Annotated in this window: 111 protein-coding genes and 5 tRNA genes (2 of these 116 cut by a window edge); 66 read left to right on the top strand and 50 right to left on the bottom strand. The window is 71.9% G+C overall.

The window, feature by feature from the left end:
* The 5 genes from ITJ56_RS10820 to ITJ56_RS10800 all read right to left on the bottom strand — a co-directional run.
* Window positions 1-348: the start of a DUF6188 family protein gene (locus ITJ56_RS10820; RefSeq protein WP_194630603.1), read on the bottom strand. 522 nt of this gene lie to the left of the window's left edge; 348 of the gene's 870 nt are visible here — the first part of the coding sequence; the start codon lies at window positions 346-348; its stop codon lies beyond the left edge, outside the window.
* A 112-nt stretch (window positions 349-460) separates the two neighbouring features.
* Window positions 461-844 (bottom strand): hypothetical protein, encoded by a 384-nt coding sequence (locus ITJ56_RS10815; protein ID WP_194630601.1) that lies wholly within the window; start codon window positions 842-844, stop codon window positions 461-463.
* Window positions 845-900: 56 nt separating this feature from the next.
* Complete coding sequence (locus ITJ56_RS10810) at window positions 901-6,258, bottom strand: DUF6531 domain-containing protein (protein ID WP_194630599.1); 5,358 nt, start codon at window positions 6,256-6,258, stop codon at window positions 901-903.
* A 131-nt stretch (window positions 6,259-6,389) separates the two neighbouring features.
* Window positions 6,390-6,848, bottom strand: coding sequence for a SufE family protein (locus tag ITJ56_RS10805; RefSeq protein ID WP_194630597.1), 459 nt, complete (start codon window positions 6,846-6,848; stop codon window positions 6,390-6,392).
* Window positions 6,845-7,756 (bottom strand): sulfurtransferase, encoded by a 912-nt coding sequence (locus ITJ56_RS10800; RefSeq protein WP_194630595.1) that lies wholly within the window; start codon window positions 7,754-7,756, stop codon window positions 6,845-6,847. Before ITJ56_RS10800 ends, ITJ56_RS10805 begins: the two co-directional genes overlap by 4 nt.
* Before the next feature lie 124 nt (window positions 7,757-7,880).
* Between ITJ56_RS10800 and zapE the strand changes: the two genes are divergently transcribed.
* Both zapE and ITJ56_RS10790 read left to right on the top strand, forming a co-directional pair.
* Window positions 7,881-8,903 (top strand): cell division protein ZapE, encoded by a 1,023-nt coding sequence (gene zapE / locus ITJ56_RS10795; RefSeq protein ID WP_194630593.1) that lies wholly within the window; start codon window positions 7,881-7,883, stop codon window positions 8,901-8,903.
* Between the two features lie 221 nt (window positions 8,904-9,124).
* Window positions 9,125-10,399 carry an ammonium transporter gene (locus tag ITJ56_RS10790; protein ID WP_194630585.1) on the top strand — a complete coding sequence of 425 codons (1,275 nt, stop codon included), beginning with the start codon at window positions 9,125-9,127 and terminating at the stop codon, window positions 10,397-10,399.
* Window positions 10,400-10,639: 240 nt separating this feature from the next.
* Here ITJ56_RS10790 and ITJ56_RS10785 read toward each other — a convergent pair whose 3' ends face one another.
* Window positions 10,640-11,611 carry an aldo/keto reductase gene (locus tag ITJ56_RS10785; RefSeq protein WP_194630583.1) on the bottom strand — a complete coding sequence of 324 codons (972 nt, stop codon included), beginning with the start codon at window positions 11,609-11,611 and terminating at the stop codon, window positions 10,640-10,642.
* Window positions 11,612-11,711: 100 nt separating this feature from the next.
* Between ITJ56_RS10785 and ITJ56_RS10780 the strand changes: the two genes are divergently transcribed.
* Both ITJ56_RS10780 and ITJ56_RS10775 read left to right on the top strand, forming a co-directional pair.
* Complete coding sequence (locus tag ITJ56_RS10780; RefSeq protein WP_194630581.1) at window positions 11,712-12,104, top strand: ChaB family protein; 393 nt, start codon at window positions 11,712-11,714, stop codon at window positions 12,102-12,104.
* Between the two features lie 66 nt (window positions 12,105-12,170).
* A complete protein-coding gene (locus ITJ56_RS10775; RefSeq protein WP_194630579.1) occupies window positions 12,171-13,139 on the top strand; it encodes a beta-ketoacyl-ACP synthase III in 969 nt (322 codons plus the stop codon).
* A gap of 28 nt (window positions 13,140-13,167) precedes the next feature.
* Here ITJ56_RS10775 and ITJ56_RS10770 read toward each other — a convergent pair whose 3' ends face one another.
* Complete coding sequence (locus tag ITJ56_RS10770) at window positions 13,168-14,040, bottom strand: hypothetical protein (protein ID WP_194630577.1); 873 nt, start codon at window positions 14,038-14,040, stop codon at window positions 13,168-13,170.
* A gap of 38 nt (window positions 14,041-14,078) precedes the next feature.
* Between ITJ56_RS10770 and ITJ56_RS10765 the strand changes: the two genes are divergently transcribed.
* Window positions 14,079-14,711: a hypothetical protein gene (locus tag ITJ56_RS10765; RefSeq protein ID WP_194630575.1), complete on the top strand. Its 633-nt coding sequence runs from the start codon at window positions 14,079-14,081 to the stop codon at window positions 14,709-14,711.
* Window positions 14,712-14,718: 7 nt separating this feature from the next.
* Here ITJ56_RS10765 and ITJ56_RS10760 read toward each other — a convergent pair whose 3' ends face one another.
* The 5 genes from ITJ56_RS10760 to ITJ56_RS10740 form a co-directional block, all read right to left on the bottom strand.
* Window positions 14,719-15,642, bottom strand: a complete 924-nt coding sequence (locus tag ITJ56_RS10760; protein ID WP_194630574.1) for a hypothetical protein — start codon at window positions 15,640-15,642, stop codon at window positions 14,719-14,721.
* A 258-nt stretch (window positions 15,643-15,900) separates the two neighbouring features.
* On the bottom strand, window positions 15,901-16,269 hold the full coding sequence (locus tag ITJ56_RS10755) for a flagellar assembly protein FliW (RefSeq protein ID WP_194630572.1): 369 nt from the start codon (window positions 16,267-16,269) through the stop codon (window positions 15,901-15,903).
* Window positions 16,266-17,147, bottom strand: coding sequence for a flagellar hook-associated protein FlgL (gene flgL / locus ITJ56_RS10750; protein WP_194630570.1), 882 nt, complete (start codon window positions 17,145-17,147; stop codon window positions 16,266-16,268). Before flgL ends, ITJ56_RS10755 begins: the two co-directional genes overlap by 4 nt.
* A 2-nt stretch (window positions 17,148-17,149) precedes the next feature.
* Window positions 17,150-18,568: a flagellar hook-associated protein FlgK gene (flgK, locus tag ITJ56_RS10745; protein WP_323749782.1), complete on the bottom strand. Its 1,419-nt coding sequence runs from the start codon at window positions 18,566-18,568 to the stop codon at window positions 17,150-17,152.
* Window positions 18,569-18,575: 7 nt separating this feature from the next.
* Window positions 18,576-19,061, bottom strand: coding sequence for a flagellar protein FlgN (locus ITJ56_RS10740; protein ID WP_194630566.1), 486 nt, complete (start codon window positions 19,059-19,061; stop codon window positions 18,576-18,578).
* Between the two features lie 454 nt (window positions 19,062-19,515).
* On the opposite strand from ITJ56_RS10740, the gene ITJ56_RS10735 reads away from it, so the two are divergent.
* From ITJ56_RS10735 to ITJ56_RS10645, 19 genes are all read left to right on the top strand, one after another.
* Window positions 19,516-20,331, top strand: coding sequence for a sigma-70 family RNA polymerase sigma factor (locus ITJ56_RS10735; RefSeq protein ID WP_194630564.1), 816 nt, complete (start codon window positions 19,516-19,518; stop codon window positions 20,329-20,331).
* 119 nt (window positions 20,332-20,450) lie between these two features.
* A complete protein-coding gene (locus ITJ56_RS10730) occupies window positions 20,451-21,290 on the top strand; it encodes a flagellin (RefSeq protein ID WP_181420034.1) in 840 nt (279 codons plus the stop codon).
* Window positions 21,291-21,379: 89 nt separating this feature from the next.
* Entirely contained in the window at window positions 21,380-22,780 is a 1,401-nt protein-coding gene (gene fliD / locus ITJ56_RS10725) for a flagellar filament capping protein FliD (RefSeq protein ID WP_194630562.1), read from the top strand.
* Window positions 22,781-22,791: 11 nt separating this feature from the next.
* Complete coding sequence (gene fliS / locus ITJ56_RS10720) at window positions 22,792-23,265, top strand: flagellar export chaperone FliS (RefSeq protein ID WP_194630560.1); 474 nt, start codon at window positions 22,792-22,794, stop codon at window positions 23,263-23,265.
* A complete protein-coding gene (locus tag ITJ56_RS10715; protein WP_194630558.1) occupies window positions 23,255-23,569 on the top strand; it encodes a hypothetical protein in 315 nt (104 codons plus the stop codon). Before fliS ends, ITJ56_RS10715 begins: the two co-directional genes overlap by 11 nt.
* A 242-nt stretch (window positions 23,570-23,811) precedes the next feature.
* On the top strand, window positions 23,812-24,156 hold the full coding sequence (locus tag ITJ56_RS10710; protein ID WP_017886135.1) for a flagellar basal body protein: 345 nt from the start codon (window positions 23,812-23,814) through the stop codon (window positions 24,154-24,156).
* Window positions 24,153-24,548, top strand: coding sequence for a flagellar basal body rod protein FlgC (locus ITJ56_RS10705; RefSeq protein ID WP_194630556.1), 396 nt, complete (start codon window positions 24,153-24,155; stop codon window positions 24,546-24,548). The genes ITJ56_RS10710 and ITJ56_RS10705 overlap by 4 nt, the downstream gene beginning before the upstream one ends.
* Window positions 24,548-24,889, top strand: coding sequence for a flagellar hook-basal body complex protein FliE (gene fliE / locus ITJ56_RS10700; RefSeq protein WP_194630554.1), 342 nt, complete (start codon window positions 24,548-24,550; stop codon window positions 24,887-24,889). Before ITJ56_RS10705 ends, fliE begins: the two co-directional genes overlap by 1 nt.
* Window positions 24,889-26,574: a flagellar basal-body MS-ring/collar protein FliF gene (gene fliF / locus ITJ56_RS10695; RefSeq protein ID WP_194630552.1), complete on the top strand. Its 1,686-nt coding sequence runs from the start codon at window positions 24,889-24,891 to the stop codon at window positions 26,572-26,574. Before fliE ends, fliF begins: the two co-directional genes overlap by 1 nt.
* The gene (gene fliG / locus ITJ56_RS10690) at window positions 26,571-27,638 is read left to right on the top strand and encodes a flagellar motor switch protein FliG (protein ID WP_194630550.1); all 1,068 of its coding nucleotides are present in this window, start codon (window positions 26,571-26,573) and stop codon (window positions 27,636-27,638) included. Before fliF ends, fliG begins: the two co-directional genes overlap by 4 nt.
* Window positions 27,631-28,296 carry a hypothetical protein gene (locus ITJ56_RS10685; protein ID WP_194630548.1) on the top strand — a complete coding sequence of 222 codons (666 nt, stop codon included), beginning with the start codon at window positions 27,631-27,633 and terminating at the stop codon, window positions 28,294-28,296. The genes fliG and ITJ56_RS10685 overlap by 8 nt, the downstream gene beginning before the upstream one ends.
* Window positions 28,293-29,636 (top strand): FliI/YscN family ATPase, encoded by a 1,344-nt coding sequence (locus ITJ56_RS10680; RefSeq protein ID WP_194630547.1) that lies wholly within the window; start codon window positions 28,293-28,295, stop codon window positions 29,634-29,636. The genes ITJ56_RS10685 and ITJ56_RS10680 overlap by 4 nt, the downstream gene beginning before the upstream one ends.
* Window positions 29,636-30,067: a flagellar FliJ family protein gene (locus tag ITJ56_RS10675; protein ID WP_194630545.1), complete on the top strand. Its 432-nt coding sequence runs from the start codon at window positions 29,636-29,638 to the stop codon at window positions 30,065-30,067. Before ITJ56_RS10680 ends, ITJ56_RS10675 begins: the two co-directional genes overlap by 1 nt.
* Window positions 30,064-30,804: a C40 family peptidase gene (locus tag ITJ56_RS10670; protein WP_194630543.1), complete on the top strand. Its 741-nt coding sequence runs from the start codon at window positions 30,064-30,066 to the stop codon at window positions 30,802-30,804. Before ITJ56_RS10675 ends, ITJ56_RS10670 begins: the two co-directional genes overlap by 4 nt.
* A complete protein-coding gene (locus ITJ56_RS10665) occupies window positions 30,801-32,189 on the top strand; it encodes a flagellar hook-length control protein FliK (protein WP_194630541.1) in 1,389 nt (462 codons plus the stop codon). Before ITJ56_RS10670 ends, ITJ56_RS10665 begins: the two co-directional genes overlap by 4 nt.
* A gap of 25 nt (window positions 32,190-32,214) precedes the next feature.
* Complete coding sequence (locus tag ITJ56_RS10660; RefSeq protein WP_194630539.1) at window positions 32,215-32,658, top strand: flagellar hook assembly protein FlgD; 444 nt, start codon at window positions 32,215-32,217, stop codon at window positions 32,656-32,658.
* A 79-nt stretch (window positions 32,659-32,737) separates the two neighbouring features.
* On the top strand, window positions 32,738-33,913 hold the full coding sequence (locus ITJ56_RS10655) for a flagellar hook protein FlgE (protein ID WP_194630537.1): 1,176 nt from the start codon (window positions 32,738-32,740) through the stop codon (window positions 33,911-33,913).
* 144 nt (window positions 33,914-34,057) lie between these two features.
* Window positions 34,058-34,594: a phosphoribosyltransferase family protein gene (locus ITJ56_RS10650; RefSeq protein WP_194630535.1), complete on the top strand. Its 537-nt coding sequence runs from the start codon at window positions 34,058-34,060 to the stop codon at window positions 34,592-34,594.
* 221 nt (window positions 34,595-34,815) lie between these two features.
* Complete coding sequence (locus tag ITJ56_RS10645) at window positions 34,816-35,178, top strand: hypothetical protein (protein WP_323749781.1); 363 nt, start codon at window positions 34,816-34,818, stop codon at window positions 35,176-35,178.
* A gap of 56 nt (window positions 35,179-35,234) precedes the next feature.
* Here the strand turns inward: ITJ56_RS10645 and ITJ56_RS10640 are convergent, their stop codons facing one another.
* The 4 genes from ITJ56_RS10640 to ITJ56_RS10625 form a co-directional block, all read right to left on the bottom strand.
* Window positions 35,235-35,525: an ArsR/SmtB family transcription factor gene (locus tag ITJ56_RS10640; RefSeq protein ID WP_194630533.1), complete on the bottom strand. Its 291-nt coding sequence runs from the start codon at window positions 35,523-35,525 to the stop codon at window positions 35,235-35,237.
* A gap of 89 nt (window positions 35,526-35,614) precedes the next feature.
* Window positions 35,615-35,770, bottom strand: a complete 156-nt coding sequence (locus ITJ56_RS10635; protein ID WP_194630531.1) for a zinc transporter permease — start codon at window positions 35,768-35,770, stop codon at window positions 35,615-35,617.
* A 70-nt stretch (window positions 35,771-35,840) separates the two neighbouring features.
* A complete protein-coding gene (locus tag ITJ56_RS10630) occupies window positions 35,841-36,254 on the bottom strand; it encodes a cupin domain-containing protein (RefSeq protein ID WP_194630529.1) in 414 nt (137 codons plus the stop codon).
* A 110-nt stretch (window positions 36,255-36,364) separates the two neighbouring features.
* Complete coding sequence (locus ITJ56_RS10625; RefSeq protein WP_194630528.1) at window positions 36,365-37,003, bottom strand: isochorismatase family protein; 639 nt, start codon at window positions 37,001-37,003, stop codon at window positions 36,365-36,367.
* 115 nt (window positions 37,004-37,118) lie between these two features.
* On the opposite strand from ITJ56_RS10625, the gene ITJ56_RS10620 reads away from it, so the two are divergent.
* On the top strand, window positions 37,119-38,066 hold the full coding sequence (locus ITJ56_RS10620; protein ID WP_194630525.1) for a GlxA family transcriptional regulator: 948 nt from the start codon (window positions 37,119-37,121) through the stop codon (window positions 38,064-38,066).
* On the opposite strand, the gene ITJ56_RS18430 is transcribed toward ITJ56_RS10620, so the two are convergent.
* The 4 genes from ITJ56_RS18430 to ITJ56_RS10600 all read right to left on the bottom strand — a co-directional run bounded on the left by ITJ56_RS18430 (window position 38,036) and on the right by ITJ56_RS10600 (window position 42,416).
* Complete coding sequence (locus tag ITJ56_RS18430) at window positions 38,036-38,314, bottom strand: pentapeptide repeat-containing protein (RefSeq protein WP_323749780.1); 279 nt, start codon at window positions 38,312-38,314, stop codon at window positions 38,036-38,038. The two genes, ITJ56_RS10620 and ITJ56_RS18430, sit on opposite strands and share 31 nt — an antisense overlap.
* Window positions 38,315-38,843: 529 nt before the next feature.
* Window positions 38,844-40,445, bottom strand: coding sequence for a Na+/H+ antiporter (locus ITJ56_RS10610; RefSeq protein ID WP_323749779.1), 1,602 nt, complete (start codon window positions 40,443-40,445; stop codon window positions 38,844-38,846).
* Between the two features lie 116 nt (window positions 40,446-40,561).
* Complete coding sequence (locus ITJ56_RS10605; RefSeq protein WP_194630522.1) at window positions 40,562-40,702, bottom strand: hypothetical protein; 141 nt, start codon at window positions 40,700-40,702, stop codon at window positions 40,562-40,564.
* A 145-nt stretch (window positions 40,703-40,847) separates the two neighbouring features.
* The gene (locus ITJ56_RS10600; RefSeq protein WP_194630520.1) at window positions 40,848-42,416 is read right to left on the bottom strand and encodes a helix-turn-helix domain-containing protein; all 1,569 of its coding nucleotides are present in this window, start codon (window positions 42,414-42,416) and stop codon (window positions 40,848-40,850) included.
* Between the two features lie 270 nt (window positions 42,417-42,686).
* Here ITJ56_RS10600 and ITJ56_RS10595 point away from each other — a divergent pair, with 270 nt between their 5' ends.
* The 13 genes from ITJ56_RS10595 to csrA all read left to right on the top strand — a co-directional run bounded on the left by ITJ56_RS10595 (window position 42,687) and on the right by csrA (window position 53,256).
* Window positions 42,687-42,989: a flagellar FlbD family protein gene (locus tag ITJ56_RS10595; RefSeq protein ID WP_194630518.1), complete on the top strand. Its 303-nt coding sequence runs from the start codon at window positions 42,687-42,689 to the stop codon at window positions 42,987-42,989.
* Window position 42,990: 1 nt separating this feature from the next.
* Window positions 42,991-43,830 carry a motility protein A gene (locus ITJ56_RS10590; RefSeq protein WP_194630516.1) on the top strand — a complete coding sequence of 280 codons (840 nt, stop codon included), beginning with the start codon at window positions 42,991-42,993 and terminating at the stop codon, window positions 43,828-43,830.
* A gap of 1 nt (window position 43,831) precedes the next feature.
* A complete protein-coding gene (locus tag ITJ56_RS10585) occupies window positions 43,832-44,755 on the top strand; it encodes an OmpA/MotB family protein (protein WP_194630514.1) in 924 nt (307 codons plus the stop codon).
* A 104-nt stretch (window positions 44,756-44,859) separates the two neighbouring features.
* Window positions 44,860-45,741 carry a flagellar motor switch protein FliM gene (locus tag ITJ56_RS10580; protein WP_194630512.1) on the top strand — a complete coding sequence of 294 codons (882 nt, stop codon included), beginning with the start codon at window positions 44,860-44,862 and terminating at the stop codon, window positions 45,739-45,741.
* Entirely contained in the window at window positions 45,738-46,442 is a 705-nt protein-coding gene (fliN, locus tag ITJ56_RS10575) for a flagellar motor switch protein FliN (protein ID WP_194630510.1), read from the top strand. The genes ITJ56_RS10580 and fliN overlap by 4 nt, the downstream gene beginning before the upstream one ends.
* A 7-nt stretch (window positions 46,443-46,449) precedes the next feature.
* Entirely contained in the window at window positions 46,450-46,977 is a 528-nt protein-coding gene (locus tag ITJ56_RS10570) for a FliO/MopB family protein (protein WP_194630508.1), read from the top strand.
* Window positions 46,974-47,810 carry a flagellar type III secretion system pore protein FliP gene (gene fliP, locus ITJ56_RS10565; RefSeq protein WP_194630506.1) on the top strand — a complete coding sequence of 279 codons (837 nt, stop codon included), beginning with the start codon at window positions 46,974-46,976 and terminating at the stop codon, window positions 47,808-47,810. The genes ITJ56_RS10570 and fliP overlap by 4 nt, the downstream gene beginning before the upstream one ends.
* 9 nt (window positions 47,811-47,819) lie before the next feature.
* Window positions 47,820-48,095, top strand: coding sequence for a flagellar biosynthesis protein FliQ (gene fliQ, locus ITJ56_RS10560; RefSeq protein WP_194630504.1), 276 nt, complete (start codon window positions 47,820-47,822; stop codon window positions 48,093-48,095).
* Window positions 48,095-48,853, top strand: a complete 759-nt coding sequence (locus ITJ56_RS10555; protein WP_194630502.1) for a flagellar biosynthetic protein FliR — start codon at window positions 48,095-48,097, stop codon at window positions 48,851-48,853. Before fliQ ends, ITJ56_RS10555 begins: the two co-directional genes overlap by 1 nt.
* Before the next feature lie 4 nt (window positions 48,854-48,857).
* Window positions 48,858-50,051, top strand: a complete 1,194-nt coding sequence (locus ITJ56_RS10550) for an EscU/YscU/HrcU family type III secretion system export apparatus switch protein (protein WP_194630501.1) — start codon at window positions 48,858-48,860, stop codon at window positions 50,049-50,051.
* Window positions 50,048-52,102, top strand: a complete 2,055-nt coding sequence (locus ITJ56_RS10545; RefSeq protein WP_194630498.1) for a flagellar biosynthesis protein FlhA — start codon at window positions 50,048-50,050, stop codon at window positions 52,100-52,102. Before ITJ56_RS10550 ends, ITJ56_RS10545 begins: the two co-directional genes overlap by 4 nt.
* Window positions 52,077-52,988: a hypothetical protein gene (locus ITJ56_RS10540; protein ID WP_194630496.1), complete on the top strand. Its 912-nt coding sequence runs from the start codon at window positions 52,077-52,079 to the stop codon at window positions 52,986-52,988. The genes ITJ56_RS10545 and ITJ56_RS10540 overlap by 26 nt, the downstream gene beginning before the upstream one ends.
* Before the next feature lie 4 nt (window positions 52,989-52,992).
* Window positions 52,993-53,256 carry a carbon storage regulator CsrA gene (gene csrA / locus ITJ56_RS10535; RefSeq protein WP_194630494.1) on the top strand — a complete coding sequence of 88 codons (264 nt, stop codon included), beginning with the start codon at window positions 52,993-52,995 and terminating at the stop codon, window positions 53,254-53,256.
* Here csrA and ITJ56_RS10530 read toward each other — a convergent pair.
* The 3 genes from ITJ56_RS10530 to ITJ56_RS10520 all read right to left on the bottom strand — a co-directional run bounded on the left by ITJ56_RS10530 (window position 53,253) and on the right by ITJ56_RS10520 (window position 56,600).
* Window positions 53,253-53,825 (bottom strand): hypothetical protein, encoded by a 573-nt coding sequence (locus tag ITJ56_RS10530; RefSeq protein ID WP_194630492.1) that lies wholly within the window; start codon window positions 53,823-53,825, stop codon window positions 53,253-53,255. The two genes, csrA and ITJ56_RS10530, sit on opposite strands and share 4 nt — an antisense overlap.
* Window positions 53,822-54,424, bottom strand: coding sequence for a DNA-binding protein (locus ITJ56_RS10525; RefSeq protein ID WP_194630490.1), 603 nt, complete (start codon window positions 54,422-54,424; stop codon window positions 53,822-53,824). Before ITJ56_RS10525 ends, ITJ56_RS10530 begins: the two co-directional genes overlap by 4 nt.
* 61 nt (window positions 54,425-54,485) lie before the next feature.
* Window positions 54,486-56,600 (bottom strand): acyl-CoA dehydrogenase, encoded by a 2,115-nt coding sequence (locus ITJ56_RS10520; protein WP_194630488.1) that lies wholly within the window; start codon window positions 56,598-56,600, stop codon window positions 54,486-54,488.
* Window positions 56,601-56,790: 190 nt separating this feature from the next.
* Here ITJ56_RS10520 and ITJ56_RS10515 point away from each other — a divergent pair, with 190 nt between their 5' ends.
* Window positions 56,791-58,266 (top strand): peptide MFS transporter, encoded by a 1,476-nt coding sequence (locus ITJ56_RS10515; protein ID WP_228517493.1) that lies wholly within the window; start codon window positions 56,791-56,793, stop codon window positions 58,264-58,266.
* Window positions 58,267-58,429: 163 nt separating this feature from the next.
* On the opposite strand, the gene ITJ56_RS10510 is transcribed toward ITJ56_RS10515, so the two are convergent.
* The 5 genes from ITJ56_RS10510 to ITJ56_RS10490 form a co-directional block, all read right to left on the bottom strand.
* Window positions 58,430-58,759, bottom strand: coding sequence for a hypothetical protein (locus ITJ56_RS10510; protein WP_194630484.1), 330 nt, complete (start codon window positions 58,757-58,759; stop codon window positions 58,430-58,432).
* A gap of 177 nt (window positions 58,760-58,936) precedes the next feature.
* Window positions 58,937-62,305: an ATP-binding protein gene (locus ITJ56_RS10505; RefSeq protein ID WP_194630482.1), complete on the bottom strand. Its 3,369-nt coding sequence runs from the start codon at window positions 62,303-62,305 to the stop codon at window positions 58,937-58,939.
* Window positions 62,302-63,090 carry a DUF4194 domain-containing protein gene (locus ITJ56_RS10500; protein WP_194630480.1) on the bottom strand — a complete coding sequence of 263 codons (789 nt, stop codon included), beginning with the start codon at window positions 63,088-63,090 and terminating at the stop codon, window positions 62,302-62,304. Before ITJ56_RS10500 ends, ITJ56_RS10505 begins: the two co-directional genes overlap by 4 nt.
* Entirely contained in the window at window positions 63,087-64,637 is a 1,551-nt protein-coding gene (locus ITJ56_RS10495; RefSeq protein ID WP_194630479.1) for a DUF3375 family protein, read from the bottom strand. Before ITJ56_RS10495 ends, ITJ56_RS10500 begins: the two co-directional genes overlap by 4 nt.
* Before the next feature lie 113 nt (window positions 64,638-64,750).
* Window positions 64,751-64,823, bottom strand: a tRNA-Val gene (locus tag ITJ56_RS10490).
* 215 nt (window positions 64,824-65,038) lie between these two features.
* On the opposite strand from ITJ56_RS10490, the gene ITJ56_RS10485 reads away from it, so the two are divergent.
* From ITJ56_RS10485 to ITJ56_RS10475, 3 genes are all read left to right on the top strand, one after another.
* Window positions 65,039-65,110, top strand: a tRNA-Gly gene (locus ITJ56_RS10485).
* Between the two features lie 82 nt (window positions 65,111-65,192).
* Window positions 65,193-65,266: transfer RNA gene (locus tag ITJ56_RS10480), tRNA-Cys, on the top strand.
* A 48-nt stretch (window positions 65,267-65,314) separates the two neighbouring features.
* Window positions 65,315-65,389: transfer RNA gene (locus ITJ56_RS10475), tRNA-Val, on the top strand.
* Window positions 65,390-65,435: 46 nt separating this feature from the next.
* Here the strand turns inward: ITJ56_RS10475 and ITJ56_RS18420 are convergent.
* Complete coding sequence (locus tag ITJ56_RS18420) at window positions 65,436-65,966, bottom strand: DUF6098 family protein (RefSeq protein ID WP_228517491.1); 531 nt, start codon at window positions 65,964-65,966, stop codon at window positions 65,436-65,438.
* 140 nt (window positions 65,967-66,106) lie between these two features.
* Here ITJ56_RS18420 and ITJ56_RS10465 point away from each other — a divergent pair, with 140 nt between their 5' ends.
* Both ITJ56_RS10465 and ITJ56_RS10460 read left to right on the top strand, forming a co-directional pair.
* Entirely contained in the window at window positions 66,107-67,447 is a 1,341-nt protein-coding gene (locus ITJ56_RS10465; RefSeq protein ID WP_194630477.1) for a DUF2254 domain-containing protein, read from the top strand.
* A 304-nt stretch (window positions 67,448-67,751) separates the two neighbouring features.
* Window positions 67,752-68,804: a BLUF domain-containing protein gene (locus ITJ56_RS10460; protein ID WP_194630475.1), complete on the top strand. Its 1,053-nt coding sequence runs from the start codon at window positions 67,752-67,754 to the stop codon at window positions 68,802-68,804.
* Between the two features lie 96 nt (window positions 68,805-68,900).
* On the opposite strand, the gene ITJ56_RS10455 is transcribed toward ITJ56_RS10460, so the two are convergent.
* Together ITJ56_RS10455 and ITJ56_RS10450 are read right to left on the bottom strand one after the other, a co-directional pair.
* Window positions 68,901-70,556, bottom strand: coding sequence for a catalase (locus ITJ56_RS10455; RefSeq protein WP_194630473.1), 1,656 nt, complete (start codon window positions 70,554-70,556; stop codon window positions 68,901-68,903).
* A gap of 128 nt (window positions 70,557-70,684) precedes the next feature.
* Complete coding sequence (locus ITJ56_RS10450; protein ID WP_194630471.1) at window positions 70,685-71,437, bottom strand: HpcH/HpaI aldolase family protein; 753 nt, start codon at window positions 71,435-71,437, stop codon at window positions 70,685-70,687.
* A gap of 130 nt (window positions 71,438-71,567) precedes the next feature.
* Between ITJ56_RS10450 and ITJ56_RS10445 the strand changes: the two genes are divergently transcribed.
* Window positions 71,568-72,947: a hypothetical protein gene (locus tag ITJ56_RS10445; RefSeq protein WP_194630469.1), complete on the top strand. Its 1,380-nt coding sequence runs from the start codon at window positions 71,568-71,570 to the stop codon at window positions 72,945-72,947.
* A gap of 11 nt (window positions 72,948-72,958) precedes the next feature.
* Here the strand turns inward: ITJ56_RS10445 and ITJ56_RS10440 are convergent, their stop codons facing one another.
* Entirely contained in the window at window positions 72,959-73,165 is a 207-nt protein-coding gene (locus ITJ56_RS10440) for a hypothetical protein (RefSeq protein ID WP_194630467.1), read from the bottom strand.
* Window positions 73,166-73,297: 132 nt separating this feature from the next.
* On the opposite strand from ITJ56_RS10440, the gene ITJ56_RS10435 reads away from it, so the two are divergent.
* Window positions 73,298-73,369, top strand: a tRNA-Gly gene (locus ITJ56_RS10435).
* A 295-nt stretch (window positions 73,370-73,664) separates the two neighbouring features.
* Here the strand turns inward: ITJ56_RS10435 and ITJ56_RS10430 are convergent.
* From ITJ56_RS10430 to ITJ56_RS10420, 3 genes are read right to left on the bottom strand one after another with little or no spacing between them, the layout of a single operon-like run.
* Window positions 73,665-73,925: a DUF6510 family protein gene (locus ITJ56_RS10430; RefSeq protein WP_194630465.1), complete on the bottom strand. Its 261-nt coding sequence runs from the start codon at window positions 73,923-73,925 to the stop codon at window positions 73,665-73,667.
* Window positions 73,925-74,716, bottom strand: a complete 792-nt coding sequence (locus tag ITJ56_RS10425) for a ferredoxin reductase (protein ID WP_194630462.1) — start codon at window positions 74,714-74,716, stop codon at window positions 73,925-73,927. Before ITJ56_RS10425 ends, ITJ56_RS10430 begins: the two co-directional genes overlap by 1 nt.
* Complete coding sequence (locus ITJ56_RS10420) at window positions 74,713-75,306, bottom strand: molybdopterin-dependent oxidoreductase (protein ID WP_194630460.1); 594 nt, start codon at window positions 75,304-75,306, stop codon at window positions 74,713-74,715. Before ITJ56_RS10420 ends, ITJ56_RS10425 begins: the two co-directional genes overlap by 4 nt.
* Before the next feature lie 235 nt (window positions 75,307-75,541).
* Here ITJ56_RS10420 and ITJ56_RS10415 point away from each other — a divergent pair, with 235 nt between their 5' ends.
* From ITJ56_RS10415 to ITJ56_RS10380, 8 genes are all read left to right on the top strand, one after another.
* Complete coding sequence (locus ITJ56_RS10415; RefSeq protein ID WP_194630457.1) at window positions 75,542-77,140, top strand: ABC transporter substrate-binding protein; 1,599 nt, start codon at window positions 75,542-75,544, stop codon at window positions 77,138-77,140.
* Window positions 77,137-78,162, top strand: coding sequence for an ABC transporter permease (locus ITJ56_RS10410; protein WP_194630454.1), 1,026 nt, complete (start codon window positions 77,137-77,139; stop codon window positions 78,160-78,162). Before ITJ56_RS10415 ends, ITJ56_RS10410 begins: the two co-directional genes overlap by 4 nt.
* Window positions 78,159-79,043 carry an ABC transporter permease gene (locus ITJ56_RS10405; protein ID WP_194630452.1) on the top strand — a complete coding sequence of 295 codons (885 nt, stop codon included), beginning with the start codon at window positions 78,159-78,161 and terminating at the stop codon, window positions 79,041-79,043. Before ITJ56_RS10410 ends, ITJ56_RS10405 begins: the two co-directional genes overlap by 4 nt.
* The gene (locus ITJ56_RS10400; protein WP_194630450.1) at window positions 79,040-80,827 is read left to right on the top strand and encodes a dipeptide ABC transporter ATP-binding protein; all 1,788 of its coding nucleotides are present in this window, start codon (window positions 79,040-79,042) and stop codon (window positions 80,825-80,827) included. Before ITJ56_RS10405 ends, ITJ56_RS10400 begins: the two co-directional genes overlap by 4 nt.
* A complete protein-coding gene (locus ITJ56_RS10395; protein ID WP_194630447.1) occupies window positions 80,824-82,881 on the top strand; it encodes a CocE/NonD family hydrolase in 2,058 nt (685 codons plus the stop codon). The genes ITJ56_RS10400 and ITJ56_RS10395 overlap by 4 nt, the downstream gene beginning before the upstream one ends.
* Entirely contained in the window at window positions 82,878-83,525 is a 648-nt protein-coding gene (locus tag ITJ56_RS10390; RefSeq protein ID WP_194630444.1) for a TetR/AcrR family transcriptional regulator, read from the top strand. Before ITJ56_RS10395 ends, ITJ56_RS10390 begins: the two co-directional genes overlap by 4 nt.
* Before the next feature lie 30 nt (window positions 83,526-83,555).
* Window positions 83,556-83,978 carry an SIP domain-containing protein gene (locus ITJ56_RS10385; protein ID WP_194630441.1) on the top strand — a complete coding sequence of 141 codons (423 nt, stop codon included), beginning with the start codon at window positions 83,556-83,558 and terminating at the stop codon, window positions 83,976-83,978.
* Between the two features lie 121 nt (window positions 83,979-84,099).
* Window positions 84,100-84,600: a Dps family protein gene (locus ITJ56_RS10380; RefSeq protein ID WP_194630439.1), complete on the top strand. Its 501-nt coding sequence runs from the start codon at window positions 84,100-84,102 to the stop codon at window positions 84,598-84,600.
* A gap of 81 nt (window positions 84,601-84,681) precedes the next feature.
* Here ITJ56_RS10380 and ITJ56_RS10375 read toward each other — a convergent pair whose 3' ends face one another.
* The 3 genes from ITJ56_RS10375 to ITJ56_RS10365 are packed head-to-tail and all read right to left on the bottom strand — an operon-like array spanning window position 84,682 to window position 88,570.
* On the bottom strand, window positions 84,682-85,566 hold the full coding sequence (locus tag ITJ56_RS10375) for a glycosyltransferase family 2 protein (protein ID WP_194630437.1): 885 nt from the start codon (window positions 85,564-85,566) through the stop codon (window positions 84,682-84,684).
* Entirely contained in the window at window positions 85,563-87,056 is a 1,494-nt protein-coding gene (gene rfaE2, locus ITJ56_RS10370) for a D-glycero-beta-D-manno-heptose 1-phosphate adenylyltransferase (RefSeq protein WP_194630435.1), read from the bottom strand. The genes ITJ56_RS10375 and rfaE2 overlap by 4 nt, the downstream gene beginning before the upstream one ends.
* Window positions 87,053-88,570, bottom strand: a complete 1,518-nt coding sequence (locus tag ITJ56_RS10365; RefSeq protein WP_194630433.1) for an aldehyde dehydrogenase family protein — start codon at window positions 88,568-88,570, stop codon at window positions 87,053-87,055. The genes rfaE2 and ITJ56_RS10365 overlap by 4 nt, the downstream gene beginning before the upstream one ends.
* A gap of 134 nt (window positions 88,571-88,704) precedes the next feature.
* On the opposite strand from ITJ56_RS10365, the gene ITJ56_RS10360 reads away from it, so the two are divergent.
* Window positions 88,705-89,793 (top strand): glycosyltransferase family 9 protein, encoded by a 1,089-nt coding sequence (locus ITJ56_RS10360; RefSeq protein ID WP_194630430.1) that lies wholly within the window; start codon window positions 88,705-88,707, stop codon window positions 89,791-89,793.
* Window positions 89,794-90,133: 340 nt separating this feature from the next.
* Here the strand turns inward: ITJ56_RS10360 and ITJ56_RS10355 are convergent, their stop codons facing one another.
* The 7 genes from ITJ56_RS10355 to ITJ56_RS10325 form a co-directional block, all read right to left on the bottom strand.
* On the bottom strand, window positions 90,134-90,838 hold the full coding sequence (locus ITJ56_RS10355) for an SDR family oxidoreductase (protein WP_194630427.1): 705 nt from the start codon (window positions 90,836-90,838) through the stop codon (window positions 90,134-90,136).
* Between the two features lie 62 nt (window positions 90,839-90,900).
* A complete protein-coding gene (locus ITJ56_RS10350) occupies window positions 90,901-92,337 on the bottom strand; it encodes a PfkB family carbohydrate kinase (RefSeq protein WP_228517487.1) in 1,437 nt (478 codons plus the stop codon).
* Window positions 92,334-92,957 (bottom strand): D-sedoheptulose-7-phosphate isomerase, encoded by a 624-nt coding sequence (locus tag ITJ56_RS10345; protein WP_194630423.1) that lies wholly within the window; start codon window positions 92,955-92,957, stop codon window positions 92,334-92,336. Before ITJ56_RS10345 ends, ITJ56_RS10350 begins: the two co-directional genes overlap by 4 nt.
* Window positions 92,954-94,270, bottom strand: a complete 1,317-nt coding sequence (locus tag ITJ56_RS10340; RefSeq protein WP_194630421.1) for a glycosyltransferase — start codon at window positions 94,268-94,270, stop codon at window positions 92,954-92,956. Before ITJ56_RS10340 ends, ITJ56_RS10345 begins: the two co-directional genes overlap by 4 nt.
* Entirely contained in the window at window positions 94,267-95,268 is a 1,002-nt protein-coding gene (locus ITJ56_RS10335; RefSeq protein ID WP_194630418.1) for a glycosyltransferase, read from the bottom strand. The genes ITJ56_RS10340 and ITJ56_RS10335 overlap by 4 nt, the downstream gene beginning before the upstream one ends.
* Window positions 95,269-95,344: 76 nt before the next feature.
* Window positions 95,345-96,421, bottom strand: a complete 1,077-nt coding sequence (locus ITJ56_RS10330) for a glycosyltransferase family 9 protein (RefSeq protein WP_194630415.1) — start codon at window positions 96,419-96,421, stop codon at window positions 95,345-95,347.
* Window positions 96,418-96,975 (bottom strand): D-glycero-alpha-D-manno-heptose-1,7-bisphosphate 7-phosphatase, encoded by a 558-nt coding sequence (locus ITJ56_RS10325; protein WP_194630412.1) that lies wholly within the window; start codon window positions 96,973-96,975, stop codon window positions 96,418-96,420. The genes ITJ56_RS10330 and ITJ56_RS10325 overlap by 4 nt, the downstream gene beginning before the upstream one ends.
* Before the next feature lie 101 nt (window positions 96,976-97,076).
* Between ITJ56_RS10325 and ITJ56_RS10320 the strand changes: the two genes are divergently transcribed.
* The 3 genes from ITJ56_RS10320 (at window position 97,077) to ITJ56_RS10310 (ending at window position 99,618) form a co-directional block, all read left to right on the top strand.
* Window positions 97,077-98,060: a glycosyltransferase family 9 protein gene (locus tag ITJ56_RS10320; RefSeq protein WP_194630409.1), complete on the top strand. Its 984-nt coding sequence runs from the start codon at window positions 97,077-97,079 to the stop codon at window positions 98,058-98,060.
* Window positions 98,061-98,109: 49 nt separating this feature from the next.
* Complete coding sequence (locus tag ITJ56_RS10315) at window positions 98,110-98,466, top strand: PRC-barrel domain-containing protein (protein ID WP_194630406.1); 357 nt, start codon at window positions 98,110-98,112, stop codon at window positions 98,464-98,466.
* Between the two features lie 102 nt (window positions 98,467-98,568).
* Entirely contained in the window at window positions 98,569-99,618 is a 1,050-nt protein-coding gene (locus ITJ56_RS10310) for an SGNH/GDSL hydrolase family protein (protein WP_194630404.1), read from the top strand.
* On the opposite strand, the gene ITJ56_RS10305 is transcribed toward ITJ56_RS10310, so the two are convergent.
* Window positions 99,575-100,108 (bottom strand): universal stress protein, encoded by a 534-nt coding sequence (locus tag ITJ56_RS10305; RefSeq protein WP_323749778.1) that lies wholly within the window; start codon window positions 100,106-100,108, stop codon window positions 99,575-99,577. The genes ITJ56_RS10310 and ITJ56_RS10305 overlap by 44 nt on opposite strands.
* A gap of 95 nt (window positions 100,109-100,203) precedes the next feature.
* On the opposite strand from ITJ56_RS10305, the gene ITJ56_RS10300 reads away from it, so the two are divergent.
* Both ITJ56_RS10300 and ITJ56_RS10295 read left to right on the top strand, forming a co-directional pair.
* Window positions 100,204-100,674 (top strand): NUDIX domain-containing protein, encoded by a 471-nt coding sequence (locus ITJ56_RS10300; RefSeq protein ID WP_323749777.1) that lies wholly within the window; start codon window positions 100,204-100,206, stop codon window positions 100,672-100,674.
* Window positions 100,675-101,041: 367 nt separating this feature from the next.
* Window positions 101,042-103,117, top strand: coding sequence for an MSCRAMM family protein (locus ITJ56_RS10295; RefSeq protein ID WP_194630399.1), 2,076 nt, complete (start codon window positions 101,042-101,044; stop codon window positions 103,115-103,117).
* Window positions 103,118-103,318: 201 nt separating this feature from the next.
* Here ITJ56_RS10295 and ITJ56_RS10290 read toward each other — a convergent pair whose 3' ends face one another.
* Together ITJ56_RS10290 and ITJ56_RS10285 are read right to left on the bottom strand one after the other, a co-directional pair.
* Window positions 103,319-104,686, bottom strand: a complete 1,368-nt coding sequence (locus ITJ56_RS10290; protein WP_194630397.1) for an MFS transporter — start codon at window positions 104,684-104,686, stop codon at window positions 103,319-103,321.
* Window positions 104,687-104,915: 229 nt separating this feature from the next.
* The gene (locus tag ITJ56_RS10285) at window positions 104,916-105,878 is read right to left on the bottom strand and encodes a hypothetical protein (protein ID WP_194630395.1); all 963 of its coding nucleotides are present in this window, start codon (window positions 105,876-105,878) and stop codon (window positions 104,916-104,918) included.
* 93 nt (window positions 105,879-105,971) lie between these two features.
* Here ITJ56_RS10285 and ITJ56_RS10280 point away from each other — a divergent pair, with 93 nt between their 5' ends.
* On the top strand, window positions 105,972-106,187 hold the full coding sequence (locus ITJ56_RS10280; RefSeq protein ID WP_194630393.1) for a hypothetical protein: 216 nt from the start codon (window positions 105,972-105,974) through the stop codon (window positions 106,185-106,187).
* Here the strand turns inward: ITJ56_RS10280 and ITJ56_RS10275 are convergent.
* Window positions 106,184-106,921: a YidC/Oxa1 family membrane protein insertase gene (locus ITJ56_RS10275; protein WP_194630390.1), complete on the bottom strand. Its 738-nt coding sequence runs from the start codon at window positions 106,919-106,921 to the stop codon at window positions 106,184-106,186. The genes ITJ56_RS10280 and ITJ56_RS10275 overlap by 4 nt on opposite strands.
* 60 nt (window positions 106,922-106,981) lie before the next feature.
* A complete protein-coding gene (locus tag ITJ56_RS10270) occupies window positions 106,982-107,275 on the bottom strand; it encodes a DUF6412 domain-containing protein (protein ID WP_194630388.1) in 294 nt (97 codons plus the stop codon).
* 66 nt (window positions 107,276-107,341) lie between these two features.
* On the opposite strand from ITJ56_RS10270, the gene ybaK reads away from it, so the two are divergent.
* From ybaK to thrS, 5 genes are all read left to right on the top strand, one after another.
* Entirely contained in the window at window positions 107,342-107,827 is a 486-nt protein-coding gene (gene ybaK / locus ITJ56_RS10265; RefSeq protein ID WP_194630386.1) for a Cys-tRNA(Pro) deacylase, read from the top strand.
* Window positions 107,828-107,942: 115 nt separating this feature from the next.
* Window positions 107,943-110,564, top strand: a complete 2,622-nt coding sequence (locus ITJ56_RS10260) for an ATP-dependent Clp protease ATP-binding subunit (protein ID WP_194630384.1) — start codon at window positions 107,943-107,945, stop codon at window positions 110,562-110,564.
* Window positions 110,565-111,150: 586 nt separating this feature from the next.
* Window positions 111,151-111,384: a hypothetical protein gene (locus ITJ56_RS10255; RefSeq protein ID WP_194630382.1), complete on the top strand. Its 234-nt coding sequence runs from the start codon at window positions 111,151-111,153 to the stop codon at window positions 111,382-111,384.
* Between the two features lie 173 nt (window positions 111,385-111,557).
* Window positions 111,558-112,100, top strand: a complete 543-nt coding sequence (locus ITJ56_RS10250; RefSeq protein WP_194630381.1) for an adenine phosphoribosyltransferase — start codon at window positions 111,558-111,560, stop codon at window positions 112,098-112,100.
* A 54-nt stretch (window positions 112,101-112,154) separates the two neighbouring features.
* Window positions 112,155-112,547: the beginning of a threonine--tRNA ligase gene (gene thrS, locus ITJ56_RS10245; RefSeq protein ID WP_194630379.1), read on the top strand. The gene runs 1,629 nt beyond the window's last position; the window shows 393 of its 2,022 coding nt (coding positions 1-393); it begins with the start codon at window positions 112,155-112,157; its stop codon lies off the right edge, out of view.

Raw genomic sequence — 112,547 nt, 5'->3', positions numbered from 1 at the left:
ACCGGCGACGAGGGTCTCTCCGTCAGCGAAGACGAGCGTGAGCGTGTCGCCCTCGACGGATCGCCGGACGAGTTCTGTGCCGAACAACCGCAGGATGGGGAGCAGCGAATCCTTGCGCTCCGGATCGACGACCACGCTGCCCCGGGATCCATCCGTGACGGTGAACGCAGATTCGAGCTGCACGCTTGCGCCGTCGGTGAAGCGCAGGTCGAGCCGGAAGTCGACGCCGATGAAGTCGAGCGTGACCGCGCCCTCGACGGTCGCCAGAGCGCCACCGGGCATCGCCGTGACAGCGACCATGATCGTCCCCTCGTACGGATTGCTGTTCAGGAGCTGCTCTCGCTGCATCGCTTACTCGTGCTTCTCACGGCCAGAAGATTGGGTAGCACGGTCCGCAAGACCGACGGACCGAAGGCGGATTCGAGCTGCTGAAACAACTCTCGACCGTCTTCGGCCGCAGTCAGATCAGGGTGTCACGCGTTGTCATGTGCGATTGTGCGACACCGGTTCCCAGAAGACTTGCCAATTCCTTCGACGGGTTGATTATTGTTTCGTCGATAACCACGGTCGCAGTCGTGCTATCGAAGAAATCGATGCGAACGACCGGGGCGAAGGTTTCTGGATTGCCGGTCGTGAGGTGGCCCAGGAACTCACCGTCGATCATCTGGTCACACCACCGAACGATTTCCAGCATCTCGCCATGCGTCACCCACAGCCCCGGTTCGTCGCTTTGGGTGACCTTGCTCTCCAACTCAAGGACATTCAATCTCGACCCGGGTATCACTGTCATCCATAGGTCGGTTAGTAACCAACGCAAAGGTGGCGGATTGATCGCGTTGTACACATTCGGGAACGTTATTGTCCCCACGGGTGCGGAATAAATTGGACGTTGAAATAGAATCATTCGAGCTCCGGTAGGGGCTCAGGATCGCCCCGTTGGGCAGTGCCGCCGGTCGGATTAGGTACTGCCCTGTGTTGGTGTGGATTGGTGTGCAGATCAGGGTTATTATGGTCCGTGAAGTCAATGGTGCGCACAACCTCCCCATTATTGGCGAATTCTCTCGCTTGTGGGTAGGGCTCCTTGCGGCTCTTGCGCCACCCCAGTTGGGTATGGGGAAACTCAGAGTCAGGGAGGTCGTTGCCCACACCATCCCGTGGGAGGGGGCGCCGTGGGAACCACTGGCCGTCGGGAACCACCCTCACCTGAGGCGTTTCGTCGCCGAGCTTCGCTACGGACGTCGGCAGGTGCACCTTCGACATCGTGCCGCCGGTGGCCGCCGACGTCGCCGCACCCTCGGCTGCGTTCCGGAGCAGGCCACCGGGGGTCACCGGCTGGCCGCTCACGGCGTAGTTCGCGACGTTCTCGACCGCGCCCTCGGCGGCGTTGCCGAGCAGGTGCTTCCCGATCAGGGCACCGGCACCACCGCCGACCGCACCGAAGGCCCCGCTGACGGCGACCTGGCCCCAGTTCACCTCGCCGGTGGTGGCCTTCTGGATGATGGTGTCGGCACCGGCGCTGATGAGCATCATGCCGACCGGACCACCCACCCCGGTGGCGACGAGCACCCCTCCCGCGACGACCATGGCTCCACCGGCGACGTACTCCCAGTTGCCCGCGAACCAGTCGCCGGTGGCCGCGGCGGCACGGGCGAGCGGACCCTGTTCGGCCGCCGCGTAGGCCTCCAGCTCGGCGTCGGTGACCGGCGCGAGTCCGAGCGGGTCGATGGCGTGCAGCGGATCGTTGCCGGCGAACGAATACGGGGCGCCCGCCCAGGCTGCTCCCGCGGGCGCGGTGACCGGGTCGACGGACAGGAAGCCGCGCGACGACGAGTCGTAGGCGCGGGCGCCCATCCACTCCAGGCCGGCGACCTGCAGCGAACCGTCGGCGCCGAGTGCGATGCCGCCGGGCAGGCCGGAGCCGCCGAGGTCGACGAGCGTCTGCCACGGGTCGGCGTCGTCGGCTGCTCTCGTGGTGCGCCGACCGCTCGTGGTCCAACCGTCGTCCACCCCGGTCAGGCCGCCGGGAGCGCGGACGACCGGTGTGTCACCGACAGCGAGGAGCGTCGGCGCGAACGCGGCGGTGTCCCAGTCGATCGAGACGCCGTCCACCTCGGCGAGTTCGCCGAGGGCGTCGACGTGCAGGTCCGTCGTGGTGCTGCCTGCCGCGGTGGTCTCCGCCACCCCGATGAGGTGACCCTGCGGGGTCCAGCCGTACGTGGTCGTCATGCCGTCGGCTCGGAGCGCCTGCACCCGACGACCAGCGCCGTCGTAGGCGTACTCCACCTCGGGCAATCCGTCCGGAGCGTCGACCCTGCTCAGCTGTCCGGCGGCGTCGTACGTGAACCGTCGGGCCCCGGAGTCCGTCCGTTCCTCGACCAGGCGACCCGCCGCGTCGTAGACCCAGCCCGTGCGACTGCCGTCCTGGACGGACGCCACCAGCTGCGCGGCATCGTCGTGCTCGTAGGTGGTGCTCCCTCCGGGTCCGTCGACCCGGGTGATGCGCCCGTCGGCGTCGCGTTCGATCGTGCTGGCGTACGTGCCGTCCGCGTCGATGCGCGCGTGGCGGACCACGTGTCCGTTCGCGTACTCCCAGGTCTGCAGCTGATCGCCGGCGCGGGCCTGCAGGAGCCGCCCCGCCGCGTCGTGCTCGTACCGGACCTCGCCGAAGGCCGAGTGGTCGACGCGAACGACCCGCCCGGTGGCGTCGTGCTCGTACCGGGTCGTGGACCCGTCAGGGGACTGCACCGAGGTGCGGAGTCCGTCGGCATCGTCGGTCCACCGGGTCTGGCGCGCGCCGGTGGCACGGCGGACGAGCTGGCCCAGTCGGCTGAACTCGAGGACGTGCGTGGCGGGGGAGTCGGGACGGGTCTCGTCGGTGATCGTCACCGTGCGAGCACGCGCATCGCGGTCGATGCGGCCGATCAGCCGATCGCCGGCGTACTGCGCGGATTCACGACCGGCCGCGTCGTACTCCCACCGCAGGACGCTGCCGTCCGGGTCCGTCTGGGTGAGCTGGCGCCCGGCCGCGTCGTAGGTCGCCGTCGTCGTGCGACCGAGCTGATCGGTGGACGAGGCCACCTTGTCGAGCTGCGTGTACGTGCGGAAGGTCACCCCACCCAGCGGATCGACGGTACGGACGAGGCGCCCACGCTGGTCGTACTCGTACCGGGTGGTGCCGCCAAGCCCGTTCACCGCGGCGACGAGTTGCCCGGCGGCGTCGTAGCGGAAGGTCCGCTGGCCGAAACGGGTGTCGCGCGCCGACACGACCCGACCCACGCGGTCGTACCGGTACCGCACGGTGCCAACTCTGGGGACGTCGGCGTGGACGACCCGACCCTGGCGGTCGTACTCGGTCCGGGCGACCTCGCCGGTCGGCAGGGTGCGCGCGACGACCCGCGAATCCGCGTCGTAGGTCAGCGTGGTGCGTGCGCCGGCCGGGTCGATCGCGCTGACCGGGCGACCGCAGGCGTCGTACTCGTACCGGGTGGTGCGGCCCGCCGGCGTTGTGACGGCGACGACCCGGCCGGCGAGGTCACGATCGATTCGGGTGAGCCCACCGTCCGCGTCGACGAGTTCGACCGGTCGGCCACAGGCGTCGTACGTCGTGAGCTCGGCGGACGCGTCCGCGTGCTCGAGCCGGGTCGGACGACCGAACTCGTCGGTCGTGACGGACACGGCGTCGAAGGCGTCGCGGACCGTGGAGACGCCGTCCGCGCGCGAGCGCCCCACCTCGGTGCGGACACCGGTCGGGTCGACGGTGGCGCCGAGCGCTCCGATCGGGTCGTACTCCCGCGTCCACGTGCCGCCGGCCGGGTCGACCACCGCTTCGAGCCGGGAGAGCGCGTCGTGCACGAACGCCCACTCGGCACCGTCGGGCAGGGTCATCGATGACACGTTGCCGAACGCGTCGAAGTCCTTCGTGACGACGCGACCGAGCGGGTCGGTGGTCGACACGACCTCACCGTGCTGGCCGTACGTGATCTCTGTGCGCGCGCCGGTGGGGTCGATCGTCGCGGTGACCCGCCCGCCGTCGCCGTGCTCGAACCGCCACAGCCCGCCGTCCGGGTCCTCGCGTGCGGTGAGCAGGCCGGCGCCGTCGTACCGGTACCGCGTGCGGTTGCCGAGCGGTGTGACGGCCTCGACGATCCGGCCTCCGGCGTCGCGGACCAACTGCGCGGTGTCGCCGACGGCGTTCTCGACCCCGATGAGCTCACCGGACGCATCGTGGTGGAAGGCGACGACGACGCCCATCGGATCGGTCGTCCCCACGAGCAGGCCGTCCCGCCACTCGAGCAGCGTGCGACCGCCGACAGGGTCGATGACGACGGAGGGGTTCCGGTCGTCGCCCGCGTACTCGTACTCGACGACCCCGCCGTTCGCGGTGACCACCGTGGTCATGCGGTCCTGCTCGTCGTACCCGAAGGTCAGATCGGCGCCCTCCGGCGTCACGGTCCGGACGCGCCGTCCCCGCTCGTCGTACCCGTGGACGGTCACCTGCCCGTCGCGCTCGGTCACCGAGACGAGGTTGCCGTGCGGGTCGTACGACATCGACTGACGCCGCCCGTCGGTGTCGATGATCCCGACGACCCGACCCTTCCGGTCGGCGATCCACGTGTTGGAGTGGTCGCCGTCGACGTCGGAGACCGAGGTGACGCGGCCCGGCAGGTACGCGAACCGCACGCGCCGCCCGAACGGCGTGCGCTGCTCGGTGACGCGCCCCCGGGCGTCGTAGGTGTTCTCGCACTCGACGACCCCCGTCGCAGCGGTCACCCGGTCGATCAGGCCGTCCGCGTTCCAGCGGTACCGGCGACGCCCGACCGCATCGGTCGCCCGGACCAGCTGACGACCGTCGTCGTAGTGGTACTCGACGCGTCGGCCGTCCGACGCCGTCGCCGAGGCGACCCGATCGCCGGTGTACTCGATGTCGATGAAGCGACCGAACACGTGCGCGAGCCGCGTGACCAGGTCCTGCTCGTCGCGGCGCACCGTCACCTCGGTACCCGGTCCGCGACCGCTGCTCAGCCACAGTCCGGACGGCGTGAACGTCCAGCGACCCCCGGCGTTGTCCTGGACGACCAGCGAGTCTCGCTCGGCCCGGAGCCACAGGTCCTCGCCGACGCCGCGGCTCCACCCGTCCCCCTGCCGCGGGAAGTCGACCTGCCGACCGTCGTCCAGCACGACCGAGGCAGCATCGTCGCTGACCTCGAGCCGGATGTCGAGGATCGAGGACCACCCGAGCCCGAACACCCCGACGCGGCCGTCGAGCGAGTTGTACATCCGGGTGAGCCGGAGCGACGCCGCCTGCCCGGCGAACGACAGGTCGGTCTCGGGCTCGAGGAAGTTGCCGGTAGCGGTGTTGACCGGGTCGTCGGCGAACCCGTTCGTCGGGGGCGTCCCCATCGCCGAGAACGGCCCGATGGTGAAGTCGTCACGTCCGGCGTCGATCCCCGCCGAGGACAGGGCCGCCGCGATCGCCGCGTCCGACAGCGTCGCGGGCGCTGCACCAGCACCGGCGGCCTCGAACTGCGCTGCGACGGTGCCCGCCCAGTCGGCGTCCTGCCCGTTCGCCGTGAGCCAGTCGTTGACGGCGGTCAGCAGCGACTGGGCGTTCAAGGTGCCCCAGCACGGGTTGCACTCGGCCTCGTAGTCGCTCAGGGCGTTGCGGAACGTGGAGACGGCACCCGACAGGTCGGAGTCGAGCGTGCGCGTGTTCGCCTCGAAGGAGCGGAGGTCTGCGGGGACGGCCGACGACGTCCCACCGCTCGTCCCACCGCCCGCGGGGATCTCCCGCCCCTTGACGCTGACCTCGTCCGCCTGCAGCCGCGGCTCCGGTTCCGGCTCCGGCGGCTTCGGGTCGTCACCGCCACCGAACCACGTCGAGACCTCGTGCCCGGCGGCGACGAGCAGGTTCTCTTCGCGTTCACGCTTGCGGGCGTCCCACGCCTTCGCCTGCTTCCGCCGGTCGTCCTCGTCCTTCGCGGCGTCGCGGAGTTCCTGCACGAAGCCCGACAGGCTCTGCAACGACTCGACGAGCTTGGTCGCGCTTCGGGCACCGATGTCGGCGTTGTCGGCGAAGACCTCGGAGAAGTACCCCCGGAACTCCGCACTCGCCGTCGTCACCGACGACGACCGCGACCCGGACTGGCCGCCGATCGACGACGCGAGCGCCGTCGAAGCCGATTTGAGCGTGTCCGCCGCGCTGTACGAGTAGCCGGTGGATCGTTCCCGTGGATCTTCGCCATCGTCAATTCCCCCCATGGTGCTGACCGGCCCATCCTGTCACGGCCAGCCACTGAAATGCCAGAGGACCGCATGCATCCGAAAGAAGGAACGGACGGGAGGCGCGGTGCCAGCTGGCACCGCGCCTCCCGTCCGTCACGTGCTCGTGTCTACGCGACCGCCGCCTGCACCTGCCGCTGGACGCGTCCGAGCATGCCCACCATGCCGCGGATTCGCAGCGGGCTGACCGCCTCGGACAGGCCGATGGTCAACGGGTAGTCCGTCGGGACGGCGAGGACCTGCTCGACCGTCAGGCCGGACAGGCCCTGCGCCAGGATCGAGGCGAAGCCGCGCGTGGTCGGTGCCTCCCGCGGGGCGGCGGCGTGCATCCGGACGACGTCCGGGGCGTCGCCGTCCTCGCCCACCGTCACGGTGATGAAGACGGGGGACTGGCACTCCTCGACGCGTTCGAGCTCGTCCTCGTGCCCCTGCAGGCGTTCGGGCAGCGCGGGCAGCTCGTTCGAGAACTCGAGCAGGAGCTGCAGGCGGTCCTTCTGGCCCAGGGCGAGGAAGTCGTCACGGATCTCAGCGAGGGTGGCGGGGATTGGTGCGTCGGTGCTGGCGTTCATCGGTTCGGAACAGTACCCGGCTCGGATCCCTGCACGATGGGGACGCGGACGGCGCTGCCCCACTCGGTCCACGAGCCGTCGTAGTTGCGGACGTTGTCGTAGCCGAGCAGGTGCTGCAGGACGAACCAGGTGTGGCTCGAGCGCTCACCGATGCGGCAGTAGGCGATGACCTCGTCGGCGTCACCGATGCCGGCGCCGTCGCGGTAGACGGCGTCGAGCTCGTCGCGTGACTTGAAGGTGCCGTCGGGAGCTGCGGCCGTCGCCCAGGGGATGTTCACGGCGGTGGGGACGTGGCCGCCGCGCAGCGCGCCCTCTTCCGGGTAGTCGGGCGCCGTCGTGCGCTCCCCGCTGTACTCCGGGGCGCTCCGGACGTCGATGAGGGGCTTGCCGAGATGCGCGAGGACGTCCTCCTTGAAGGCGCGGACGGTCTCGTCGTGGCGCTCGACCACGGGGTAGTCGACGACCGTGACCGGGGTCTCGTCGGTGGTCAGGGCGCGGTCCTCGGCGATCCATTTGGCGCGGCCGCCGTCGAGCAGGCGGACGTCCTCGTGGCCGAACAGGGTGAAGACCCAGAGGGCGTACGCGGCCCACCAGTTGTTCTTGTCGCCGTAGATCACGACGGTGGTGTCGCGGCCGATGCCCTTGCCGCCGAGGAGCTCGGCGAACGCGGCGCCGTCGATGTAGTCCCGCTGGACCGGGTCGTTGAGGTCCGTGTGCCAGTCGATCTTCACGGCGCCGGGGATGTGTCCGGTCTCGTAGAGCAGGACGTCCTCGTCGGCCTCGACGACCACCAGGTCCGGGGCACCCGCGCCCGCGTCCAGTTGCTCCTGCAGCCACTCGGTGGAGACGAGGCGCTCCGGGTGCGCGTAGGCGGCGAACTTCTCGGACGGGTCGACCGGTGCGGTCATCGGGGGTACCTCCAGGGGATGCGGGGGAGCGCGGTGCGGGCGCCGGACTAGGATCGGTCGTCGGTGCCTGTGGCAACGGTACGCGGACGTACCGTGCCCCTGACGCAACGTGACACCGCACGACATGCTTCCCGGAAGGGCGTCCCGATTGTCAGCTCACCTCGTCGACCGTGACCCGCAGGTGACCCCGCAGCAGATGGCTGCGGCGCTCGTGCCTCCGCCCCAGTTCACGGACGCGTCCTTCGACTCGTACCGGCCGGACCCCGACTACGCCTCGCAGGCGTCGGTCCGCGATGCCGTCGCTGCGTTCGTGGCCGCCGGTCCCGTCGACACCCCTCGGCGCGGCCTGTTCGGGCGCCGGAAGCAGGCGGCGGAGCCGACCGCGAAGTCCGGCGTGTACCTGGACGGCGGCTTCGGCGTCGGCAAGACCCACCTGCTCGCCGCGGCGTACCACGCGGCCACCGGGCGGAAGACCTTCGGCACCTTCATCGAGTACACCGCGCTCGTGGGTGCGCTCGGGTTCCAGGGCACGGTCGACCTGCTGCGGGGGACCGCCCTGGTGTGCATCGACGAGTTCGAGCTCGACGACCCGGGCGACACGATGGTCATGACGCGGCTCATCAAGGAGCTGACCGAGACCGGCACCCGGTTCGCCGCGACGTCGAACACGCCCCCGGGCGCGCTCGGCGAGGGGCGCTTCGCCGCGCAGGACTTCCTGCGCGAGATCCAGGCGATGTCGGACCGGTTCGACACCATGCGCATCGACGGGCTCGACTACCGTCGTCGAGCGGTGGACGAGTCAGCGCAGGTCGTCGCCGACGTCGCAGCCGCGCTGCCGTCCGGGACCGTCACGCTCGACGACTTCGGCGCCGTGGTCGCGCACCTCGGCTCGGTGCACCCGTCGAAGTACGTCGCCCTGGTCGAGGACCTCGACGCCGTCGGGCTGACCGACGTCCGCGGGTTCACCGACCAGACCGACGCGCTGCGTTGGGTCGCCCTGGTGGACCGGCTGTACGACGCGCAGGTCCGGATCGTCGCCTCGGGCACGCCGCTCGACCAGGTGTACCCCGACGCGATGCTCGAGGGCGGGTACCGCAAGAAGTACCTGCGGGCGGCGTCCCGCGTGGTGGCGCTCACCCGAGCCTGACCGGCGCCCGATCTGCTCGCTGTCCCGGACTGATCTGTCCACCGCTGTCTCCTGCCCCCTGTGCAGGGGACATCGGGCCGGTCGAAACACGACGTTTACAAAGGGCGCGGTCGCGTTACATCCGCGAAACACTTCGTGCCCCCTCGTGAAACGTCCCGTCGCCAGACTCGGTGGCACCCGAGGCGGTCCAAGAGCCGCTCGTGCAATCGAGAGGTGAACACATGCTTGATCAGGGGAACACGACCTTCGTGTTGGTGATGGCGGCGCTGGTGTTGTTCATGACACCCGGCCTGGCCTTCTTCTACGGCGGCTTGGTGAAGGCCAAGTCCGTCATCTCGATGATGATGATGTCGTTCGGTGCGATCGCGCTCGTGAGCGTCCTGTGGGTGGTCTACGGCTACGCGATCGCCTTCGCCAACCACGGTGACGGCACGGCGGTCTCCGGTGTCGTCGGGTTCTTCAGCATCGACTGGAACCAGATCGGCCTCGGCCAGGCCTTCGAGGAGGCGCAGTCCTCGGACATCCAGGCGGCGTACCCGTCGATGGCCTTCGTCGGCTTCCAGGCGACGTTCGCGATCATCACCGTCGCGCTCATCTCCGGTGCCATCGCCGACCGCGCCAAGTTCGGCGCGTGGATGGTCTTCGCCGGCGTCTGGGTCACGGTCGTCTACTTCCCGGTCGCCTCGTGGGTCTTCAACCTGACCTCCGGCTGGGCCGCGACGTGGGGCGTCATCGACTTCGCCGGTGGCACCGCGGTGCACATCAACGCCGGTGCGGCGGGCCTCGCCCTGGCGATCGTCCTGGGGAAGCGCGTCGGCTTCGCCAAGGGTGCGCACAAGCCGCACAACCCGCCCTTCGTCCTGCTCGGTGCCGCGATCCTGTGGTTCGGCTGGTTCGGCTTCAACGCCGGCTCCGAGGGCGCCGCTGACGGCATCGCCGCGATCGCCTGGGTCAACACCCTGGCCGCCCCGGCCGCCGCGATCCTGGGCTGGCTGCTCATCGAGAAGCTCAAGGACGGCAAGGCCACGTCCGTGGGTGCCGCCTCGGGTGCCGTCACCGGCCTCGTCGCGATCACCCCGGCGTGCGCCAACCTCACCCCGGGCTGGGGCATCCTGCTCGGCTTCGTCGCCGGCATCATCTGCTGCTTCGCGATCGACTGGAAGTACCGCCTGGGCTTCGACGACTCGCTCGACGTCGTCGGTGTCCACCTGGTCGGCGGCATCGTCGGCACGCTGTACCTCGGCTTCTTCGCCAACGAAACCGGCCTGATCTACTCGGGTTCGTTCGAGCAGCTCGGCAAGCAGGCCACCGCGGCCCTCGCCGTCGGCATCTACTCCTTCGTCCTGGCGTTCGTCATCGGCTTCATCATCGAGAAGACGATCGGCTTCCGCGTCAAGACCGAGGACGAGGTCGCCGGCATCGACACCGCCGTCCACGGTGAAGAGGGCTACGTCCTCTACGAGCAGAGCGACGACACCCCGGTCAACGCCCGGTAGTCATCCGCACCACCCGCACGACGACGGGCCCCGCGCACACAGCAGCGCGGGGCCCGTCGTCGTGTCGTCGGTCGCGTTCTCGACGTGACCACGGACTGGAGGCTCCCCACCGGTCACGGCCGGTCCGCCGCTGGCGCGTCGGCCCGGAACCGGCGGGCGGGGGCCCAGGTGCGGGTCCGACCCGCACCGCGCCTCCCGTCAGACGGTCGCGTCAGCGACCCGCTGGTTGCGCCAGGGACGTCACCACGCGTAGTCCTCTGGCGACGTCTCGTGCCCCGGGAAGATCTCGTCGAGCCGGTCGAGCGCACGCTGGTCCAGGCGGATGTCGACGGCGCGGACGGCGGACTCCCACTGCTCCATCGTGCGCGGACCGGTGATCGGGGCCGTCACGCCCGGCTGGTGGAGGAGCCAGGCGAGCGCGAGCTCGCCGGGGGTGTGGCCGAGCTCCTTCGCGAACGACTCGTACGACTGCAGCTGGTCGCGGTGCGCGTCGACGTACTCGGCGCTGCGGCCGGACAGTCGGCGGGAACCGTTCTCCGTCTTCTCGATGACACCGCCGAGCAGGCCGCCCTGCAGCGGCGACCACGGGATGACGCCGAGTCCGTACGCGCGCGCGGCGGGCAGGACCTCGCGCTCGATGTCGCGGACGACGAGGTTGTAGATCGACTGCTCGCTGACCAGGCCGAAGGTGTTCCGGCGCTTCGCGGCCTCCTGCGCCTGAGCGATGTGCCAGCCGGCGAAGTTCGACGAGCCGACGTACAGGACCTTGCCCTGCTGCACGGCGACGTCGACGGCCTGCCAGATCTCGTCCCACGGGGTTGCACGATCGACGTGGTGGAACTGGTAGAGGTCGATGTGGTCGGTCTGCAGTCGCTGCAGGCTGGCGTCGAGGGACTGCCGGATGTTCAGAGCGCTGAGCTTGCCACCGTTCGGCCAGTCGATCATCTCGCCGTAGACCTTGGTGGCCAGGACGGTCTTCTCGCGACGGCCACCACCCTTGGCGAGCCACCGTCCGATGATCTCCTCGGTGGCACCCTTGCCGACCGAGCCGCCATAGCCGTTCGCGGTGTCGAAGAAGTTGACGCCGAGCTCGTGGGCCCGGTCCATGATCGCGTGCGAGTCGTCCTCGCTGGTCTCCGGGCCGAAGTTCATCGTGCCGAGGACGGCGCGGGAGACGGACAGTCCGGTGCGACCGAGGTGTGTGTAGTCCATGGCATCGGTCTACTCGTGACGCGCTGGGGGAACCAGGCCCTGGGAGTACCGGTCGGGGTGGCGGGAGTAGGCAGGGGACGTCGACCGAGAGGAGCCACCGATGCCAGCCGAGAACGAGATCCCGAGCACCCTGCAGCGATCCCCGGAGCACGCGCAGGAGATCTTCACCGCAGCGCTCGATTCGGCCAATGAGTCCTACGGACCAGGAGAGCGGGCACGCCGCACCGCGTTCGCCGCGGTCAAGCACGAGTACGAGAAGATCGGCGACCACTGGGAGGAGAAGGAGTCCTCCGGCCCGTCCGACTCCGGTGCCGCCGGCTCCCGAGGTTCCGGTAACACCGAAGGTGGCGTCGACGCGAAGGCGTCCAAGGCGCACCTGATGGACGTCGCCAAGCGTCTCGACATCAGCGGCCGCTCGAAGATGGACAAGGACGAGCTCGTCGCGGCGATCAGAAGAGCGAACGACCGGGCGACGGCTGCCGCGCGGAAGTGACGGTGCTGATCGCTCGGATGCCCCGATCGGCATGTGGGGCCCGGGTGAGGGGGTAACGTGCCGACGGTGAACATCCCAGCACTCCGCGGCAGCCGGATCCTCGGGTTCGGACACCACCAGCCCGAACGCGTCCTGACCAACGACGAGCTCTCGACGATCGTCGACACGAACGACGAGTGGATCCGCACACGCACCGGAATCCAGACCCGACGGATCGCCGGCCCCGACGACACCGTCACGTCGATGGCGATCGAGGCCGGACGACGCGCCCTCGCCGACGCCGGCGTCTCACCGACGTCGGTCGGCCTGGTCATCGTCGCGTCCACCACCCACCAGGACCGCGCGCCCTACACGGCCGGTCGGGTCGCCGCCGCGCTCGGCATGACGAACGGCCCCGCGCCGATCGACATCAACACCGCCTGCAGCGGCTTCGAGTACGCGCTCGGGCTTGCCGACCAGTCGATCCGTACCGGTTCGGCCGACGTCGCCCTGGTCATCGGGTCCGAGGTCCTCTCCGGCATCGCCGACTGGACCGACCGCTCGACCTGCGTGCTCGTCGGTGACGGAGCCGGTGCCGCGGTGCTCGGCGTCGCAGAGACCCCCGAGATCGGACCCGTGTCGTGGGGGAGCGTGCCGCACCTGCTCGACGCCGTCCGGGTCGAAGGGGCACCCGGTCGCTTCAACCAGGAGGGCCGCTCCATCTACCGCTGGGCGATCACCGAGGCGGAGGGCCACGCCCGGGCCGTCGTCGAAGCCGCTGGGCTCACCATGGACGACATCGAGGTGTTCGCGTTCCACCAGGCGAACCTGCGGATCATCGAGCCGCTCGTCACCGCGCTCGGTGGGGAGTCGAAGTTCGTCATCCGCGACGTCGTCGAGTCCGGCAACACCTCGGCCGCGAGTGTGCCGCTCGGGCTGTCGAAGGCCTGGGAGCGCGGGGACCTGCCCGAGGGGGTGCCGGCGCTGCTGTTCGGGTTCGGCGGTGGCTTCGCGCACGCCGGACAGGTCGTCACGACGCCGGTGCGGTCCTTCTAGCTGCTCGCCACAGCGGCGCCGCGGCCGCTCAGCGTTGCGCCGCGGGGTCCTCGTGGTCGGATTCGGTCCAGAGGTCCTCGTCCTTGCCCGCCCCACGCTTCCAGGGCAGCGCTCGGCGGGTCTTCTCCGCCGCCGGCGTCACGGTGAGCACGATCGGGAACTGCGCCGGCGGCAGGCCGAACCCGGTCCGCGACGCCTGGATGACCTTTCGCCCGAGCGCGTGGTTCCCGAAGCCACCGACCGCCGCACCGATCCCGAAGGGCAGGGCCCGGCCGAGGACCGAACCGCCCTGACGGATCGCGAAGCGCTTGACGAACTGATCGCGGACCTGGCCGCCGATGCCGTTCACGACCTGCTTCGGCAGCGACGATGTCACCATCTCGCCCCAGAACGCCGTCCGGGCCTGACCACCGGCGGCCTGACCGGCGAGCTGCTTGACGAGCTGTGTGCCCGGCGCGCCGAGGATCATCGCCATCACCAGGGTGCGGGCGCGCTCGGGGTCGTCCAGGGCGATGCCGTGCACCTCGGTCACCGACTGGGCGAACAGTGCCGTCGTCTCGAGGAACCCGACGGTCTCGGCACCGCTCAGGCTGAGGGCGGCTGCCATCCCGACGCCGGGGATCACCGCGCTCGCACCCACCGCCGCACCGCCGGTCGTCACGGCTGTCAGGTACTGCCGCTCCAAGATCTGGATGATCTCGGCAGGGGTCGCATCGGGCTTCCGGCGACGGAGCGCGTTGACGTGCGCGACGACGACGGGTCGCTGCACGCTGATGACGCGGTCGAGCCACTTCGCCCATCCGCTGGGCTGCAGTTGCTGCGATCGAGGGGCGGACGTGGTGGGGGAGACAGGTGCGGTCGGCAGGGGCACGATCGGCTGGTCCTTGGGGGTGCGGGCCATGGCTTCACCGTACGCCGGGCATGTGGGAGGCTCGCTGGGTGGACATCGACCAGTCGCAGCGAGCCCTCGACGACGTCCGTGCCGCGGCCGGGTTCCTGCCCGTGCACGAGGTCGCCGCGCTCGCACCGGAGGTCCACGTGCTCGACCCGGGGTCCGTGCTGATCGGACCTGGTGTCTCGCTGCTGCCCGGGGCCGTGCTGTACCCGACGACGACGCTCCAGACCCGAGACGGCGGCTCGATCACGGTCGGTGCCGGTGCGCGCCTCGGTCCGGGACCGGTCACCGTGGTCGCGACCGGCGCTGTGGTCCGCATCGGCGACCAGGCCGAACTCGGTCCGGGCGCGGTGACGGTCGTCGCGAACGGGTTCGACGTCTCCATCGGACGCCGTGCACGGCTCACCGGCGGCTGTCTCGTCGAGGGACCCGCCAGCATCGGCACGGGCGCCCAGGTGCTCGGGGCGGTCTCGGTTCGGAGCGTGGACCTGGCCGACGGTGGCGATCACCATGAGTCCGATCCGGACCACCGCGGCGGCGTGGTCAAGGGCGTCGGACCCGTGCGAGGGGAGCACGTCGGGGTCGGCGAGGTGGTCGTCGGCGGGGCTCGTTCCGGCCCGCTCGTCGTCGAGCGCCAGCGGACGTACCACCCGGAGGCACCGCGACGGCCTCGCTGACCGCCCGTCACCGGCACGGGACACCCGCTCGTCGGAGCGCTGCCCGGACACGATCCGGGTGCATGAGATCCGACCAGGAGAGCCGCACGACGGCACGGACGCCGGGGAACGACCGGATGAAGTCCTCTCGCCGTTTCTCGCGCCAGTGCGCGTCCGCCGTCGACCGGCCGGCGAGCATCCCCGGGTCCTCGTACTTGCCGCGGCCGTCGACCTCGACCACCACACCGTGCTCCGGGAACCAGAAGTCCACGACCGCCGAACCGGACCCGGGCCGCGCGAACACGTGTTGCTGCACGGGATCCGGGACACCGAGTTCGCGGAACCGCACCCGACACACCGACTCCGCCGGCGACCCCGACAGCGCCGACCCCATCCCCACGGCGATCCCGGCCTTGGTGCAGGCGGAGGTAAGGGATGCGTGTTCTGTGTCCAGCGTCTCGCGATCAGTCAGCCGGCGGGAGAGCACGGCGTCGACGACCGGGAGCGCCTCGAGCAAGGAGCGAGTCGCGGCGACGTCGATCGTGGTCCTCGCCGCAGTCGTCGTGGGTATCGCGTCCTCATCGGTCAGGACTGCGGGCGGCCGCCTCTGCGAGCCGTGCCGGACGAACCACGCCGTGACACGGGTGTGCGTCGTGGTCGGATCGGCGAGGTGCACCTTCGGCGGTGCCGCCCCGACCAGCGGGAGACCGAGTACGGCGCACGCGGACTGGTGCGACACGACGTCGGTCTCGCGGATCCGGTGCACCGACGCCCGGACGGCGACGTGGTGCTGTTCGCCGGGGTGCAGTCCCTCGAGCGCACCGAAGCGGACCAGGACACCGGGTCGGAGCCGTTCGTACCGGCCTCGGCGTACGTCACGCTCGAGCGCACGGCGTTCCGCGGCGGTGGCACCCGTCGTCCGGATGAGTTCGACGTCGTTCGCCCTGGTCATGCCACCAGGCTCGCCGAACTCCGTCGTCCGGCACTCGTCGGACGCCGATCTGTGGAGAGTCCGGCGTCACCGATGACCTGTGCAGGACCGACCACTGCCCGTGCGTGTGCATGTTCCGACGATCCACGCGGAGAACGACTCGTGTCGTGTCGGAACATGCACACGCAACTTCTACGTGTGCATCTTCCGACGATCCACGCCGGGAATGACTGGTGGAATGTCGCAGAACGGGTGCCCCCGACCGACCCCCGCCGCCACCTACACCCGCGCGAGCTCCGCCCGCAGCGGCAGGTCCTGCTCCTCGAGGATGACCTGCGCCCCCGCGGCCGTCCGCGCGTTCACGACGATCGGCGCGAGCAGGTTCACCGTCGTGCCGGACGCACCGGGGTTCGCGACCACGAGCAGCATGGCGTCGGCGGGGTCGGTCAGTCCGAGCCCGGCGGCCTGCTCGTCCGTCAGCTCGGGCGCGTACGACGGCAGGTGCACCGCGGCATCGAGCAGGAACAGCCGCGCGTCGTCCCCGACGAGCGTGAAGAGCCCCTCGGCCCCGGACACCGGCGTCAGCGTGAACTCGGGCGCGGCGGACAGCCCGAACGGCGGGACGGCGAAGGTCAGGGAGATGCTCATCGGAGGTAGTCCATCAGGGTCGGCTGCAGGACCTTCGCGGTGACGGCGAGGGCTGCCTGGTAGTTGGTCTGCTGCACCTGCAGGTCGAGGACGGCCTTCGCGAGGTCGATGTCCTCGATCCCGGCGCGTCGGCTCTCGAGCGACACGGTCGCCGACTTCAGCGAGTCCTGGGCGGCGAGCGCGGCCGCGTGCCGCACACCGACGTCGGCCTGGGCGCCGCGGACGGCCCGGAGCGCGCCGTCGACGTCGCCGATGCGTGCGTTCACGTTCACCCCGTTCTGCAGGTCGCTGACGATGGAGTCGATCATGCCGAACACCGAGTCGTCGCCGGAGCCGAAGACCGCCGCGCCGGAGGTGTCGACGCGCACCGTGGTGCCGTCCCCGACCCGTCGCGACACGTCCGTGCCGGACGTGGCCCAGCCCGTGGCCGGATCGTACGCGGCCGCGGCGGTTGACGACCCCGCGAAGACCGAGCGGGTGCCGTAGGTCGTGTTGGCCCGCGCTTCGAGATCGGACTTGAGCGACCGGAACTGCGTGATCAACGCGTCGCGGTCGGTGTCGTTCAGGGTGCCGGTGTTCGCGGCCTGCACAGTGAGGTCGCGGACGTTGTTGAGCACCGAGTACACGCTGGACAGTGCGCCGTCGGTGGTCGCGAGCCAGGCGACGGCGTCGTTCGCGTTGCGGGAGTACTGCGCAGCCGCGGCCTGCTCCCTGCGCACCTGCATCGAGGACACGGTGCCGGCGGGGTCGTCCGACGGCTTCTGGATGGCGCGCAGCGTGGTGGCCTGGTCGGTGAGCTCGGCGACCCTCGCGGCGCCGGCCTGCAGCCGGGCCGTGGCCGCGGCCATCGACATCTGGGTGGTGACACGGGTGATCACGATCAGCTCCTCCCGACGAGTCCGACGTGGTTGATGATGGTGTCGAGCATCTCGTCGACGGCGGTCAGGACGCGTGCCGCGCCCTGGTACGCGTGCTGGTAGCTCAGCAGGTTGACGTTCTCCTCGTCGAGGTCGACGCCGGCGCTCGACTGCTGCTGGTTCTGCGCGTTGGTCAGTGCGAGTCCGGTCAGCGTCGATTCCGACGTGGCCGACCTGGAGGCCGTGCCCACCCCCGCCACGAACGTCGCCCAGGCCTGGTCGGCGCCGTCGGACGACGCCCCGAGTCGCGAGAGCGCGTCCGCGAACGAGTCGTCGAGTTCCCCCGCCGCATTCCGCGTGGCCAGACCGCTGGCGTCCGTGGGGACGACGCTGAGGGCCTGTGCTGCGGGGACACCGGCGGCGAGTGCGAAGAACGGGGAACCGGTCGTGCCGGCCGGGGTGGTCCCGGAGGCGTGCAGGGCGTTCACGGTGGTGGCGAGCCGGGTGGCGACGGCGTCGTAGGACGCCGATGCCTCGGCGAGGGCACCGCCGGTGCCGTTGCCGGAGCTCGGGGCCAGGACGGCGAGCGCGCCGCCGATCGATCCGCCGCTCAGGCCGACCGCGCCCGCGGTGCCCGACGTCCACGTCAGGGTGACCGCTGCGCCGTCGGCGAGTCGCTGCCCGCCGCCGAGCGTGACGGACCGGGCGTCGGTGCCCTGCACGAGCGGGTTCCCGCCGAGCAGGACGTCGACGGTGCCGTCAGCGTTGGTCCGGGTGGTGCCGCCGGCGAGCGAGGCGATCTGCTGGGTCAGCTGGTCGCGCTGGTCGAGGAGCTCGTTCGCGGTGCCCCCCGATGCCAGGGCGGTGCGGATACGGCCGTTCAGGTCGGCGACCTGCTTCGCGGCGTCGTTGAGCTGTGCGACCTGGCCGGTCAGGGTTCCGCGTACCGAGGACCACTGCGCGTCGACGGCCTTCGAGCCGGCGGCCAGGGCTGAGGCGACGGTGCCGGCGGCCCCGAGCACCGCGCCTGCGGCTCCGGGGTCGTCGGGGTGGCTCGCGAGCTCGCCCCAGGACGACCAGAAGGCGTCGAGCTCGGCGCTGAGGCCGTCCTCGCCCGGTTCGTGCAGGCCGGTCTCCAGGGCGGAGAGCGCGGTGGCCCGGGCATCGGCGTAGGCGGACGAACCGGCGGCGACACGGACACCGGCGTCGAGCGTCAGGGAGGCGAGCCGGGCGATCCCGTCGACCGAGACCCCCTGACCGGCGAGGGCCGCGGTACCGCGCACGAAGCCCGTCTGGGTGGCGGGGATCGAGTTCTGCGTGACCCGCTGCCGCGTGTACCCGGCGGTGCCGGCGTTCGCGATGTTCTGGCCGGTGACGTCGATGCCGGCACGGGCAGCGGCGAGCCCCGAGTAGGCGGTCGCGAGGGATCCGAAGGTGCTCACCACGGTGCTACAGGGTCCCCTCGAACAGGCGGGCGCCGTCGGAGCCGGAGCCCGACGTGCCGCTGGCGTCGTAGGTTGCTGCGCCGGTCACGGTCCCCGCGAGGGTCTCCTCGGTGGCCTGCGCTGCAGCCCGGAGGAACCGGTCGTTCTCGTCGCGGAGGGCACCGATCTGGGTGGTCAGTTCGACCATCGCGGTGAGGTGCGCGGTGAGGATCTCACCCCAGGGGCCGTCCGGTGCTGCGGCGACGACCTCGCGCAGGGGAGCGTCGGCGAGGACGCCCCACTCCTCGGCCACCTCGGCACTCTGCGCGGCGCGCTCGAGTCCGGTGCTGCGGAGGCGATCGAGGACCTGCTCGACCTCGCGGCTGGCGTGGGACACCCAGCGGGAGCGGCCCGCGGTGAGCAGGAGCTGCTCCTCCTCGAGCTTGAAGGTGAGCAGTTCGAGCAGCTCGCGTTCACGCCAGAGCACGGCGGACAGGTCGTTCACGCTCATCAGCTCCTCCCAGGGTGCGGGGTGGTCGGTTCCGTGGGTCCACCATCCGGCGGACACCGAGACCTATCGACCCGACGCCCTGCGACGTAAGCACCTGTCGGACGCGATGCCGGGGATGGACGTGAGTCGTGCCTCCAGTCCGATCGGAAACGTCCCCCACCGGGGGACAAGAACGTGCCTTCCCGAGGACGAGTCCCCCCAAATGCCGACCGGGATCGCCCCATGACACCCCCGCATTGGGGACGGATGAGCACCCGTTCAGCGCATTGCCAGCCGATACATTCAGAACGCACCCCGGGGGACACCGGAACCGCGTCGGAACGACGGGGCGTGCACCGCTCGGAGGGAACCGGGCGGTTCTTCGGCGTACGCACCGGCCGTCCGAGGCCGGCGTTCGTCGCGCCCACGGACGGGTGAGCCGACACAGCCGCACCAGGTCGACCAGGGGATCAGCATGGACCGCACCGAACGCAACGCGATGATCGTGGAGCACCTCCCACTCGTGGGCTACATCGTCGCCGACGTCCGCTCCCGAGCCACGCACCTCGACCGCGACGACCTCGCGTCGGTCGGGTCGCTCGCGCTCGTCGCCGCCGCCGACGCCTTCGACCCCACGCTCGGCGTCCCGTTCGGTGCCTACGCCCGGACTCGCATCACCGGTGCCATCGCCGACGACATGCGCTCGGCCGACTGGGCCTCCCGCGGCACCCGGAAGCGCATCCGCGCCGCCCTCGCAACCCAGGAGGCGCTGTCCGCGCGACTGGGGCGGAGCGTCGGCGTGCAGGAGATCGCCGACGCGATGGGCGTCGACCGCCAGACCGCCGCAGACGCGATGAGCGACGCGGCCCGCACCGTGGCCCCGCTCGACGAGACCGTGCACGACCTGGTCGCCGCGGACCTGCCGCTGCCCGGGGACGACCTGCTCGAGACCGAGAAACGCCGGTACCTCCGCGCGGCGGTCGAGGCGCTGCCCGAGCGGATGCGCTTCATCGTCGAGGCCGTGTACTTCGGTGACCGGTCGGTCACCGAAGTCGCCGCAGAACTCGGCATCACGCACTCCGCCGTGTCGCAGCAGCGCTCCGAGGCGATGCGCCTGCTGCACGACGGCCTCGCCGCGCACTACGGCGACGGGGTCGCCACCGAACCCGCGAGTCGCACGACGGCCGCGCGGCGCAGCGCCTACCTCGCGCGGGTCGCCACGAACGCCGCGGCAGGCGTGGCCCGTGCCGTGCACGACGCCGCGTCGGGACAGACGGTGGCGGCGAGCTGAGACCTCGGCGGGAGCATTTTCCGCCGATCCCCTAACGACTCGCGGCACCCGGTCGAGAGTCATCCATGTCAGCCCACGGACGGGCCGACGTACGACCCAGATTCACGGAGGAAACACCCATGGGTATGTCCATCAACACCAACCTCTCGGCACTCAACACGTACCGGAACCTCAACGCGACGCAGAACGACCTGTCGAAGTCCCTCGAGAAGCTCTCGAGCGGCCTCCGCATCAACCGTGCTGCCGACGACGCTGCCGGTCTGTCGATCTCCGAGGGGCTGAAGTCCCAGGTCGGTGGCCTCACGGTCGCCGCCCGCAACGCGCAGGACGGCATCTCCGTCGTGCAGACCGCTGAAGGTGGCCTCACCGAGACCCACTCGATCCTCCAGCGCATGCGCGACCTGGCCGTCCAGGCCGGCAACGACTCGAACAACGAGGACTCGCGCAAGGCGATCACCACCGAGGTCGGCGAGCTCACCAAGGAGCTCACCCGCATCTCGGAGTCGACCAACTTCAACGGCATCAACCTGCTCGACGGCTCTGCCGGCACCGCGGGCGTCCTGAAGTTCCAGGTCGGCGCGAACGGCGACGCGGCGAGCCAGATCGACGTCGACCTGTCGAAGTCCAACGTGGAGTCCGTGTCGACCGCGGTCGGCGCGCTCACCTTCGACTCGGCGACGAACGCTCAGGCCGCCATCACGGCGATCGACGAGCAGATCAAGTACGTGTCCTCGGCTCGTTCGAGCATCGGTGCTGTCCAGAACCGCTTCGACCACGCCATCAACGTGACGAACGTGGCCAAGGAGAACCTCACCGCTGCCTCCTCGCGCATCACCGACGTCGACATGGCGGAGGAGATGGTCAAGTACACGCGCGACAACATCCTCAGCCAGGCCGGCACCTCGATGCTCGCGCAGGCGAACCAGAGCACGCAGGGCGTGCTCTCGCTCCTGCGCTAGCGATCACGACGCCGTCCCCGGGCCCGATCGGGTCCCCGGGGACGGCGTCACCCTCCTGACCACCTCCACGACGCCAGGGAGTGTCGACGATGTCCTCGTCCGTGTCCTCGAGCACCAGCCTCGCGATCGACGGTCTGGTCAGCGGTCTCAAGACGACCGACCTCATCAACTCGCTGATGAGCGTCGAGGGGGTCCCGCAGACCCTGCTCAAGAACAAGCTCACCACCACCAACTCGTTCATCTCGTCACTGCAGACGATCAACGGCTTGGTGCAGGCCCTCGCGACCAAGGCGACGGACGCCGCGAAGGCGACATCGCTCGACCTGTTCACCGCCACGAGCTCGTCCGCCGGGGTCACCGCCGTGAGCGGCACGAACGCGAGCGTCGGCTCGCTCACGTTCACCGTCGGTGCAACCGCTTCGGCACAGGTCGGGGTGACCGCGGCCATGTCGACGTGGTCGGCTGTCGCCGAACCGATCACCCTGGTCGGTGCCGACGGCACGAAGACGACCCTCACCCCGGCGTCCGGGTCGCTCGACGACACCGTGTCAGCGATCAACAAGTCCGGCGCGGGGGTCACGGCGACGAAGGTCGCGGCAGGCACCGACACCGACGGCAACAAGCTCTACCGCCTGCAGCTCACGTCCGCGAAGACCGGGGCCGCCGGCACGTTCCAGGTCTACCGGGGCACCGGCGACCAGGTGACCGCGGGCACCGCCACGAACGTCCTGACCGAGGTCGGCGCGGCAGTCGTGGCGCAGGCGAAGGACGCCAGCGTCACGCTCTGGGCCGGCACCGCCGCCGAGCAGGTCGTCACGAGCGCGACGAACACCTTCACCGACCTCGTCCCCGGGCTCACCGTCACGGTGACGAAGCCGGCGACCGAGGCCGTCACGGTCGGCGTCGCGCAGGACACCGCGAAGGCGCAGGCCGTGGCCTCCGGACTGGTCGACGCGATGAACGCCATCTCGTCGTACTACTCGTCGAACACCGCGGTCACCAGCACGACCAGTCCCACCACGGGAACGACGAGCACCACCGCGGGCGTGCTGTCCGGTGACGGGACGACCCGCGATGCCGTGCAACGCCTGGCGAGCACGATGTCCGCCCCGGTCGACGGGAAGTCGCCGTCGTCGATCGGCATCTCGATCACGAAGGACGGCAGCTTCACCTTCGACGCCGAGGTGTTCCAGAAGGCCCTCGCCACGGACCCGAAGGGCACCCAGGCGATGCTCTCCGGCGTCGCGGCGAACGTCGGCGCCACCGCGACCGCCGCTTCCGACAAGTACGACGGCTCGATCACCACGAGCATCACGGGTCAGCAGGCCGTCGCAAAGGACCTGAACACCCAGATCGACAGCTGGACCGACCGGCTGACGATGCGCCGCGCTTCGCTCCAGACGCTCTACTCATCGCTCGAGACGAGCCTCAGCAAGCTCCAGTCGCAGTCCAGCTGGCTCGCCAGCCAGCTCGCCACGACCTCGAGCTGACGGGATCCCCCATGACCTTCGACTTCCAGGCCGCCGCCTTCCGCCAGGCCGCTCAGCCCCGCACCGTCACCGACCAGCGGCGCGCCCAGTACACGAACGAGGCCGTGCTCTCCGCGACCCCGGCCCAGCTCGTGACGATGCTCTACGACCGGCTGCTGCTCGACCTGCACCGCGCCGAGGCCGCGCAGATCGGCGCCGACTGGGAATCGGCGCGCGAGCAGCTCCTGCACGCCCAGGCGATCGTCGGCGAGCTGTCCAGCACGCTCCGGATCGACGTCTGGGACGGCGGCGAGGGCCTGCTCGCCGTCTACAACTACGCCTCCACCTCGCTCATCACCGCCAACGTCCACCGCGACGTGCAGGCCACGCGCGACTGCATCCGCATCCTCGAGCCGCTGCGCCAGTCGTGGCACGAGGCCGCGGCGTCGCTGCCCGCGGCGCCCACCGTGCAGCAGCCGACCGGGGGAGCCCTCGGTGTCGCCTGAGCAGGCCGACGCACGCGTCGGGGACCACGCCGCCTGGGAGGCCCTGCTCACGTCCCTCGAGCAGGACGCCGCCGGGCAGACGGCCGACCCCACAGCCGTGGCCGGGTGGTCGGAGCCGGTTGGGCTGGGACCGGTGCCGCGCGAGCTGGTGGGGCGGGCCTCCCGGCTGCTCGCCGCGCAGCGGGACCGCATGGCGGTGCTCGAGGCGGACCGCCGCTCGACGCTCGAGCACCTCGGTGCCCTGCGTGCCGTCGACGCCACGCGCGAGCCCCGCGGCTCCGTGTACCTCGACGCTTCCGCCTGACCCGCCCCCTCCGCACCAGTTCTGCGACAGAGCACTCGTCGATCGACGGGTGCTCTGTCGCGTTCCTGGTGTCGGCCCGCAGTCCGCACCGCCCCCCGTTCGGGGCGACGTCTAACGCGGCGGACGCCCGGCTCCGATAGCGCCACACGAGCACGGATCGCTCACCAGTTCGGCCAGGGATCGGCCACCACCGCACGGCGACGTCGTCAGCACGACGATGCGCCATGACGAGGGGGATCCCCGTGTTCGATTCCGTGACGAGCGTCGCGCTGCAGAGCGCACTCGACGGCCTGTCGATGCGCCAGAAGGTGATCGCGAACAACATCGCGAACATCAACACCACGAACTACCACGCCGAGAAGGTCCAGTTCGAGGACGCCCTGGCGAAGTCGATCGTGGACGGCGACGGCGCCACCACGCCGACGATGGCGCGCAGCCTCGAGCCCACGAACACGAACGGCAACAACGTCAACCTCGACGAGGAGACGCTGTCGAACATCGACACCGTGCTGCGGTACCAGTTCGCCACGCAGGCGATGAACTCCGAGCTCACCAGCGTCCGTGCGGCGATGCGGACGAACTCGTGACGACCTTCGACGCGATCGGCATCGCGAGCACCGGCCTGACCGTGCACCGGAAGTGGCTCGACGCGATCTCGGACAACATCGCGAACGCGAACACCGTGACGTCGATGGACGACACCGCGTTCCAGGCGCGCTACGTCGAGGTGCAGGAGGGCAACGGTGTCTCCGGCGCCTACGTCAAGGGCGCCGCGTTCGGCAGCGCCGCGGGCCGCGTGACCTACGACCCGGACAACCCGCTCGCGAACGAGGAGGGCTACGTCCGCATGCCCGACATCGACCTCGGCACGCAGATGGCGGACCTCATCATGGCCCAGCGCGGCTACCAGGCGAACGCCGCAGTGGTGGACCGTGCCAAGACCGCCTACGAGGCGGCACTGCAGATCGGGAAGAACTGATGCCCATCGACGCCGTCAACGGTGTGACCACCAACGCGATGACGAACGCCCTGACGAGTGTGTCCGGCACGTCGAGCGACAGCACGAGCGCGACCGCCGCCACCGGTGCGGCCACCGACGGCAGCGGGTTCGCCGCGAGCCTCGGCAACGCCGTCGACGGGCTGCAGGCGCTGCAGAGCGACTCGAAGACCCTCGCCCTCAAGGCCGTCACCGGCAACCTCGACGACATCCACGACGCCACCATCGCCGCCACCCGCGCGCAGGTGACCCTCGAACTCGTCTCCGCCGTCCGCAACAAGGGCGTCGACGCCTTCAACGAGATCATGAGGATGCAGGCCTGATGCCCGTCGCCGTCAAGAACGTCTTCGCGCGCCTGTCCGCGTACGTGAAGGGCTTCTCCGCCGCCCAGCGGACCATCGCGATCCTGGCGGTCGCGGCCCTGGTGCTCGGCGGGATCGCCCTGGCGTCGTGGCTCGGAAAGGCCTCCTACGCGCCGCTGTTCACCGGGCTGGCCGCGGCCGACGCGAGCTCCATCACGGATCAGCTGCAGACCGACGGGGTGCCGTTCCAGCTCACCGACGGCGGCGCGACGATCCTCGTGCCGCAGTCGCAGGTGTACTCGGAGCGACTCAAGGCGGCGTCGAACGGGCTGCCGTCGTCGAACGAGGGCGGCTACTCACTGCTCGACGACATGGGCGTGACGAGCTCGGAGTTCCAGCAGGACGTCACGTACAAGCGCGCGATGGAGGGCGAGCTCGCCAAGACCATCGGCGCGATGGACGGCGTGCAGACCGCCACCGTGCAGCTCGCGATCCCCGAGAAGTCCGTGTTCGTGTCCGAGGAGAAGGACCCGACCGCGTCGGTGTTCATCGCGACCGACAACGGCACCGAGCTGAGCACGGACCAGGTCCAGGCGATCGTGCACCTGACGAGCGCCGCGGTCGAGGGGATGCAGCCCACCGACGTCTCCGTCGTCGACGCGAAGGGCCAGACGCTCTCCGCCGTCGGCACCGGTGCCACCGGGAGCGGGGCCGACCAGGCCGCCGACTACGACGCGGCGACGAGCAAGAAGATCCAGGACCTGCTCGACACCACGCTCGGGGCCGGCAACGCGAGCGTCGTCGTCTCGGCGACGATGAACCAGGAGTCCGGCACCCGGACCTCCGAGAGCTACACCGCGCCGACCTCGGGTCCGGTCGCGCTGAACGAGTCGAGCACCACCGAGGAGTACGGCTCCGGTGCCGGTGCGTCGAGCGGCGCGACCGGGGTCCTCGGACCGGACAACATCGCCGTGCCGAACGGCACCGCCGCGACCGGCACGGGCGACGACGGCACTGCGCCCAATGACTACAGGAACGAGTCGGCGACGAAGAACAACGCCGTCGACCACACCACCGAGACGACCCAGATCCCCTCGGGCGGGCTCGACCGGCAGACGATCTCGGTCGCGCTGAACGCGAAGGCCGACGCCGTGCAGAACGCGAACCTGCAGAGCATCAACGACCTGGTCGCCGCCGCAGCCGGGATCGACCCGGACCGCGGCGACCAGGTCAAGGTCGCGATGATGGACTTCGACACGAGCGCCTCGGACCAGGCCGCGAAGGCGCTGGAGGCCCAGGAGAAGGCCGATCAGCAGGAGGCACTGTGGTCGTCGATCCGCACCGCGGGCATCGTCGTCGGCATCGTGCTCGCCGTCATCGCGATCATGGTCTTCGTCTCCCGCCGCAACCGGAAGCAGGAGCGTGAGGCGGTCGACCTCGGTGAGCTCGACGCCTTCGCGGGTGAGACGTTCCAGCTGCCCCTCGCGATGGACGGCGCGGCCGACCGTGCCACCCTCGGCGCGGGCGACGCCCCGACCGCCGTGCTGTCGGCGATGCCCGCCGGCGACGCGCCGACCGAGGTGCTGACGACGGAGGAGATCTCGGCCGAACGCCGCCGTCAGGACATCTCCGCCCTCGCCGAGCGTGACCCGAAGCGCACCGCCGAGCTCCTCCGCGGGCTCCTCGACGATCGGGCACCGGTGTGAGCGCCCTCACGCCGAGCGGTGGCGGCACGGGCAACGGCAACGGCAACGGCTCGACCGACCGCGCCCTGACGGGGGCCCAGAAGGTCGCGCTCATCCTCATGCAGATGGAGACCGACCGCGCCGCCGAGGTGATGAAGCAGTTCACCGAGATCGAGGCCGAGGAGATCTCCGCCGAGATCGTCCGGATGCGCCGCGTCGAGGACACCGTCGTCGACCAGACGCTCTCCGAGTTCCACCGCCTGACGATGAGCGGCCGCATGCAGAAGCGCGGCGGCAAGGAGACCGCGCTCGGGCTGCTCGAGGCGTCCTTCGGCGCCGAACGGGCCGCCGGTGTGATGGACCGGCTCGCCTCGAACCTCGCCGGCCAGTCGTTCGACTTCCTCGACGACGCCGAGCCCGGTCAGGTGGTCGCGCTGCTCGAGGGCGAGCTGCCGCAGACGATCGCGCTGGTGCTCGCGCACCTGGGGCCCGGCCAGGCCAGCGCCGTGCTCGCCGGGGTCGACGAGCGCGCCCGCACCGACGTCGCGCAGGCGTTCGCGACCATGGGCAGTGCGACGCCCGAGGCCGTCGGGATCGTCGCCGGGGTGCTCCGCCAACGCGCGGGCGCTGTCGTCTCGCCACGTGAGAGCGTCGAGGTCGTCGGTGGCATCGCGCCCCTGGTCGACATCATCAACCGCTCGGACGTCGCGACCGAGAAGGCCGTGCTCGAGGGCCTGGAGGCCCGTGACCCGGAGCTCGCCGAGGACATCCGCTCCCGCATGCTCACCTTCGAGGACATCGTCAAGCTCGAGGCCCGCGACATCCAGCAGGTGCTGCGCGGCGTCGACTCGAAGCTCCTCGCGACCGCGATGAAGGGCGCCGCCGGTCCGGTCGTCGAGACCATCCGCGCCAACGTGTCCGAGCGCAACCGCGAACTGCTCGACGACGAACTGCAGGCCATGGGCCCGGTGCGCGTCTCGCAGGTCGAGGAGGCCCGCGCCGAGGTCGTCCGCTCCGTGCGCGAACTCGAGGCGCAGGGCGTCATCACCGTGCACCGCGCCGAGGAGGACGAGCTCGTTGACTGACACCGTCGTGCACCGCGTCGCCTTCCCCGTGATCGGCGACCCCGCCGGCCGCGATCGTGCGACGAGCGCGGACGTCCGCGGGCACGCCGCCGGGTACACCGCCGGGCTCCGTGCCGCGCAGGCCGAGACCGACGCCCTGCGCGCCCGGCTCGAGGCCGAGCACGCCGCGCGGATCGCCTCGTTGCAGGCTGGAACCGCCCGCCGCATCGCCGTCCTCGACGCCGCCACGAACGCGATGCTGTCCACGATCGCACCCGTCCTGGCCGACGCCGAGGCGTCCGTCGCCAGCGCGGCCATGGACCTGGCCGAGGCGATCGTCGGGAACGTGATCCGCGCCTCCAGGCCCGCAGACGACACGACGGACGCGCACCCCGCTGACGGACAGGAGGCCCGGATCGCGTCCGGCGCCGAGGCCACCGTCCGGCGTGCGCTCGCGTCCATCGACCGCACGGTCCCGGTGGCCGTCCGGCTGAGCCCGGCGGACGCCGCACGGGTGGCGGACCTCGACCTGCCGGTGCCCGTCGTCGCCGACCCCGCGCTGCGCGACGGCGACGCCGTCGTCGACCTGCCGGACGGCCTGCTGGACGCACGCATCGCCACCGCGCTCGACCGTGCCCGCACCGCGCTCGGCGTCGACGGGACCGAGGCGACGCGGTGACCGCCACCCTGCTCCGGCCCCGCGGGCTCGACGACGCCCTGCGCCAGGCCGCTCCGCAGCGGGTCGGCACCGTCACGAGCGCCGTCGGGCTCGGCCTGACGATCGCCGGACTCGACGCCCGCGTCGGCGAGGTCGTCCTGGTCGGCCAGGACGCTGGCGAGCAGACCGCCGTCGAGGTCGTCGCGACCGACGCCTCGGGCGTGCGCTGCATGCCGCTCGGCCGCCTCATCGGCGTCACCGCCGGGACCCCCGCGCGACCGACCGGCCGGCCGGTGCTCGTGCCGACCGGCTCCGGGCTGTTCGGCCGGGTGCTCGACGGGCTCGGACGGACGATCGACGGCCGCGGCCCGCTCGACGGTCCCCGTGGCGAGCCCGTCACGTGGGTGCCGCTCGACCACGACACCCCGAACGCGATGGCGCGCACCCGCATCGACACACCGATGCAGCTCGGCGTGCGGGTGCTCGACACCCTGACCACGGTCGGCCGCGGGCAGCGCATGGGCCTGTTCGCCGGGTCCGGCGTCGGCAAGTCCTCGCTGCTGTCGATGATCGCCCGGGGCAGCGACGCGGCCATCAACGTGATCGCACTGGTGGGGGAGCGCGGCCGCGAGGTGCGCGAGTTCCTGGAGGACGACCTCGGCCCCGAGGGCCTGGCCCGCTCGATCGTCGTCGTGTCGACCTCGGACGAGCCCGCCCTGATGCGTCTGCGTGCCGCGTTCGTCGCCACCCGCATCGCCGAGTCGTTCCGCGACGCCGGTCAGGACGTCGTGCTGATGATGGACTCGCTCACGCGCGTCGCGATGGCGCAGCGGGAGATCGGGCTGTCCGTGGGGGAGCCGCCGGCCACCCGGGGTTACCCGCCGTCGACGTTCTCGGTGCTCGCCGGGCTGCTCGAGCGCGCCGGCACCGACCGCGTCGGCAGCATCACCGGGATGTACACCGTGCTGGTCGACGGGGACGACCACAACGAACCGATCGCCGACGCCGCCCGCAGCATCCTGGACGGGCACGTCGTGCTCGACCGGAAGCTCGCGATCACCGGGCACTTCCCGTCGGTGGACGCCCTCGGCTCGGTGTCCCGAGTGGCCTCGAAGGTGACGACGCCGTCTCAACGCGGTGCCGCGACGACCCTGCGCAAGGTGATGGCTGCGCGAGCCGCGGCGCAGGACCTGCTCGACGTCGGCGCGTACCACCGCGGCTCGAACCCGCTCGTCGACGCCGCCGTCGACCACCAGGGCGCGATCGACGCGTTCCTCCGCCAGGGCATGGACGAGCGGGCGACCGCCGACGCGTCGTGGCAGCGCCTCGGCGGTCTCGTGCAGCAGCTGGGGGTGTCGTGATGGCCCGCCGCTTCCCGCTCGCCGGACTCCTGCGCCTGCGGCACACCGAACAGGATCGTGCGGCCGCCACGCTCGCGACCGCGAACGAACGCGTCCGTGACGCCGCCGACGCCCGGATCGCCGCGCGCCGCAGTCTCGCCGACAGCGAGGACACGCAGCCGATCCAGGACGCCGCCACCCTCAGCGCCGTCGCCGCCGCCCGTGCCGCGACCCGCGGGATGCTCGAGGAGCTCGACGCCGTCGTGCAGAACCGTCGGGCCGACGCGGACCGGGCGCAGCGGGACTACACCGCCACACGCCGAGCAGCCGTGGGGCTCGAGAAGCTCGAGGGCAAGCACGACGAGCAGCAGGCGGCCGAGGAGCTCCGGACCGAACAGAACGCCCTCGACGAGATCGCGGCACGACGCCGCACGGAAGGTGGTGCCCGATGAGCGTCGAAGCGGTGCTCTCCCGGATCTCGGACATCCGGTCGCAGATCGACACGCTGCGCGGCGGGACGGCCACGGCTGCCCCGAGCGCGTCCGCCACCAGCGGTGCCGCGGGGTCCTCGGCCTTCGCCGATGCCCTCGCCACCGCCGACGGCACCACCGGTGCGACGGCCGCTACCGGTGCGACCGCCGCAGCGACACCGACGGCCACCCGTGCCCCCGCGACCTCGGTCGACGCCGGGGCCGGCACCCTCGCCACCGGCAGCGGTGCCACCGGGGCCGACGTCGTGGCCGACGCGAAGAAGTACCTCGGCGTGCCGTACGTGTTCGGCGGGGAGACGACCGCGGGCATGGACTGCTCGGGCCTGGTGCAGACGGTCTTCAAGGACCTCGGGGTCACGATGCCCCGGGTCGTGCCGGACCAGGCGAGGATGGGCGTCGAGGTGGGCTCCCTGAAGGACGCCCAGCCCGGCGACCTGATCATCCCGAAGGGCGAGGGACACGTCGTCATCTACGTCGGCGACGGCAAGGTGCTGCACGCCCCACGCCCCGGCAAGGACGTCCGGATCGTCGACAACTGGTACTCCGACGCGGACATCGCGACCATCCGCCGCATCGTGCCGACACAGACAGCGGCGCCCGCTGCGGTCGCCGCGTCCACCGCCTCGGCAGCGGGCTCCGCCACCGACCTGCAGACCGCCGCGCTGCTGTCCCTGATGCAGTCCGGGAGCGCCGCATGAGCCTGACGATCACCACCCAGCCCGCTCTCCCCACGGCCACGGGTGCCACGCGGGGGCCCGTCGCAGACGCCGCGACCGCCGGGTCCTTCGGTGCGGCACTGACCGCCGCCGTCGCGACCGACCGGCGCTCCGGCGACGGTGCCGCCGGGCGGGACGACACCGACGGCCACGCGGCAGACGCTTCGACCACCGCGCCGGGCGCGGCCGCCGCGGCCTCCACGTCCACGCCGGACCAGTCGGTGCCCGCGGCCGAGGCAGCATCGGTCGACGCGCAGGCGCTGCTCGCCGCCGGGCTCGTGGCCACCCCGGTCGATCCGGCGGCCCTCGCGGCGAGCGACGCGGGGGACCAGTCGGCCGTCCGCGCTGCCGAGGCGTCCGCCGAGAACCCGCACGCCGTCGTCGTCGCCGCAGCGGTGACGGCCGGCACGACGACCACACCTCCGTCGGTGGACGGAGACACCTCGCCGCAGGTCCCGTCCGCCCCGGCGAAGACCACCGCCCCCATCACCGCCGCCCCGCAGCAGGCAGCAGCGTCGGTCACGGCGCCGGAGACCGCTGCCGCGTCGACGACGACCACCCCGGCGACCAGCGCTCCGGTGCCGACCGCAGCGGCGGCACCGGCACCGGCCGCTGCCGCAGCGGCCCCCGCGGGCACCACCCCCGCAACGACCGCAGCCGCGGCCGCCCCGTCGACCACCCCCCCGACGACCGAGGCCGCGATCGCAGCCCCCGCACCCACCCGCACCGCCGACGGCCACGCTGGGACCCCGGCCCAGGCGCCGGTCATCGCGGCCGCCGCCGCCCCGGCAGCCGACACCGGCTCCCGAGCCGGCCACGGGACGGAGCAGCAGGGATCGACGCCGGGTGATCCGGGCCTCCCGGCCGTCGCGGCCACCCGCGGCGGTGAGACGCCCTTCGTGGTGTCGACGCCGCCGACCACCGCGTCCGCAGTCGCGGCCCCGTCGGAACCCGCACCGCTCGCCCAGCAGTTGGCGCGACCGGTGTTCTCGCTCGCGCATGCCGGCCCCGGTGAGCACGTCGTCACCGTGCAGGTCGTGCCGGACAGCCTCGGTCCGGTCACCGTCCGCGCGCACGTCACGGCGCACGGCATGCACGTCGAGCTGTTCGCCGCATCGGACGCCGGCCGCGAGGCCGTGCGCCAGGTCCTGCCGGACCTGCGGCGCGACGCAGCCGGCACGGGCGTGAGCACCACGCTCGACCTGTCGTCGCAGAACCAGCCGCAGGACGCGCCGGGCCGCGACGAGCGCCCGGCCGCACGTGGCCTGCCTGGCGACCCCGGCCTGGAGGCGCGGGTCGCCCCGCACACGCAGCCCACCACCCACACGCCCTCCATCCGCACCGCGGGACTCGACGTCCTCGCCTGACCCGGCTCACGAACAGGAACTCACCATGCCCATCGACGGCATCACCGGCAGCGTGGACCCGACCGCGCAGGCGGCGGCCCTGGCCGCGAACTCGACGGCCCAGAAGTCCCAGACGATGGACTCCGAGGTCTTCATGAAGCTGCTCGTCACGCAGCTGCGCAACCAGGACCCGTCCTCGCCGATGGACACCAACCAGATGATCAGCCAGCAGACGCAGCTCGCGATGATGGAGCAGATCACCAACCAGACCACGACGGGGAACGAGAACTTCTCGCTGCAGATGCGCATCGCCGCCGCGAACCTCGTCGGCAAGCAGGTCAACTACACCGACGCCGACTCCGGCAAGTCCGTCACCGGGACCGCCTCGGCCGTGTCGTACGCGAACAGCGTGCCCACGGTCACCGTGAACGGGAAGGAGGTCGCTCTCGACGTGATCTCCGGCATCACCACCACCGCTCCGGCTTCCTGACGCCCACTCCTTCTTCCTCGTTCTTCTTCGCTCGTCCTCGTTCTTCCTCGCTCTTCCTGCCTCTCCGAAAGGACGCACCATGCTCCGCTCGCTCTACTCCGGGATCTCCGGCCTCCGCTCCCACCAGCAGATGCTCGACGTCACCGGCAACAACATCGCCAACGTCAACACCGTCGGCTTCAAGTCGTCGACCACCGTCTTCCAGGACACCCTGTCGCAGATGACCCAGGGTGCCGGCGGACCGCAGACCGGCATCGGCGGCACGAACCCCGCCCAGATCGGCCTCGGCGTGCAGGTCGCCGGCGTCTCCACCAACTTCGCCCAGGGGTCCGCGCAGGCCACCGGCAAGGCCACCGACCTGATGATCTCGGGTGACGGCTTCTTCGTCACCCGGCTCGGCAACGACACCGTCTACACCCGCGCCGGCGCCTTCGACTTCGATGCGGACGGCCGCCTGGTCACCGCCGACGGCAAGATCGTGCAGGGATACCCGGCCACCAACGGCGTCGTCAACGAGAACGGGCAGCTGTCCGACATCGTGCTGCCGCTCGAGGCCGCAGCCCCCGCCGTCCGCACCACGGCTGCCACCGTCGCGGGCAACCTGCCGTCCGAGACGGCGGTCGGCGAGACCCTCACGCGTGAGGCGACCGTCTACGACGCGTCGGGCGCCAAGCACACCATGTCGCTCGCCTACACCCGCACCGCGAACGGCTGGGACGTGACCGGTCGCAACGGCCAGGGCACCACCGCGACGACCTCGCTGACCTTCGGCACCGACGGCACGCTGACCGCTGGCGGGACCCTCGACGTCGGCGGCATCCGCGTCGACATGGGTGAGCTCACGGGGTTCGCCTCGCTGGACACCGCGGCGGTCGGCTCGCAGAACGGCCGCGAGGCCGGTGCCCTGCAGAGCTACTCGATCTCGAAGGACGGCACCGTCACCGGCACGTTCTCGAACGGCGCGTCGCTCGCGCTCGGACGCATCGCCCTCGCGACGTTCGCCAACCCTGCCGGGCTCGAGAAGACCGGGGCGTCGGGGTACCGTACCACCGCGAACTCCGGCGGTGCGACCGTCGGCGGCCCCGGTTCGGCGGGCGTCGGCTCGCTCGCCGCCGGGACGCTCGAGATGTCGAACGTCGACCTGTCGCAGGAGTTCACGAACCTGATCGTCGCGCAGCGCGGGTTCCAGGCGAACGCCCGCATCATCACGACCTCGGACGAGGTGCTGCAGGAGCTGACGAACCTGAAGCGCTAGGCGCGGGGGCTGCGTCGCGGTCGCTCGCGTCTCGCGTCGAGGGCGCTTGGTGAGCAGGAACGGTCGGGTACTGAAAGGGGACTCGACCGTTCCTGCTCACCATCCGTCGTCCGCCCGGAGGTGCGGCACGCCTAGGGTGAGTCCGTGAGCGATGCAGCTGCGGTCGAACAGGGGCGCCGGGCCGTCCTGGAGCACTTCCGGTGGATCGACGGCGACGCCGACACGTGGTCGATGCTGCGGGATCCGGCCTCGCTCCGCGCGATCGTCGAGGGCATCGCCGCGACGGCAGCGGACGACCGTCCGGACGTCGTGGTCGGTGTGGAGTCGCGCGGCTTCGTGCTCGGGCCGGCCGTCGCGATGTCGCTCGGCGTCGGGTTCGCCCCGGTACGGAAGGACGGCGCGGTCTTCCCCGGTCCCGTCGTCGAGCAGCAGACGGGGCCGGACTACCGGGGGAACCGCCGCACCCTGTCCCTGCGTGCCGATCTGGTCGGCCCCGGTCAGCGGGTCGTGCTCGTCGACGACTGGGTGGAGACCGGCAGCCAGGCCCTCGCGGCGGCGGCCCTCGTCGAGCGGTGCGGGGCACGGCTCGTGGGCATCGCGGTGATCGTCGACGAGGCGGCGGACCCAGCGCGAGCAGCCCTCCCCGGGATCCGGTCGCTGGTGCGTGGCGACGACCTCTGAGGCTGGTGTCGGTACGAGCTCGCGGATCGCAACCTGACGCGAGCGCTCGAGTCCCTCGTCGACGTGGTGCTGGCGGTCGACGTCGTCGACGGCGGCGGGGTCGCGGACCTCGGCTGCGAGGTCGAGCGGTGACCACGGCTGCGGTGTCGCTCTCACCGGTCCGCGTCGACGTGCTCCGGCGACGGATCCGGTGAATCGTCGCGGGGACGATCGCCTACAACGTGATCGAGGCCGTCGTGGCGATCGCCGCTGGTTCGGTGGCGTCGTCCACCGCGCTGATCGGCTTCGGTCTGGACTCGATCGTCGAGGTGCTGTCGGCCGCTGCCGTCGCGGAGCAGTTCGCCGGTCGCGACCCGGAGGCCCGTGAACGGACGGCGCTCCGGGTGGTCGCGATCTCGTTCTTCGGTCTTGCGCTCGTGGTCAGCGTCGACGCCGTCCTGACCTTCACGGGCGTCCGCTCGCCGGAGCACAGTCCGGTCGGCATCGTCCTCGCCGCGGTGAGCCTGCCGTGGTCGGGTTCGCGGTGCGCGAGGGACTCGAGGCGTGGCGCGCCGACGCCTGCAAGCAGCTGGTGTCGACGCTGACGGGGGAGCGGGAGCGCGACGGCTGCGACTGCTGCTGAGCCGTGGTGCCAGCCCGGTCAGCGCGCTTCGGTCTCGGTGACGTGACTGACCGCGTCGCCGACGATGTGCACGATGTGTTCGTCGTGCAGCGAGTAGACGGCGTTCCGTCCGATGCGCTCGACCTGCACGATGCCGGCGAGTCGCAGGGTCCGCAGGTGCTGGGAAACCAGGGGTTGCGAGAGTTCGGTCGCCTCGGCCAGGGACCCGACATCGGACGACTCGGAGATCAGCACCGAGAGGATGCGCAGTCGCGCGGGCGAGGAGAGCGCCTTGAAGAGCTCCGCGGCCGCTTCGATCCCGTCTGACATGCACTCATGTAAGCGCACGCGCATACGTGCATGCAAGACGACGGCCCCGCCGCGGTGTCGCGTCGGGGCCGTCCGTGCTGATCCGAGGATCAGTGCTCGTCGTAGTGGTCACCGTGCTCGGCGTGCTTGTGACCGTCGTGGACGAAGTCGACGTGGTCGTCGTGCTGCACCGTCTCGTGGCCGCAGCCGTCCTGGTGGGTGTGCTCGGCGATGGTGTGCTCGGCGCTGTGCTCGTGCTCGGCCATGGTGAACTCCTGCTGATCGGCGGTTGGGATGCGCCCACCGTACGTCACGTATGCAGAAGTTGCAATACATTTATAAAGGAGAATCGATGTCACTCGACCCGGGTGAGGACCAGGAGTACTCGACGTCGAGCACCGAGTCCGTCGCGTACACGTAGACGAGCTCCAGCGGGGTGTCGCCGGTGTTCCGGATGCCGTGCTCGCAGTTCGACGGGATGAAGACGGCTGCCCCGCCGCGGACCTCGTGCTCCTCCCCGTCGAGTGTCACGACGGCGAGGCCCGTCAGGACCTGGTAGACCTCCGGTGCCTGGTGACGGTGCGGCGCGAGCCAGCCGCCCGGGTCGATCAGAGCGACACCGGAGCACAGGTCCGCAGTCGGGGTCGTGCCGTCACCGATCGCGGTGCGGAACGAGATGCTTCCGCGGTCGTCGTCCCAGACCTCCTCCGGGGCGTCGTGCAGGTGACGGATGGTCGGTTCGGCGGTCATGGGTGCTCCTCGCGGTCCGCTCCAGCGTGCGCCGGAGGCGGTTGCTGGCTTCGCAAGGTGCGACCGCCGCGGTCCGTGTGACGTGGACGGGGACGATCGACCGGGCGCGCTCAGTTCGTCGGGAACCGCTCGGCACCCGCGACCGCGGACGTCGGCAGCGCATCCTTCGCGACCGTCACGCCGGCGGTGAGTGCCGATGCCCACTCGGCCGTGGGGGTGACCGCGGCGAGGTTCGACTGGAGCACCGCCATCAGGGTGCGGTGCACGGTCTCGGCGTCCACGGCGCCACCGGCGTTGACGATGTTGATCGCTCCGGTGGCGTCGGACAGCACCTCGATCGCGACGCCGAGGGCCTCCGCCTCGGCCGCCGAGACGATGATGCAGTTGTTCGTCATGTAGCCGACCAGGGTCACGGTGTCGACGGACCGCTCGCGCAGCCAGGGGAGCAGGTCGGTGTCGGCGAAGACGGAGCTGTACTGCTTCGTGATGTGCTTCCACGCCGCCGTTCGTCGCCGTTCGATCTCGGGGTGCAGCGCGAAGGCCTCGGTGGTCGGGTTGAAGACCGGCGCTGCGTCGCCGGCGGAGTGCTGGACGACGACGATCGGCGCGCCGGCGGCCGTCGCTGCGTCGATCGCGGTCGTGATCTGCGCGAGCGAGTGGTCGACCGGCGGGAAGCGGACCTCGAGCGGACCGCTGAAGTACTCCAGCTGGATGTCGACGAGGACGAGGGCGCGCTGGGGATCGGACACGGGAGCTCCTTGGGTCGGTGGGCGTACTCGACGATCGTCGTCCGTCGATGCCCCCGATGCGATTGGCACGCGTGCGCCGGTACGATGGATCCAGGCCAAACCGGAGGAGTCCTGCGTGCGGATCGCGATCTACGCCTTCGACGGCATCACGATGTTCCACCTGTCGGTCCCGCAGATGGTGTTCGACGAGGTCACCCGTCTCGGGCTCGCCGAATGGGAGACCGTCGTCTTCTCCGACGAGCCCGGCTCGGTCCGGTCCGCCGAGGGGCTGACACTCGGCCCGGTGCGGGGGCTCGATGCAGCGACCGACGCCGACCTGGTCGTGGTGCCGTCCTGGACCGACGACGGCACCCGACTGCCGACACCGACCGAGCAGGCGGTCGTCGCTGCGCATGCCCGCGGCTCGGTGGTGGTCGGGTTGTGCCTCGGGTCGATCGCGGTGGCCGGTGCCGGGCCCCTCGCGGGACGCAGCGCCGTGACGCACTGGCGCGAGGTCGACCGGCTCGCCGCCGCACACCCCGACGTCAGCGTGGACGCCGACGTGCTCTACGTCGACCACGGCGACGTGCTGACCTCGGCGGGCACGGCGTCCGGACTGGACGCGTGCCTGCACGTCGTGCGGACACGGCTGGGCGCCGAGGCGGCGAACCGGGTCGCGCGGAGCCTGGTCGTCGCGCCGCACCGTGAAGGCGGGCAGGCCCAGTACATCGAGCGGCCGGTCGTGCAGCGTCGGGGCGACGACCCGGTGGCGACGGCATCGGCCTGGGCGGTGGAACACCTGGGCGAGGAGCTCGGCGTCGACCGACTCGCTGCGGCGGCCCACATGAGCCGCCGCAGCTTCGTCCGGGCATTCAAGGTGTCGACCGGCACCACTCCGGCGGCCTGGGTGCGGAGTCGCCGTCTCGACGAGGCCCGTCGGCTGCTCGAGACCACCGACCTGCCCGTCGACCGGATCGCCGCAGCGTGTGGGTTCGGCAACCCGGTCACGCTGCGGCAGAACTTCGCCGTGGCGTTCGGCAGCACACCCTCGAGCTACCGCCGACGGTTCGACGCGCGGTCCTGAGCGATCGACCCGCGGTCCGAGCGCGGTGCCGCTGGCGAGACCGGGGCCACCGTCGACAACCAGTGTGACGGCCGGTCGATCCCGTCGGGCAGCCCAGTGGCGGAGTCCCCGCGTGCCGCGTTCACCTGCGCCTGCGTGAGGAACGCCGCCGTGGAGAGGTCCGCTCCGTCGACCCGTGCATCCCGGAGGTCGGCGCCGAGCAGGTCGACGCCGGACAGGTCGACGCCGCGCAGGTCCGCAGCGACCACCGTGGCTCCCGCAGGTCGGCCCCGCGGAGCGACCGCGCCCGGAGGTCGCGACCGGCGAGGTCCGCCCCCGCTCACAGCAGGCCGTCTGGAGCGTCATCCGCACCGGCACGGTACCGGCCCCGCACCTCGGCGCTCTGACGCCGTCGTAGAGGGTCTGGGACACGAACTGGCCAGCACCGGAGCAGTCGAAGACGGTGCAGCCCCGGAACCCCCGCGGCCGCAGCGCCTGGTGGATGGTGCAGGAGAGGTCGTCAGCCAGGTTGGCGCACGGGGTGCCGGCTGGTTTGTCGATCGGGAAGTCGGCGGAGCGCTGGAACCCGAAGGCGGTGCAGCAGAGCGCGAAGCAGTTGCCGCAGTCCGCGCGCAGGGCGGACCGGTGGTGCTGGGTGACCAGTGCGTCACCGAGAGAGACGGAGGATCACTGCGGCCAGGCTAGCGTTCCCGGTGCGATGGGGACGGGAAACGGGCGTACCTGGTCGGGACTACACACCGGGCACGCCCGCTTCGACCAGGCGTGCCCGGAATCGCCCTACGACGACGTGGGCGGTGACGCCACCGATTCGATGCCGTCCAGCCGCGCCTCTTCCGCGTCGTACCCGGCGCGCACCTGGCGCAGTACCAGGTCGTCGATCTCGTCGGCGTCGCGCAGGCGCAACAGGGTCCTCGCCTTGTGCTGGACGAGTGCGAGCTCGAGGGCGACCGCGTTGTCGTGCCGCTGCAGCGCGGGGTGGTCGTCATCGTCGCCTTCGCGGGCCTCGATCACGTCGAGGTGCGCTTCGTAGTCCTTCCGCAGCCGATCGACGGTGGCGCGATCCGCCCCGGTCGACCGTGCGAGACGGGGCAGCGCATCGAGGGCTTCCTCGATCGCGGTGCGCTCGGCGTAGCGGCGTTCCTCGCTGACGGACTCGTCCTCGGGCAGCGCGGCGCGACGAAGGACCGCCGGCAGCACGAGCGCCTGCCCGACGATCGTGACGATGACCACCCCGGCGGTGACGAAGACGATGAGATCGCGCTCGGGGAAGGCACCGCCGGACTCGAGGGTGCGCGGCACGGCGACGGCCATGGCGAGCGACACCGCGCCCCGGAACCCGGCGAACCCGCTGACGAGCCGGTCGCGGTGCCCCTCGCGCGGTTCTCCACCGGTGCGTCGCGTGACGAGCCAGATGGTCCCGCCTGCGGCGTTCAGGAACGCGAAGCGCACGAGCACGAGCAGCACCGCGACCGCGAAGACGATCCCGGTCCCGCGCAGCAGGTCGGCGGGGTCGAGCGCGCGGGCGGCGACCATCGCCTCGATGCCGACCAGCACGAACAGTGCGCCGTTGAGCAGGAATGTCAGGAACGACCAGAACGCGCGCACCTGCTGCCGGGTCTCGGCGCGGTCGAGCTTCGGACCGACCTGGCTGACGACGATGCCCGCCGCCACGACCGCGAGCACGCCGGAGGCTCCGATCGCCTCGGCGGCGAGGAACCCGGCGAACGGCACGAGCAGGGTGACGAGGTTCTCGAGCACGACGGTGTCGACGCGCCGCAGCACCATCGTGCCGATCCAGGCGGCGGCGAGCCCGGCCGCGATCCCACCGATGTACGAGAGCGCGAGCATCCCCGACACGCCCCAGAACGTCAGCTCCTGCGTGCCGACGGTCACGGCGACGGCGATGCCGTAGACCACCAGGGTCGTGCCGTCGTTCACCAGGCTCTCGGCGCGGAGCACCGTGACGTTCCGTCGGGGCAGCATCTTCGTGAGCACGCCGACCGCGGTCGCGTCGGTCGGGGCCACCGCGGCGCCGAGCACCCACGCCGGCCCCCACGGCATGCCGAGCAGGTGCAGCAGGACGGCGACCGCACCGGCGGTGACCACGACGAGCAGGGTGCCCATCAGGACGATGCCGCGCAGGTTCTTGCGGATCTCACGAAGCGACGTCGTCAGGCTCTCCCAGTACAGCAGCGCCGGCAGGAACAGCAGCAGCACGGCCTCGGCGGGGAGCTCGACGTTCGCGAACTCCGGCACGAGCCCGAGCAGGGCGCCGAACACCAGCAGCAGCACGGGTGGTGCGATCCGGATGCGGTCGGCGACGGCCGCCGTCAGCGCGATGGCGAGGCCGAGCACGACCACCAGTTCCGGTCCCAGCACGTGCACTCCGATCGTCGTCCGACCCGCCAGTCAACGCCGATCCACGATGGATCCTTCCAGAACAGCCGCACGGCACGCCGCACCACAGCGCATGACGCGCCGCACCACCCGCCGGATCACACCGCGCGCGGCCGCCGCACCACCCGCCGCCACCACGCCCGCCACGGCAGGGACGACCCCCCGAGCACGGCCCACGCCACTGCTGCGGCGGCGACCGTGATGAGCAGGGGGACGGTCAGGAGCGATCTCGTGGCCATCCCCCATCGAGCACGGTCGGGCCGGGCGACCCATGGAGCGCTCCTGGGCATCGGCCTGGAGGCCCGTGGGGACTCCGCAGAACGGGTGACGGCCCGTCCCCACTTGCGGGGACGGGCCGTCAGGCCGCGCGGGTGAGTTGTCGCGTCAGTCGTGGAACGTCTCGATGGACGCACCGAGCGAGTTGAGGCGCTCCTGCAGCTGCTCGTAGCCGCGGGCGATGATGCCGACGTTCCGCAGGACGCTCTCGCCCTTCGCCGCGAGCATCGCCAGCAGGATGACCACGGCGGGACGCAGTGCCGGCGGGCAGCTGATCTCCGCGCCGGAGAAGTGCGTCGGGCCGGTGACGTCGAGGCGGTGCGGGTCGCGCAGCGTGACGCTCGCACCGAGTCGGGTGAGGTCGAGCAGGTGGATCGCCCGGCCCTCGTAGACCCAGTCGTGCACGAGCGTGGTGCCCTCGGCCATGGCGGCGATCACGACGAAGAACGGCAGGTTGTCGATGTTCAGACCCGGGAACGGCATCGCGTGGATCTTGTCGATCGGTGCGTGCAGCTCGGACGGGTGCACCGTGATGTCGACGAGCCGGGTGCGGCCGTTGGCGGCGGCGTACTCGTCGCTGACGTCGAACCGCAGGCCCATCTCGGCCAGGGTGGCGAGCTCGATCTCCAGGAACTCGATCGGCGCACGGGTGACGGTGAGCGTGGACGCCGTGACGATGCCAGCGGTCAGCAGGCTCATCGCCTCGACCGGGTCCTCGCTGGGCCAGTAGTCCACGACCTCGTCGATGCGGCTCTTGCCGGTGATGCGGAGCGTGGTGGTGCCGATGCCCTCGATCCGAACGCCGAGCAGCTCGAGGAAGAAGCAGAGGTCCTGCACCATGTAGTTGGGGCTGGCGTTGCGGATGACGGTCTCGCCGTCGCGGGCCGCAGCGGCCAGGATCGCGTTCTCGGTCACGGTGTCACCACGCTCGGTCAGGACGACCGACTTGGTCGGGACGGCCTGGTTCGCGACGTCGACCTCGTACCAGCCGGAGGTCGCCTCGACGTCCACGCCGAACGGGCGCAGCGCGATGAGGTGCGGCTCGACGGTTCGGGTGCCGAGGTCGCAGCCACCGGCGTAGGGCAGGCGGAAGGACTCGTACCGGCCGCTCAGCGGACCGAGGAACATCAGGACGCTGCGGGTTCGGCGGGCGGCGTCGGCGTCAATGGCGTCGAGGCGCAGGTCGTCGGGGGCGACGATCTCGAGGGTCTCGCCGTCCTCGGACCAGGTGACGCTCGCGCCGAGGCTGCGGAGCACGTCGATGATGCGGTCGACCTCGACGATCCGGGCGACCCGGTGCAGGCGGGTGACGCCGCGGTTCAGCAGCGACGCACAGAGCAGCGCCACGGCGGCGTTCTTGCTGGAGTTCACCGCGATGGAACCGCTGAGCTTCCGGCCGCCCTGAACACGGAGGTGGGCACGCTGCGGCGCGCCGCCGATGGAGACGATCTGCTGATCGAGGGCGTCGCTGATGCGGGTGAGCATCTCGAGGGACAGGTTCTGCCCGCCCTGCTCGATGCGGTTGATCGCGCTCTGGCTGGTGCCGACGCGTTCGGCGAGCTGGGCCTGGGTCATGCTGCGGCCCTTGCGGGCGCCCCGGATCAGGGCGCCGACCTCACGGAGGGGTGCTGCGGTCGCCGGAGTGGCCGGCGAGACGACGGTGGTGGTGTCGGACATGGGCGCCACGCTAACACGCTCATGAGATAAAGCAGTGGAGGATCGCCACCGGTTACGTCTTCAGAGGTCTCGAATACGTCACAGTTGAGAATTCGGGGGACGAAGTCGCTCAGGGATCGGTCAGCCTGCGCCGCACGATCGCGTTGCGTCGGGGCCGTTCCCCGCTAACGCCACCACCGCACCCGCCGATAGTCCCCGGTGCAGGCCCACGGACGGGCCCGCATCCTGCCCCACGGACGGCGGCGGGACGATCGACAACCAGGACGGGCCATGATCGTCGTCACACGACTCAACGGCAGCGGATTCGCTGTCAACCCCGATCTCGTGGAGCGGATCCAGGAGACGCCGGACACGACGCTCATCATGGTCGACGGCGCGAAGTACATCGTGCGGGAATCGATGGCCGACGTGATCGACCTCATCGCCGCGTACCGTGCCCGCATCGTCGGCATGGCATACGGCACCGACGCAGCCCCCCGTTCGAGCACGAGCACGGGCCCGCAGCCGACGCTCGCCCCGGTCGCCGCCCTCCGCACCCCGCAGCACGGCCGCGCGCAGGACGGGGGGCGCTGACGTGGACATCGCGACGATCGTCGGCATCCTGCTCGCCTTCGGCGCGCTCTTCGGCATGGTGCAGATGGAGCACGTCGAGCTCGGCGGCCTGTTCCTGCCCGCTCCGATGCTGCTCGTGTTCGGCGCCACCATCGGCTGCGGCATCGCGAGCACGACCCTGAAGGACGCCATCGCGAGCTTCACGGCGGTGTCGAAGGCGTTCACCGGCAAGGTCACGCCGCCGCAGTCGGTCATCGACGACGTCGTGGGGCTCGCTGAGACCGCTCGGGCCAACGGCCTGCTCGCCCTCGAGCAGGAGGCCGACAAGCACGACGACCCGTTCATGAAGAAGGCGCTGCAGAACATCGCGGACGGCACCGACGGCGACGAGTTGCGGATCCTGCTCGAGGACGAGATCGAGTCGAACGCTTCCCCGATGCGGAGCGCGAGCGCCTTCTTCATGGGCCTCGGCGGGTTCGCCCCGACCGTCGGCATCATCGGCACCGTTGTGTCACTCACCCACGTGCTCGCGAACCTCGGCAAGCCGGACGAGCTCGGTCCGCTCATCGCGAGCGCGTTCGTCGCCACCCTGTGGGGCCTGCTGACGGCGAACTTCATGTGGCTGCCGATCGGCGGCAAGCTCCGCAAGCTCGCGCAGCTCGAGTCGGACCGGCAGACACTGCTGATGGAGGGCCTGCTCGCGGTCCAGGCCGGCAGCCAGCCCCGCCTGCTCGGCGAACGGCTCAAGGCGATGGTGCCTCCGGCGGCGCGCGCCGACACGGCCGGCAAGGGCAAGAGCGGCACGGCGAAGAGCGGCAAGGGCAAGGGCGGCGACGCCGACGAGCAGCAGTTGGCGGCCTGACGTGAGCGCCAACCCCCGAGGCCGCGGCCGCGCGAAGAAGTCCCACGACGACGCCGAGCACCCCGACGAGCGCTGGATGGCCTCGTACATGGACATGATCACCGTCCTGATGTGCATGTTCCTGGTGCTGTTCGCGATGTCGACGGTGGACCAGGAGAAGTACATCGCGCTGAAGAACTCCCTGGCGACGGGCTTCGGCGAGGTCGAGTCCCAGAAGGTCGACACCGCCAGCGGCACGGTGGTCACGAAGGACCAGGTCGAGGACGGCTCCGGCTACTCGACGGACGAGTCGCAGGCCGATCACTCCACCGCGTCGTCGGGCGCAGAGGACACGAACGTCGACCCGGCGTCGACCGTGGTGCCGGTGACCGCGACGAAGCAGGACGTCGCCGAAGCGGAGAAGGAGCTGGACGACCTCACCGCGATCGAGAGCGCCATCAAGAAGAACCTGGCGAAGGCGGGCCAGACCGCCAACGTGCAGTTCACGGTCGACGCCCGCGGACTGATCGTCCGGTTGATCGGCAGTGAGACGTACTTCGGCACGAACAGCGCCGACCTGTCCGACCAGGCGCGGTCGATCATGGACGCGATCGCGCCGGTGCTCAAGACCTCCGCTCACGACGTCAGCGTCGAGGGCCACGCGGACCAGCGGAACTCGACGGCGCCGTACGCCACGAACTGGGAACTCAGCGCCGCGCGGGCGACCGGCGTGCTCCGAGACCTGGTCGAGCGGGGTGGGATGCCGAGCGACCACGTGCAGAGCGTCGGGTTCGGCTCGAGCCGCCCACTCGCGAAGGGCGGCACGGACCAGGACCTCGCCCTGAACCGCCGGGTCGACATCGTGGTCCTGTCGAACGCCGACCAGGACGTCAGCGCCCTGATGCCGGCGCTCGCCAAGGCGCAGGACGGAGCCCACCAGGGCTGAACGAACGAACGAGCGGACGGGCGACAGCCCGACCGCCCCCAGAAGGAGGCACAGCCGGGGGACGGCACTGACGGGTGCGGCACGGGCGACCGATAGACGCACCCGTGACCGAGACCCTGCCCGCGCTCGAGGTGTACGACTTCGCACGCCCGTCGACGCTCGCCCGCGAGCACGCCCGGGTCCTCGAGCTCGCCTTCGAGACGTTCGCGCGCCAGTGGGGCACGCAGCTCACTGCGAAGGTCCGCGCGGTCAGCCAGGTCACCTGCGAGCAGGTGCAGATGACGACCTACGACGAGTACGCCGCGTCGCTGCCCGCGCTCACCGGCATGGTGCTGCTCCCGATCGCGGAGGTGATCCCGAAGGGCGTCCTGCAGGTCCCGCTCGATGCCGCACTGACGTGGGTGTCGCACGCGCTCGGCGCCTCGAAGCCGCTCCCGACACCGGACCGCACCTTCACGCCCATCGAGCAGGCCCTGGTCCGGAAGATCGTCGAGGATGCCCTCGACGACCTCCGCTACTCGTTCGGGGGGCTGCTCGTGCAGGACGTCTCGGTCGGCGGGTTCCAGTTCAACAGCCAGTTCGCCCAGGCCGCCCAGAAGGGTGACCTGATGATCGTCGCGTCGTTCTCGATCCGCGTCGGCGACCGCGTCGCCCCCGGAACGCTGGCCCTGCCGGCCGAGGCCGTCCTGCCGCAACTCGGCGAGGCCGCCGCGCACGTGTCGCCGGCCGACGCCCGAGCCTTGCTCGACGCGCAGCTCGAGAGCGTGCCCGTCGGTGTCAGCCTGCGCTTCGCGCCGGCGACCGTGCTGCCGACGCAGGTGCTCCGGCTCGCCGTCGGCGACGTCCTGCCGCTGCCGCACCCGCAGCACCGGCCCCTCACCATCGCGGTCGACGGGGAACCCGTCGGCACCGCCGCGGTCGGCGCGAACGGCTCGCGCCTCGCCGGCATCGTCGTCACCACCCCGAGCACGGAGCAGCACGCATGACCGAAACGACCACTCTCCAGACCACTGCGGCCGAGTCGCTCGCGGCGCAGCTGCCGATGGCCGCTCCACTGCGCGCGGTGCTCCTGCCTGGAGGCGCCACACCGGTCGTGCTCGACGCGGCGGCCGACGCCGTGGTCGCGTCGTTCGTCGGCGGCCTGTCGGCCGACCTCGCGCTCGTGCTCACCGACCTCGAGGCGATCAGGGCCGCCGGCGGCACCGACCACGGCCTCGTCGCGGTGACCGACGTGCTGCGGCCGTCGCTCGAGGCCGCAGCCGGGGTCCTCGGCGTCGGTGTCCTCGGCGAGGCGAGCCGCGAGTCGGCCGCGTCCCTGCTCGTCGACCCGGACACCGTCGTGTTCGAGCTGACCGGCGGTGGTCTGCCCGCCGGGTGGTTCGGCATCCGCGTGCGCGAGAACGGCACCGTCTCGGCCCCCGTCGTGGCGAACGTCCCCGCCGGCAACCTCGGCCGGATCAACAACGTCGAGATGACCCTCACGGTCGAGATCGGCCGCACCCGGATGTCGGTGCGGGATGTGCTCGGCATGGAGCCGGGCGCCGTCGTCGAACTCGACCGCAGTGCCGGCGCCCCCGCCGACGTCCTGCTGAACGGGCGGCTCATCGCACACGGCGAGGTCGTCGTCGTCGACCAGGACTACGCCGTCCGGATCACCCGCATCCTCGACGTCGCCGAAACCGTCTGACCCGCACGTGGACACCCTCCTGGTCACCCTCCGCGTCGCGCTGTCGCTCGGCGTCGTGCTCGCCCTCATGTGGGTGCTGCACCGCGCGAGCCGGAAGCGCTTCTCGGGCAAGCCGTCCGGTCGGCGTGCCGCGACGGTCGAGGTGGTCGGCCGGCAGGGCATCGGCGGCAAGGCGAGCGTCATCGTGGTCGACGTCGAGGGGGAGCGCCTCGTCCTCGGTGTGTCCGAGCACGGGGTGAACCTGCTCACGAGCGGGCCGGCGCCCGCGCCGGATCTCACCATCGTGACCGGGCCGGTGGCGCTGCCGGTGCGTTCCGCGCCGTCGGCCGACGCGTTCTCGCAGGAGCTGCAGCGACAGGACCAGGCCGAACAGCGCCTCCCGGCCGCCGCGGCGGAGCCGCTGCCCATGCGCCCGCGGAACCGGCGCGCCCAGCGCACCACGGTGCCCACCGTGCAGCAGCTGCAGGGCTCGATCCTGTCGGTCGACACCTGGCGGCAGGCCGCAGCCGCGGTCCGGAACCGGCGGACCGGGTGACTGCGGTGGGGTCCCCGCGGCTGGCCCGGTCCGGACGGCTGCTCGCCCTCGTCCTGCTCGGAACGGCGGTCGTCGCCGGCTTCCTGATGCTCACCGCGACCGGCGCCCACGCGGCCGGTGTCGTCGAGCCCTCCGCCCCGGCCACCCCGACGGCCCCCACGACCGGTGACTTCAGCGTCAGCGTGAACGGCCCCGACGGCACCCCGTCGTCGGCGGTCGTGACCCTGATCGGCATCACGCTCCTGAGCGTCGCACCGGCGCTCATGCTCATGATGACGTCGTTCACGAAGATCTTCGTGGTGCTCGCGATGACCCGGAACGCGCTCGGGCTGCAGTCGATCCCGCCGAACCAGGTGATCGCCGGCCTCGCGCTGTTCCTGTCGCTGTTCGTGATGGCACCGGTGCTCGGGCACATCAACGACGACGCGCTGCAGCCCTACCTGGCGGGGAAGCTCGACTTCGCCCAGGCGGTCGAGATCGGCACGAAGCCCCTGCGGACCTTCATGCTCCACCAGACCCGCGACGAGGACGTCGCCCTGATCACCCGCGCCGCCGGCCTCGACAACCCGAAGTCGATGGCGGACGTGCCGATGACGACCGTGATCCCGGCGTTCATCATCTCCGAGCTCCGCAGCGCGTTCATCATCGGGTTCGTCGTCTTCATCCCGTTCCTGGTGATCGACCTGGTCGTCTCCGCCGCCCTGATGTCGATGGGCATGATGATGCTCCCGCCGGTCATGATCTCGCTGCCGTTCAAGATCCTGCTCTTCGTGCTGGTCGACGGCTGGGGCCTCATCATCACGTCACTCATCGAGAGCTACCACGTTGTCTAGGGGGCACGCATGAACCAGCAGGCAGTCATCGACCTCGTGCTGCAGGCGCTCCTGGTGTCGGGCAAGCTCGCCGCCCCGGTCCTCGTGACCTCGCTCGTCGTCGGCTTCGCGATCTCGCTGTTCCAGTCGGTCACGCAGATCCAGGAGGTCACGCTCTCGTTCGTGCCGAAGGCCGTCGCCGTCGCGATCGCCCTGGTGATCTGCGGCAACTGGATGATCTCGGAGATGATCGCGTTCACGCACGTCGCCTTCGACATGATCCCGAGGCTGCTCGGGCACGGCTGATGGAGCTCGCCGTCAACGCCGACCGGCTCGAGGCCACGATGCTCGCCGGCGTCCGGCTCGTCGCGTTCTTCGTGATCGCGCCGCCGTTCTCGTACCGTGCGTTCCCGGGCACCGTGAAGGTGATCCTCGGGCTGGGCCTCGCCATCGGCGTCGCCCCGCGCGTCGCCGTCGGGTACGAATCGCTCGAGACGGGGCCGTTCCTGCTCGCGCTGCTCACCCAGCTCGTCGTCGGGCTGTCGCTCGGGTTCCTGGTGTTCCTGGTGTTCGCGGCCGTGCAGTCCGCCGGTGCGCTCATCGACCTGTTCGGCGGGTTCACCCTGGCGCAGGCGTTCGACCCGCAGTCCCAGGTGAACGGTGCCCAGTTCACCCGCCTGTTCCAGATGACGGCGCTCGCGCTGCTGTTCACCTCGGGCGGGTACCAGCTCATCGTCGGTGGGCTCGTGCGGTCGTTCGACGCGGTGCCGCTCACCGGCACGTTCGCGGTCGACGGGCTCGCCGCGATGCTCGTCGCCGCGATGTCGCAGATGTTCCTCGCAACGCTGCAGATCGCCGGACCGCTCGTCGTCGTGCTGTTCCTGGCGGACGTCGGGCTCGGCCTGCTCACCCGCGTGGCCCCGGCGCTCAACGCGTTCCAGATGGGGTTCCCGATCAAGATCGGGCTCACCGTCCTGTTCGCCGGTGCGCTCTTCATGGCCCTGCCCTCGGTGGTGTCGTCACTGACCGGCGACGCCGTCCAGGCGATCACGGGACGGGGGTGACGACGTGTCCGACAGCGGAGAACGCTCCGAACAGGCGACCCAGCAGCGGATGCGCGAGGTGCACGAGAAGGGCCAGGTCGGCCGCTCGCAGGACCTCGGCGCGTGGATCGGCATCGCCGTCGCGGCGCTCATGATCCCGGCCGCGATCGGCAATGCCGCCGCCGCCGGGCAGGACCAGCTGCTCGCCGTGCAGCGGGTCATCGAGGACCCCGAGATCGGTGCGGTGCGGGCCCTGCTCGCCGACGCCCTGGGATCGCTGGGCGCGACCCTCGGCCCGATGCTCGCGGTCGTCGCCGTGGCCGTCCTCGCCGCCGCGGTCGCGCAGGGCGGCGTGCACTTCCGGAAGATGACGCCGCAGCCCGAGCACTTCGATCCGATCGCCGGGCTGAAGCGGGTGTTCGGCACCCAGGCGCTCTGGAACGGTGCGAAGGCGCTGCTGAAGACCGCCGTCGTCGGGCTCGTGCTCTGGTTCGCGGTGCAGGGACTCATGCCCGTGCTCATGACGAGCGGTTCGCTGCCGCTGTCCGCCGTGCTCGAGGCCGCTGCCGCCGGCTCGGGCACGCTGCTGCGCGCCGCGATCGTCGCCGGGCTCGTCCTGGCCGCCCTCGACGTGTTCGTGGTGATCCGCCGGAACCGGAAGCGCACGATGATGACGAAGCGCGAGGTCAAGGACGAGAACAAGCGGAGCGACGGCGACCCCCTCGTGAAGTCCCAGCGGCGGTCGCGGCAGCTCGCGATGAGCCGGAACCGGATGATCCAGGCCATCGGCACCGCCGACGTCGTGATGACCAACCCGACCCACTACGCCGTCGCGATCAAGTACGAGCCCGGCAAGTCCGCGCCGCGCGTCGTGGCGAAGGGTGCCGGCCCCGTCGCCGACGTCATCCGTGCGCGTGCCGAGGACGAGCGGGTGCCGATCGTCCGCGACGTCCCGCTCACCCGTGCCCTGCACGCCGCGTGCGAGCTCGGGCACGAGATCCCCGTCGACCTCTACACTCCGGTGGCCCGGGTGCTGTCCTTCGTGATGGCGCTCAAGGCCCGGGGCACGGCGGCCGGCACCCACGCACCGCCCCGGCCGACCACCCCCGACGAGGTCGCGAGCGTCATCGACCCGGCCACGCTGACCGGTGACCTGCGCCCCCGCAAGCTCCGCACCCCCCGCACCGAACCGTCCATCACAGAGGGAGCCCCAGCGTGAAGCGCACGGACCTGCCGAAGCTCGTCGTCCCGGTGTTCATCGTCGGCATCATCCTGCTGCTGATCCTGCCGGTGCCGTCGTTCCTGCTCGACTTCCTGATCATCATCAACATCCTGCTGGCGCTGGTGATCCTGCTCACGACGCTGTTCGTGAAGAAGCCGCTCGACTTCTCGGTGTTCCCGTCGCTGCTCCTCGTCGCGACGCTGTTCCGGCTCGGGCTCAACGTCGCCTCGACCCGGCTCGTACTCGGCGAGGGCTTCGCCGGTGACGTCATCCAGGCCTTCGGCCACGTCGCGGTGTCCGGCTCGATCATCATCGGCGCGGTCATCTTCCTGATCCTCATCGTCATCCAGTTCGTCGTGGTGACGAAGGGCGCCGAGCGCGTCGCCGAGGTCGGGGCGCGCTTCACCCTCGACGCGATGCCGGGCAAGCAGATGGCCATCGACGCCGACCTGAACGCCGGGCTGATCACCGACCAGGAAGCCAAGGAGCGCCGGGCCGCGGTCTCCGCCGAGGCCGATTTCTACGGCGCGATGGACGGCGCCTCGAAGTTCGTCAAGGGCGACGCGATCGCCGGCATCCTGATCATCATCATCAACCTGATCGGCGGCATCGCGATCGGCGTGCTGCAGAACGGCCTGTCCGCCACCGACGCCCTGTCGAAGTACGGCATCCTGACCATCGGTGACGGCCTGGTCACGCAGATCCCCGCGCTGCTGATGGCCGTGTCGACGGGCATGATCGTCACCCGCTCCGGCGCCGAGTCCGAGATGGGTTCCTCGGCCGCGACGCAGCTGTCGCAGTCGCGGAACGCCCTGATGATCGCCGGCGTCGCCGCGATCGCCATGGGGTTCATCCCCGGCATGCCGATCCTGCCGTTCCTGCTCGTCGGCGCGACCCTGCTGTTCACGGGCTGGCGCATCGGCCGGAACGCCGCTCGCGCCGAGGCCGAAGCCGCCCAACAGCAGGCGCTCGCGGCCGCGGCGCCGACCGGCGACACCCCGGAGGACCTGCTCGAGCAGATGCGCGTGCACGCCCTCGAGATCCTGCTGGCGCCCGACCTGGTCGACATGGTGTCCGGTGCCTCCGACGACCTGCTCGGCCGCGTCAGGGCGCTCCGCCGCAAGATCGCGATCGACATGGGCATCGTCGTCCCGCCGGTCCGAACCCGCGACTCGATCGACCTGCCGCCGTCGACCTACGCCATCCGCATCGCCGGGGTCGAGGCCGGTCGGGGAACCGCCCCCGCCCGCAGCGTCCTGGCGCTCGGCGACCACCTGGACGGCCTGCCCGGCACCTCGACCGTGGAGCCGGTGTTCGGCCTGACCGGCAAGTGGATCCCCGCCGAACTCCGGCACGCCGCCGAGATGACCGGCGCGACCGTGATCGACCGCGTCTCCGTGCTCGTCACGCACCTGCAGGCCGTCATCGGCGACAACGCCGCACGGCTGCTCACCCGCGAGGACGTCAAGGTCCTGACCGAGGGCGTCAAGCAGGTCAACCCCGCCGCGGTCGAGGAACTCGTCCCCGGCATGCTCTCGATGGCCGAGCTGCAGCGGGTGCTGCAGGGCCTGCTCGCAGAGCGCGTGCCGATCAACGACCTCGGCCGGATCTGCGAGGCACTCACCCTGCGGGCCAAGGTGTCGACCGACCCCGAGGGCCTGGTCGAGTCCGCCCGCGCCGCCCTCGGCCCGGCCCTCGCCGCGCGTCACACGGACGCCGGCACGCTGCGGGTGATCATGATCGACCCGATGCTCGAGCAGTCGATGCTCGAGGGGCTCCGGCCGTCCGAGCAGGGCAGCCAGATCGTCCTCGACGCGCACCGCATCGAGCAGGTCCTGGGCTCCGTCCGTGACGCCGTGCGCTCGGTGGAGGACCAGGGGCTCTCCGCCGTCCTGGTCTGCGCGCCGCAGCTCCGCCCGGCCGTGCACCGCATGGTCGCCGCCCAGTCGAACGGGCTCCCGGTGCTGTCGTACCAGGAGGCCACCGCCGCGGGATCCGCCATCGAGACCGTGGGAGTGGTCCGTGCCGCCGACCCGATTGCAGCGTAGCGGCGCGACGCTCGAGTCCGTCCGCGACGCCGTCCGGACCGAGTTCGGTGCGGGCGCCCGCATCGTCGCGGCCGAGCGCGTGACCACGCCCGGGTTCGGCGGCCTGTTCCGCAGGGCGCACGTCGAGGCCACCGTCGAGGTGCCGGAACCAGGGGAGCAGCCCAGCGCGCGTGTCCTGATCGCCGACTCGCCCGTGCAGCGCGTCGGGATCGCGGCGCTCCTCGCCGACGCCGAGGAGGCCGAAGCCCGCATCGCCGGTACCGACGGCACCGCGACGACGCGGGCCGACGCGTTCGCGTCGGTGCTCGACGGGTTCCGGGCGGACGGGATCACGGGGAGCGCGCCGCGCCCGCCGCGGGTGCCGTCCGGTCCGGACGTGCCCGCGGGGGTCGACCCGCGCCTCCAGGCCGTCATCGACACACCGCCGGGAGGCCCGTCCGGCGCCGTCGACGCGGCCCCGGCCGTGCCTGCGGTCCGGCCCACCGCACCCGCCGTGCGGTCCGCACACGGCGATCTGGTGCTGCTGGTCGGCCGACCCAACGACGTGGACGCGGCCGCCGGCCTGTTCGCGCTCCGGCACGCCCTCCGCGCGTCCGACGCCGCCGACCGACGCGGCGCGATCCTGGCGCGTGCGGACGGCGTCCGTGACGGGCACGCGGTGCTCGCGGTCGCCGCGTGGGACGACCGCGCGACCGGTGCCGCCCTGCAGGCGGACCAGGTGTGGGTCGTCGTCGACGTCGGCCGGAAGCTGGCGGACTCCGCGGCGATGGTGTCCGCGGTGGCCGACCGCCTGCCGGTGGCGGGGGTCGTCGCGATCGGTGCGGGGGAGACCGCCACGCCCGAGTCCGTGGAGCTGCTGGGGGTCCCCGTGGTGTCGCTAGGCTGACCGGGTGCTGGTACTCACGCGGAAGGTCGGCGAGCGGATCCTCGTCGGCGACGACATCGTCATCACGGTGCTCGATTCCCGGGGCGACGGCGTCCGGATCGGCATCGACGCCCCGCGCGGGGTGAAGATCCAGCGTGAAGAGGTCGTGCGGGCCGTCGCCGAGGCGAACGCCGAGGCCGCTGCCGCCGGGGACGACGCCGAAGCGCAGCTGCGTGCGGCGCTCGGGGCGCGCGGTGGTGCTGCCGGTTCGGCTGCGTCCGACTCTTAGCGCAGGGCGATCGCGGCGACCGTCGCCAGGCCGGCCCAGCACGTGCTGGTCAGCGTGCCGACGATGAAGCGTTCCCGTGCGGCTGCCGAGTCGAGTTCGGTGAAGCGCCCGAGCCCCTTGATCGCGATGACCGCCGCCACGATCTCGAGGTGTCCGACCAGCGCTGCGCCCACGATCGCGAACCGCTCCAGGAACCCGATCACCGCGCCGCCGCGCAGCACCTCGGGCCGCGGCCGTTCGGGCACTGGTTCGTCGACGTTGGCGACCAGGATCCCGCCGTGCTGCCCGCGCTCGACGTCGTCCCGCATCGCGAGGCCGAGGACGACTCCGGTCACCGCGCTGCCGGCGAGCACCGCGACGATGCACACCGCGACGATCCCGAGGGTGCCGAGCGGCAGGCCGGGTGGCGACGGGACCAGCTGCAGGGTCTGGGCGAGCAGCAGCGCGACGACGAGCACCACGGACGGGACCGCACGGACCAGCAGTGGCAGACGGCGGACGACGCTGACGGCGGCCGCGGCGAGGAAGAGCAGGGACCCGAGCCCCCAGACGGTGACGGCGAGGGTCATGCGGGCAGGGCGGCTTCCGTGAGCAGGCGGACGAGGGCGGCACGGACGGCGTCGTCCGTCCGCAGTTCGGCGGTGCCGTAGCGCTTGGCGACGGCCTGCGGGGTGATCCCGAGGATGCCGGCGGCGTCGACCCGGGAGTGCCCGGCCCGCAGCAGGTCCGCCAGCTCCCAGCCCTCGTCGGAGCGACGTGCGCGGGCGCGGACGGCCTGGGCGACGAGCGGCTCGACGTCAGCGGTCCGCAGTCGGCGATCCGGCGCGATCTCCACCGCGACGTGCTCGGGGACGGTCTTCGCACGCTCGACCGCCTCGCGCGCGCTCAGGAACGCTGCGCCCCGGGCTGCGCGGGTCGAGGTCGGCAACGGCTCGTCGACCGCGCCGACGCCGAGCCCGACGCTCCACTCGCCCTGGCGTGTCAGGTCGAGCAGCACGTCGAGGGCCACCCCGGCGTCGTCGAGCAGGAGCTGGAACTCGTCACCGGCCGTGCGCTCGGGTGCCAGGACGGCTCGGCTGCCGATCGCGTCGGCGACGCGACGGAGCGCAGCCTCGACGCGGTCGTCGTCGTGTCGGCTGTCGACCTGGTCGACGGTCAGTGCGTACATGATGACCCCCGCGATCAACCCTACCGGGTTGATTTCGTCGAAATCAACCCCTCAGGGTTGATCACGGGCGCGGCTTCTTCTCCTGCTCGGGCGAACGGCCCGCGGCGGCCTCGGCGGCGAACCACGCGCGTGCCTCGTCCTGCCGTGCCTGCTCGGCGCCGAGTGCGATGGGAGCGCGGACGTGGCCGGGCTCGTACCCGAACGTCTCGATCAGCTGCGGGACGATCGGACGGATCCGGGCGACGAGCCGATCGATGTACGCCGACACGGCGCGTCCGCGCTGGGCCGACAGCCGACCGTGCAGCAGGTACCAATCGAGGTGCTGCTCGAGCAGGCCGAGGGCGAACAGGTCGCGCAGCCAGACCAGCACACGGCGGCTGTCACCCTCGGGGACCTCGTCGAGCGCCTCGGTGAACGCGTCCCACTGCATGAGCTCGGCGTGCGCCTTGGACGCCTCGATGAGCTCGTGCTGCGAGCGGTTCAGCAGGCGAGCCGCGCGGGAGCGGTCCTTGCCGGCCGAGGCCAGGCGCATCCCGATCTCGGACACCATCGTGTCGACACGGCCCGCGAGCAGGTCACGCTGCGTCCGGGAGTCCTGCAGGTCAGCGACGCTCGCGGACAGGGACCCGCGATCGGCCACGGTCTGCCCGAGGCGACGGATGCCGGACGCGTCGGCGAGCTTGCCCGCGGCGAGGGCGGCGACGAACTTCGCGGTGGAGGCCGGGTCCTTCGGGGCCTTCGCACGGAACTCGGTGAGCAGGCGCTTGCCGACGAGCTGGAGCAACACGGTGTTGTCGCCCTCGAACGTCACGTAGACATCGAGGTCGGCGCGCAGGCCCGTCAGGCGGTTCTCGGCCAGGAAGCCGGCGCCGCCGCAGGCCTCACGGCACTCCTGCAGGGTGTCCAAGGCCGACCAGGTGGACATCGATTTGAAGGCGGCGGCCTGGGTCTCCAGGTCCTCGCGGCGCTCAGGCGTGTCCTCGCGCCCGCTGAAGACGTCGTCGAAGGTGCGCAGGAGCTTCTCGTGTGCGAACGACTGCGCGAACACCGTCGCCAGGCGGGGGATCAGGCGGCGCTGGTGCCGGCCGTAGTCGAGCAGCACGCCCTCCGTCCCGTCACCGGTCGGGAACTGGCGGCGCTGCATCGCGTAGGTCAGGGCGATCTGCAGCCCGATCTTCTGTGCGACGACCGCGGCACCGTCGAGGGACACCCGGCCCTGCACCAGCGTGCCGAGCATGGTGAAGAAGCGGCGACCCGGCGAGGCGATGGGCGAGGAGTACGTGCCGTCCACGGCGACGTCGCCGTACCGGTTCAGCAGGTTCGTGCGGGGGACCCTGACGTGGTCGAACGCGAGCCGGCCGTTGTCGATGCCGTTCAGGCCGCCCTTCGGCCCGTCGTCCTCGCCGCGGACCCCGGGCAGGAACGCCCCGGAGTCGTCGCGCAGCGGGACGTAGAACGCGTGTACGCCGTGGTCGACACCCGCGGTGACCAGCTTCGCGAACACGACGGCGGCACGGCCGTGCAGTGCGGCGTTGCCGATGTAGTCCTTCCACGCGCCGCGGAACGGCGTGTGGATCTCGAACTCCTGCGTTGCTGGGTCGTACGTCGCCGTCGTCGCGATGCTCTGCACGTCGGAGCCGTGCCCGGTCTCGGTCATCGCGAAGCAGCCGGGCACGTCGAACGAGACGATCCCGGGCAGGAACGCGCGGTGGTTCGCCTCGGTGCCCAGGTGGTGCACGGCGGAGCCGAACAGGCCCCACTGCACGCCGGCCTTGATCTGCATGGACGGGTCGGCGGTGACCAGTTCCTCGAACGCCGCGAGGTTGCCGCCGTGGTTGCTCTGGCCGCCGAACTCGGCGGGGTACGGACGCTGGATCGCACCGGCGTCGACGAGGATCCGGAGCTGCTCGAGCACCCGGGCCCGGTGCTCGGCGATCGGCTGTCCCTCGACCTTCTGCACCGCGGGGTCGAGTGCGAGCCTGCGGGAGATCCGGCGGTCCTCGGCCCAGCGGCCGAGCAGGAGTTCCTCGACCAGCTCGACGTCGATGCGGACGTCGGTGTCGGTGCCTGCGGTGGGGGTGCCCGCTGCCGGGTCGCCCGCGGCGTCGGCGTTCGGCGCGTCCGGGGCGTCGAGGTCCTGGGCGGTGGAGCGCTGAGCGGATGCGGTGTCGACCATGGGCGGAGTCCTCCTGAGCTGCGGTGACCGTGTTGCCCCACCCACGCTAGACACCGCTGCCGACAGCGGTGTGAACGCCGTGCACGCCGGACAACCGGGCGCCGCCCCCGCACCGACGGGGTCGTGGGAACCCTCCAAACACGTGAGGCACCGTCGACGATTGGGCGCGCCCACCCGGCCGGGGGCAGACATGGCCGCCATGTCACGTACCACCCCCGCGGACCGCGACGGCCGTCCCGGACGCACCTTCTTCGGGCAACCGTTCGAGCTCTCCACACCGTTCGCGGTCGAGCTCTGGGAGCGCTTCTCGTTCTACGGGATGCAGGGCATCGTCCTCATCTACATGTACTACACGATGTCGCAGGGCGGCCTGGGCATCGACAAGGGCATCGCCAGCGGCATCATGGGCGCGTACGGCGGTGCTGTCTACCTGTTCACGATCATCGGTGCTTGGATCGCCGACCGACTGATCGGCGCGGACCGGACGCTGTTCGGCAGCGCGGTCGTCGTGATGCTCGGGCACATCGCCCTGGCGCTCATCCCCGGGGTCGCGGGTGTCGGCGTCGGCCTGGTGCTCATCGCGCTGGGCTCCGGCGGGCTGAAGGCCACCGCCACGACCATCGTCGGCGGCCTGTACAGCCGCGAGGACCCGCGTCGCGACGCCGGCTTCTCGCTGTACTACCTCGGCGTCAACCTCGGCGCGTTCTTCGGGCCGCTGCTGACCGGCCTGCTGCAGAGCTCCCTCGGCTTCCACTACGGCTTCGGGCTCGCGGCCGTCGGCATGGCGGCCGGGCTGGTGCAGTACGCCGTCCGCCGCCGGAAGCTGCCGGAGTCCGTCCGCGACGTCACGAACCCCGTCGACCGTCGGCGCCTGCCCCTCATCGGCGGCGCGGTGCTCGTCGTGCTCGCGGTGGTCGTCGTCGCGGTCCTGACCGGCCTGCTGAACGTCGGCAACCTGCCCACCGTCGTCGTCGCGATCGTCATCGTCGCGACCATCGCCTACTTCGTCGTGATCCTGTCGAGCGGTCTGACGCGCGACGAGCGGTCCCGGGTGTTCGCGTTCATCCCACTGTTCATCGGCAGCGCCGTCTTCTGGTCGCTCTACCAGCAGCAGTTCACCGTCGTGACCGTCTACTCCGACGAACGGCTCGACCGCTCGCTGTTCGGGTGGGAGATGCCGGTGTCGTGGGTCCAGTCGATCAACCCGGTCTTCATCATCCTGCTGTCCGGCGTGTTCGCCGCGATGTGGACGAAGCTCGGTCCCCGTCAGCCGTCCACCCCGACGAAGTTCGTCCTCGGCACCGGCATCATGGGCCTCGCCTTCCTGCTGTTCCTGCCCTTCGTCGGCTCGGGCGAGAACGGCACGCCGCTGCTCGTGCTGGTCGGCATCCTGCTCGTCTTCACCCTGGCCGAGCTGCTGCTCTCACCGGTCGGGCAGTCCGTCGCGACGAAGCTCGCCCCGCCGAAGTTCCAGACGCAGATGGTCGCGCTGTTCTTCCTGTCGGTGTCGCTCGGCACCGCGGTCACCGGTGTGTTGTCCCGGTACTACGACCCGGCGAACGAAGCGCCCTACTTCACTGTCCTCGGGCTGGTCGCCGTGGCCGTCGGCGTGGTCCTGCTCGTCATCGCCAAGCCGGTGCTGAGGCTGATGCGCGGCATCCGCTAACCTGACGGAAGCCACGGCCGACGCAACCAAGGAGTCACCCCATGCTCGAACTCATCGCAGGCATCATCATCGGCATCGGCGTCCTCGGTGGTGTGGGCTGCTGCATGGCGGTCGCGGCCATGATGAAGAGCGGCTCCGAGGAGTACTGAGTCCCTGACCCGGACTACTCGCCGCTGTCGGTCGTGACCGGCACCAGCTGACGACTCAGGACGGTCGCGCGCTCGAAGGGGCCGCGGCCGTCCTTCGTGTACACGGGCTCCTCGAACGCCACGGTCCACGACAGCGGCTCGCCGACACCGGGGTACCCCACGAGCTGGTTGCCGCCCGGAGCCACGATCACCCCGATCGGTTCGTCCGCCCAGCGCTCTCCGCCCTGCGCGGTGTCGATGACCTGCACGAGGGCGCCGATGCCGAGACCGGGAGCGTCGTCGGGGCGGGGACTGGGGGAGCGGCGGCGTCCGAACACGCCATCACCGTAGCGGCGCGTGGTCATGGAACGTCTGTGCGGCACCTGTCGACACGCTGACGGCCCGGCCACCGGGTGGTCAGGACACCCCGCCGACAGCGCTTCGAGTGGTCACGAACTGTCGGCTGCGCCGCCGCCATCCGACAGTACGTGACCCCTCGGCGAACGTTAGCGGGGTGTTGCGACCACTCACCAAGGCCCGCGTCAGACGGCGGCCGGCTCCACCCGCGCGATCTCGGTGATCGACGAGTGGCCCGTCTCGGGGTGCTTGCGCATCGAGAGCAGCCGCTCCATCGACGGTTCGAGCGCGGTCACCTTGTCGAGCGGCGCGCTCACGACGAGCTGGAACCCGAGCCGGAGCCACGCAGTGACGGCACGGCCGGCGAACTCCGAGTCCGCCTTGATGAACGCCTCGTCGAGGAACACCGGCGCGAACCGAGGCCGCGGACGCGTCTCGTCGCCGAGCTGGTACCGGAGCGCGGCACCGACGATGAACGCGACGAGCTCCTGCGTCTCGCCGCCGGACTTGTCGCCGAGCGACGAGTACACGCCGAGGTCGTTGCCGGACGTGTCGTACCGGACCGCGGTGATCTCCATGTGCCGACGGACGTCGAGCACGGCGTCGCGCTGGGTCGTGCGACCGCGTGCGGCGTCCGGGTCGGGGCGGATGACCGCCATGAAGCGCCGGAGCCGGCGGAACCGGGTCTCGAGCACGTCGTCGGTGAGCTCGGTGTCGACGGACGCGGACAGCGCGCGGAGCTCACGGCGGAACGCGGTGACGTCCTCGCGGGTGACGCGGCGGATCTGGATCTTCAGACGGTCCCGGTTCGCGCCGAAGGGCAGCTCACGCAGGATCTCGTTGACCGGCTCGAGCCGCTCCTCGATCTCCACGACGGCGCGGTCGAAGGCACCGGCGAGCGGGACGAGGTCCTCGCCGCTCCACTGCGACAGCCGTCGGCGCCACTCGGTGCGGCGGGCGTGCAGGCCGGTGGCGACGATCTGGTCGAGGATGGCGTGGTAGTCCGGGTAGGACGCGACCCCGGTGCCGAGGTTCGGGTCGGGCCAGGCGTCCTGGTACCGCTGGAACGTCAGGGTCAGTGAGGTCGAGGCGGCCGCGGCACCGTCGAGCGCCTGGGTGAGCCGTTCCTCGAGCCGCCGCTTCAGCCTCCGGCTGGCGTCGTCGAAGCCGTCCACACCCTCGGGAGCGCCGATCTCCTCGAAGGTCTCCTCGAGCAGCCGGGACTGCCGGTCGTCCGGCAGGGCCTCTGGCGACGCCTCGAAGCGCTCGAGGATCTCGGCGGCGGCGTCCTGGCCGTCGACGAGCACCGCGTGTCGCTCCTCGAGCCGCTGGACGGAGAGTCGGGCGGCCGAGCGGCGGTCTGCGGCTTCGTCCAGGGACTTGCGCAGCCGGGCGACCGAGCCGCGGAGCGTCCGGAGTCCGTCGTCGGCGGCGAGCAGGGCGTGGCGCTCCTCGTCGAGCCGGGCGAGGGAGGCCTCGACGCCCTCGACGTCGATCGCCGCCCAGGTGACGTCGACCACGTGCTGGTGTGCGGCCCGCAGGACGTCGAGCGCCGTGAGGTCCTGCGCGACGTCGGTCCTGCGGGCCTCGAGCGTGGCGAGGTCCTGCGCGATGGCCGCGAGCTCCTGCTCGACCGCGGCCACACGGGCCTCGTTCGTGAAGCCGATGACGTTCGCCTGACGCCGGTCACCGTGCGCACCGCGGCGGCCGTCCCGGAGCTGCCCGGACTCCGTGACACGACGGCCGCCACCTCCGAGTTCCGAGGCCGACGTGACGCAGCGGGCGTCGGTGCGCTCGGACTCGATGCGTTCGCGCACCCAGGTGCTGAACGGCGACGGCTTGATCGCGAGCTTGCCGGAGACCATCGAGGGGTCGCCGTCGAGGTCCAGGTGCGGGCCGGTCGGCACACCCTCGAACTGCACGCGGACCGGCAGGCGGAGCGCGTCGATCGCCTCGCTGAACTCGGCCAGGCGGTCCTGGTCGACGAGCAGCGTGCGGGCGACCGGGGCCAGCACGGACTCGATCGCCGTTCGCCAGCGCTCCTCGCCGGGCCGGACGTCGAGCAGCTCGGCGACGAACGGCAGCTCGGACGGGTCGATGCCGGCGGCGCGGGCCATCGCGAGCCGGGCCTCGTGCATCGGCAGCGGCATCGCACCCTGCCGGTGCTCGAGCGACTGCCGCTCCTGCCGTAGGGACCGCTCGCGGTCGAGGAGCGGGTACTCCTCGCGGGTCAGGGCGTCACGTCGCTCGTCGAGCGCGGTGCGCTGTGCGGCGTACGAGCCGAGGAAGTCGTGCGAGGTGCGCTGGGCAGCGGTGAAGTCGGTTTCCGTGGCGACGGCCGTGCCGAGCACCGCGGTCCGCTCGTCGAACGTCGTGCGGGTGCGGACCACCCCGTCGCGCTCGCGCGTCAGTCGCTCGATGCGGTCCTCGAGCTGCGCCAACGCGTTGCCGCCCTGGTCGCGGAGCCGTGCTTCGGCGTCACGCAGCTCGATCTCGACGGCGGCGTGCCGGGCCTCGGCCGCGGCGACCTCGGCTCGGGACGCCGTGCGCTCACGCCCGTTCCGGTCGACCTCGGCGTCGAGCAGCTCGCGCTTGCGGGACGCGGTCCAGTGCGCGAACGGCGAGACCTCGGCGCCGGTGGCGATGCCGTCCAGCGCCGCTGCGGCTTCGGTGGCGCGCGAGATCTCGGCGTGCAGGTCCGTGATGGGGGAGAGGATGCGGACCTTGCGCTCCTCGGTGTCCATCGCCTCGTACGCCTCGTCGAGGGCCGAGAAGTGCGCGAGGGCGCGGTCGGCGGCCTCGTACGTGCCCGGGGTCTCGAGCACGAGCGACTTGTACAGCGCGTCGACGGTCGGCAGGTGCTGCCCCGCCTGGATCCGGGCGAGCAGGCGCATCGCCCGGTTGCCGCCGCCGGAGTCGCCGATGCCGAGGCGGGTCTGCAGCGTGTAGGCGAGCTCCTGGTACGTGTCGCGGATGACGAGCCCGGGCACGCGCCCGGTCAACTCGAGGTGGTGGAACCGCGCCGGCACGAACTCCTCGAGCCGGCGGAGGTCGAACGTGTCGTCGACGGTCGCCATGGTCATCTGGATGTCGCCGACACCGCGGGCACGCTTCGGCACGATGTACGCACGGAGCACCGTGAAGCGCCGCTCGTCGTCGTTCCGGAACGTGACCGCCGCAGCGCCCCAGGTGGTCTGGTCGTCGCCGCGCAGGTTCACGTCGCGCAGGCTGCCGGTCTCCGGGTCCCGCCGGGTGTCGACCTTGCCGCGCAGGTACGTGAGCAGGTTGCGCTGGTCGGCGCTGCGGGCGCGGCCCGTGGTGGCGTCGTTCGAGGCGCCGTTGAACGGCACATCGGACGGCATCATCACGGCCAGGTAGGCGTCCATCAGCGTGGACTTGCCGGTGCCGGAAGCGCCGGAGATGAGCGTCGCCGTGCCGGAGAGCTCGACCTGCCGGTGGCCGTGGAACCCGCCCCAGTTGACGACCTGCATCGACTCGGCGCGCCACTGCGCGACGGTGTCGAAGAGCGCCGGGATCTCGAACGTGTCGGTCACGCTTCCATCTCGCCTTCGTCGTCGGTGTCGGTCTCGGCTTCGCCGTCTGCCGGGAGGCCCGGGTCGTCCCCGTCGGTCGGCTCGCCGCCCGGGTCGGCCTGGTCGGCCTGCGCGGTGGTCGTCCGCAACCAGGCGTCCAGTTCGAGCAGGCGCTCCAGGGGGAGCAGCACCTCGACCACGCTCGCCACCCGGAAGCGGTCCGGACCCGAGGTGCGGATCAGGATGCGCGCCGTCACGAGACGCTCGATGGCCTTCGCCACCCGGCCCTCGTCGCGGGTGCGGTCGGTCGCGGTCGCCGGACGGAAGCCCGCCACGTGCCCGAGGATCTCGGAGCGGTCGACGACCACCTGGTCCGGGCCCGGTCGGGCGTCGGCGCGCAGGCGCATCCGAAGGTAGACGAGGACGATCGTCTCCTCGCGGGTGTACGGCAGGTCGCGGAGCAGGGTCGGGAACGTGCGGCGCTGGCTCTCCGAGCGGGCCTGGCGCTTCCAGGCGACCTCGCGGTCACGGTCGACGTGCAGTTCGAGGAACAGGTCGTTCAGGCGGGAGCGCAGCTGGTACTCGGCGTCGAGCACGGCACGCCACTCGTCTGGGTGCGTGCGGGAGCTGACGTAGGAGTGCCGCAGCAGTGCCACCAGTGCCCGTCGTTGGTGCTCGTCGAGCCGCCCCTCGTCGCCCTCGAAGAGGGCGAAGCTGGACTCGTCACGCTCGTCGTCCGGCATCACGGATGCGGGGTCGTCGTAGGGGACCGTGTCGTCGACCGGTGCCGGCGTCGTGTCGCTCACCGTGCCTCCTGTGCGTTCTCGTCGTGGGGGACGCCGACCGGCCGGCGCTCGTCGTCGAGCGCAGCGGTGGGCATGTGGAAGGTGATGGGGGTGCCGTCGGGCCGGACCGTGCGGTGCTCGGCGACCTGGGCGGCGGACTCGAAGTCCTCGCGCCCCGTCAGCAGGTGCGCGAGACCGAAGAGCTCGACCGGCCGACGTTGCTCGGGCGGCAGCCCGTGGAACGCGTCGACGCTGGAGTCGGCCTCGGCGAAGCGGAGTGCCGCGCGCAGCTCGGTCAGCAGCGGCCCGCCGTGCTTGCGGAGCATCTCCACGTCGAGGTCCTCGAAGACGTCGTCGTCGGGCTCCTCGATGGGCGGCGGCACGGACTCGGCGTCCGGGTCGTAGAAGCGCTCACGGAGCGTGCCGACCTCGGCGGCCGCCGGTAGGAGCGGCAGCGGGATGCGGTCGCGCGCACTGCCCTGGTCCATCAGGGTGGCGAGACCGCGGTTGATCGACCGGAGCACGGCGTCGAGCTCGCGGTCGCGGACCACGTCGTGGGCGACGATCTGGTCGCGGAGGGTGGCGGTCAGCTGACGGCGCTGGGCGAGGACGTCCTCGATGCCCTGGCGCAGGATCGTCACGGTGTTGCGGAAGGCTCGACGCTCGCCGGCTCCGAGACCCTGCGCGAACGGGTGCGCCAGGATCGTCGCGATGTCGTCGCGGAGCCGCAGGAGCAGGGCGTCGTCGCGGAGGAGCTCGAAGGCGCCCTCGAAGGCACGGCCCTCGGGCGTCGCTTCCATCAGGTTGTCCGTGCGCGTCAGGTAGTCGTCGAGGATCTCGCCGATCGGGCGGACCTCTTGCCGGAAGTCCTCGACGATCGAGCGGTGCATCGTCGCGACCGCCTCTTCAACGCGCTTGAAGTCGCTCGGCAGCTGCCGGATCAGGTCGGAGATGTTCGTGTAGCCGTCTCGCATCCGGTCGTCGTCGACGGCCACGACGTCGTCGCCGTGCTCCAGGCGGTCCCGTTCGGCCTGGAGTTCGGCGATCTGGGCGTCGATCCGGCGGATCTGCACGTCGGGATCGGGCTCGGCGCGGGCAGCCCACCGGTGCACGGCGTCGACGATCATCGCCAGACGGCTCTCGCTGATCAGGGCACGGTCGGCCGACAGGGCGTCGACGAGGGAGAGCGCCTCGAGCGCGTGGCTCGTCAGGGAGTACTGCTCGTCGCCGTCGGGGGAGTTCGAGCGGACGAGCCACTGGGCGCCGACCCACTCGCGGCACAGCGCGCGGCCGTTCGGGCGCGCTTCCTGCTCGCCGTCGGCCTGCTCGTTGGCCGTCGGCACTGCCTGGTCACTCGCGGGCACGCGGGCACCCGCCGCCTGCAGGCGTGCGACGTGCTCCTCGACCTGCAGGTGCATGCGGTCGGCGGGGACGTACTGCACGTCGCGGTCGAACACCGTGCGGAACACGGCGAGGACCGTGGCGCTGGTCGGCCGGGACATGAGCCGCAGGGTCGGACGGTCGAGGACCGCTCGGACCCGGGCGAACTCGAGGTCGACGTCGGTCATGCGCCCCTTCGTCCGATCGTGCTGGTGGTCTGGCCCGCGTGCTGCGGCCTGATGAGATGACAAGAGCCCGACGCTGCTGCGCCGGGCTCTTGCGGTGGTGGTCGTGTTGCTCGTGGGCGATACCAGACTCGAACTGATGACCTCTTCGGTGTGAACGAAGCGCGCTACCAACTGCGCCAATCGCCCCCTGCACTGTTCGTGCGGATCGATACTAGCGGAAGTCCGGCGGTGCATCGAACACACCGCGCTGCCCGGGTGTGGCGCACCGCCGACGGGATGCTCGAAACCGTCCCGATCCGCATGAACACGGGGGACACGCCCGGTGAACGAGGATGATTTTGGTGGAAGCACCCCGGTGCGTATAGAGTTTACGTCGTCGCCGCGACAGCGGAACGACAAGTGCGGATGTGGCGCAGTGGTAGCGCATCACCTTGCCAAGGTGAGGGTCGCGAGTTCGAATCTCGTCATCCGCTCGAGTGTGGGTCTTCTCGAAGGTCCACGACTCACCAGAGGGTATCCCACCGTTCGGGTACTCACGGGGACGTGAACCTCGATGGTGGGGTGGCCGAGAGGCTAGGCAGCGGCCTGCAAAGCCGTCCACGCGGGTTCGAATCCCGTCCCCACCTCCAGCAACACCCTCCAGATCCTGTGCGAACCGCGGTTCAGACAGGGAATCTGGGCGATTGGCGCAGCGGTAGCGCGCTTCCCTGACACGGAAGAGGTCACTGGTTCGATCCCAGTATCGCCCACCACCTGAAACCCCCGGCCTCGGCCGGGGGTTTCGTCGTTCCGTGCCGATCAGCCGGGGATGCTCCGTGGATCGTGGCCGTACGTGGAGCGCTCGTGGATGGTGCCGTCCTCGTTGCGGATGATGTGCTCGACCTTCTCCGCCCTCGCCCGGTCCCGACCGAGCACCACGGCTTCGCGCTTCGTGTGCGCGACGCCGAACACGTCGTCGGTGCCCTCGACCTTGCTCTGCCACTGCCCGTCCTGGTGGTACGTCTCGATGTCGCCTCGCATGGCTCCGACGTTGCCACGCAGCAGCCGAACGGGCGTCGAGGTGGTGGGGTCAGCCGTCGTCAGCGACCGCGGACCTGCCCGGTACACGTCGCCAGCCTCGTCGACCGCGCGGTCGGACACGATGGCGACTGGCAGCACGCTCCGGACGAGCGGCTCGCAGTCGGGGCCGTGTCCGGCCACCCGCCCGGCGAGGACCCAGGCGCGTCGTCCCCCGCCGTGGTGTCGGACGTGCTCGGTGCTCGTCCGGAGCAACTGCTCGACGCCGTCCAGTGCCTCCAGGGTCGGCGGGACCGGCTCGATGGTCCTCATCGGTCCACGAGATCCCTCCGACGGTGGGGTGCCTTCAGACAACGTGCTCGTGGTTCGTTTCCCGGATCTCGGGCGGATCGGCAGCCGCTCCGCGCGGGTCCTGCACGTGCCCGGAGCCGGTCGTCCGCACTGTGGAACGCATGTCCGGTCACACCGCGGTCCGTCACGTCACTCGGGAGAGCGCCCGTGCGGCGCTGTGGTTCTGGCCCTCGGTCTGGACGGCGGCGGCCTTCGTCGCCACCCTGCTCCTGCTCGCCGTGCCGCCGGGCCGGACGGGATGGCACTGGCCCGGCGGGCAGGACTCGGCCGCCGTGCTGTTGCAGGTCGTCGCGTCCAGCGTGATGGCCGCGACCACGGTGACCTTCTCGCTGACCATCGTCGCGTTGCAGCTGTCGTCGCAGCAGTTCTCGCCGCGGCTGCTCCGTGAGTTCGCACGCGACCGCGCCACCCAGGCCGTGCTCGCGATCCTGCTGTCCACGTTCGTGTCGGCCGTCACGTGCGTGCTCGGTATCGGGGACCGGTCGCTCCCGGCGTTCGCACTCGCACTCGTCTTCGTCCTCGGGATCGCGTCGGCCGGGGCGCTCATCGCCTTCATCGGGCACATCGTGCGGTCGCTCCGGATCGATTCGCTCATGGGGGCCGTCCACTTGGAGACCAGGGCGATGATCACATCGACGTACGGACCCGATCGCGCGCCGGTGAGGCCTCAGGGCGGACAGCCCGAGGCCGACCCCGTCGTTCCGGACCGAGCAGCGGACTGCGCCGTACGCGCCGCGCACACGGGCTTCGTCCGGCGGATCCATGCCGAGGAGCTGGCCCGTGCCGCCGAGCGCGAGGGGATGGTCGTGCAACTCCGCGTGATGCCCGGTGACCACGTGACCGCCGGATCGCCGATCGCCCGCGTCTGGGGGTGCGACGGCACGGACGCCGCTTCGGGCGCTGTGCAGCGAGCCGTCGAGGTCGGCTACGAGCGGACCATGGAGCAGGACATCGCGTACGGGTTCCGCCAACTCACCGACATCGCCGTGAAGGCCGTCTCGCCGGCCATCAACGACCCGGTGACCGCGGTGCACGCGATCGGGTACTGCGCCGATCTCCTCGTGGAGCTGGAGCGCGTCGTCGTCCGCCCCCGCCCGGTGTGCGACGGCGACGGGGCCCTGCGCGTCGTGGTCCTGGACCGGGACCTGCGGTACTGGCTCGACCTCGTCTGCGGTCCGGTCCGCCGCTACGGGGCGTCGGAGCCGATCGTGCTGGGCGGCCTGCTCCGCATGCTCCGCGACGGCGCGGCGGTGGCGGAACGCCCCGAGCAGGGCGTGGAACTCCTCCGCCAGGCCGACCTCGTGCTCGAGCAGGCTTCGACGGACCTCGCCACCGTCGACCTCGACGCACTCGCGGACCTGCACAGCCGGGTCTGCGCCGCCGTCCAGGGTGACCTGGATGCGTCCTACGACGACCGGGCCGGCGAGACGAGGTCGGTCTGATCCGTCGACCGCCCACAGTGCGGACCCGCTCACGGACGCCGAGGCTGCGAGGCGCCACCGAACAGCACCGCGCATGCGGGGAGAACGACCGTTCCCCGTAGTGGGGGTACCACCGACCGCTGCCGGATGGTTCCATTCAGAGGTCGGCATCCTCCGGGTGCCGACCAGCCACGGACCGTCTTGCGTCGCAGTGAAGGTGGTCGCCGCTGGTTACGGTGACCGCGAGGTGCCGTCGCGTCGATTCGGGTTCGACACGGCGGTGCCTCCCTCCCACCGGCCGACCGTCCGAACAGGAAGCTGCACCATGCGATCGCTCGTCTACACCAGCACCCAGACCCGTCCGATCACGGACTCCGAGCTCGCCCAGATCCTGGCCGTCGGGCGTGAGAAGAACACACGTCTCGGCATCACCGGCATGCTCGCGCACCGTGACGACAACTGCATCGGCATCATCGAGGGGGACGACGACGTCGTTCGCCAGCGCTTCGAGCAGGTCCAGGCCGACCCGCGCCACACGAACGTCCGGGTGCTGCTCGACGAGCCCGTCCAGCAGCGCTCGTTCCCGGACTGGTCGATGGCGTTCCAGTCGCTCGACCCGCTGATGCGCGACGTGCCGGGGTTCAGCGATCTGTTCAGCGCCGGCCATCCGACCGACCCGGCCTTCGGGGCGTCCCGCGCGCGGGCACTGCTGGACTGGTTCCGGAAGCACCCGCTGGCACCGCTGACGAACCAGAACGCCGCGGACGAAGAGGTCCCGCGCACCCGCGCGATCAACGGCGCCATCGCCGCGATCCACGACGGCGGGCTCTCGCGTTTCTCCGTCGAGGACGTCGCCGTGCGCTCGGGGATGCGCCCGGCGGAGATCCTCGAGCTGTTCCCGTCCGAGCACGCGCTGCTCGCGGCCACCGTGATGCGGTGGACACGGGCCGTCTCCGCACCCCTGCTGCCCATGGCGGGGGAGCAGGGTACCGTGGCGTTCCTGCACGCGCTGCTCGCCGCCCATGCGGAGGAGCCGGCGTTGATGCGGCTGATCGCAGCCACGTTGGCCACCTCGACCGATCCGACGACCGACGGCGCCGACTACTACCGCTCGGCGTACCTGCAGTTCCGCGAGACGATCCGGACCGCGCTGCACGAGGACGTGCGGGCGGGCCGTGAGCCGGCGACGATGGATCCGATCCGGGGCGCGCAGCAGCTGCTCGCGCTCTACGACGGCCTGCGGCTGCAGGCCCTCCTCACCCCGGACACCGACGTCGTCGACGCGTTCGACCGCGCAGCGGCACGCATGCGGCGCGGGTGGTCCGAGCAGTACGAGCGTCCGAGCTACTGGGACATCTCGGTCCCGGAGTCTGCCTGACCGCTCAGCGGATCAGCCGCAGAAGGGTGAGCTCTCCTGGACGGGAGGCCCGGTGCCAGCTGGCACCGGGCCTCCCGTCCGCTTCGGGGTAGCGTCTCAGACGCGCACGGCACGCTCGTCGAGGACGCAGTGCGTCATCATCAGGCCCTCGACGTCGCGGGGGCCGTTGTGCCCGAGGTTCGCCAGCCGGGCGAGCTCGTCGTCGCTGAGCGTCTGGGACTGCAGCGGCTGCAGGTCCTTGACCTCGTCGAGGGTGATGCCGAGGCCCTCGCCGACGCGTCGACCCAGGTCGTCCTCCACCATGTAGAAGTGCCAGACCATGCGCTCTTGAACAGGCCGGGCGGCCTGCGAGATGAGGTCGACGAAGTTCGCGACCAGGTCGTCGCGCTCCCAGTCCTCGAGGAGCAGGTAGCGCTGCCCGGCCTGCGTGTAGTCGTTCGTCCGGGGGATGCGCTTGCGGGTGAGCCGTCCGACGATCTCCGGACCCTGGTCGTCGTGGGTCGGGTACTCGGCCTCACGCAGGCCGCCGGTGATCGACGGCTCGTAGTTGACGTGCGGGTTCTCGCCACCGTGGTCCTGGTGGTACGCCATCTGACCGTCGCGCTGGTTCGTCGCCACGTTGCCGTTCTTCGGGGCGTTCACCGGCAGCTGCAGGTAGTTCGGGCCGACGCGGTACCGCTGCGTGTCCGAGTACGAGAAGGTGCGGCCGACGAGCATCTTGTCGTCCGAGAAGTCGAGTCCGTCGACGAGCACGCCGGTGCCGAACGAGAGCTGCTCGTTCTCGGCGAAGTGGTTCGTCACGTTGCGGTTCAGGACCATCTTGCCGACGGGCTTCGGCGGGAACTCGTTCTCCGGCCACAGCTTCGTGTCGTCGAGCGGGTCGAAGTCGAGCTCAGGGTGGTCGTGGTCGTCCATCAGCTGCACGCGGAGCTCCCACTCGGGGTACTCGCCGCGCTCGATCGCCTCGTACAGGTCCTTCGACGCGTGCCCGAGGTCACCGGCCTGCACGGCAGCGGCGTCGGCCTCGGTCATCGAGCTGACGCCCACCGACGGGATCCAGTGGTACTTCACCAGCTTCGTGTCGCCGTCGGCGTTCACCCACTTGTAGGTGTTCACGCCGAACCCCTGCTGGGTGCGGTAGTTCGCGGGGATGCCGCGCGGGCTGAACAGGTTCACGAGCATGTGCATCGACTCGGGGGTCTGCGACATGAAGTCGAAGATGCGCGCCGGCTCCTGGCGGAACGTGACCGGGTCGGGCTTCAGTGAGTGGATGACGTCGGGGAACTTGATGGCGTCGCGGATGAAGAAGACGCCGAGGTTGTTGCCGACGAGGTCCCAGTTGCCGTCCTCGGTGTAGAACTTCACAGCGAAGCCGCGCGGATCGCGGGCGGCCTCGGAGGAGTCGCGACCGCCGATGACGGTCGAGAAGCGGATCGCCAGGTCGGTGCGCTTGCCGGCTTCCTGGAACAGCTTCGCCCGGGTGTACTGCGCGATGGGCTCGTCGCCCCACGTGCCGGTGGCCTCGAAGTACCCGAAGGCGACGGCACCGCGGGCGTGCACGACCCGCTCGGGGATCCGTTCACGGTCGAAGTGGCTGACCTTCTCGAGGAACTGGTAGTTCTCGAGCGTCGCCGGGCCACGGGCTCCGACGGTGCGCTGGTTCTGGTTGTCGTAGACGGGGTGGCCCTGGCGGTTGGTCAGGACCCGGCGGTCGTCGCCCTCGGCGGGCGGTTGGCTGGAGACGTCGGTCACGTGTCTCGTCCTCTCTGCGGTCGCGGTCGCGGTCGGATCGGGTTCACATCCGAGTCTGGACCGGGGGACGAGCACGTGCTCACAGCGGCCGTTCCTCCCTCGCCGCTCCGTGGTCGCGGCGACCCCGCTCAGTACGAGGTCCGGCCGGTGGCCGCGGCACCGAGCACGGCGGCCGCGCCGTGGGCGAGCAGGGTCCCGTCGGTGACGACCGCGATCCGGTCGAATCCGAGTGCGCGCAGACGTTCGGCGCGGGCCAGGTCGCCGGCGAAGGCACCCGTGTGCTTCCCGGCGCGGTGTGCGGCGGTGACGATCGTGGGGAGGGGGTCCGTGGCGCTGTCGGCATCGAGCAGTTCGTGCAGTTCCACGCCGAGGCCGATCGACAGGTCGAAGGGCCCGACGAACACCGCGGAGACACCGGGGACCGCCAGGATCTGCTCGGCGGCACGGACCCCGTCCGGGGTCTCGAGCATGACCCACACCTCGGGATCGGCGGCAGCGGCGGTCGGCACCTGGCCGCCCCAGAGTCCGGTCATCGGTCCCCAGCTCCGTCGGCCGCGCGGTGGGTAGTGCGCGGCGCGGACGGCCAGCTCGGCCTGCTCCACGGTCTCGATCATCGGGACGATCACGACGTCCGCGCCGAGGTCGAGCGCGCGGCCGATCGCGGCATCGGACGCTTCAGCCACGCGGACCGCCACGGACGGTGCCGCTGGCACCGTCGACAGCGCCTGCATCGTCGCCATCAGTGCCGCGTCGTCGAAGGCACCGTGCTGCAGGTCGAGGCCGAGCCACGCAAAGCCGTTCCGTGCGATCTGCGCGGTGGTCCGGGGTTCACCGAGCGTGCACCACACGCCGTCCGCGCGTCCGTTTCCGAGTGCCGGCACCGCTGTCCCTTCGTTCGCTGACCCTGCAGAGCATCCCGACGGCCAGGCTACCGACCGTTCCGGTCGGTTCCACGCGGCCCCCGGCAGCTCGCCCGTCCTCGCGGTGGCTCGCACCGGTACGGTTGCGTCCGTGACCGACGCCCCCGATGCCGCCATCGCCCAGCACGTCCACGACGCATGGGACGGGTCCCTGCGCCTCGTCCACATCACGATCTCGGATGAGGACGGTGACGCGTACCCGGGCCAGGACGTCGACCGCTGGGTCATCGACGTGCGCGTGCCCGTCACCGACGACGAGACCGAGGCAGTGTCCGTCGCCGAGGTCACCGCCTTCACGAGCCGAGAGCCGGAGTCGCTCGAGGCCCTGGTGCTCGGCTACCAGGTGTCCGACGTCGCGGGGTCCTTCCCGTCCGCCGTCGCGGTGCGGGACGCGACGGGGGAGACGTTCTTCTCGCTGCAGACCCACGCCGCCGAGATGCTCGGCAGACCCGACCTGCTCGCGATCGACCGGCTGACGGTCCGTCCGGCCTACCGGAGTCTGCCCGGCCTGGTCTCGGCACTGGTCGACGCGGTCCGGAACGGGCCGGCGGGGCGCACGGCGTCGTGGGTGCTCGCCGACCCGTCGGTGTGGGACGTCCCGTTCCGGGAGGAGGACCGTGCGGCCGGGGAGTTCGTGCAGTGGGCCGACACCGCGGTGCTCGCGTCGATGAACGCGGCGCCGGACGACCTCGAGCGGCTCGCTCTCGCGCCGGCCGCAGGCGGCATCGTGATGGGTGCCCGCGCGGACGAGGCACACCTCGGCGACGCGATCGAGCAGGCCATGACGCTGCCGGCGATCGCGGTGCCCTTCGACCTGCCGCCGAAGCTCCCCGCGAGCATCTGGGCCGCCGCCCCCGAGGACGTGCACGGCGTCCACCCGGACGAGGCGACCGGGTCCATCACCGTCGAGACCCACGACGAACAGCTCGAGGTCGTCGGATCGCCGGGCACTGCCCCGCAGCTCGTCGGCACCTCGGCGTCGGTCGACGCCGCCACCCAGGCGTGGTTGCGCACCGTCCACCAGCGCTGGTGGCAGTACGAGCCGGACCTGCACGCCCGCGTGCACGACGTCGTGGACGAGTACCTGGCGACCGGGCACATCGAGTCGGCGTCGGACGAACTCGCCGGCCACCTGCACGCCCCCGACCTGCCGCCCTACCGGACCGAGTGGCCGGGGACCGGCACGGTGTTCCTCGAGGAGCTGGGCGAGGACACCGAACCCGTGGTGTTCGACGCGGTGCTCGAGGACGGCACCCGCCACGAGCACATCGGCGTGGTCGTCGTGCACGAGTCCGGTCACGTCCGGGCGTTCCTGCACGACGAGTGGGAGCCCGGGTTCCCGCAGGCCGCGGCCGCGCTCGCGCACCTGATCAGTCTGGGCGCGGGGGAGTTCTTCGCCGATGCCCTGCACGACGAGCTGTCAGCCGGCGTCGAGCACGCGATCCTGACGGGCGACGTCCGAGGGCACTGACCCTGGGCCGGTCAGACCGGACGGTAGATCGCGATCGGGGGCGTGCCGTCGTCGCCACCGTCGTGCGCGTCACCGGTCGCGAGCCACGCGCGTCCCTCGTGCTCGATCGTGGTCGGCAGGTCGCCGTGCACCAGGATCCGGATCGCCGGGGCGTCGCCGTCCACCAGGTCGACCCCGTGGGCCTCGGTCCCGCCGGGATTGTCGTGCACGTAGCTCATGCTCCGATCGAACTCGGTCCGGCTGGTGGATGACCGCTGCCGCGCCGGACACGCCCGGAACCGGGCAGGAACCGGTGATCGGCCCCGGGATCGGGTAGAGTCATCCCCGCACGGCCGACACGGCGTGTGAACGCGGATGTGGCGCAGTGGTAGCGCATCACCTTGCCAAGGTGAGGGTCGCGAGTTCGAATCTCGTCATCCGCTCGTTCAGCACCACCACCGACAACCCCCGGTTGCTCCGCACGAGCAGCCGGGGGTTTCGTCGTTCCGGGAGACATCCGACGTCGGAAGGGGAGCCGGCGGGCGCAGGGTTCGGGTTCCCGCGCCCACCGGCGCGGAGGCGACCCTGCCCCCACTGGTACGCGTCGGGTGGGTGGCCCGACGCAGTTCCGAGGAGTCATCCGGAACCGTCCCCCGTTCGGGTGGGTCCCGATGGGCGACGTGCGGGAACCCGCAACAATCCCGAACGACACGCCGCTGCCAGCTTGCGGTCACCGGATCAGCGCAGCAGTGCGGAAACCATCGTCCGAGCGCCCGGGAGCCCGACCCAGCACTGCTCGCCGGACTCGACGACCGTGACGAGCACGGTGTCACATGCTCGGCACCGGGCGACTGACCCCATCGCGGTCCGGTACACCGTGGTCAACCCGACTGCGCCGAGGCGGTCGCACCCCGCGCACCGGAGCTCGATCACCGTCGGCTCCGGCCCGAGGACCTCGGCCAGCGCCCCGGCGAGGGCGTTGCCGTCGACGATGACCATCAGTTGCCCCCGAACCGTTCGGCGCGGACGTCACTGGTGTCGTGACCGAGTTCGGCCAGCCACCGCAGGACCTGTTCGACGAACGGCGTCGACCCGCACACGTAGACGAGTGCTCCGGCATCCGGCGGGAACACAGCCGCCGCGAGGGCGTCGCGCGTCAACCGCCCGGCGGGCACGGTGGACCCTGGAGGCGCGGTGCGGCTGTACACGTGCGTCACCTCGAGCGGTGCGTCGCCTGTCAGTGCCCGGTCGATCTCCGCGCGGAAGAAGACGTCGTCCGGCGTCCGGACGGCCGCGAGCAGCCGGAACGGAGCGGGATCGGCGGCCTCGGCGTGCGCGGTGACCATCGCGACGAGCGGCACGATGCCGGAACCTCCTGCGATGAGCTGCACGGGCCGGGTGGACTCGCTCGGCCGCCAGACGAACCAGCCGCCGAGGGGCCCGTGGACCTCGAGCGCATCACCGACCTCGACGGCGTCGACGAGGAACGGGGAGACCTCGCCACCGTCCACCCGGTCGACGGCGAGCACGACGTCGGTCGAGTCGCCGGCCGAGGCGATCGAGTACGAGCGCTGGGCCTGGTAGCCGTCCTCGGCGGTCAGCCGCAGGTCGAGGTGCTGACCGGGGTCGTTGCCCGGCCACGTCGGGACGTCGAGGACGATCCGACGCGCGTTCGTCGTCTCGCGTCCGACGGAGGCGACCGTGGCGGGGTGCCAGGCCGGCCGCCTGCGCGCGGTGGGTCGTGCGGCGGGCGCGACCCGTGCCTCCAGGCCGGTGTCGGGGAGCGTCACCAGTACCGCTCTTCCTTCCACGGGTCGCCGTGCAGGTTGTAGCCCGCGTTCTCCCAGAAGCCCGGCTCGTCGTCGGCCTGCATGACGATGCCGCGCACCCACTTGGCGCTCTTCCAGAAGTACAGGTGCGGGACGAGCAGTCGCGCGGGGCCGCCGTGCTCGGGCGTGAGCGGCTCGCCGTCGGCCTCGAACGCGATCCAGGACTTGCCGTCGAGCAGCTCGTCGAGCGGGACGTTCGTCGTGTAGCCGCCGTAGCTGTGGACCATGCAGTAGTCGAGCGAGGTCTCGACGTCTTCGAACAGGCGGTCGAGGGGGACCCCGCGCCAGGGCATGTCGAGCTTGGTCCAGTGGGTCACGCAGTGGATGTCGACCGTGACGTCCTCGACGCCGAGCGCGTGCACCTCGTCCCACGTCCACTGGTGCAGGCCGGCCTCGGTGCGGATCGAGAACGCCCAGTCCGTCGGTTCGATGTCGGGCGTCGCCCCGGCGGACAGCACGGGCCAGTCGCGGACGAGGGTCTGACCGGGCGGGATGCGGGCGTCGTCGCGGTCGTCGCGACGGCCGCCGAACCCGCGGGTGAACGTGGCCATGGTCCTCCTCGTGGACGTCGGTGCGTTCCCGATCATGCCGTGTGCCGGAGGGCGCCGTGTAACGGGTTGGTAAACGTTCGACGCGCGGACCGTGCGCGCCACGACGGCACCGGATCTGCACGCCGCCGCGGATCGAGCCCGTCCCGCTGCGGGCCCGGGCGCGGAAGTCGGGCTTGGGGGATCGGCCGCGGACCTCTATCGTTCACCGGAACGATTACTGGAGGGGTCCCCCCGAATGCAGCCCATCGTCCCCGAACCCCGGAACGCCCACGGCCCGAGCCGTCGGGCGCTCCTCACCGGCGCCGCCGGTCTGGCCGGCCTCGGCCTGCTCACGCTCACCGGGTGCAGCTCCGGCGCCGCCGGCACACCCACCATCCCCGAGGCGGCGGCCACCGGCGTCGCCCGTCGCGGTGGACGGCTGCGCATCGCGCGTCCCGCCGCGTCGGCGGCCGAGACCCTCGACTCGGCCAGCTCGCTGTCGGCGTACGAGTACCTCGGCGCGCTCTACAACCGCCTGGTGAAGCTCGACGAGCAGGGCGCCCCGGTGCCGGACCTCGCCGAGGAGTGGTCCGCGAACGCCGACGGCACCGAGTGGACCTTCTCGCTCCGCCGGGGCGTCACGTTCCACGACGGCTCGCGCTTCACCGCCGACGACGCCATCGCGAGCATCCGGCACATCCTCGACGAGAAGACCGGCAGCCCCCAGGCCGGAGTGCTCGGCGAGGTGATGGACGCGGACTCGATGCGCGCCGTCGACCCGTACACCCTGCGCTTCGCGCTGACGAAGCCGAACGCCGAGTTCCCGTCCCTGCTGACCGCGTACCAGTGCTACATCGTGCCGGCGGACGCCATCGCGGACATCGGTCGGACCGGCATCGGCACCGGACCGTTCCGGTTGTCGTCGTTCACCCCGGCAGGCACCGGCAGCGTCGAAGCGTTCGCGGACCACTTCGCCGGCCGCCCGGCCCTCGACGGGATCGACTTCTACTCGATCCAGGACACCACCGCGCGGGTGAACGCGCTGCTCGCCGGGCAGATCGACCTCATCTCGCAGACGAACCTGGACTTCGCGACCGCACGGGTGGTGTCGGCCTCGGACCGTGCGACGGTCGCCCGGTCGAAGAACGCCCAGTGGTACACGATCCCGATGCTCGCGACGAGCGACGAGTTCAGCGACCCGCGGGTCCGCCAGGCGATGAAGCTCGCCTACGACCCGCGGAAGATCGTCGACACCGCGCTGCAGGGCACCGGGTCCGCCGGCTGGGACAACCCCGTGCCGCCGCAGCTCGCCGCGTTCGTCGACGACCACCGCGAGTACGATCCGGACAAGGCCCGGGCGCTGCTCAAGCAGGCGGGTCGCGAGGACTTCCGGACGGCGATCTACACGTCGAGCTACGAGTCGGTGTTCACTCCGATGGCCGTCGCCTACCGCGATGCCGTGGCCGACGCTGGCATCCGTCTGACCGTCCGCAACGCGAGCTCCGACTCGTACTACACGCAGATCTGGATGCAGAAGCCGCTCATGGTGAGCTACTGGTTCACGGGGCGGCCGATCGACCAGCTGCTCAACCAGATCTTCCGCACCGGGTCCTCGTACAACGAGAGCGCGTGGTCGAACGAGACCTTCGACGGGCTGCTCGACGACGCCCGCGCCGAGATGGACGACGCGAAGCGCCTGACGCTCTACCAGGACGCCCAGCGGCTCGTGGTCGAGGACGGCGCGGACATGACGCCGATGTTCGGCGACCGGCTCGTGGGCCTGTCCCGTGACGTCGTGAACTACTCGGAGTTCGGCTTCGAGTTCGACTACCTCCGGATCGGACTGCGCCGATGAACATCCTCATCCCCGTCCTCCGCCGGGTCGGCATCGCCGTGCTCACGGTGGTGCTCGCCTCGCTCTTCGTGTTCCTCGCGGTGCAGGCGCTCCCCGGTGACGTCGCCCAGCAGCTGCTCGGGCAGAACGCCACCCCCGACGCCGTCAAGCAGCTGCGCGAGTCGCTCGGGCTCGACCAGAACGTCTGGCTCCGGTACCTGCAGTGGCTCGGGGGCGCGGCACACGGCGACTTCGGCACCTCGCTCGTCAGCGGCGAGCCGGTCGCCCCGACCCTGTTCACGGCGTTCCGGAACAGCATGCTCATCGCCGTGCCCGCCATGCTCGTCGGCGTCACGGTGTCCCTGACGCTCGGGGTGATCGCGGGGGTCCGCCGCGGCCGTCCCAGCGACCGGGTCATCTCGATCGTCAGCCTCGTCGTGATGAGCGTGCCGGAGTTCATGGTCGCCACGGTCCTGGTGCTGCTGTTCGCGATCGGGCTGCCAGTCTTCCCGGCGGTCGTGCTGCGGGGGACCGACGCCACCGTCGCCGAGCTGCTGCCCACCATCTGGCTGCCGATCATCGTGCTGACGCTCGCGATGGCCGCCTACATCGTGCGGACGGCCCGCTCGTCCACGATCGACGTCATGGCGTCGGAGTTCGTCACGACGGCCGAGCTGAAGGGCCTGACCATGCGCCGCGTGGTCTGGAAGCACGCGGTGCCGAGCGCGCTGCTGCCGACGCTCAACGTCGTGGCGCTCAACGTCGCCTGGCTGCTCGGCGGCGTGGTCGTCGTCGAGAACGTCTTCAACTACCCGGGGATGGGCAAGCTCATGCTCGAGTCGGTCTTCAACCGCGACCTGCCCACGATCGAGGCGATCGCCCTGCTCAGTGCCCTGATCTACGTCGTGTGCAACCTCGCTGCGGACCTCGTCGCGCTCGCCCTCGACCCGAAGCTGCGCACCCGCCAGCGGCGCCGACGGACCAGGACCCGCGTCCGCGCGGGTTCCGGTGCCAGCAGCACCACCAGGAAGGCCGCCGCATGACCGCCACAGCCCCCCGCCGCCGCGAGCGCCCCGTCCTCGGCGCCGCCCTCGCACCCCTGCGCGGATCGACGGCGCTGAACATCGGGCTCGGCCTCATCGCCCTGCACGTCGTCCTCGCCCTGCTCGCGCCGGTCATCGCCGGGCACGACCCGGTCGCCACGAACGCTGGCGACGTGCTCGCCGGTCCGACGTGGAGGCACTGGCTCGGTACCGACCAGTACGGCCGTGACGTCCTGTCCCGCACACTGAACGGCGGCCGGTACGCGCTGTCCGTGACGTTCCTCGCCACCACGATCGCCGTCGCGGTCGGCACCGTGCTCGGCTGCGTCACGGCCTACGCCGACAACTGGTTCGACGAGGTCGTCATGCGCGTCGTCGACGCCCTGCTGAGCGTGCCGTCGATCCTGGCGCTCCTGGTCGTCGTGACGGTCTTCGATGCCGGTCTCTGGGTCATCGTCCTCGCCGTCACGGTGGTCTACGCGCCCGCGGTGACCCGCGTCGTCCGCGGTGCCGCCCGCACCGTGATCACCCAGGACTACGTCACCGCGGCCCGCGCCCGGGGCGAGCGGCCACTGTCGATCGTGTTCCGCGAGATCCTGCCGAACGTGCTCGACGTCGTGCTCGTCGAGTACGCGATGCGGGCCTCCTGGATCGTGCTGCTCGTCGCGTCGCTGTCCTTCCTGGGCTTCGGTGCGAACCCGCCGACGCCGGACTGGGGCCTGATGGTGCAGGAGAACCGCACCGCGCTCACCGTGGTGCCGCTCGGCACCCTCGCCCCGATCGTGGCGCTCGCCACCCTGGTGATCGGACTGAACCTCGCGGCAGACGGGCTGAGCAAGTCGCTCGGCGTCGACCGCGCCGAGCAGGGAGTCAGCGCATGACCCGCACCGACACCGGCACGACGTCCGCCGGCACGGCGACCGTGCCCGACGCGATCGTCCGCGTCGACGACCTGTCCATCTCCTACGCCGCCGGCAAGCGGCGCGTCCCCGTCGTCCGGGGCGTCTCGTTCGCCATCGAGGCCGGTCGCACCCTCGGCCTGGTCGGGGAGTCCGGCAGCGGCAAGTCCACGGTCGCGCGCACGCTCCTCGCGCACCTGCGCGCCGGGTCGTCCATCGATGCCGGCACCGTCCGGGTGGACGGCGCCGACGTATTCGCGCTGTCCCCGGCGGGGCGCCGGGCGCTCCGCGGAGGCACCGCCTCGGTCGTCGCGCAGAACGCCGGGCAGGCGCTCACCCCGTCGATGCGCGTCGGCGAGCAGATCCGCGAGGCCCTCCGCGCCCACGGGGAGCCCGACGGCCCGGAGCATGTCGCCGAGCTCGTCCGGCTCGTCCGGCTGCCGGACCCGGACGCGATCGTGCGCCGCTACCCGCACCAGCTGTCGGGTGGGCAGCAGCAGCGCGTCGCGATCGCGATGGCCGTCGCGGCCCGGCCGCGGGTCCTGGTGCTCGACGAGCCGACCACCGCGCTCGACGTGGTGACCCAGGCCGCCGTCCTCGACCTGGTCGCGGACCTCGGCCGACAGCTCGGCATGGCCGTCCTGCTCGTCAGTCACGACCTCGGCGTGGTCTCCGCGATGGCGGACGAGATCGCCGTCATGCGTGCCGGCGAGATCGTCGAGCACGCCGCCACGGCGGGGCTCTTCGCCGCCCCGCAGCACGAGTACACGCGCGCCCTGCTGGCCGCGGTGCCGGACGGGCGACGGCCGGGAGGCTTGCGAGCCGTGTCCGAAGACGGGACCGTCCCCGGGACCGGCGGCTCCACGGCGACCGGCACCGTGCCTCCCGATCGCTCCGACCGCCCCGTGGTGACCGCGGACGACCTGGTGATCCGCTACGGCCGCGGCCTGCCGGCCGCCGTCGACGGAGTCTCCTTCACGATCGCCGCGCACGAGACACTCGCCGTCGTCGGCGAGTCCGGCAGCGGCAAGTCGACGCTCGCGACGGCGCTGGCCGGCCTGGTGCCCGCCGAGTCCGGCAGCTTCACGTACGACGACGGCGCGACGCGCGGCGACCTGCGCGAGCCGGTCGCCGGGCGATCGGCGGACCTGCGCCGGGCGGTGCAGCTGGTGTTCCAGAACGCGGACACCTCGCTGAACCCACGACGCACCGTCGGCGCGGCCATCGCCCGGCCGCTGCGGCTGTTCACCGGCTCGTCGTCGCGGGAGCGCGTCGGCGAGCTGCTGACGCAGGTGGGACTCGACCCCGAGTTCGCCGAGCGCCTGCCCGCGCAGCTGTCCGGCGGGCAACGGCAGCGGGTCGGGATCGCCCGGGCGCTGGCAGCCGGGCCGTCGCTGGTCATCGCCGACGAGATCACCACCGCGCTCGACGTGCAGGTGCAGGCGGGGATCCTCGCGCTCCTCGCCGACCTCCAGCGCGACCGGGGGCTCGCCTGCCTGTTCATCAGCCACGACCTCGCCGTCGTGCGGGGTGTGGCCGACCGGGTCGCCGTGATGACCGGCGGTCGGATCGTCGAGGTCGGGCCGACCGAGCAGGTCTTCACCGGGCCGAACCACCCGTACACGTCGACGCTCCTCGCTGCGACGCTCGAACCCGGCAGCACGACGCTGCCCGACGTCGGTGACGGGGTGCCGCGGTGGCGGCACGCCGACGGCTGGACGGACCACGGCGACGGACACCGCATCCGCAACTGGGAGGACGCATGACCGACGGGGGCACTCCCGCCACCTTCACCGCCATCGGCGACCCGGACGCGCTGCCCGAGGGGGTGTCGGTCCGCGACGAGTGGATCCCGATGCCCGACGGCGTGCGGCTGCACACCCGGATCTGGTCCCCGGTGTCGTCCGACGGCCCCGTGCCGGTGCTGCTCGAGTACCTGCCGTACCGGCTCGACGACTGGACCGCGCCCCGCGACTCGGAGCGGCACCCCTGGTACGCACAGCACGGGTACGCCTCGGTGCGGGTCGACATCCGCGGCACCGGGTCGTCCGACGGCGCCTTCGACGACGAGTACAGCGAGCAGGAACTGCGGGACGGCGAGGCCGTGATCGCCTGGCTCGCCGAGCAGGAGTGGTCGACCGGCGCGGTCGGCATGTTCGGCATCTCGTGGGGCGGCTTCAACGCGCTGCAGCTGGCGGCCCGCGCGCCGGCAGCGCTCCGGGCGATCGTCACCGTCTGCTCGACCGACGACCGGTACGACAACGACGTGCACTACGTCGGCGGCGCCGTGCTCGGCATCGACATGGCGGCGTGGGGCGCGACGATGTTCGCGTTCAACTCGCGCCCGCCCCGGCCGGAGATCGTCGGACCGGGGTGGATCGAGCGCTGGCGGGAGCGCCTCGAGGCGAACAGGCCGATGACGCCGGTGTGGCTCGCGCACCAGGAGCGCGACGACTACTGGCGGCACGGCAGCGCCGCCGAGGACTACGGCACCATCGACGCCGCGGTGCTCGCCGTCGGCGGCTGGGCGGACCCGTACCGGGACGCCGTGCTCCGGCTCGTGGCGAACGTCGACGCTCCGGTGAAGGGCATCGTCGGGCCGTGGTCGCACCAGTACCCGGACCGCGGGCTCGCGCCGGGACCCTCGATCGGGTTCCTGCAGGAGACCCTGCGCTGGTGGGACCGCTGGCTCAAGGGCGAGGACACCGGTGTCGAGCGGGACCCAGCGCTCCGGGCCTGGATCAACGAGGGCGAACCGCCGGCGGCCTACTACGAGGCGCGACGCGGTCGGTGGGTCGGTGCCGAGGCCTGGCCCTCCTCGGCGACGCACGAGCGGATCCTGCCGTTCGCGGCGTTGCGCGGCGGTGACCTCGGGCCGGTGGTGGTGCGGTCGCCGCAGCACACCGGTGCGGACGCCGGCCGCTTCTTCCCGTTCGGCAACGCCACGGACCTGCCACCGGACCAGCGCGAGGAGGACGGCCGGTCGGTCTGCTTCGACCTGCCCGTCGGGAACGCCTTCGACCTGCTCGGCAACGTGCTCGTCCGGTTGTCCGTGACCAGCGACCAGCCCCGGGCCACCCTGACGGTGCGCCTGTGCGACGTCGCGCCCGACGGCTCGTCGACGCTCGTGACCCGGGGCGTGCTGAACGCCTCGAAACGGGATGGCATGGACCGCGACGACCCGCTGGTGCCCGGGACGACCGTCGAGCTGCCCGTGCGCCTGGTCTCGACCGGACACCGCTTCGCCGCCGGGCACCGCCTGCGCATCGCGGTCTCGTCGTCGTACTGGCCGTGGGTGTGGCCGCACGGCACCGTGGCCACCGTGACGATCGACCCGTCGGCCTCGAGCGTCACCCTGCCGACCTGGACCCGGACGACCGACGACGGGGTGGTCTTCGCCGGCCCCGCGCGCTCCGACCCGCTGGTGGTCGAGCGGGTCGCCCAGAGCGAACCACTGCCGCAACGCACCGTGACGCAGGACGTCGAGACGGGAGAGTGGACGCTCGACGTCGACCCAGGGTACGGCGGCGGACGGGTCTACCCGGACGGCCTGGTCTTCACCGAGGACGCCCGCGAGACCTACCGGATCCGCTCGGACGACCCGACGAGCGCACGGGCCACCTCGCGCTGGGCGATCGGGTTGACGAAGCCGGACTGGTCGGCGCGGCTCGAGACCTCTTCCGAGGTGACCGCCGACGCCGAGGCGTTCCACCTCGTGAACACCGTGCGCGCCTGGGCGCGTGACGGTGGGCCGGAGGCGCCCGAGGTGCTCGTGACGGAGCGCACCTTCGTCGACGACGTGCCGAGGACCTCGGCGTGACGGCCGCCGGACGCCTCCGGCAGCGCCCCGAGGTGCGACGGGCGATGATCGTCGAGGCCGCCCGCGCGGTGATCGTCCGGAACGGCGTGGGCGCCACGGGGCTGCGCGACATCGCGGCCGAGGCCGGTGTCTCCGTCGGCACCGTGACGTACCACTTCGGGAGTGTCGCGGAGATCCTCAACGAGGTCGTCGTGCTCGAGACCGAGCGGTTCTACGGCGCGATCGTCACCGCGGTCGACGCCGAACCGGACGTCCTCGCAGGGCTTCGGATGCTCGTGGCCCCGCTGTTCGTCGACACCGAGCAGGTCCGGCAGCACTGGCGGATCTGGTCCGACTACTGGACGGCGGTGGTGCGCCGGCCCGAGGTCGCCGCCGAGTACGCCGAGCGGATCCGCGTGTGGGAGGCCTGCCTGGTGCGGGTGGTCCGCCGCGGGGTCGAGGCCGGGGTCTTCCGCGACGCGGTCGACCCCGACACCGTCGCACTGCAGCTCGCCGCGTACAGCGACGGCGTCGCCACCCAGATCGCGCAGGGCGTGCCCGGCCTCACCAACTCGGTCGCCCTGTCGTGGATGTGGCGGTTCCTGTCGCACGAACTCGGTGTACCGACTGTGGAGATCGCCGGAACCGACCGGTTGCCCTTGTGATGAGGTAAGGCTTCCCTTACCGTTGCACGCATGGCACGGACCCGGCGACAGCCCAGCGATCGCATCCTCATCGCGGGCGGTGCCGAGGACCTCGTCGAGATCCACCGCCAGCTCGAGGACCTGCCGGAGAATGCCTACGGGCAGGTCTTCGTCGAGGTCGCTCTCGACGAGCAGATCCGCGTCCTGCCGGCACCGCCCCGCGTGACCGTGACGTGGCTGGTCCGGAGCGCCCGCAGCTCGGCCGTGGCACCCCTGGTGTTCGCCGACCACGGCGAGGCCCTCGCGCACGCCCTGACCGCCTGGGCGGGCGAGTGGTGCGTCACCGGTTGTGAGCCCCGCACCTCAGTGTGGATCGGGTGCGCGGACAGCCCCTGGGTCGAGCGTGCTCGGGCCGCAGTGCAGCTCGAGCTCGCCGACGCCGGCCAGCAGGTGCAGGTCGAGTTCGGCGGGTAAGGCCAGCCTGCTCTTCCTTGTGGCATGCAAGAGAAGCGGGCATGGTTGTGACCAACGGCAGCACCGGACCGGTCAGGACAGGCCGACGCCCGGCCGTCGCCACGATGGAGGAGGAAACGACATGACCACGCAGAGCAGCACCACCACGAGCACCACGTCCCCGTTCTCGACCACGCCGGAGCTCGCAGCCGGGGTCGCCCAGTTCCTCGCCCCGGTCGTCATCGACCTCGAGGCGCTCGTCGTCAACGGCAAGCAGGCGCACTGGCACGTCCGTGGCCGGAACTTCGTCGGCGTGCACGAGCTCCTCGACGAGATCGTCGAGCACGCCCAGGAGTACGCGGACAACGCCGCGGAGCGCATCGTCGCCCTGGGTCTGCCGGTCGACTCGCGCATCGCGACCGTGGCCGCGAACACGACCCTGCCGCCCCTGTCGCAGGGCTTCCAGAACTCCGACGTCACCATCACCGAGGTGATCGCCCAGATCGACGCCGCGCTGCTGCAGGTCCGCCGTGCGGTCGACGGCCTCGACGAGGTCGACCTCAACAGCCAGGACGTCGCGATCGAGATCGAGCGCGGTCTCACCAAGGACCGCTGGTTCCTGCAGGCGCACCTCGCCGCCTGAGGCGCGACCGACAGACGGACGGGAGGCCCGGTGCCAGCTGGCATCGGGCCTCCCGTCCGTCTCCGGTTCCGTCCCGCGCCCCTACTGCGGGATCACGTTCCCGTCGGCGAAGACGACGTCCGGCGCGTCGACCCGGCGGTCGACGACGGTCGTCGGCGCCTCGAGGTGGACGGCGCCGGAGGGCAGGATGCCGACGCCCCCGAAGCGTTCCATGACCCGCCACTGGGCGACGACGTCCTCGCCGGAGTGCTCCGGCGGCAGGGTGTCCCAGAACCGGAAGCCACCGACGTCCTCGAGCGCGTGACGGTCGTACAGCGCGCAGGCACCGACCCAGGCGACGCGGTAGGGCACCCAGCCGCCCGGCTCGACATCGAGCTCCGCGGCGACGTGGGTCGGGTTGGCGGCGTTGTGCAGCGACCAACGTGCGAACCCCGCGGTGCCGCGACGCACCACCTCGGGGACGACCGGGCCGTCCCACCGCTCGAAGACGGCCGTCTCGTGCGGGCGGCGGTCCTGCAGGTACGACAGGCCCTGCACCGCGCTGCCGACGAACCCGCAGCCGAGCGTGCGGAGGGCGTCGAGCATCCGGGCGATCGAGCCCGGTTCGAGCCAGACGTCGTCGTCGAGGAACAGCACCGCGGATGCCTCGGCGTGGTCGAGCAGGAACTGGCGGTGCTCGGCCAGGCCACGCCGTTCCGGGTGGGTGAGGAGCGTGACGGGCCGACCCTGGGCCTCCAGGACACGGAGCATCGCCGCGACCGCCGGCGCGCTGGCGGCGTCCCCGTCCACCGACTGGTCGCTCAGGACCAACCGCAGGTCCACCTCGGTCTGGGCGGCGAGGCCGGCGAGTGTCGTGGCGAGCTCGGCGGGCCGGCCGACGGTCGGGATGAGCACGTCGACGTCGACCGTGCTCGTGTCCGCTGGATCGGGGGCCTTCGCCCAGGACCCGGACCAGCGGGCGGTCACGGTGCCGGGTCCGGTTCGGTGCGCCCCGCGGCCTCGCGGATCCGCCGGACGACGGCGCTGGTGGAGTGCTCGGGCACGTAGTCGACCATGACGACCTCGCCGCCGTAGCCGCGCACGACCTCGGTCTCGCGGAGCATCTCGGGGGAGTAGTCGCCGCCCTTGACGTAGACCTCCGGCCGGAGCCGCTCGATGAGCGGGATGGGGGTGTCGGTGGCGAACACGGTGACCAGGTCGACGCAGGCCAGTGCGGCCAGGACTCCAGCGCGGTCCTCGGCCGGGTTGATCGGCCGCTCCGGACCCTTCAGCCGGCGGACCGAGTCGTCGTCGTTCAGCGCGACGACGAGCAGGTCACCGAGGTCGCGCGCCTGCCGCAGGTACGTGGTGTGCCCACGGTGCACGACGTCGAAGCAACCGTTCGTGAAGACCACCCGGCGGCCTGCCTGCCGTGCGGCCTCGACGGCCGTCGCCAGCTCGTCGTGGTCGACGACGGTCGCTGCCGGGGCGGTGACCGAGTCGAGCAGGGCAGCCGCGGTGCAGACCGAGGTGCCTGCCTCGCGGACGACCACGTCGGCCGCGGCCTGCGCGACCGACACGGCGTCGTGCAGGGGGGCCTGGACGGCCAGGGCGACGGTCGCCGCGGCGCAGAACGTGTCGCCAGCGCCGGAGGCCTGCTGCTCGGAGGCGGGCGTCGCGCGGGTGCGGAAGCCCTGGTCCGAGCCGGCCTCGAGCAGCACCGTGCCGTCACGGTCGAGCGTGACGACCGCGGCACGGGCGCCGCTCCGGGCGAGGACCTCGGCGCGGGCTGCCACGACGGTCGCGATGCGGTCCGTGCCGGAACCGAGCTCCTGACCGAGCAGCGCGGCGGTCTCACCGGCGTTCGGCGTGACGAGGTCGGGCCGGAGCGCTGCCCAGCGGGTCAGGTCGTGGGCGTCGACGACCACGGCGCCGGGGCGGTCGCGATCGAGCATCGGGACGACGTCGTCGGCGCGGACGCCCAGGCCGTAGTCGCAGACCACCGCGGCGTCGGCGCAGCGGATGGCCCGGGCGACGGAACGGGCGAGCCGTTCGCCGTGCTCGGCGGTCGGCGTCGCGGCGAGTTCGTCGACGCGGACGACGACGCGGTCGCCGCCGACGACGCGGGACTTGGTGGTGGTGCGGGCACCGGGGATCTCGACCAGGAACGACGTGTCGACGCCAGCCGCCTCGAGCCGCTGTCGCAGGACGTCGCCGGCCTCGTCGTCGCCGATGAGGCCCACCATCCGGACGCGCGCACCGAGGGCTCGGGCGTTCACGGCGGTGTTGGCGGCGCCGCCCGGGACCGCGATGGTCTCGGTGACACGGACGACGGGGGCTGGGGCCTCGCGCGAGACCCGCTCGGCCTCGCCGACGGTCCACCGGTCCAGGATGCAGTCGCCGATCACGACCACGAGGGGTTCGCGGTCGTCGACGGTGGCGACGAGGTCGCGGACCAGGCGGACGTCCGCGGTCATCGGGCGCCTCCCACGGTGTCGGCGCTGCCCGCTGTGGCGCCGGCAGCTGATGCGGGGCCGGTGGTGCTGGCGGCCTTGTTGCTGGCAGCGCTGCTGCTGCTGGCTGCGTGCTCCGGCTCGACCGAGCGGCGGGGCGGTGCCGCCTCGAGGTGCACCACGGTGGTGGTGGTCATCTCGTCGAGCAGGTGCGGTCCGTACCCGAACCCGGCGCCCGAGGCCCCGCGGGGCTGCGCGCTGCCTCCGGGCGCGCCACCGAACACCGCGTTCACCTTGACGGTTCCGACGGGCAGTTCGGCCGCGGCACGGAGCGCGTGCGCGGTGTCGTTCGTCAGGACGGTGGCAGCCAGGCCGTAGCGGTCGGCCGCTGCGAGCCGGAGACCCTCGTCGAAGTCCGACACGACACGCACCGGGGCGATCGGGCCGAAGGTCTCCTCGGTGAGCACGAGCATGTCGTCGGTGCAGCCCGTCAGGACGGTGGCCGGGTAGAACGACCCGAGGCCACCCGGGGTGACGCCACCCGTCCGTGCGGACGCCCCGCGCGCGATCGCGTCGTCGACGTGCGCCTGCACGAGTTCGCGGAGCCGGTCGTCGACCAGGGGTCCGAACTCGGCGGGCGCTGCGGCCGTGCGGCGCTCCGCCTCGGCGACGAGCGCGGCGACGAACGGCTCGGCGACGTCCTGGTGCACGTAGACCCGCTCGACGCTCGTGCAGATCTGACCGGTGTTCGCGAAGGCACCGAGGGCGACCTGCGATGCCGCCCACTCCGGGTCGACGTCCGCGTCGACGACGACGGCGTCGTTGCCGCCGTTCTCGCGGATGACGTGGGCACGCGTGGTGGCGGCGACCTCGCTCAGGCGGTCACCGGTGGCCGTCGAGCCGACGTGCGCGTAGACGTCGATGCCCTGCTGGGCGAGCAGCTGCTCACCCGTGGCCGCGTCGCCGTCGACGCCGATGAGGACACCGTCGGGCAGGACCTCGGCGAGCAGCGCGTTCAGCCGGGCGAAGGTGGCGGGGCACCGCTCGCTGCCCTTGTGCACGACGGTGTTGCCGGTGACGATCGCGGCTCCGAGGATCCCGCACGCGACGGCGACCGGGTCGTTCCACGGGGTCAGCGCGAGCACGACTCCGCGGGGGTGCGGGACCGACCAGTCGGCAGCGCCGAACTGCCCACGCAGGGCCTCACCGCGGTGCACCGGACCGAGCTCGGCGTACTGCACGAGCGTCCCGATGCCGGCCTCGACCCCGCCGAGTGCGTCGCCGGGGACCTTGCCGGTCTCACGGGTGTTCAGGTCCGCCAGCTCCTGCGCGTGGGCACGGAGACGCTCCGCAGCGGCGTGCAGCAGGGCTCCTCGCTCAGCCGGAGCGGTGCGTGCCCAGGCGCCGGCGGCTGCACGGGCACGGGCCACGGCGTTCCGGACGTCGTCCTCCGTCGAGCGGGGGACGCTCGATGCGATGGATCCGTTGACCGGGTCGGTCACCACGAGGGCGTCGGCGGCGGGAGGTGCGATCGTCATGGGGTCCTTCCGGAGGCGGGCGGGGCCTGACACGCTGCTCGGTGCTTGCTGGGCGCGGTCACGGGATCGCGCTTCTCGTCCATCCGGGGGCGGTGCTGGGTGCGCCTCCGGGTCCGACCGGTAGACGTGGAGCCGTGCAACAGATCGGTGTGGGCGGAGAACGGTTCGACGACGTCAAGGAGATCGCGGTGCTCCGCGGTGGTGGGCTGGGGGACCTGATGTTCGCCCTCCCCGCGATCGAGGCCCTCGCCGCTGCCTACCCCGAGGCCCGCGTCACCCTGCTCGGCAGCCCGACGGCGCCGGCGGTCCTCGACGGGCGCACGGACGCCGTCCAGGCGTTCGAGGAGCTCCCCGTGGCACCCGGCGTGCGGGACTCGGGCGACGGTGCCCCGACCGAGCAGGACTTCTTCGACCGGCTGCACGGACGCTTCGACCTCGCCGTGCAGGTCCACGGCGGCGGCCGGAACTCGAACCCGTTCCTGCTCCGGCTCGGCGCCCGCCACACGGTCGGTACCGCCACCGAGGACGCCGAGGTGCTCGAGCGCTGGGTCCGCTACGTCTACTACCAGCACGAGGTCGTCCGCGCGCTCGAGGTCGCCTCGCTCGCCGGTGCCGAACCGGTCACCCTCGACCCGAGGCTCCGGGTCCGCGATGACGAACGAGCCGCGATCCGCGAGCGACTCGCGGTGAGCGGACGGCTCGTCGCCATCCACCCCGGCGCGACCGACCCCCGTCGCCGCTGGAGCCCCGATCGTTTCGCCGCGGTCGCCCGGGCGCGCATCGAGGCCGGCGACGACGTCGTGCTCGTCGGCGACGACACGGACGTCCCGGCATCGTCGGCGATCGTCGAGTCCGTGCCCCGGGAGCTGCGCGGTCGAGTGCACGACCTCACGGCCTCGCTGCCGCTCCGGGAGCTGCCGGCGGTCCTCGCCGCGGCGGACGTCATGGTGGGCGACGACTCCGGGCCGCGCCACCTCGCCGTGGCGGTCGGCACGCCGACCGTCGGCGTCTTCTGGTTCGGGAACGTCGTCAACGCCGGCCCCTTCGACCGCGGGCGGCACCGCGTTCACCTGTCCTTCGTGACGCGGTGCCCGGTGTGCGGTGCGGACGTCACCCAGGTCGGGTGGACCGCGGAGCGCTGCGAGCACGACCCGTCCTACGTCGACCAGGTCGAGCCCGAGGCGGTCCTCGCAGACGTCGAGGACCTGCTCCGCACGACCTGACGCTGCGCGCCGCCACGACCGCCCGGTGCGAGGTTCCGCACTCCGTGCGACCCTCCTGCCCTCGCACGGAGTGGGCAATCTCGCACCGAGCGATGGACGCGACCGGCCGACGGACGGGAGGCCCGGCGCCAGCCCGGCACGCGCCTCCACGCCGCCCGAGGCGCCGCGATCGCCTGGTGCGAGGTTCCGCACTCCGTGCGACACTCCTGCCCTCGCACGGAGTGGGCAACCTCGCACCAGAGCGCAGCGCCCGCAGCGCCCGCAGCGCACGGCACACGACGACGGACGGGAGGCGCGGTGCCAGCCGGCACCGCGCCTCCCGTCCGTCAGCGGCGAGCGGCTACGGCCAGCTCGGCTCCGTCGCCGGCATGATCGACAGCTCGCGGATCTCGCAGCCGGCGGGCTGCGACAGCGCGAAGATGATGGAGTTCGCGACGTACTCCGGCTCGATGAGCTGCGCGTCCGGACCCGGCTTGTACTGCTCGGTGCGGTCCGCGAAGAAGTTCGTGCGCATCCCGGCGGGGATCACGTTGGTGACCCCGATGCGGCCGGCGGTCTCGGCCGCCAGCGCCTGTGAGAATCCACGGACGCCGAACTTGGACGCCGAGTACGCGGTGCCGTCGCCGACGCCGCGCAGGGCCAGCGAGGATGAGATCGTCACGACGCGGCCGTGCGTGGCCTCGAGCGCGGGGAGTGCCGCGCGCACGGTCGAGGCGGTGCCGATCAGGTTCACGCCGACGATCTGCTCCCAGTCGCCGGACGAGATCGCGTCGATGGGCGCGGGCTTGTCGAGGCCCGCGGCGGTCACGACGGCGTCGAGGCCACCGTGGCGCTCGACGGCCTGGCGGACGGCGTGCTCGACGGCGGCGGTGTCGGAGACGTCCACCGCGACGGCGTCGACGCCCTCGGGGACGGCGTCGATCCGCAGGTCGAGGACGATCGGGGTACCGCCGGCCTCGGTGACGGCGGCCACGACCGCTGCGCCGAGTCCGGAGGCTCCGCCGGTGACGAGGACGCGGCCGATGGGGGTGGTGGGGACGGGCATGGATGTCCTTTGCGTAGTGGTGCGGGAAGTGGTCGAGCTGGTGTGGGGAGGCGAGCGGACGCTCAGCCGACGCGTTCGATCGCGGCGGCGAGCCGGGTGGTGGAGCGCCCCGGGTGGAACGGCACGGTGACGACGCGCCCGCCCCACTCGGCGAGCGTCGCCGTCTCGGGCAGCTCGCTCGCGGTGTAGTCCCCGCCCTTCGCCCAGACGTCCGGGCGGAAGCGGCGGAGGGCTTCGTCGGGGGTCGATTCGTCGAACACCACCACGGCGTCGACGCAGTCGAGCGCGAGCAGCAGTTCGACCCGGTCGTCCTGTGTCATGATCGGCCGGTCCGGGCCCTTGAGCGCGCGGACCGAGTCGTCCGAGTTGAGGCACACGACCAGGCAGTCGCCGAGGGCCCGAGCAGCCGACAGGGTGCGGGCGTGCCCGGCGTGCAGCAGGTCGAAGCACCCGCCGGTCGCGACGACGGTGCCGCCGGCGCTCCGGACGTCGTGCACCAGGCGCATGGCGTCGCGGTCGGCTCCCGGCACGGCGAGCGGCGCGGGGCCGTCGTCGGCGAAGAGCGCGGCGACACCACCGGCGGCCAGGTACTCGGACGCCGCGACCACACCCGCCGAGACGGCGTCGGGGACGTCGGCGCCGCCGGCCAGCGCGACGGCGACACCCGCGGCGAGTCGGTCACCGGCACCGCACGGGTCACCGGCGCTGACGGACGGGGCGGGGACGAACCGGCTGTCGCCGTGGACGTCGGCGAGGAGCGCACCGCGGTCGCCCATCGTCACGGCGACCGCACCGGCCTGCCACTGGTCGACGAGCCGGGCGGCGGCCTCGGTGGCGAAGGGGACGCCCTGGCCCTCGACGTCGGTGAAGCGGCGGGCCTCAGCGGCGTTCGGGGTCGCGACGGCGATGCCGGGGACCGGGGCAGCGCCCTTGGGGTGCGGGTCCCACACCACGGGCAGCCGCTCGGCCGCGCGGGCGAGCGCGTCGCGCAGCGCGGGGGAGGCGGCGACACCGCGGCCGTAGTCGGCGACGACGATCGCGTCGACGCCGTCGAGCGCACCGAGCATGGCGTCGGTGGTCTCCGGCACGGGCGGTGTCGCGCAGCCCTCGTCGATCCGGACGAGGGCGTGGTCGACGACGCGCACGCGGGTCTTCACCGGCGTCGGGACACCCGAGGGACCGGCGACCACGGTGACGTCTGGGAGCAGGTCGCGGATCTCCTGCGCACGGACGTCGTCGCTCAGGACGGTGACCAGGGTGACGTCGTGGCCGTCCCTGGTGAGCATCGTCGCGACGAGCCCGGCGCCACCGGCACGGCGGTCGTCGGTCGCGACGTCCACCACAGGGACGGGGGCGTCGGGGCTGAGCCGCTCGCTCGTGCCGGAGACATCGACGTCGAGCAGCGTGTCCCCGACGACGGCGATGCGGAAGTGCGGAACGGCGGCACGGCCACCGGCAGCGCCGGAGCGCGAACCGGCGCCGGCACCAGCCCCGCTCATCGACGACCCCCGCGACGCAGCGTCGGCTCCATCGCCTTGCAGAGTGCGTGCACGAGGACGAGCTGCGCCTCCTGCACGTTCGCGGACGCCCCCTCGATGCAGATCGCGTCGTCCACGGCCTCGGCCAGGGGATTCGGGCGCGGGCCGGTCATCGCGATGGACCGGGCGCCCACGGCGCGGGCGGCCTCGGCCGCCCGGAGCAGGTTCGGGCTCTTGCCGCTGGTCGACAGCAGGACGACGACGTCCCCGGCGCGGGCGTGCGCGGACACCTGGCGCGCGAACACCTGGTCGTAGCCGTAGTCGTTGCCGATCGCGGTGACCGCGGACGTCTCAGCGTGCAGGGAGATCGCCGAGTACGCGGGCCGGTCACCCTCGAACCGGCCGGTGAGCTCCGACGTCAGGTGCTGCGCCTCGGCCGCCGACCCGCCGTTGCCCGCGGCGAGCAGGCGCCGGCCGGCGACGAGCCGCGCGGCGATGTCGTCGGCCCACGCCGCGATGTGGTCCTTGTGGTCGACGAGTGAGGCGATCACGGGGCCCGACGCGGCGACGTGGTCGACGACGACACGGGCGCTCCCGGTGGTGGCACGTTCCTCGAGCCCGGTCTGCTGGTCGATGGTCATCGTGCGGTCCTCTCCGTCGACTGTGCGGCACGGGCGACCCGGCCGGTGTGGGTGGTGCGCGAGCGCCCGGCGGTCGGCCCGGTGGAGGCGGTGCCGGCCAGCAGGCGCTCGTAGACGCGCTCGCTGTCCGCGGCGACCTTCTGCCACGTGTAGCGGGACTCGGCGCGCTTGCGGCCGGCCCTGCCGTACGCCTCGCGGCGCTCCGGGTCGTCGAGCAGCGCGCCGACGGCGGCGGCGACCGCCGTCTCGTCGCGCGGGGGCACGTGCAGCCCGGTCGCGTCCTCGACGACCGTGTCGATCAGCCCGCCGACGCTCGACGCGACGACCGGGCGCCCGCAGGCCATCGCCTCGAGGGGCACGATGCCGAAGGGCTCGTACCAGGGCGCGCAGACCACCACGTCGGCGCTGCGGTACACCGCTGGCATGTCCTGCTGGCCGAGCTGCCCGCGGAACGTCACGTGGTCGCGGACACCGAGCGAACGCGCCAGGGCGTCAAGCCGCTGGTACTCGGGGTCGTCGACCAGGTCGGCACCGGCGACACCGGCACCGCCGACCACGACGAGCTCGACGTCGCGGCCCTGTTCGACGAGCGCGGCGAGGGCGGCGATCGTCGTCCCGACGCCCTTCCGTCGGACCAGGCGCGACGCCGTGAGCACCCGGAGTGGCCGGTCGCGTGGCTCGACGGGGCCGTCCGGCCGGAAGAGCGAGACGTCGACGCCGCACGGCACGACGGAGATGCGGTGCAGCGGCACGCCGAGCGCCTTCAGCTCGAACGCCTCGTCCGAGCAGGTCGCGACGACCTGGTCGACGCTCCGACCGACGGCGGGTTCGACCCACTCGCGCTCGGTGGGACTCGTGTCCGCGGCCCCCTGGTGGCGGCGCTTCACCACGCCGAGGGCGTGGAAGGTCTGCACGACGGGGATCCGCACTCCGCCGGTCCGCGCCTGCACCTGCGCGACCGCCTCGAGCGCGGCGTGCCCGGACATCCAGAAGTGCGCGTGCACCACGTCGGGCCGATCGATGAACCACTCCGCGGCGAGCACCGCCGCGAACGTCCCCATGTACGGGAACAGCTCGTCCTTCGGCACCGCGCGTGCAGGTCCGGCGTCGACGTGCACGACGTCGACACCTGGACGGAGCGGCACCCGGACCGGCTGCGACGCGTCGTCGCGCCGCGTGTAGACGGTCACGTGGTGGCCTCGGTCGGCGAGTGCGCCGGAGAGTTCGGCCACGTGGACGTTCTGTCCACCGGCGTCGACACCGCCGAGCACGGCGAGCGGACTCGCGTGTTCGGACACCATGGCGATCTTCATCGCAGGCTCCCTTCGAGCGCGGCTCCCGCCGCACGGTTCCGTCGCGCGCCGCGCGTGACGGCGTCGTCGAGCAGGTCGTCCCAGTCCGCCAGGAACCGGGCGAGCGCGTGCCGTGCGAGCACGGCCTCGCGCGCGACGAGCCCCCGTCGGCGTGCCTCCTCCGGGTCCTCGATCAGGATCCGGGAGGCCCGCACCAGCTCCTCGACGTCGGTCGCGATGGCACCGGCCTCACCGGGCACCGTGCGGGCCGCGTCCGTCGTCGCGAGCACCAGCACCGGCATCGCCATGTGCATCGACTCGATGAGCGACAGCCCGAGCGAGGTCCACCGGTTTGGGTGCACGTACGCGCGCCGTTCGGCGAGCGCCGCGTGCATCGGGTCGGCCTTGACGTCGCCCTGCGCGACGACGCGGTCGCCGAAGCCGAGCTCCGGCAGCCGTTCGGTGCCGATGCCCCAGACGTCCACCGGGGCGACCTCGGCGAAGCGGGGGAGCAGGTCGGTGCCGACGACGCGGTTCCGTCGGACGGGTTCGTTGATGACGACGCCGAGGCGCTCGAGGGCGCCGCTGTACAGCGGCCCGGGGTCGACGACGCCGTGCTCGACGACGGTGGCGCGGGTGCTCCCGCAGTCCCACATGAGGGCGTTCCAGTGCGTGACGTGCGCGATGGTCATGTCGTCGCGGTCCCGCATCGGGTGCAGGCTGTCGGGCACGTCGACCCGTGGGGCGTTGTGCTCGACGAAGACGATCGGGACGTCGCGTCCGCCCAGCAGACGCCTGGCTTCCTCGAGCTCCTCGGTGCGCTGCAGGACGACCACGTCGACCTCGGCCTCGGCGAGGTCCGCGGGGTCGATCTCGATCGCCGAGTCCGGCCAGTCCCGGCCACCGCGACCCAGTCCCCAGGCATCGCGCGCCGGGGTCGTCGGGATGAGGTACTCGTGGGGGCCGCGGACGAAGGCGTCCATCCAGCCGCCGTGCACGTGCCACACGAGGATCCGCATGCAGGGCCTTCCGGTCGGGGTCGATGGGGTCCCCTCCGAGCAGGAGGAGAAGGAGCAGGAGAAGCAGTGGCGCACGCTACGCAGCGCTTTCTGGGCCTCCGCGCAGACTTCTCTGATCCATCCGCGAAACGCGGTCGAGCAGTCGATCGTGGGCCTCCAGGACGTCCTCGGTGCGCACGCCGGACAGGCACGGGTGACCGGGCACGGGGCACTCCCGTGCGCGGCTCAGCCGGCACGGCGCGGCCTGGTCGCCGAGCAGTTCGACGAGGGGCGCGTACGGGGCCCACTTGACGGCCGGCACGACGGGCGAGAACAGACTGACGATGGGTGCCCCGACGGCCGCGGCGAGGTGCGCCGGGCCGGTGTTCCCGACGACGACCACCTCGGCTCCGGCGAGCACGGCGGCCAGTTCGGCGGGGCTGGTCCGGCCGCCGAGGTCGATGCCGGTGTCCCCGGCGACCGCGGCGGTGAGCGCGCGCTCACCGGGGGAACCGGTGACCACGACGGGCACGCCGCGCTCCGCGTAGGCGGCGACGAGGGCGCGGTGGTGCGACTCCGGCCACGAGCGCGCCGGGACGCTGGCTCCCGGGTGGACGACCACGTAGCGGTCGAGCGCGGCGACGGACGGGGGCGGGGTGGCGTCGTGTCGCACCGCGAGCCTCCCGTCGTCCTCCGGCGGGAGCCGGAACCCGGCAGCCTCGACGATCCGCAGCGCCCGCTCGGGTTCGGGGAGGTCCTCGGGCAGGTCCTCGCCGGGGCGGAGCCGGACGTCGAGCAGCGAGCCGGGGTGGTCGACGGAGGCCCCGGAGACGCGCGGGACACCGGCGAGGCGCAGGAGCAGCGCGAGGGGGAGCGGCGACTGGTGGAACGACGTCAGCACCACGGCTTCGTCGGGGCGCTCCTCGGCGACGAGCGCACGGAACTCGGCGAGCAGGGCGTCGTCGATCGGGCGTGCCGTCTCGGTGACCCACGGCGCCGCCCACACCCGCACGCGGTCGACGCCGGGCAGCAGGTCGGCAGCGGGCGCGCCCTGGGGCCCGCAGAGCATGGTGACGTGCGCGGCTCCGGCGGCGATCGCCCGCACGGCGGGGCCGGCGACCAGGACGTCCCCGAACGAGTCGAGGCGTGCGACGAGGACCCTCCGCCCGCTCACGCCCGGTCCGCCAGGGCGACCGTGCGCTCGAGGACCAGGCTGACCGCGTCGTCGAGGTCGGCGGCGACGGTGTCGGCGGCCTCGACCTCCTCGCTGCGGGTCCGAGGGGTCGGCACGAGGATGCCCTGGGCGCCGGCGTTGCGGGCGGCCTGCACGTCGGCACCGATGTCGCCGACCACCACGATCGACTCCGGCGGGATGCCGAGCCGCTCGGCGGCCTCGAGCACCATGCCCGGGCGAGGCTTCCGGCAGGCGCAGTCGTCGTCGGCGTCGTGCGGGCAGACGCACCAGACCTCGAAGGGGCCCACGAGTTCGTCGACGCGCGCGTTCGTGGCGTCGACCTGCTCGCGGGTCGCCATGCCCTTCGCGATCACCGACTGGTTCGTCACGACGCCGAGGCGCAGTTCCGCGGAGCGAGCACGCTCGACGGCGCGACGGGCGCCGGGGACGGGGACCACCAGGTGCGGGTCGGCGTTGTACGGGACGTCCACCACGAGGGTGTCGTCACGGTCGAGGAGCAGGCCGCGGATGACGCGGTCCGGTGCGAGGGCCATGGTCCGTGACTACCGGTCGGCCGCCGGGTGTCGCCCCAGGAAGCGCCGGAGAACGCGGTCTCCGCGACCGCCCCCAGCCTGCGCGGTCTACCGTCGCGGCGGTGACCGCCCTCGAGAGCCTGCCCCCGTCCGACGGACGCCCGGAACTGCTCGTCCTCCGTGCCATCAAGCTCGGCGACCTGCTCGTCGCCGTGCCCGCGCTGCACGCACTGCGCCGGGCGTTCCCCGATCACCGGATCACCCTCGCCACGACCGCGTGGCTGGCCCCGGTCGTCGAGCTGGTCCCCGCGGTCGACGTGCACCTGGCCCAGCACGGCCTCGACCACCCGATCGGGGTGCCGACCGGAGTCGTCGACGTCGCCGTGAACCTGCACGGAGCGGGTCCCGAGTCCTCGGACCTCGTCGCCGCGCTCGAGCCGCGTCGCGTCGTCGGCCACGCCGACCCGACCCACGGGTACCAGGGCCCGGAGTGGCCGCACGACGTGCACGAGCGCGACCGCTGGGCCGACCTGCTCACCTGGCACGGGATCCCGGCGGACGCGACGGACGTCCGCATCGACCGGCCGGCCGCACCCCCGGTGATCGCCGACACCGCCGTCGTGCACGTCGGGGCCTTCCACGGTGCGCGGCACTGGCCGACGGACCGTTTCGCCGACGTGGTGCGCGGGCTCCGCGAGCGCGGTGCCGACGTGGTCCTGACGGGAGGCGCGGACGACGTCGTGCGCGCCCGTGCCGTCGCCGACGCGGCCGGCCTGGCGCCGGAGGCGGTGCTGGCCGGCACCCTGGACCTGCAGGACTTCGCCGGGGTGATCGCCGCGGCCCGGCTGGTGGTCACGGTCGACACCGGCGCCGCACACCTCGCCACTGCCTACGGCGTGCCGTCGGTCGTGCTCTTCGGCCCGGCACCGCCCGAGGCCTGGGGGCCGCCCGCGACCGGGCCGCACATCGTGCTCACCGACGCCTCGGTCCGGCGCGGCGACGTCTTCGCCGAGGACCCCGATCCGGCCATCCTCGCCGTGACCGCCACCGATGTGCTCGCCGCGGTGGACCGGCTCGCGGTGACCGCACAGGTGATCGGGCGGTAGCGTCGACCCAGAGCCGCCCGGACCCGCCGGACGCTCGGAGGGAGCCCTCGTGTTCGAAGCTGCGAACATCCGTGACTGGATCGGTCTGCCGGTCGTCGACGAGGCCGACGACAAGGTCGGCACGCTCGAGAGCATCTACTACGACACCGCCACGTCGGAGCCCGCGTTCGGTGCTCTCACGACCGGGATGGTCGGGTTCCAGAAGCTCGTCTTCGTGCCGCTGTTCGGTGCGACCGTCGCGCCGAAGCACCTGCGGGTGACGTTCCCGAAGAAGCTCGTGAAGGACGCACCGTCGATCTCGACCGACGGTGAACTCGATGCCGCGTCCGAGCCCGAGCTGTTCCAGCACTACGGCCTCGAGTACCGCACCGGCAGCGGTGGCGAACGGCGACTCGGCCGCCGCTGACCCGGCGCTCCGGCGATCGCCCGATCGCCCGATCGCCCGTCCGACCGTCTGATCCGCTCCACCGCCCGGAGGCCGCAACTGCTCCGCACCGCCCGCAGGTCCGTGCTCGCTGCCCTGGCAGCGGTCGGCGTCGTCGGCCTGGTGGTCGCCGGTGTCGTGGTCCCCGGCCCGGCACCGAGTGCGTCGGCCGCGCCGATGTGGCCGGCGCCGCAGCCGTACCCGGTCCCCGCCGATCCGGACGAGTCGCTCGCCGACATCCCGCCGGGCAGCGAGTACGTCGCTCTCGGCGACTCGTACTCCGCCGGGTACGGACTCGGCGACCGGACCGGCCTGCCGACGAACGCGTGCGCCCAGTCCGCCCGCGACTACCCGCACCGGCTCGCCGCCCGGTTCGGCCTGGACCTGACGGACGTCACGTGTGCCGGCGCGACGAGCGAGGACGTCACGACCGGACACCAGTTCCACGGTGTCCCGCCGCAGATCGAGTCGCTGTCGCCGCGGACCCGGCTGGTGACCCTGACGATCGGCGGCAACGACGCTGACCTGTTCGGGACGGCCGCGTCGTGCCTGGCGATCTCGGCCGACGGCCCGGTGTTCTCCGGACGCGACGCGCCGTCCTGCGAGAGCACCCTGGTGCAGGACGGCGAGGACCAGCTCGCCGCGAAGATCCAGTCGCGGGTGGCGCTCGGGATCGCCGACACGCTCGCGGCGGTGCGACGTGCGGCCCCGGACGCCGTCGTCGTGTTCCTCGGGTACCCGGCGATCTTCCCGGACGCCGAGCACACACCGGCGAAGGGGTGCTTCCGGTCCGCGCTGGACATCGGCACGCTCGCGGGCTCGTTCCCGTCCGACACCTTCCCCTTCACCGACAGTGACGTCGAGTACCTGCACGGGGTGCAGGAGGAGCTCAACGCCGTCTCGGCCTCCGCTGCCGACGCCGCCGGCGTGCGGTTCGTCGACGTGCTCGGAGCCACCGAGGCGCACTCGGCATGCGCGCCCTCGGGCGACCGCTACGTCGCCGGGGTGAGCCTGACCGGGTCGAGCGACCTGCGCCGCATCGACCTGCGGGCCGGGGCACTGCACCCGAACGGACGCGGCGTCGCCTGGCTCACCGAGCAGATGGCCGACGCGGTCCGGGAACTCGCCGGCTGACCCTGCCGGCCACCGCGGTGTCCGTGTGCGCGGCGGGCGGGACGACGCAGACCGGTGCCCCGGTCTCGCGCAGGACGTCGTGCAGCAGCGCACCGGACAGCACGCGCACGTGCCCGCGACCGAGCACCACGAGCGACGCCCGGCGCGTCCGGGACGCGGTCGCGTGGCCCGGGTGCCCCTCGACGAGCAGCGGCCGGATCCGGAGCGCCGGGTACCGGGCGGTGAGTTCGTCGGTGACGCGCTGGAGCAGCTCGGCGTTGCGCGTCCGCCACCGCATCGGGTCATCCGCGAAGCCGGTGATCCCGGTGCGGGTGGACACCGGCATCTCCCACGCACGGAGGAGCGTCAGACGGCGGTTCCGGCGCACGGCCTCGTCGACGGCGATGGACACCGCCCGTTCGTCGATCGGTTCCTCGAGCGCCAGCACGACGTCGCCGTCGATCGGGTGCGGCCCCTCGGGCACGATGACCGTCGGCACCGCGGCGCGCACCGCGATGCGCGCGGGAGAATCGGCCGCGCGCGGTGGTGTGGCGGCCCCTCGGGGGTGATCCGGGCCTCCCGGCCGGTGGTGCGTACGCTCGGGGCGTGGTCGTGAGCGCCGGACTGTTGCTGCACCGGACCGGTCCGTCCGGTCCGGAGGTCTTCATCGCGCACATGGGCGGCCCCTTCTGGCGGAACCGCCCGCGCGCCTGGTCGATCCCGAAGGGACTGGTCGACGGCGCCGAGGAGCCGCGCGACACCGCGTTGCGGGAGTTCTCCGAGGAGATCGGCCTCCCTGCGCCGGCGACGGCCGCCGACCTGGTCGACCTCGGGGAGTTCCGGCAGGCATCCGGCAAGCGCGTGCGCGTGTTCGCTGCGGCTGCCCAGGGGTTCACCGTCGACACGGTGCAGAGCAACACCGTGCGGCTGGAGCTGCCGCGGGGGTCGGGCCGGTTCGTGGACGTTCCGGAGATCGACGACGCCCGGTGGGTCGAGGTGGACGAGGCCCGGGAGTTGCTGGTGGCCGGGCAGGTCGCGGCAGTCGATGCCCTGGTCGCGCTCGTCGCCGGCCCCTGAGCGCCCGCGTTGTGCGGGGTCGCTCGTGCCCGCACGGCCCGCGCGCCCCGCACGGGTCGTCGGGCCGCAAGACACGCCGCCTGCGTCCCGCCGAGCGGTCACGAACTGTCGCCCGGAGCGCCTCGAGCCGACAGTTGGTGCGTCCTCGGAGACGCGCACGCGGCATGTCGTGACCACTCGGCGAGGCCGACGTCGCACCCGGACAGCGCAACACGCCGTGCGCGTCACGCCGAGGTCGCACGGATCGTCGCCTGGCCCACGGCGGCGGACTGCGGCGCCGGCGGACTGTGCGGCCGGACAGGCGACCGGTCCGGTCGATAGCCTGAGCCGGCGTCGGGGTCTCCGGGGCCATCACAGGGGAGCACGCATGCGGCACGGGCGCACGATCACGGCTGGGCTGACCGCCCTGGCACTCGGAGCCGGCCTGGCCATCGGGGGCGCGACGAGTGCCTCGGCGGAGTCGGCTGGCAACTGGGGCACGTTCACCCTGAGCGGGTCGAGCAAGGCGTACACCGGCACGATGACGATGGCCGGGTTCCCCGAGACGACCTTCACGTCGAACTCGCGGCAGTCGACCGTGGTCGGCGGTGCATCGACCTGGCAGTCCGCGAACACCCCGTCGGGCGCGGTGTACGGCACGAGCCGCGGGCACACGTACATGAACCAACGGCCGACCGTGGACTCCGGAAACCCCGCGTCGGCCTCGACCACGACCTACACGTTCGCCGAGTCGACGCCGGGCGCATCGAGCTGGTCCTTCGTCCTCGGGGACATCGACGCCGACCGGGCGACCATCTCGGCCACCGTCTCCGGGGGAGGAGCCGCGACCGCGGACCAGCTCGGCTACGAGGGCTCGTACAACTCGTGTTCGGCGGCCGCCACCGGCGGATGGTCCTGCACGCCGGACCCCGACGGCACCACCGGTCGGGACCGTCCGACCTGGGACGATGCGACACGCACGCTGACCGGCAACACCGCTGCGGTCGACACCGCGGGTGCCACAGCCTGGTTCACGCCCACCGTCTCGCTCACGAGCCTGACCATCACGTACCAGCAGCGCAGCGGCTTCCCCGTCTACCAGACCTGGTTCGCCGACCGTACCGCGGCCATCTCGGGCACCGCGACCCTCGACGGCACGCCGATCCCCGGGGCCGTCGTGCGCGTGACCGCTCCGCGCGGCACCCTGTACACGACCACCACCGACGCCGACGGCAACTTCGTCTTCCCGCGGCTGCCGGTCATCGCGAACTACCGCGTCGAGGTCACACCGCCGCCCGGGGCGACCGGCACCGCGTCGGTGCCCGGCGTCTCGCTCGCCCGGGCAGGAGTGCCCGGTGGCACCGACCAGACCGTCGACTTCACGTTCACCGCGCCCGACGACACCGTGTCGGTGATCGGCACGGTGGTGGACGAGGACGGCGATCCGGTGTCGAACGCACCGGTCGTCATCACGGACCCCGACACCGGGGACACGCTCGTCGACACCACGACGAACAGTGACGGGGCCTACACCGGGTCGGACCTGCCACCGGACTCCGACCTCGACGTGTCGATCGCCGACGAGCTGCCCGTCACCATCGTGACCGGTGATGTCGACGCGGCACCGGCTGCTCCGGCTGACATCACGGCCCCGGCGGCCGTCATAGCGACCGTCGCGGGCGTCGTCTCGCTCGACGGGGCACCCGTCTCCGCCGACCGCGTCGTCGAACTCGTCGACGAGTCCGGTGCCGTGGTCGCGTCCACGACGACCGATGCCGACGGCCGCTACGCCTTCGCGACGAGCGCCGGCACCTACACGGTCCGGACCGAGCGACCGGCACCGGGCGCGACGGGCGACACGGCGAACACCGGCGTCACGGCCGCGGCCGGCGAGCGGGTCTCGTCGGACCTGCCGTTCGCTTCGCCCGCCGCGGCGATCGCGGTCACGACCGACCAGCCCGGCACGGTGGTCGACACGAACGACGACCCCGTCACCGGCGTGGCGGTCGTCGCGACCCCGATCGACCCGGAGGCCGGCGCCCCGGTGACCTCGGTCACCGACGACGACGGCGCGTTCGACCTGACTGGCCTCCAGCCGACGACCGAGTACGAGATCGCGGTCGACGTCGAGGGGGCCGAGACGGCGACCGTCGTGACGCCGGAGTCCGGTGCCGCGACGCCGCTGGCCTTCGTGGTGCTGGCCGCGGCCGCTCCGGTCCCGACGACTCCGGCGGTGCCGAGCACGTCTCCGTCCGCGATGCCGAGCGACCCCGGGTCGGGAGGCACGGGCTCCGCTCCGGTCGGCCGCTCAGGCGATGCGGGTGACCGCGGTCCGCTCGCGTACACGGGAACCGACCTCGTGCCGGGGCTCATCGCGGCCGGGGTGCTCGTGCTCCTCGGCGCGGCGCTGCTGACCTACCGCGCCGTCCGCAACCGCCGTCGCACGGAGCACCTGCAGGACTGAACGAAACCGGCGTGCGCGTCATCGCGAGCGCCGGCCCTTCCGACACGCCCGGCTCGTACCCCCGAGGTCGCACGACAAACCGCCCGCTCACCCCCGAGGGGTCACGAATCGTCGCTGCGGGCGCCGGGAACCGACAGTCCGTGCGACCTCGGCGACGCGCAAGCGGCATGTCGTGACCGCTCGATGAGGCGTCCCGCCTGGCTACCGCGTCCGCGTCCGCTGCCGCCGAACCGAGCCGGTCACGACGCCGATCGACCCCGTCATCGTCTGTATTGCCCGACCGACGACCGGCACCGACGTGGTGACCACCGCGAGCGACGACGTGATGGCCTCGATCGACGAGGTCGACAAGTGCTCCTGCGCGTGCGAGTGCACCGGGAATCCGCGCCGGGCGAACACGACGACGCCCAGCGAGCCGAACAGCACAGCCGCGCCGGCGAAGGGCAGGTGCTGCAGCCCGACGATCCCGAGCGCCTGCCCGCCGAACGCCGCACCGCCGGCGATGCCGATGTTCGACGCACCGTTGACGAGCGCACCGGCGATGTCGGGGGAGACGCCCCCGGCCCGGATCGCGGCCGCCATGAAGAGCGTGCCGGTGGTGCCGTTCGCGGCCATCCAGATGCCCGCGACGACCATGGTGCCGACGAGCGACCCGTGCACGAACGGCATCGCGGCGAAGGCGACGGCCATCACTGCGACGGACGCGACGAGGGTCTGCCGCGGAGCCCGGTCGACGAACATGCCGGCGAGCCACAGCCCGATGACCCCGGTCCCGCCGAGCACGAGCAGCGCGCCGCTGACCATGCCGGCGTCGAGCCCGGCATCGATCGCGTACGGCCCGATGTAGGTGTAGACGACGTAGTGCCCGCCGAAGAGCAGCATGTCGGCGACCACGACGGAGAGCAGCCCGGTTCGAGCCCATGCCTTCGGCGATCCGACGTGCGGCGACGACGAACCGTGCACGGCCGGCAGGAAGAGCAGCGCCACGAGGGCGAGCGCGGCCGCGGCGACCGCGACGGAGAAGACGGCGGGTCGCCATCCGATGTGCTGCGCGACCCAGGTGGCCACGGGGACGCCGAGCACGAACCCGAGCGAGCTGCCCGAGTACACGAAGGCGATCGCCCGACCGGCCAGGCGCGGCGGCACGATGCGGGTGGCGTAGGCCGAGGCGACCGAGAAGAACAGGGCGTGGGCGATGCCGCCGACGACCCGGCCGGCACACACGACGGCGAAGGACGGCGCGAGCGCGATCATCACGTTCGACACGGTGTAGCCGACGAGCGTCGCGACGAGCACGGTCTTGCGGGGCAGCCTCGCCGTGAACGCGGTGAGCGGCAGCGCGAGGAGCGCGACGGCCGCGGCGTACACGGTGATGACCATGCCCATCGTGGCCTCGGTCACACCGAGGTCGGCGCTCATCGTGCCGAGCAGCCCGACGGGCATGAGCTCGGTGGTGATGGCGAAGAACGTCGCCAGTCCGAGCACGGCGATGCCGACGATCGACTGGGTGGTGACGGTGATCGGCCGCGTGTGGGTCGACACGGCCGAGGTGGTGGTGTTGGTGGACACGCTGCTGACCTCCTCCGAGGCACGGTGGAGCGCGCGACGATGCCGTTCGGGTGACGGCGGTGACCTGGAGGGTCTGCGGGGCGCGCTCGCGGGCGGATGTGGATGATGCGGGTACGACTCCACGGCGAGTGCGCTCATCCAGTGTTGCACGACCGGTCCACTCCCGCGAGGGCGTACCGCGAAAGAATCGGAGCGCTCCAACGAAACACTCAGCTGCGCGGCACCCCGCTCAGTACTCGTTCGTCACCCGACCCTGTACCCCGCCGCCGCGCAGCGTGATCGTCAGCGTTCCACTCGTCGACTGCGCCGACATCGACACCGATCCGTGCAGTGCGGCTTGTCGGGGGAAGCAGGCCGTGGACGACTCGATGCGATCCGCGGTCGCGATCAGGCAGATCGTCGAACGGTCCGTGCCGACCCCGGCCCAGACGTTCCAGGGCGTGTTGAGGGTCCCGCCGTCGAGGGCCCGGTTCGTGAAGACGAGCCGCGTGGTGCGCAGGTTCACCGGTGCCTCGACGGGGCCCGGCAGCTGGTCGGCGTAGGTCTGCGGTACGTCGAGCAGCTGCTCGAGCGTCACCGTCCCCGCCGTCGGTGTGATGCTCGGGGCCGCCGCGACGTCGGGCTGTGCGGTCCCGACGAGCGTCCCGGCCGCGAACGCCACGCCCACCGCTGCGGCCGCACCGCCCGCGATCCAGGCGCGTGGCCGCTCGGTCCACAGCCATCGACGCCACCGGGACCGCCCGGTCAGCACAGCCTGGAGGCCCGGCGCACCCCCGCCGTCGGCGCTCCTCCCATCGACGCGGTCGCCCCCACCGCCGTCGGTCGCCCCCGACACCCCGGCCGCGGCCCGCGCGGTCGCGCCGTCCGACATGAGCGCACCGGCCGACACGGACTCGTGGTCCTGCGCGGCCGCGCTTGCGGGCGCGTTCCCCGACCGGCTGGCCGGACGCGCCGGAGTCGAACCGCGCCCTGGACGCGACCGGGTCGAGGACGGGTCGGGCGTGCCGACCGAAGCCGTGCCTCCCGGCCGCGGATCCCGCACCGGCCGGACCGGACGCACCCGCGACCGCCGCCGGCGTTCCAGGTCCTGCAGCGCGATCCGGGCGCGCGCCGCGTCGGCGGGGCTCGATCCCGCTCCCCAGGCCACGGCCTCGAGCCGTGCCCGTTCCGCTGCCACGTCGTCGTGGGCCATGCGCACCCCAGCTCCGCCGGTCGTGTGGACCCGTCCATCGTGGCACCGGGCACCCGTGCGCGCGCACCCAGAACGAGGGAGTAGGCGTGACGCATGAGCACCGAATCCGAGCCGCGGCACGACGCCGACCCCGAGACCCTCGAGCCGCTGAGCCACGACACGCAGTCCGGCGCGGCCGACTACGTCGCGACGAGCCCCGGCGGGGCCGGCACCGAGCGTCACGTGCCCACCGCCGACGAGGAGCAGGGGCGCGACTCCGAGTACGACCCGGTCGACCAGGGGCCGCAGCAGGAGGGCCAGGGCGGCTAGCGGACCACCCGTCGCAGCACGGCGCGTTCGCCGGCCGTCCAGACCGCACTCGTGACGACGTACAGTGCGGCGGCGAGCGGTGCGGTCGCGGCGAACACGACCGTGACGAACGGCACGTACCGACCCACGGCGGTCGTCGCGGCGGCTCCGGGCACGCCCGGTTCCGGAGCCGGGGTCGGGTTCCAGTGGGCGTTCGACCGACGGCTGAGCTCCACGACGAGCGCGAGCACGGCCAGCAGGACCAGCACGACCCACGCGTGCGCCCAGAGCGGCGACGTCAGGGTGACGATCAGGGAGTGCCCGAGCGGGACCCCGACGAGCGTGGCCTCCAGCAGGGTGTTCGCGGTGCCGCCGATCGACGCGTGCGTGAACAGCGCGTACACGAGCGACACCACCGGCGCCTGCGCCAGGACGGGCAGGCAACCGGCCAGCGGCGAGACCTTCTCGTCGGTGTACAGCTGCTGGACCGCCCGCTGCAGGCGCTGGGTGTCGCGCTCGTACCGCTTCCGCAGCGCCGCGAGCTGTGGTGCGAGGCGCCGTCGGTCCCGTTCGGCCCGCACCTGCAGGACGGACAGCGGGACCAGCACGACGCGGACGGCCAGGGTGAGGAGCACGACCGCGGTCGCGGCGGCGAACGAGCCGACGACGGGGGAGAGCGCCGCGGTGAGGGCGGCGACGAGGTCAGCGCCGCCGTGCAGCAGCGGGCCGACGAGGGGCAGGGTGGAGAGGTCCAAGGTGTTCCGATCGGTGGAGGGTTGCCGGGGTGCACGAGGGGCCCGGCCACCGATCGGTGGTCAGGCCGGGGTCATGGCTCCCGGTGCCCGCGACCGCACGTGCCCGTCGGCGTCCGGATGGCTCCAGCCGATCCGCGCGACGAGGTCGGGGACCGTGGTCCGGTCCGACACACCTGTCGACCCCAGGCCGAGCACGGCCGCCAGCACCGCTGCGAGCAGTCGTGCGACGACGACCGCCACCGCGACCGCCGTCAGTCCGAGGGCCGCCACGGCGAGCAGGGGCAGGACCCCCGCGGCGGGGTCGCCGAGCACCAGCGCGGCGATGGCGCGGAGGATCAGCAGTGCGGCGGTCATGGTCCGTTCAGCGTAACGCCCGCGTGCCGTCGAGGCCCGGAAGGTGCCGCGGGGGAGGATCGCCACATGACCGCAGGTTCGCCGAGCACCCCAGCGACCGTCGCGCTCGAGGCGGCAGGGGTTCCGTACACGCCCCACCTGTACGAGCACCACGAGAGCGCCACCAACTTCGGCGAAGAAGCCGCAGCGGCCCTCGGGCTGCGCGAGGAGCAGGTCTTCAAGACCCTCGTCGTGTCGGTCGACGGCACCCTCGCCGTCGCGATCGTGCCCGTGGCGAACCGGCTCGACCTCAAGGCCATCGCCGCGGCGGTCGGCGGCAAGAAGGCGACACTGGCAGACCCCGCACTCGCCGAGAAGCGCACCGGGTACGTCGTCGGCGGCATCAGCCCGGTCGGCCAGAAGACCCGGCTCCGGACGGTCCTCGACGAGACCGCGCTGTCGTACGCGAGCATCTTCGTGTCCGGTGGCCGTCGCGGCTTCGACATCGAGGTGGCGCCGACGGACCTGGCGCGCATCACCGAGGCCGTCGCGGCGCCGATCGCGCGGACCTGACGCGGCCCCCGCAGACCTGAGTCGATTCCGCGCAACTTTTTTCCGGCCTCGGGAATGGCCCGGCCCCTCCTGCGTTGCATTGAGTCGAAGGCACTCAAGTCCCCAGGAGGTCCCTTTGCCAGAGACGTTCGGCCCGACCGGTAGCAACGACTCGTTCGACGAGTTCCTCGCCCGCCTGCTCGCGGCACAGCGCACCGGTGACCAGCAGCGCATCCGCGCGTTCGGTCGACCGGTCGACATCACCCGGCTGCTCAGCCGCCGGACCCACGAGCTGCTCCAGCACACCGCCGAGTACGCGGTCGCGCAGGGGCAGCGCGAGATCGACGCACTGCACATCCTGCACGTGCTCGTCCGCACCGAACCGTTCGACGCCGTCGTGCGTTCAGCCGGGGTCGACCCCGAGCGCCTCGCCGACGAGATCGAGCAGCGCCTGCCGATGGCGCGCGAGCCCCAGGCCGAGCAGACCGGCCGTCCCGCGCTCACCCCCACGGCGCAGCGCATCCTCGTCGAGGCGACGCAGGCCGCCCGGGGCTTCGGCAGCACCTACACCGACCCCGAGCACGTCTTCTTCGCGCTCGTGATGGACCAGGAGACCGTGACCGGCCAGCTGCTCGCCAGCGCCGGCATCACCCCGCAGGTCATGCAGGACTACGCCCAGCAGGCCGCGGCAGCAGCACGAGAGGGGCGCCCGATGCCCGGAACACCCGACGCCGTCGGCGCCGAGCAGGCCACCGACAGCGACACCCCGACGCTCGACCAGTTCGGCACCGACCTCACGGCCCGCGCCCGTGACGGACACATCGACCCGGTGATCGGCCGCGCCGACGAGATCGAGCAGACCGTCGAGATCCTGCTCCGTCGCACCAAGAACAACCCGGTGCTGATCGGCGAGCCCGGCGTCGGCAAGACCGCGATCGTCGAGGGCCTCGCCCAGCGCATCGTCGACGGCGACGTCCCCGCCCTGCTGCAGGGCAAGCGGGTCGTCGCGCTCGACCTGCCCGGCATGCTCTCCGGCACCCGCTACCGCGGTGACTTCGAGGAGCGTCTGACCAAGGCGATGGACGAGATCGCCGCCCACTCCGACGAGCTCATCGTCTTCGTCGACGAGCTCCACACCGTCGTCGGCGCCGGTGGCGGCGGGGAGGGCGGCTCGATGGACGCCGGCAACATCCTCAAGCCCCGGCTCGCCCGCGGCGACCTGCACCTGGTCGGCGCGACGACGCTCAACGAGTACCGCCGGATCGAGAAGGACGCCGCGCTCGAGCGCCGGTTCCAGCCGGTCACGGTGGGAGAGCCCGGCGTCGAGGACGCCGTGGCCATCCTGACCGGGCTCAGCTCCCGCTACGAGTCGCACCACGGTGTCGTGTACACGCCCGAGGCACTCCGCGCGGCGGTCGAGCTCTCGCACCGCTACGTGACCGACCGGCACCTGCCGGACAAGGCCATCGACCTCATCGACCAGGCCGGTGCGCGCCGTCGCCTTGCCCTCTCGGGCGACGTCGACGTCGACGCACTGCGCGCCCAGGTCGCCGACCTGACGGCCCGCAAGGACCGCGCGGTCGCAGAAGAGCACTACGAGGAGGCCTCCGACCTGCGTGACGAGATCGTCGGATTGGAGGCCCGGATCACCGCCGCCTCGTCGGCGGACGCCAGCCGCGCTCCCCACCGGCACGGCCGCGACGCCGCTGACGCGTCGATCACGGAAGCCGACATCGCCGCGGTGGTGTCACGTGCCACCGGGATCCCGGTGACCCGAATCGGCTCGGCTGACAAGACACGGCTCGCCGCGCTCGAGTCCGAGCTGCACGACCGTGTCGTCGGCCAGGACGACGCCGTGCGAGCGATCGCGAAGGCGGTGCGGCGCAGCCGGACCGGCATGGGCGACCCGCGTCGTCCGGTGGGCAGCTTCCTGTTCCTCGGCCCGACCGGTGTCGGCAAGACCGAGCTCGCGAAGGCCCTGGCGTCGTCGCTGTTCGGTGACGAGTCGGCCATGCTCCGCTTCGACATGAGCGAGTTCGGCGAACGCCACACCGTGTCCCGCCTGGTCGGTGCCCCTCCCGGGTACGTCGGCTACGACGAGGCAGGCCAGCTCACCGAGCGTGTCCGCCGCAACCCGTACTCGGTGATCCTGCTCGACGAGGTCGAGAAGGCCCACCCGGACGTCTTCAACCTGCTGCTGCAGGTGCTCGACGACGGCCGGCTCACCGATGGGCAGGGGCGGACGGTCGACTTCCGCAACACGGTCGTCATCATGACGTCCAACATCGGCTCGGAGTTCCTGGCCTCCCGCTCGGGAGCGCTCGGGTTCGCGCCCGTCGGTGCCGCCGGTGGGTACGCCGAGGACGACCTGCGGGCCCGCGTGATGGGCAAGCTGCGCGAGGCGATGCGGCCTGAGTTCATCAACCGCATCGACGAGATCGTGCTGTTCCGCAAGCTCGACCGGTCCCAGATCGCGTCGATCGTGTCCCTGCTCCTGCAGGACACCGCGCTCCGGCTCGTCGCACAGGACATGCTCCTGTCGGTGTCCGACGCCGCGGTCGACTGGCTCGCCGAGCACGGGTACGAGCCGGAGTACGGCGCACGCCCGCTCCGTCGACTCATCCGGCGCGAGGTCGACGACCGGATCGCGACCCTGGTGGTCGAGGGCGGGATCACCGCCGGCGACACCGTGCGGATCGACGTCGAGGACGAGGACGACACCCTGACGGCGACCGTCGCGGAGCACGCCGCGCTGTAGCCCGTCGCCCACCGGAAGGCCCGGCACCGATTCGGTACCGGGCCTTCGTCGTGCGCGCCATCGAGGTGTTCGGGAATGCAATTCCGAAGAAATCGCGGAAAAGGGTTGCGCTCGCAATTGTGGGGCCGATAGTGTTCACTCGTCGCGAACGGTCGAACAATCGACCGAGACGACTCCGCCAGCTCGAGACCGAAAGGGGGCCGACCATGATCATCTCCGCAACCACTCCGTTCCGTGGAATCCGTGGCCGCGTCGGTACCCCGTTCCGCGTCCGCTGATCCGGGGCGTCCCACTCTCCTGACACCGGTGCCCACGGGCACCGCGCGTGCATCACCGGTTCGTTCGATTCGAACGACTCGATGGCTCGTTCCGACGTGCGGTGCAGTCCGTGCGCGCGCGTCCGGATAATGTCGGTGGACACTGCGACGCTCCCGGTTTCGACGAGCATTCCGCGATCGTTGTCCGCACATTTTCCGGACCATCCCGGAATGCATTCCGACGCCTTCAATTCCTGCTGCCCGCAACCCGGGCGGATTCGTCACGCCCGACACCCGGGCAGCTCTGCCATGCCCTGAAGGGGAACACCGTGTCCACGAAGACCACCACCCGCCCACCCGATACCCGCGCGCTGCGCTGCCGGGTCTCACTCGCCGACCGCATCGCACTCCGCATCGGGATGTCGCTCATCATCTGGAGCCGACGCACCCGCAGCGAGCGCCCCGAGATCGACGTCGCAACGCTGGCCCGCCTCGATCGGGAGCGCCGGCAGCGCGAGATCGACTGGCTCACCCAGGGCGCCGCGATGCGGATGTGGCGCTGACCGGTCCTCGCACCGTGCAAGGGGAGCGACCTCGTGCAGCGGCCGTGCGAGGTTCCGTACTCGGTGACCGCCCCTCCGGGTGGCACCACGTACGGAACCTCGCACCGTTCCGGAAGCCCCTCGCACGGTGCGGGGCGTCCGGATGCGTCCCGGGCCTCCCGTACCGTTGGCGGGTGACCGAAACCGCAGCTGCACTCGTCGAACGCCTCACCGCCCTCGTCCCGGACTTCCCGAAGCCGGGGGTGCTGTTCCGCGACGTGACGCCGGTGTTCTCCGACGCCGTCGCGTTCGGCCGCGTGTGCGAAGCACTCGTCGCGCCGTTCGCGATCGGGGCCGGGTTCGACGCCGTCGCCGGCATCGAGGCCCGCGGCTTCGCTCTGGCCGGCGGCATCGCCGCTCAGCACCAGGTCGGCGTGCTCACCGTGCGCAAGGCCGGCAAGCTCCCCGGCGAGGTCCTCAGCGAGCAGTACGCGCTGGAGTACGGCGAGGCCGAGCTCGAGCTCCGCCCGGGCCAACTGCCCGCCGGGACCCGTGTCCTCGTCGTCGACGACGTCCTCGCCACCGGGGGCACCGGCGCCGCCACGATCACGCTGCTCGAGCGAGCCGGCTACCAGGCAATCGGCTTCGCCGCGCTCCTCGAGCTCGACGGCCTGCACGGACGCGAGCGACTCGAGCCGCGGCTGCCCGTCGCCACCCTCGGTGCCGTGCCCGCCTGAGCCCGCGCGCGCACTAGTCTTGACGCACCATTTCGATCGAGGAGTCCCATCATCGTGACCGAGTCAGTCGCACCCGCGCCCGCCGAGCTTCCCCAGGCACCCGAGCCCCGGACCGCGACGACGACCACGACCGGCACCGAGCTCTTCGACGGTGAGCGCGGCGTCGTCGCCATCCGCGTCGACGGCGTCCTGAAGGACCTCGCGGCGGACGTGCAGGCCGGCGAGACCGCCGAGGCGGTCACCCTGCAGGAGCAGGACGGCCTCGACATCCTCCGCCACTCGGCCGCCCACGTGCTGGCGCAGGCCGTGCAGCAGATCAACCCGGACGCCAAGCTCGGCATCGGGCCGCCCGTCACCGACGGCTTCTACTACGACTTCGACGTCGCCGAGCCCTTCACTCCGGAAGACCTCAAGGCGATCGAGAAGGGCATGGACCGCATCGTCAAG

It is taken from the genome of Curtobacterium sp. VKM Ac-1376 (genome assembly GCF_015351025.1).
GTDB lineage: Bacteria > Actinomycetota > Actinomycetes > Actinomycetales > Microbacteriaceae > Curtobacterium.
Note: the sequence above shows the minus strand (reverse complement) of the source record. Positions and strands in the feature narration are given on the sequence as shown.

Bases quoted from the DNA above. Each gene is read 5' to 3' on its own strand.
- ITJ56_RS10810 (WP_194630599.1), bottom strand. From the start codon at position 6,258: ATGGGGGGAATTGACGATGGCGAAGATCCACGGGAACGATCCACCGGC.
- ITJ56_RS10805 (WP_194630597.1), bottom strand. From the start codon at position 6,848: ATGAACGCCAGCACCGACGCACCAATCCCCGCCACCCTCGCTGAGATC.
- ITJ56_RS10800 (WP_194630595.1), bottom strand. From the start codon at position 7,756: ATGACCGCACCGGTCGACCCGTCCGAGAAGTTCGCCGCCTACGCGCAC.
- zapE (WP_194630593.1), top strand. From the start codon at position 7,881: ATGCTTCCCGGAAGGGCGTCCCGATTGTCAGCTCACCTCGTCGACCGT.
- ITJ56_RS10790 (WP_194630585.1), top strand. From the start codon at position 9,125: ATGCTTGATCAGGGGAACACGACCTTCGTGTTGGTGATGGCGGCGCTG.
- ITJ56_RS10785 (WP_194630583.1), bottom strand. From the start codon at position 11,611: ATGGACTACACACACCTCGGTCGCACCGGACTGTCCGTCTCCCGCGCC.
- ITJ56_RS10780 (WP_194630581.1), top strand. From the start codon at position 11,712: ATGCCAGCCGAGAACGAGATCCCGAGCACCCTGCAGCGATCCCCGGAG.
- ITJ56_RS10770 (WP_194630577.1), bottom strand. From the start codon at position 14,040: ATGGCCCGCACCCCCAAGGACCAGCCGATCGTGCCCCTGCCGACCGCA.
- ITJ56_RS10760 (WP_194630574.1), bottom strand. From the start codon at position 15,642: ATGACCAGGGCGAACGACGTCGAACTCATCCGGACGACGGGTGCCACC.
- ITJ56_RS10755 (WP_194630572.1), bottom strand. From the start codon at position 16,269: ATGAGCATCTCCCTGACCTTCGCCGTCCCGCCGTTCGGGCTGTCCGCC.
- ITJ56_RS10740 (WP_194630566.1), bottom strand. From the start codon at position 19,061: ATGAGCGTGAACGACCTGTCCGCCGTGCTCTGGCGTGAACGCGAGCTG.
- ITJ56_RS10735 (WP_194630564.1), top strand. From the start codon at position 19,516: ATGGACCGCACCGAACGCAACGCGATGATCGTGGAGCACCTCCCACTC.
- ITJ56_RS10730 (WP_181420034.1), top strand. From the start codon at position 20,451: ATGGGTATGTCCATCAACACCAACCTCTCGGCACTCAACACGTACCGG.
- fliD (WP_194630562.1), top strand. From the start codon at position 21,380: ATGTCCTCGTCCGTGTCCTCGAGCACCAGCCTCGCGATCGACGGTCTG.
- fliS (WP_194630560.1), top strand. From the start codon at position 22,792: ATGACCTTCGACTTCCAGGCCGCCGCCTTCCGCCAGGCCGCTCAGCCC.
- fliE (WP_194630554.1), top strand. From the start codon at position 24,548: ATGCCCATCGACGCCGTCAACGGTGTGACCACCAACGCGATGACGAAC.
- fliF (WP_194630552.1), top strand. From the start codon at position 24,889: ATGCCCGTCGCCGTCAAGAACGTCTTCGCGCGCCTGTCCGCGTACGTG.
- ITJ56_RS10675 (WP_194630545.1), top strand. From the start codon at position 29,636: ATGGCCCGCCGCTTCCCGCTCGCCGGACTCCTGCGCCTGCGGCACACC.
- ITJ56_RS10670 (WP_194630543.1), top strand. From the start codon at position 30,064: ATGAGCGTCGAAGCGGTGCTCTCCCGGATCTCGGACATCCGGTCGCAG.
- ITJ56_RS10665 (WP_194630541.1), top strand. From the start codon at position 30,801: ATGAGCCTGACGATCACCACCCAGCCCGCTCTCCCCACGGCCACGGGT.
- ITJ56_RS10660 (WP_194630539.1), top strand. From the start codon at position 32,215: ATGCCCATCGACGGCATCACCGGCAGCGTGGACCCGACCGCGCAGGCG.
- ITJ56_RS10655 (WP_194630537.1), top strand. From the start codon at position 32,738: ATGCTCCGCTCGCTCTACTCCGGGATCTCCGGCCTCCGCTCCCACCAG.
- ITJ56_RS10640 (WP_194630533.1), bottom strand. From the start codon at position 35,525: ATGTCAGACGGGATCGAAGCGGCCGCGGAGCTCTTCAAGGCGCTCTCC.
- ITJ56_RS10635 (WP_194630531.1), bottom strand. From the start codon at position 35,770: ATGGCCGAGCACGAGCACAGCGCCGAGCACACCATCGCCGAGCACACC.
- ITJ56_RS10630 (WP_194630529.1), bottom strand. From the start codon at position 36,254: ATGACCGCCGAACCGACCATCCGTCACCTGCACGACGCCCCGGAGGAG.
- ITJ56_RS10605 (WP_194630522.1), bottom strand. From the start codon at position 40,702: ATGGCCACGAGATCGCTCCTGACCGTCCCCCTGCTCATCACGGTCGCC.
- ITJ56_RS10600 (WP_194630520.1), bottom strand. From the start codon at position 42,416: ATGTCCGACACCACCACCGTCGTCTCGCCGGCCACTCCGGCGACCGCA.
- ITJ56_RS10595 (WP_194630518.1), top strand. From the start codon at position 42,687: ATGATCGTCGTCACACGACTCAACGGCAGCGGATTCGCTGTCAACCCC.
- fliN (WP_194630510.1), top strand. From the start codon at position 45,738: ATGACCGAAACGACCACTCTCCAGACCACTGCGGCCGAGTCGCTCGCG.
- fliQ (WP_194630504.1), top strand. From the start codon at position 47,820: ATGAACCAGCAGGCAGTCATCGACCTCGTGCTGCAGGCGCTCCTGGTG.
- ITJ56_RS10555 (WP_194630502.1), top strand. From the start codon at position 48,095: ATGGAGCTCGCCGTCAACGCCGACCGGCTCGAGGCCACGATGCTCGCC.
- ITJ56_RS10530 (WP_194630492.1), bottom strand. From the start codon at position 53,825: ATGACCCTCGCCGTCACCGTCTGGGGGCTCGGGTCCCTGCTCTTCCTC.
- ITJ56_RS10525 (WP_194630490.1), bottom strand. From the start codon at position 54,424: ATGTACGCACTGACCGTCGACCAGGTCGACAGCCGACACGACGACGAC.
- ITJ56_RS10520 (WP_194630488.1), bottom strand. From the start codon at position 56,600: ATGGTCGACACCGCATCCGCTCAGCGCTCCACCGCCCAGGACCTCGAC.
- ITJ56_RS10515 (WP_228517493.1), top strand. From the start codon at position 56,791: ATGGCCGCCATGTCACGTACCACCCCCGCGGACCGCGACGGCCGTCCC.
- ITJ56_RS10510 (WP_194630484.1), bottom strand. From the start codon at position 58,759: ATGACCACGCGCCGCTACGGTGATGGCGTGTTCGGACGCCGCCGCTCC.
- ITJ56_RS10495 (WP_194630479.1), bottom strand. From the start codon at position 64,637: ATGACCGACGTCGACCTCGAGTTCGCCCGGGTCCGAGCGGTCCTCGAC.
- ITJ56_RS18420 (WP_228517491.1), bottom strand. From the start codon at position 65,966: ATGAGGACCATCGAGCCGGTCCCGCCGACCCTGGAGGCACTGGACGGC.
- ITJ56_RS10465 (WP_194630477.1), top strand. From the start codon at position 66,107: ATGTCCGGTCACACCGCGGTCCGTCACGTCACTCGGGAGAGCGCCCGT.
- ITJ56_RS10460 (WP_194630475.1), top strand. From the start codon at position 67,752: ATGCGATCGCTCGTCTACACCAGCACCCAGACCCGTCCGATCACGGAC.
- ITJ56_RS10440 (WP_194630467.1), bottom strand. From the start codon at position 73,165: ATGAGCTACGTGCACGACAATCCCGGCGGGACCGAGGCCCACGGGGTC.
- ITJ56_RS10430 (WP_194630465.1), bottom strand. From the start codon at position 73,925: ATGGTCATCGTCGACGGCAACGCCCTCGCCGGGGCGCTGGCCGAGGTC.
- ITJ56_RS10420 (WP_194630460.1), bottom strand. From the start codon at position 75,306: ATGGCCACGTTCACCCGCGGGTTCGGCGGCCGTCGCGACGACCGCGAC.
- ITJ56_RS10415 (WP_194630457.1), top strand. From the start codon at position 75,542: ATGCAGCCCATCGTCCCCGAACCCCGGAACGCCCACGGCCCGAGCCGT.
- ITJ56_RS10410 (WP_194630454.1), top strand. From the start codon at position 77,137: ATGAACATCCTCATCCCCGTCCTCCGCCGGGTCGGCATCGCCGTGCTC.
- ITJ56_RS10405 (WP_194630452.1), top strand. From the start codon at position 78,159: ATGACCGCCACAGCCCCCCGCCGCCGCGAGCGCCCCGTCCTCGGCGCC.
- ITJ56_RS10400 (WP_194630450.1), top strand. From the start codon at position 79,040: ATGACCCGCACCGACACCGGCACGACGTCCGCCGGCACGGCGACCGTG.
- ITJ56_RS10395 (WP_194630447.1), top strand. From the start codon at position 80,824: ATGACCGACGGGGGCACTCCCGCCACCTTCACCGCCATCGGCGACCCG.
- ITJ56_RS10385 (WP_194630441.1), top strand. From the start codon at position 83,556: ATGGCACGGACCCGGCGACAGCCCAGCGATCGCATCCTCATCGCGGGC.
- ITJ56_RS10380 (WP_194630439.1), top strand. From the start codon at position 84,100: ATGACCACGCAGAGCAGCACCACCACGAGCACCACGTCCCCGTTCTCG.
- rfaE2 (WP_194630435.1), bottom strand. From the start codon at position 87,056: ATGACCGCGGACGTCCGCCTGGTCCGCGACCTCGTCGCCACCGTCGAC.
- ITJ56_RS10365 (WP_194630433.1), bottom strand. From the start codon at position 88,570: ATGACGATCGCACCTCCCGCCGCCGACGCCCTCGTGGTGACCGACCCG.
- ITJ56_RS10355 (WP_194630427.1), bottom strand. From the start codon at position 90,838: ATGCCCGTCCCCACCACCCCCATCGGCCGCGTCCTCGTCACCGGCGGA.
- ITJ56_RS10350 (WP_228517487.1), bottom strand. From the start codon at position 92,337: ATGAGCGGGGCTGGTGCCGGCGCCGGTTCGCGCTCCGGCGCTGCCGGT.
- ITJ56_RS10345 (WP_194630423.1), bottom strand. From the start codon at position 92,957: ATGACCATCGACCAGCAGACCGGGCTCGAGGAACGTGCCACCACCGGG.
- ITJ56_RS10340 (WP_194630421.1), bottom strand. From the start codon at position 94,270: ATGAAGATCGCCATGGTGTCCGAACACGCGAGTCCGCTCGCCGTGCTC.
- ITJ56_RS10335 (WP_194630418.1), bottom strand. From the start codon at position 95,268: ATGCGGATCCTCGTGTGGCACGTGCACGGCGGCTGGATGGACGCCTTC.
- ITJ56_RS10325 (WP_194630412.1), bottom strand. From the start codon at position 96,975: ATGGCCCTCGCACCGGACCGCGTCATCCGCGGCCTGCTCCTCGACCGT.
- ITJ56_RS10295 (WP_194630399.1), top strand. From the start codon at position 101,042: ATGCGGCACGGGCGCACGATCACGGCTGGGCTGACCGCCCTGGCACTC.
- ITJ56_RS10285 (WP_194630395.1), bottom strand. From the start codon at position 105,878: ATGGCCCACGACGACGTGGCAGCGGAACGGGCACGGCTCGAGGCCGTG.
- ITJ56_RS10280 (WP_194630393.1), top strand. From the start codon at position 105,972: ATGAGCACCGAATCCGAGCCGCGGCACGACGCCGACCCCGAGACCCTC.
- ITJ56_RS10270 (WP_194630388.1), bottom strand. From the start codon at position 107,275: ATGACCGCCGCACTGCTGATCCTCCGCGCCATCGCCGCGCTGGTGCTC.
- ybaK (WP_194630386.1), top strand. From the start codon at position 107,342: ATGACCGCAGGTTCGCCGAGCACCCCAGCGACCGTCGCGCTCGAGGCG.